At 45.3% G+C, this 82,412-nt stretch carries 79 protein-coding genes, 6 tRNA genes and 1 other RNA gene; 34 read left to right on the forward strand and 52 right to left on the reverse strand.

Annotated features, from left to right (window positions below):
* The 10 genes from R7Z41_RS14215 to pncC form a co-directional block, all read right to left on the reverse strand.
* Nucleotides 1-74, reverse strand: a tRNA-Arg gene (locus R7Z41_RS14215).
* Nucleotides 75-159: 85 nt separating this feature from the next.
* Nucleotides 160-251 (reverse strand) — tRNA-Ser (locus tag R7Z41_RS14220).
* A gap of 29 nt (nt 252-280) precedes the next feature.
* A tRNA-Arg gene (locus tag R7Z41_RS14225) sits at nt 281-357 on the reverse strand.
* 31 nt (nt 358-388) lie between these two features.
* Nucleotides 389-480: transfer RNA gene (locus tag R7Z41_RS14230), tRNA-Ser, on the reverse strand.
* 334 nt (nt 481-814) lie between these two features.
* On the reverse strand, nt 815-1,012 hold the full coding sequence (gene csrA, locus R7Z41_RS14235) for a carbon storage regulator CsrA (RefSeq protein WP_004415691.1): 198 nt from the start codon (nt 1,010-1,012) through the stop codon (nt 815-817).
* Nucleotides 1,013-1,104: 92 nt separating this feature from the next.
* Complete coding sequence (locus R7Z41_RS14240; protein WP_065274845.1) at nt 1,105-2,292, reverse strand: aspartate kinase; 1,188 nt, start codon at nt 2,290-2,292, stop codon at nt 1,105-1,107.
* A 211-nt stretch (nt 2,293-2,503) separates the two neighbouring features.
* A complete protein-coding gene (gene alaS / locus R7Z41_RS14245; protein WP_225478056.1) occupies nt 2,504-5,086 on the reverse strand; it encodes an alanine--tRNA ligase in 2,583 nt (860 codons plus the stop codon).
* A gap of 142 nt (nt 5,087-5,228) precedes the next feature.
* Entirely contained in the window at nt 5,229-5,696 is a 468-nt protein-coding gene (recX, locus tag R7Z41_RS14250; RefSeq protein WP_005383799.1) for a recombination regulator RecX, read from the reverse strand.
* Between the two features lie 127 nt (nt 5,697-5,823).
* Entirely contained in the window at nt 5,824-6,867 is a 1,044-nt protein-coding gene (recA, locus tag R7Z41_RS14255) for a recombinase RecA (RefSeq protein ID WP_005380874.1), read from the reverse strand.
* Between the two features lie 200 nt (nt 6,868-7,067).
* Complete coding sequence (pncC, locus tag R7Z41_RS14260; protein ID WP_017633544.1) at nt 7,068-7,550, reverse strand: nicotinamide-nucleotide amidase; 483 nt, start codon at nt 7,548-7,550, stop codon at nt 7,068-7,070.
* Between the two features lie 84 nt (nt 7,551-7,634).
* On the opposite strand from pncC, the gene mutS reads away from it, so the two are divergent.
* Nucleotides 7,635-10,196, forward strand: coding sequence for a DNA mismatch repair protein MutS (gene mutS / locus R7Z41_RS14265; RefSeq protein ID WP_213891984.1), 2,562 nt, complete (start codon nt 7,635-7,637; stop codon nt 10,194-10,196).
* Between the two features lie 82 nt (nt 10,197-10,278).
* Here mutS and rpoS read toward each other — a convergent pair whose 3' ends face one another.
* The 13 genes from rpoS to rlmD all read right to left on the reverse strand — a co-directional run bounded on the left by rpoS (nt 10,279) and on the right by rlmD (nt 24,465).
* On the reverse strand, nt 10,279-11,265 hold the full coding sequence (rpoS, locus tag R7Z41_RS14270) for an RNA polymerase sigma factor RpoS (RefSeq protein ID WP_005380887.1): 987 nt from the start codon (nt 11,263-11,265) through the stop codon (nt 10,279-10,281).
* An 80-nt stretch (nt 11,266-11,345) separates the two neighbouring features.
* The gene (locus R7Z41_RS14275) at nt 11,346-12,269 is read right to left on the reverse strand and encodes a peptidoglycan DD-metalloendopeptidase family protein (protein ID WP_017633546.1); all 924 of its coding nucleotides are present in this window, start codon (nt 12,267-12,269) and stop codon (nt 11,346-11,348) included.
* 13 nt (nt 12,270-12,282) lie between these two features.
* Nucleotides 12,283-12,909 (reverse strand): protein-L-isoaspartate(D-aspartate) O-methyltransferase, encoded by a 627-nt coding sequence (locus R7Z41_RS14280; RefSeq protein ID WP_005380892.1) that lies wholly within the window; start codon nt 12,907-12,909, stop codon nt 12,283-12,285.
* A complete protein-coding gene (surE, locus tag R7Z41_RS14285) occupies nt 12,909-13,685 on the reverse strand; it encodes a 5'/3'-nucleotidase SurE (RefSeq protein ID WP_005380894.1) in 777 nt (258 codons plus the stop codon). The genes R7Z41_RS14280 and surE overlap by 1 nt, the downstream gene beginning before the upstream one ends.
* Nucleotides 13,685-14,728, reverse strand: a complete 1,044-nt coding sequence (truD, locus tag R7Z41_RS14290) for a tRNA pseudouridine(13) synthase TruD (RefSeq protein ID WP_225478051.1) — start codon at nt 14,726-14,728, stop codon at nt 13,685-13,687. The genes surE and truD overlap by 1 nt, the downstream gene beginning before the upstream one ends.
* A gap of 45 nt (nt 14,729-14,773) precedes the next feature.
* Nucleotides 14,774-15,250, reverse strand: a complete 477-nt coding sequence (ispF, locus tag R7Z41_RS14295; protein WP_005380896.1) for a 2-C-methyl-D-erythritol 2,4-cyclodiphosphate synthase — start codon at nt 15,248-15,250, stop codon at nt 14,774-14,776.
* Between the two features lie 14 nt (nt 15,251-15,264).
* Nucleotides 15,265-15,972, reverse strand: coding sequence for a 2-C-methyl-D-erythritol 4-phosphate cytidylyltransferase (ispD, locus tag R7Z41_RS14300; RefSeq protein WP_017821625.1), 708 nt, complete (start codon nt 15,970-15,972; stop codon nt 15,265-15,267).
* Nucleotide 15,973: 1 nt separating this feature from the next.
* Entirely contained in the window at nt 15,974-16,255 is a 282-nt protein-coding gene (ftsB, locus tag R7Z41_RS14305) for a cell division protein FtsB (protein WP_005380907.1), read from the reverse strand.
* Between the two features lie 293 nt (nt 16,256-16,548).
* The gene (eno, locus tag R7Z41_RS14310; RefSeq protein ID WP_005383785.1) at nt 16,549-17,850 is read right to left on the reverse strand and encodes a phosphopyruvate hydratase; all 1,302 of its coding nucleotides are present in this window, start codon (nt 17,848-17,850) and stop codon (nt 16,549-16,551) included.
* 78 nt (nt 17,851-17,928) lie between these two features.
* A complete protein-coding gene (locus R7Z41_RS14315) occupies nt 17,929-19,569 on the reverse strand; it encodes a CTP synthase (RefSeq protein ID WP_021034029.1) in 1,641 nt (546 codons plus the stop codon).
* 205 nt (nt 19,570-19,774) lie between these two features.
* Nucleotides 19,775-20,578: a nucleoside triphosphate pyrophosphohydrolase gene (mazG, locus tag R7Z41_RS14320; protein WP_005383780.1), complete on the reverse strand. Its 804-nt coding sequence runs from the start codon at nt 20,576-20,578 to the stop codon at nt 19,775-19,777.
* Between the two features lie 224 nt (nt 20,579-20,802).
* Complete coding sequence (gene relA / locus R7Z41_RS14325; RefSeq protein WP_225478050.1) at nt 20,803-23,022, reverse strand: GTP diphosphokinase; 2,220 nt, start codon at nt 23,020-23,022, stop codon at nt 20,803-20,805.
* Between the two features lie 123 nt (nt 23,023-23,145).
* Complete coding sequence (gene rlmD / locus R7Z41_RS14330) at nt 23,146-24,465, reverse strand: 23S rRNA (uracil(1939)-C(5))-methyltransferase RlmD (RefSeq protein ID WP_025768846.1); 1,320 nt, start codon at nt 24,463-24,465, stop codon at nt 23,146-23,148.
* A 192-nt stretch (nt 24,466-24,657) separates the two neighbouring features.
* Here rlmD and barA point away from each other — a divergent pair, with 192 nt between their 5' ends.
* Nucleotides 24,658-27,456 carry a two-component sensor histidine kinase BarA gene (gene barA, locus R7Z41_RS14335; RefSeq protein ID WP_213886902.1) on the forward strand — a complete coding sequence of 933 codons (2,799 nt, stop codon included), beginning with the start codon at nt 24,658-24,660 and terminating at the stop codon, nt 27,454-27,456.
* A gap of 69 nt (nt 27,457-27,525) precedes the next feature.
* Here barA and acpS read toward each other — a convergent pair whose 3' ends face one another.
* The 11 genes from acpS to rpoE all read right to left on the reverse strand — a co-directional run bounded on the left by acpS (nt 27,526) and on the right by rpoE (nt 36,765).
* Complete coding sequence (gene acpS / locus R7Z41_RS14340; protein ID WP_005380927.1) at nt 27,526-27,906, reverse strand: holo-ACP synthase; 381 nt, start codon at nt 27,904-27,906, stop codon at nt 27,526-27,528.
* A 10-nt stretch (nt 27,907-27,916) separates the two neighbouring features.
* Nucleotides 27,917-28,651 carry a pyridoxine 5'-phosphate synthase gene (pdxJ, locus tag R7Z41_RS14345; RefSeq protein WP_064354306.1) on the reverse strand — a complete coding sequence of 245 codons (735 nt, stop codon included), beginning with the start codon at nt 28,649-28,651 and terminating at the stop codon, nt 27,917-27,919.
* Nucleotides 28,648-29,379 (reverse strand): DNA repair protein RecO, encoded by a 732-nt coding sequence (recO, locus tag R7Z41_RS14350; RefSeq protein WP_005384578.1) that lies wholly within the window; start codon nt 29,377-29,379, stop codon nt 28,648-28,650. Before recO ends, pdxJ begins: the two co-directional genes overlap by 4 nt.
* 115 nt (nt 29,380-29,494) lie before the next feature.
* Nucleotides 29,495-30,457 carry a GTPase Era gene (era, locus tag R7Z41_RS14355; RefSeq protein WP_005380931.1) on the reverse strand — a complete coding sequence of 321 codons (963 nt, stop codon included), beginning with the start codon at nt 30,455-30,457 and terminating at the stop codon, nt 29,495-29,497.
* Nucleotides 30,450-31,127: a ribonuclease III gene (gene rnc, locus R7Z41_RS14360; protein WP_005380932.1), complete on the reverse strand. Its 678-nt coding sequence runs from the start codon at nt 31,125-31,127 to the stop codon at nt 30,450-30,452. The genes era and rnc overlap by 8 nt, the downstream gene beginning before the upstream one ends.
* A gap of 21 nt (nt 31,128-31,148) precedes the next feature.
* A complete protein-coding gene (gene lepB / locus R7Z41_RS14365; RefSeq protein ID WP_005380933.1) occupies nt 31,149-32,048 on the reverse strand; it encodes a signal peptidase I in 900 nt (299 codons plus the stop codon).
* A gap of 104 nt (nt 32,049-32,152) precedes the next feature.
* Nucleotides 32,153-33,946: a translation elongation factor 4 gene (gene lepA, locus R7Z41_RS14370; protein WP_005380934.1), complete on the reverse strand. Its 1,794-nt coding sequence runs from the start codon at nt 33,944-33,946 to the stop codon at nt 32,153-32,155.
* Nucleotides 33,947-34,104: 158 nt separating this feature from the next.
* A complete protein-coding gene (locus tag R7Z41_RS14375) occupies nt 34,105-34,575 on the reverse strand; it encodes a SoxR reducing system RseC family protein (protein WP_005384575.1) in 471 nt (156 codons plus the stop codon).
* A gap of 2 nt (nt 34,576-34,577) precedes the next feature.
* A complete protein-coding gene (gene rseB / locus R7Z41_RS14380; RefSeq protein ID WP_005380941.1) occupies nt 34,578-35,537 on the reverse strand; it encodes a sigma-E factor regulatory protein RseB in 960 nt (319 codons plus the stop codon).
* Complete coding sequence (locus R7Z41_RS14385; RefSeq protein ID WP_025768843.1) at nt 35,534-36,160, reverse strand: sigma-E factor negative regulatory protein; 627 nt, start codon at nt 36,158-36,160, stop codon at nt 35,534-35,536. Before R7Z41_RS14385 ends, rseB begins: the two co-directional genes overlap by 4 nt.
* Before the next feature lie 26 nt (nt 36,161-36,186).
* Nucleotides 36,187-36,765, reverse strand: a complete 579-nt coding sequence (gene rpoE / locus R7Z41_RS14390; protein WP_005380946.1) for an RNA polymerase sigma factor RpoE — start codon at nt 36,763-36,765, stop codon at nt 36,187-36,189.
* A gap of 554 nt (nt 36,766-37,319) precedes the next feature.
* Between rpoE and nadB the strand changes: the two genes are divergently transcribed.
* Nucleotides 37,320-38,933, forward strand: coding sequence for an L-aspartate oxidase (nadB, locus tag R7Z41_RS14395; RefSeq protein ID WP_005380947.1), 1,614 nt, complete (start codon nt 37,320-37,322; stop codon nt 38,931-38,933).
* A gap of 22 nt (nt 38,934-38,955) precedes the next feature.
* Here the strand turns inward: nadB and R7Z41_RS14400 are convergent, their stop codons facing one another.
* Nucleotides 38,956-39,417: a protein YgfX gene (locus R7Z41_RS14400; RefSeq protein WP_318136375.1), complete on the reverse strand. Its 462-nt coding sequence runs from the start codon at nt 39,415-39,417 to the stop codon at nt 38,956-38,958.
* The gene (locus R7Z41_RS14405) at nt 39,386-39,646 is read right to left on the reverse strand and encodes a succinate dehydrogenase assembly factor 2 (protein WP_005380951.1); all 261 of its coding nucleotides are present in this window, start codon (nt 39,644-39,646) and stop codon (nt 39,386-39,388) included. The genes R7Z41_RS14400 and R7Z41_RS14405 overlap by 32 nt, the downstream gene beginning before the upstream one ends.
* Before the next feature lie 189 nt (nt 39,647-39,835).
* On the opposite strand from R7Z41_RS14405, the gene ygfZ reads away from it, so the two are divergent.
* The 3 genes from ygfZ (at nt 39,836) to R7Z41_RS14420 (ending at nt 42,116) form a co-directional block, all read left to right on the forward strand.
* Entirely contained in the window at nt 39,836-40,804 is a 969-nt protein-coding gene (gene ygfZ / locus R7Z41_RS14410; RefSeq protein WP_025768842.1) for a tRNA-modifying protein YgfZ, read from the forward strand.
* Nucleotides 40,797-41,270, forward strand: a complete 474-nt coding sequence (locus R7Z41_RS14415) for an aminoacyl-tRNA deacylase (RefSeq protein WP_005384562.1) — start codon at nt 40,797-40,799, stop codon at nt 41,268-41,270. Before ygfZ ends, R7Z41_RS14415 begins: the two co-directional genes overlap by 8 nt.
* 639 nt (nt 41,271-41,909) lie before the next feature.
* Nucleotides 41,910-42,116, forward strand: a complete 207-nt coding sequence (locus tag R7Z41_RS14420) for a DUF1107 domain-containing protein (RefSeq protein WP_005380970.1) — start codon at nt 41,910-41,912, stop codon at nt 42,114-42,116.
* 65 nt (nt 42,117-42,181) lie between these two features.
* Here the strand turns inward: R7Z41_RS14420 and R7Z41_RS14425 are convergent, their stop codons facing one another.
* From R7Z41_RS14425 to R7Z41_RS14435, 3 genes are read right to left on the reverse strand one after another with little or no spacing between them, the layout of a single operon-like run.
* The gene (locus tag R7Z41_RS14425; protein ID WP_033907445.1) at nt 42,182-43,390 is read right to left on the reverse strand and encodes an FAD-dependent 2-octaprenylphenol hydroxylase; all 1,209 of its coding nucleotides are present in this window, start codon (nt 43,388-43,390) and stop codon (nt 42,182-42,184) included.
* Between the two features lie 31 nt (nt 43,391-43,421).
* A complete protein-coding gene (gene ubiH, locus R7Z41_RS14430) occupies nt 43,422-44,600 on the reverse strand; it encodes a 2-octaprenyl-6-methoxyphenyl hydroxylase (protein ID WP_054575404.1) in 1,179 nt (392 codons plus the stop codon).
* Nucleotides 44,601-44,623: 23 nt separating this feature from the next.
* Complete coding sequence (locus R7Z41_RS14435) at nt 44,624-45,202, reverse strand: YecA family protein (protein ID WP_005380976.1); 579 nt, start codon at nt 45,200-45,202, stop codon at nt 44,624-44,626.
* Between the two features lie 249 nt (nt 45,203-45,451).
* On the opposite strand from R7Z41_RS14435, the gene R7Z41_RS14440 reads away from it, so the two are divergent.
* From R7Z41_RS14440 to serA, 5 genes are all read left to right on the forward strand, one after another.
* Nucleotides 45,452-45,760 (forward strand): cell division protein ZapA, encoded by a 309-nt coding sequence (locus R7Z41_RS14440; protein ID WP_005384553.1) that lies wholly within the window; start codon nt 45,452-45,454, stop codon nt 45,758-45,760.
* A gap of 8 nt (nt 45,761-45,768) precedes the next feature.
* Nucleotides 45,769-45,953: non-coding RNA, 6S RNA (gene ssrS, locus R7Z41_RS14445), on the forward strand.
* A 5-nt stretch (nt 45,954-45,958) separates the two neighbouring features.
* Nucleotides 45,959-46,558: a 5-formyltetrahydrofolate cyclo-ligase gene (locus R7Z41_RS14450; protein ID WP_025768838.1), complete on the forward strand. Its 600-nt coding sequence runs from the start codon at nt 45,959-45,961 to the stop codon at nt 46,556-46,558.
* Nucleotides 46,559-46,611: 53 nt separating this feature from the next.
* Nucleotides 46,612-47,268 (forward strand): ribose-5-phosphate isomerase RpiA, encoded by a 657-nt coding sequence (gene rpiA, locus R7Z41_RS14455; RefSeq protein ID WP_005380982.1) that lies wholly within the window; start codon nt 46,612-46,614, stop codon nt 47,266-47,268.
* Nucleotides 47,269-47,542: 274 nt separating this feature from the next.
* Complete coding sequence (gene serA, locus R7Z41_RS14460; RefSeq protein WP_017821632.1) at nt 47,543-48,775, forward strand: phosphoglycerate dehydrogenase; 1,233 nt, start codon at nt 47,543-47,545, stop codon at nt 48,773-48,775.
* 71 nt (nt 48,776-48,846) lie between these two features.
* Here serA and R7Z41_RS14465 read toward each other — a convergent pair whose 3' ends face one another.
* Together R7Z41_RS14465 and R7Z41_RS14470 are read right to left on the reverse strand one after the other, a co-directional pair.
* The gene (locus R7Z41_RS14465) at nt 48,847-49,539 is read right to left on the reverse strand and encodes an oxidative stress defense protein (protein ID WP_176311160.1); all 693 of its coding nucleotides are present in this window, start codon (nt 49,537-49,539) and stop codon (nt 48,847-48,849) included.
* A 208-nt stretch (nt 49,540-49,747) separates the two neighbouring features.
* Nucleotides 49,748-50,644, reverse strand: a complete 897-nt coding sequence (locus R7Z41_RS14470; RefSeq protein ID WP_005380990.1) for a LysR family transcriptional regulator ArgP — start codon at nt 50,642-50,644, stop codon at nt 49,748-49,750.
* Between the two features lie 147 nt (nt 50,645-50,791).
* On the opposite strand from R7Z41_RS14470, the gene R7Z41_RS14475 reads away from it, so the two are divergent.
* Together R7Z41_RS14475 and R7Z41_RS14480 are read left to right on the forward strand one after the other, a co-directional pair.
* On the forward strand, nt 50,792-51,421 hold the full coding sequence (locus R7Z41_RS14475; protein WP_031780897.1) for a LysE/ArgO family amino acid transporter: 630 nt from the start codon (nt 50,792-50,794) through the stop codon (nt 51,419-51,421).
* 26 nt (nt 51,422-51,447) lie between these two features.
* Entirely contained in the window at nt 51,448-51,930 is a 483-nt protein-coding gene (locus R7Z41_RS14480; protein ID WP_005380994.1) for a YbaK/EbsC family protein, read from the forward strand.
* Nucleotides 51,931-51,977: 47 nt separating this feature from the next.
* On the opposite strand, the gene mscS is transcribed toward R7Z41_RS14480, so the two are convergent.
* From mscS to R7Z41_RS14505, 5 genes are all read right to left on the reverse strand, one after another.
* Entirely contained in the window at nt 51,978-52,844 is an 867-nt protein-coding gene (mscS, locus tag R7Z41_RS14485) for a small-conductance mechanosensitive channel MscS (protein ID WP_005384548.1), read from the reverse strand.
* Between the two features lie 424 nt (nt 52,845-53,268).
* A complete protein-coding gene (gene fbaA / locus R7Z41_RS14490; RefSeq protein WP_005380996.1) occupies nt 53,269-54,345 on the reverse strand; it encodes a class II fructose-bisphosphate aldolase in 1,077 nt (358 codons plus the stop codon).
* 154 nt (nt 54,346-54,499) lie between these two features.
* Nucleotides 54,500-55,660, reverse strand: a complete 1,161-nt coding sequence (locus R7Z41_RS14495; protein WP_005384547.1) for a phosphoglycerate kinase — start codon at nt 55,658-55,660, stop codon at nt 54,500-54,502.
* A gap of 151 nt (nt 55,661-55,811) precedes the next feature.
* Nucleotides 55,812-56,849, reverse strand: coding sequence for an erythrose-4-phosphate dehydrogenase (gene epd, locus R7Z41_RS14500; RefSeq protein WP_005384545.1), 1,038 nt, complete (start codon nt 56,847-56,849; stop codon nt 55,812-55,814).
* A gap of 136 nt (nt 56,850-56,985) precedes the next feature.
* On the reverse strand, nt 56,986-58,944 hold the full coding sequence (locus R7Z41_RS14505) for a ligand-gated channel protein (protein WP_017633560.1): 1,959 nt from the start codon (nt 58,942-58,944) through the stop codon (nt 56,986-56,988).
* Between the two features lie 140 nt (nt 58,945-59,084).
* Between R7Z41_RS14505 and R7Z41_RS14510 the strand changes: the two genes are divergently transcribed.
* Nucleotides 59,085-59,978 (forward strand): LysR family transcriptional regulator, encoded by an 894-nt coding sequence (locus R7Z41_RS14510; protein WP_017633561.1) that lies wholly within the window; start codon nt 59,085-59,087, stop codon nt 59,976-59,978.
* A gap of 91 nt (nt 59,979-60,069) precedes the next feature.
* Here the strand turns inward: R7Z41_RS14510 and tkt are convergent, their stop codons facing one another.
* Nucleotides 60,070-62,064 carry a transketolase gene (gene tkt / locus R7Z41_RS14515; RefSeq protein WP_005381028.1) on the reverse strand — a complete coding sequence of 665 codons (1,995 nt, stop codon included), beginning with the start codon at nt 62,062-62,064 and terminating at the stop codon, nt 60,070-60,072.
* Nucleotides 62,065-62,379: 315 nt separating this feature from the next.
* On the opposite strand from tkt, the gene metK reads away from it, so the two are divergent.
* From metK to ruvX, 8 genes are all read left to right on the forward strand, one after another.
* Nucleotides 62,380-63,534: a methionine adenosyltransferase gene (gene metK, locus R7Z41_RS14520; protein ID WP_318136374.1), complete on the forward strand. Its 1,155-nt coding sequence runs from the start codon at nt 62,380-62,382 to the stop codon at nt 63,532-63,534.
* A gap of 402 nt (nt 63,535-63,936) precedes the next feature.
* Entirely contained in the window at nt 63,937-64,734 is a 798-nt protein-coding gene (locus R7Z41_RS14525) for a DUF2189 domain-containing protein (protein WP_213915265.1), read from the forward strand.
* A 68-nt stretch (nt 64,735-64,802) separates the two neighbouring features.
* Entirely contained in the window at nt 64,803-65,300 is a 498-nt protein-coding gene (locus tag R7Z41_RS14530) for a SprT family zinc-dependent metalloprotease (RefSeq protein ID WP_005381025.1), read from the forward strand.
* A gap of 150 nt (nt 65,301-65,450) precedes the next feature.
* A complete protein-coding gene (gene endA / locus R7Z41_RS14535) occupies nt 65,451-66,146 on the forward strand; it encodes a deoxyribonuclease I (protein WP_017635582.1) in 696 nt (231 codons plus the stop codon).
* Nucleotides 66,147-66,259: 113 nt separating this feature from the next.
* A complete protein-coding gene (gene rsmE / locus R7Z41_RS14540) occupies nt 66,260-66,991 on the forward strand; it encodes a 16S rRNA (uracil(1498)-N(3))-methyltransferase (protein WP_025768830.1) in 732 nt (243 codons plus the stop codon).
* Nucleotides 66,992-67,004: 13 nt separating this feature from the next.
* Nucleotides 67,005-67,955 carry a glutathione synthase gene (gene gshB / locus R7Z41_RS14545; RefSeq protein WP_086047045.1) on the forward strand — a complete coding sequence of 317 codons (951 nt, stop codon included), beginning with the start codon at nt 67,005-67,007 and terminating at the stop codon, nt 67,953-67,955.
* A 127-nt stretch (nt 67,956-68,082) separates the two neighbouring features.
* Nucleotides 68,083-68,646, forward strand: coding sequence for a YqgE/AlgH family protein (locus R7Z41_RS14550; protein WP_005381020.1), 564 nt, complete (start codon nt 68,083-68,085; stop codon nt 68,644-68,646).
* Nucleotides 68,647-68,681: 35 nt separating this feature from the next.
* Entirely contained in the window at nt 68,682-69,107 is a 426-nt protein-coding gene (gene ruvX, locus R7Z41_RS14555; protein WP_005381017.1) for a Holliday junction resolvase RuvX, read from the forward strand.
* A gap of 61 nt (nt 69,108-69,168) precedes the next feature.
* Here the strand turns inward: ruvX and R7Z41_RS14560 are convergent, their stop codons facing one another.
* Nucleotides 69,169-70,275 carry a PilT/PilU family type 4a pilus ATPase gene (locus R7Z41_RS14560; RefSeq protein ID WP_005381016.1) on the reverse strand — a complete coding sequence of 369 codons (1,107 nt, stop codon included), beginning with the start codon at nt 70,273-70,275 and terminating at the stop codon, nt 69,169-69,171.
* Between the two features lie 30 nt (nt 70,276-70,305).
* Nucleotides 70,306-71,346, reverse strand: a complete 1,041-nt coding sequence (locus R7Z41_RS14565; protein WP_005381015.1) for a type IV pilus twitching motility protein PilT — start codon at nt 71,344-71,346, stop codon at nt 70,306-70,308.
* Between the two features lie 28 nt (nt 71,347-71,374).
* Here R7Z41_RS14565 and R7Z41_RS14570 point away from each other — a divergent pair, with 28 nt between their 5' ends.
* The 7 genes from R7Z41_RS14570 (at nt 71,375) to hemW (ending at nt 76,431) form a co-directional block, all read left to right on the forward strand.
* Nucleotides 71,375-72,076 (forward strand): YggS family pyridoxal phosphate-dependent enzyme, encoded by a 702-nt coding sequence (locus R7Z41_RS14570; protein ID WP_213971884.1) that lies wholly within the window; start codon nt 71,375-71,377, stop codon nt 72,074-72,076.
* Nucleotides 72,077-72,235: 159 nt separating this feature from the next.
* A complete protein-coding gene (gene proC, locus R7Z41_RS14575; RefSeq protein WP_005381013.1) occupies nt 72,236-73,054 on the forward strand; it encodes a pyrroline-5-carboxylate reductase in 819 nt (272 codons plus the stop codon).
* Between the two features lie 52 nt (nt 73,055-73,106).
* The gene (locus tag R7Z41_RS14580) at nt 73,107-73,664 is read left to right on the forward strand and encodes a YggT family protein (RefSeq protein WP_005381012.1); all 558 of its coding nucleotides are present in this window, start codon (nt 73,107-73,109) and stop codon (nt 73,662-73,664) included.
* The gene (yggU, locus tag R7Z41_RS14585; RefSeq protein ID WP_005381011.1) at nt 73,664-73,954 is read left to right on the forward strand and encodes a DUF167 family protein YggU; all 291 of its coding nucleotides are present in this window, start codon (nt 73,664-73,666) and stop codon (nt 73,952-73,954) included. The genes R7Z41_RS14580 and yggU overlap by 1 nt, the downstream gene beginning before the upstream one ends.
* A gap of 127 nt (nt 73,955-74,081) precedes the next feature.
* A complete protein-coding gene (locus tag R7Z41_RS14590; RefSeq protein WP_005381010.1) occupies nt 74,082-74,513 on the forward strand; it encodes a DUF4426 domain-containing protein in 432 nt (143 codons plus the stop codon).
* Between the two features lie 118 nt (nt 74,514-74,631).
* A complete protein-coding gene (locus R7Z41_RS14595) occupies nt 74,632-75,234 on the forward strand; it encodes an XTP/dITP diphosphatase (protein ID WP_005381009.1) in 603 nt (200 codons plus the stop codon).
* Between the two features lie 18 nt (nt 75,235-75,252).
* Entirely contained in the window at nt 75,253-76,431 is a 1,179-nt protein-coding gene (gene hemW, locus R7Z41_RS14600; RefSeq protein WP_104979712.1) for a radical SAM family heme chaperone HemW, read from the forward strand.
* A gap of 89 nt (nt 76,432-76,520) precedes the next feature.
* Here hemW and glsB read toward each other — a convergent pair whose 3' ends face one another.
* The 3 genes from glsB to trmB all read right to left on the reverse strand — a co-directional run bounded on the left by glsB (nt 76,521) and on the right by trmB (nt 79,305).
* Entirely contained in the window at nt 76,521-77,441 is a 921-nt protein-coding gene (glsB, locus tag R7Z41_RS14605; RefSeq protein ID WP_005381007.1) for a glutaminase B, read from the reverse strand.
* A 98-nt stretch (nt 77,442-77,539) separates the two neighbouring features.
* Nucleotides 77,540-78,568 carry a TRM11 family SAM-dependent methyltransferase gene (locus R7Z41_RS14610; protein ID WP_005384509.1) on the reverse strand — a complete coding sequence of 343 codons (1,029 nt, stop codon included), beginning with the start codon at nt 78,566-78,568 and terminating at the stop codon, nt 77,540-77,542.
* 17 nt (nt 78,569-78,585) lie between these two features.
* Nucleotides 78,586-79,305 carry a tRNA (guanosine(46)-N7)-methyltransferase TrmB gene (gene trmB / locus R7Z41_RS14615; protein WP_005384506.1) on the reverse strand — a complete coding sequence of 240 codons (720 nt, stop codon included), beginning with the start codon at nt 79,303-79,305 and terminating at the stop codon, nt 78,586-78,588.
* Nucleotides 79,306-79,508: 203 nt separating this feature from the next.
* Here trmB and mutY point away from each other — a divergent pair, with 203 nt between their 5' ends.
* The 5 genes from mutY (at nt 79,509) to R7Z41_RS14640 (ending at nt 82,412) form a co-directional block, all read left to right on the forward strand.
* Nucleotides 79,509-80,585: an A/G-specific adenine glycosylase gene (gene mutY / locus R7Z41_RS14620; protein ID WP_017635575.1), complete on the forward strand. Its 1,077-nt coding sequence runs from the start codon at nt 79,509-79,511 to the stop codon at nt 80,583-80,585.
* 19 nt (nt 80,586-80,604) lie between these two features.
* Nucleotides 80,605-80,877, forward strand: a complete 273-nt coding sequence (locus R7Z41_RS14625) for an oxidative damage protection protein (RefSeq protein ID WP_005381002.1) — start codon at nt 80,605-80,607, stop codon at nt 80,875-80,877.
* Between the two features lie 77 nt (nt 80,878-80,954).
* Nucleotides 80,955-82,094: a membrane-bound lytic murein transglycosylase MltC gene (gene mltC / locus R7Z41_RS14630; protein ID WP_005381001.1), complete on the forward strand. Its 1,140-nt coding sequence runs from the start codon at nt 80,955-80,957 to the stop codon at nt 82,092-82,094.
* Nucleotides 82,095-82,194: 100 nt separating this feature from the next.
* A tRNA-Phe gene (locus R7Z41_RS14635) sits at nt 82,195-82,270 on the forward strand.
* 66 nt (nt 82,271-82,336) lie between these two features.
* Nucleotides 82,337-82,412: transfer RNA gene (locus R7Z41_RS14640), tRNA-Thr, on the forward strand.

Consider the following 82,412-nt stretch of genomic DNA (forward strand, 5'->3'; position numbering starts at 1 on the left):
CGCGTCCTGGAGGATTCGAACCTCCGACCGCCTGGTTCGTAGCCAGGTACTCTATCCAGCTGAGCTAAGGACGCGCAGATCTTCTTGCTAAGAAGTTGTGAAGTAAATCACATTCATTTCTTACGAAACAAAAAAAAGGCCATCGGGCCAGTCAATGAATGGCGGTGAAGGAGGGATTCGAACCCTCGATACGGGATAAACCGTATACTCCCTTAGCAGGGGAGCGCCTTCAGCCTCTCGGCCACCTCACCGTTTTCATTGTTATATCTCAAAAGAGATATGGCGCGTCCTGGAGGATTCGAACCTCCGACCGCCTGGTTCGTAGCCAGGTACTCTATCCAGCTGAGCTAAGGACGCACTTTTTGTTGATAAATCAACGTTGCAAGAATGGCGGTGAAGGAGGGATTCGAACCCTCGATACGGGATAAACCGTATACTCCCTTAGCAGGGGAGCGCCTTCAGCCTCTCGGCCACCTCACCGTCTTGCGGAGGCACATATTACGTTTTACCGAAAATATGTCAAACACTTTCTTTGAAAAAATCTACGAAACTGGCTTAACCGTTGCTGATTTAATCAAAGTGACTATTAAACGAACTTTATCACTCTATTATGATGAAAAAAAGAGAGTCTTCTCTGAAAAAAAGACATTTATTTTCAAATAACTTTCTGAAGTTCGAATCAACATTATTGATGAATTCACAGCCATACTCAACACAATAGTTTCTGCAAATTTTCAAAAACAGTAAAAACTAAAAAGGCCAACCCTTCGGTTAGCCTTTTTCATTCAAACTAAGCTCTGTAAACAGGAGCGACTTAGTAGTTACCTGAAGCAACGTTGCCATTGCCTTTTTCAGCTTGAATGCGCATGTAGATTTCTTCACGGTGAACTGAAACCTCTTTCGGAGCGTTAACGCCGATACGCACTTGGTTACCTTTAACACCTAGTACAGTTACAGTCACTTCATCACCAATCATCAGTGTTTCGCCTACGCGGCGAGTCAAAATTAGCATTCTTTGCTCCTTGAGTAATCTCTAAATTTTCTTGCTACAAAGCTATTATCCAACAAAAGTTATATTTTCGTAAACTACCTTGTTAGCGAAAATCAGCCTAAAAAGGCATGTTTTTGTTGAATGTTTAATGCTTCACTAGACGTAATGTAAGCATCATGCAGAATGTTTGCTGCTGTATCCACACATTCGGGTGCTAAAACTAGCATCATAGTGAGTGCATTCGTTGCGCTGAAATTGATCTCAATATCTCGCTTTGCCAACAAATCGCATGCGTGCTCTACCATTCCATTGGCCTCAAGCCCCACTGCGGTCAACAGGCTTACCACTTCACTATTACGGATTTTGTCGCTGAACACCAGATCGAACTTGGCACATGCATCTTGTTTTATCGTGATACCTGCCCGTTCTGTTTCCTCGATCACATTCCAAATGTCGATACCCAACATCTGACATTGTTTTGTAGCACTAGATAAATGTTCTTTATCGACTTCGATTATGGCAAGGTCACGTTGAATGGCTATACCAGAGACGGCTTGATTGCCTAACTCCCCCTTTACCAGACTGCCTTCATTAACATCAAATGTCGAAAGCACGCGCAGTGGCACATTATTCTTCCATGCAAATTGCACTGAAGGTAAATGTAATACTTTCGCACCTCGGCTTGCCATCGCTTCCATGGAAGGAAAATCGATAACCGCCAATTTTCGCGCGTTTTTCACTACACGTGGGTCACAAGTATAAATACCATCAACGTCGGTAAAGATTTGACACTCATCAGCGCGCAATGCGCCTGCCAGTGCCACTGCGCTCGTATCTGAGCCACCTCGACCTAATGTGGTGATATCCCCGTTCTCATTCACACCTTGAAAGCCTGCAACAATAACGATTTGGTCTTGCTCAAGCAATCCCAGAATTGTCTTAGTATCAATGTGTTTAATCGTTGCGTCATTGTGTTGATTATCCGTCACAATATTCGCCTGTGCTCCGGTAAGCGAGCGTGCAGCATGACCCAATTTATTGAGTGTCATTGCTAACAGTGCCATTGACACTTGCTCACCAGCAGAGAGCAAAACATCAAGTTCTCGAGCTGTAGGCACGCTATCTATCTGTTTAGCGAGGTCCATCAGTCTGTTTGTTTCGCCTGACATTGCAGACACGACAACAACAACTTGATTGCCATCATTTTTCGCCTTAATGATGTGTTCAGCAACTTGGTGGATTCTTTCAATTGAACCCACTGAGGTTCCGCCAAACTTTTGCACGATAAGGGGCTTTTTCACCAGTCTTCACCTTCCCAAGACCGAAGTCTCTTTAGAACTGCTTATATCGTCAGTATTTCGTTTTAGAAAAATTATATAAGCAGTAGTTACAACAAAAACCAAATAGCCTAAATGACTCGGTTAACTTTTGGTCAATTAAACCACTTGGCTGCTAAAAAAATTACGCTCAATCAAAGAAACTTGATTGAGCGTAATTTTAGTAGTTAAAAGCTTATAAGCGCTCTTCTAACCAAGGCTGAACTGTTTTAATTGCCTCTGGTAGTGCGGCTACATCAGTACCACCAGCTTGAGCCATGTCAGGGCGACCACCGCCCTTACCACCGACTTGCTCAGCAATCATCTTAACTAGATCACCAGCTTTTACTTTACCAGTTAGATCTTTAGTCACACCAGCAATCAGGCCAACCTTATCACCTGTTACGTTGGCAAGCAGTACGACACCAGACCCCATTTGGTTCTTGATGTCATCAACCATAGTACGTAGGTTCTTGCTGTCAGCGCCTTCAAGAGCTGCGACTAGAACTTTTGTACCATTGACTTCAACCGCTTTGCCCATGATGTTAGCGCTTTCTGCTGCCGCCATCTTATCTTTTAGCTTCTGCACTTCTTTCTCTAGCGCTTTTGCTTTCTGTGCAGATTCTGCCAGTTTCTCTTCGTACTTCGCGTTTTGAGCTTCAATAGCGTCTAATGCAGCCTCGCCTGTTACCGCCTCAATACGTCGAATACCTGCAGCAATGCCGCTTTCTGAAGTGATTTTGAATAGGCCAATATCACCTGTGCTTGATGCGTGAATACCACCGCAAAGCTCTGTCGAGAAGTCGCCCATAGATAGTACGCGTACTTCGTCGTCGTACTTCTCGCCGAATAGAGCCATTGCGCCTTTCTTCTTAGCAGACTCAATGTCCATCACGTTGGTTTCAATCGTGTGGTTGCGACGAATTTGCGCGTTAACTAGGCGCTCAACTTCTTTCAACTCTGCTGCGGTTACGGCTTCTAGATGCGAGAAGTCGAAACGTAGGTTGTCTGCCTTCACCAATGAACCTTTCTGCGTTACGTGCTCACCTAAAACTTGGCGTAGTGCTGCGTGTAGCAAGTGCGTTGCTGAGTGGTTTAGAGAGATAGCTGCGCGACGCTCTGCGTCAACGATAGTTGCTACTTCATCACCTTTCGCTAGAACGCCTTCTGCCATTACACCGTGGTGCGCGATTGCGTTACCTAGTTTTTGAGTGTCCTCAACGCAGAATACACCAGACTCAGTACGGATTTCACCAGCGTCACCACACTGACCGCCTGACTCTGCGTAGAATGGTGTTTCACCAAGTACGATGATTGCTTTGTCGCCCGCAGATAGCGAATCTACTTCGTTGCCTTCAACGAACATCGCTGCTACAGAACTAGAGCCTTTAGTACCTGTGTAACCACAGAATTCTGTTTGCGTATCAACTTTGATTGCCGCGTTGTAGTCAGTACCGAAGTTACCCGCTTCACGCGCACGTTGACGCTGTTCTTCCATCGCTTTCTCAAAACCTTCTTCGTCGATTGCGAACTCACGCTCACGTGCAACGTCGTTAGTTAAGTCAGCTGGGAAGCCGTAAGTGTCGTAAAGTTTAAATACGGTTTCGCCGTCCAGTACTTTACCATCTAGGTTATCTAATGCTTCGTTTAGAATCGCCATACCGCGCTCAAGTGTACGACCAAAGTTTTCTTCTTCGATACGCAGTACTTTTTCAACCACAGCTTGTTGACGCTTCAGCTCTTCACCAGCCGTACCCATGATGTCAGCTAGAACGCCAACCAACTTGTGGAAGAATGCACCTTGTGCGCCCAGCTTGTTACCGTGACGAACTGCACGACGGATGATACGGCGTAATACGTAACCACGACCTTCGTTTGAAGGCATAACGCCATCCACGATCAGGAATGAACATGAACGGATGTGGTCAGCGATAACGCGTAGTGATTGGTTTGATAGGTCTTCGTAACCGATCACTTCTGCTGCTGCTTTGATAAGAGCTTGGAATACATCGATTTCGTAGTTTGAGTGAACGCCCTGCATGATTGCAGAGATACGCTCGATACCCATACCAGTATCTACCGATGGTTTTGGTAGCGGTTCCATAGTGCCGTCTGCGTGACGGTTGAACTGCATGAATACGTTGTTCCAGATCTCGATGAAACGGTCACCATCTTCTTCAGGCGTGCCAGGACGGCCACCCCAGATGTGCTCACCGTGATCGTAGAAGATTTCAGTACATGGACCACAAGGGCCAGTGTCGCCCATTTGCCAGAAGTTATCAGACTCATACGGCTTGCCGCCTTCTTTATCACCAATGCGAACAATACGATCAGCGGGCACGCCAACTTTCTTGTTCCAGATGTCAAACGCTTCGTCATCGGTTTCGTAAACAGTTACCAATAAACGATCCGCTGGCAGTTTAAGAACTTCGGTTAGGAATTCCCAAGCAAAGGAGATCGCATCTTCTTTGAAGTAATCGCCAAAGCTGAAGTTGCCTAACATTTCAAAGAATGTGTGGTGACGAGCAGTAAAGCCAACATTTTCTAGGTCGTTATGTTTACCACCAGCACGTACGCAACGCTGAGCCGTAGTCGCTCGAGTGTAGGCTCGTTTTTCTAAGCCTAAGAAACAATCTTTAAATTGGTTCATACCTGCGTTTGTGAACAGCAGGGTTGGGTCGTTATGTGGAACTAACGATGAACTTTCTACGATTTGGTGTCCTTTGCTCTCAAAGAACTTGAGGAACGCGTTACGAACCTCATCAGTGCTCATGTACATGCAGCTCTTCCTGAAAATAGTCGAGTTAGAATTTTGCCGTATTGTAGATCATGCAAACAGCTGAGACTAGTTTTCTTGAGGAAAAGAGGGAGTAGGAGAAAAAATTTGAAGCAAAACAAAAATCAGTGCGGACGACTGACCGTTAATCTTCGTCCTCAAAGTTCAGCGCGTAGCTGATTTGGTCAAAACTGTAGCCACGATATTGCAGAAATCGCACCTGTTTAGCGTACTCTTTCTGGTCTTTGGCTTTAATACCTTTGAATTTCTTTTCTGCCGCCTGTTTAGCCAGTTCAAACCAATCTTGCGGCTCTTCAGCCATAGCTTGCTCAATCACCGATTCCGCAACACGCTTCTGGTTTAACTCTTGACGAATTCGACGCTCTCCATGTCCTTTGTATACATGCTGTCTAATTTGACTCTTCGCGTAACGTAAATCATCTAGATAATTATGGTCTAGGCAAAAATTAATTGCGATGTCGATGTCTGATTCTTCATAGCCCTTCATCGATAATTTTTGGTAAAGCTCATACTGACCATGATCGCGACGGCTAAGCAATTGGATAGCTGCCTCTTTGCTCGATAATGTTGGCGCCTGGCGTTTTTGGTACATGATGATCCTAAAAGTATTTTTGCTGTACAGGCTCTCAATGGCCTTTGTGATAATTCGATTTTTGATTTCAATAGATACAACAAAGCCCCGCATTGCAGGGCTTTGTCATTTATTAATCTATGAGAGATTAAAACTCTTCAGCTTGCTCTGGCGCTTCACCAGCTTCAGGCGCTTCCGCAAGTGCTGGCGCTAGCAACATTTCACGCAGTTTTGTATCGATAGTTTTAGCCACTTCAGGGTGCTCACGCAGGTAGTTACACGCATTCGCTTTACCTTGACCAATCTTATCGCCATTGTAGCTATACCATGCACCGGCTTTTTCAACTAACTTGTGCTTCACACCTAGATCGACAAGTTCACCTTCGCGGTTAAAGCCTTGGCCGTACATGATTTGTGTGTTTGCTTCTTTAAATGGTGCTGCAATCTTATTCTTAACAACTTTGATGCGCGTTTCGTTACCTACGACTTCGTCACCTTCTTTGATTGCGCCAGTACGACGGATATCTAGACGAACAGAAGCGTAGAACTTAAGTGCGTTACCACCTGTTGTTGTTTCTGGGTTACCAAACATCACACCAATCTTCATACGGATTTGGTTGATGAAGATACACATACAGTTAGACTGCTTTAGGTTACCCGTTAGCTTACGCATTGCTTGAGAAAGCATACGTGCTTGCAGACCCATGTGGCTATCGCCCATTTCGCCTTCGATTTCTGCTTTCGGTGTTAGTGCTGCGACAGAGTCGACAACCATAACATCGATAGCACCAGAACGTGCAAGTGCGTCACAGATCTCTAGCGCTTGCTCACCTGTGTCTGGCTGAGAAACTAGCAATGCATCGATATCAACGCCAAGTTTCTTCGCGTATACAGGATCTAGAGCGTGCTCTGCATCGATAAACGCACACGTTTTGCCTTCACGTTGTGCAGCAGCAATAAGCTCAAGGGTTAGCGTTGTTTTACCTGAAGATTCTGGACCGTAGATTTCTACGATACGACCCATTGGTAGACCACCAGCACCCAAAGCGATATCAAGAGAAAGAGAACCCGTTGAGATGGTTTCTACGTCCATTGCGCGGTTATCACCAAGGCGCATGATAGAGCCTTTACCGAATTGCTTTTCAATTTGACCTAGCGCAGCGGCGAGCGCTTTCTGTTTGTTCTCGTCCATTACTTTCTCCGATTTATTCATCTTCTTTGGGCGACGAATAGTAATTCATTTTTCTTAAGCAGAAGAACTGCTCAGCAATGAAAGTTATTATACTGTTGATTCATACAGTGTCCATACCTGTATGAAAAAAATTTGGCTGACCTAAAGTCATGATTTGCTCTAGCCCTTATCAATGCTGGGCTAAAACAATTTAAGAAATTCTAGAGTAGATGTTGATACAATTGAGTCAGCGCATGCTCGACCGCTTTTTTGCGAACTTCTGCACGGTCACCAGTAAAATGCATGGTTTCGACTTGCTGCCAACTTTGGTTATCAGCAAAAGCAAAGCAGACCATGCCGACTGGTTTCTCTTCACTGCCACCACCCGGCCCTGCAATACCACTGATGGACACACCGATGGTCGCATTGGAGTTTTTAATTGCACCCTGTACCATTTCAATCACAACTGGCTCACTCACTGCACCATGCGCTTCTAACGTTGAAGCTTGCACACCAAGCATCTCCATTTTCGCTTCATTACTGTAGGTGACAAACGCACGGTCAAGCCACGCTGAACTACCAGCAATGTCAGTAATGGCGGTTGCAACACCACCACCTGTGCATGATTCTGCGGTCGTTAAAAGATGCCCGTGTTTAGCCAATAATGCGCCTAAATCGGCACTCAATTTTGTTGTTTTTTCCATAGCCAAAATGCCCTTTGTCTCTTTTTACTTGATAGGGATTCACGTATCCTAAGCCGCTACGGAAATAAACAAAAGAACTTACCTGTGAAAGCTGAACAAAAACACACTCCGATGATGCAGCAATACCTCAAGCTAAAAGCTGAGAACCCAGAGATTTTGCTGTTCTACCGCATGGGCGATTTCTACGAACTCTTTTACGATGATGCCAAGCGAGCTTCTCAGCTTCTTGATATTTCATTGACCAAACGTGGTGCGTCTGCAGGTGAACCTATCCCAATGGCGGGTGTGCCATTTCACGCCGTAGAGGGCTACCTGGCAAAACTTGTTCAGCTTGGTGAGTCTGTGGCGATCTGTGAACAGATTGGCGATCCGGCCACCAGCAAGGGCCCGGTAGAACGTAAAGTTGTGCGTATCGTGACACCAGGTACTGTGACGGATGAAGCGCTGCTTTCTGAGCGTGTCGATAACTTAATCGCAGCAATTTACCATCACAACGATAAGTTCGGTTATGCGACGCTGGATGTCACCTCTGGTCGCTTCCAACTGACAGAACCAGAAACTGAAGAAGCGATGACAGCTGAGCTTCAACGTACCTCACCACGTGAGCTACTGTTCCCAGAAGATTTTGAACCTGTACATTTAATGGCGAGCCGCAATGGCAACCGTCGTCGCCCAGTCTGGGAGTTTGAGCTTGATACGGCTAAGCAACAACTCAATCAACAATTTGGCACAAAAGATCTGGTTGGTTTTGGTGTAGAACATGCGTCCTTAGGGTTATGTGCTGCTGGTTGTTTGATCCAGTACGTAAAAGATACTCAACGTACGGCTTTACCTCATATTCGCTCTTTAACGTTTGATCATCAGGATCAATCCGTCATCCTTGATGCTGCTACCCGACGTAATCTGGAAATTACTCAAAATCTAGCAGGCGGAACCGATAACACGCTCGCTGCAGTACTCGACCATTGTGCAACTCCGATGGGCAGCCGAATGCTGAAGCGTTGGTTGCATCAGCCTATGCGTTGCATTGAAACGTTAAACAATCGCCTTGATGCGATTGGTGAGATTAAAGAACAAGCTCTGTTTGCCGATCTTCAACCAACGTTAAAGCAAATTGGTGATATTGAACGTATCTTAGCGCGCCTTGCATTACGCTCTGCTCGCCCTCGCGATATGGCTAGACTTCGCAATGCCATGCAACAGCTACCAGAGCTAGAATCTGTCACCGCTTCTTTGACCCATCCGTACCTAACGAAATTGGCGAAGTATGCAGCTCCGATTGACGAAGTATGTGACCTGTTAGAGCGCGCGATTAAAGAAAATCCGCCGGTTGTTATTCGTGATGGTGGCGTCATCGCTGAAGGCTACAATGCGGAGCTCGATGAATGGCGAAAATTGGCAGACGGTGCAACAGAATATCTTGAGCAGCTTGAGCGAGATGAGCGTGAACGACACGGTATCGATACGCTTAAAGTTGGCTACAACAACGTTCATGGCTTCTTTATCCAAGTAAGCCGTGGCCAGAGCCATTTGGTTCCACCGCATTATGTACGTCGCCAAACACTCAAAAACGCTGAACGCTACATCATCCCAGAGCTTAAGGAACACGAAGACAAAGTACTTAACTCGAAATCTAAAGCGTTAGCACTTGAGAAACAGTTGTGGGAAGAACTGTTTGATCTATTGATGCCAAACCTTGAGAAGCTGCAAAACCTAGCTTCTGCCCTGTCTCAACTGGATGTATTACAAAACCTAGCAGAGCGTGCAGATTCGTTAGATTACTGCCGCCCAACGCTTGTGAAAGACGCAGGAATTCACATTCAAGCTGGTCGTCATCCAGTCGTAGAACAAGTAACAACAGAGCCGTTCATCGCGAACCCAATTGAGCTTAACCCAGCCCGTAAGATGTTGATCATCACTGGTCCAAACATGGGTGGTAAATCAACCTACATGCGTCAAACTGCGCTGATTGCATTGATGGCACATATCGGCTCTTATGTACCGGCAGAATCCGCACAGATTGGTTCTTTAGATCGTATATTTACTCGTATTGGTGCGTCAGATGATCTTGCATCTGGCCGCTCGACCTTCATGGTAGAAATGACCGAAACAGCCAATATTCTTCACAACGCAACTAAGAACAGTTTGGTGCTAATGGATGAAATCGGACGCGGTACTAGTACTTACGACGGTCTCTCTTTAGCTTGGGCAAGTGCGGAATGGCTCGCAACACAAATTGGGGCGATGACCCTATTTGCAACTCACTACTTCGAATTAACAGAGTTACCGAACCAACTGCCAAGCTTAGCGAACGTTCACTTGGATGCCGTAGAACATGGAGACAGCATTGCCTTTATGCACGCAGTTCAAGAAGGTGCGGCAAGTAAGTCTTACGGCTTGGCTGTTGCGGGCTTAGCTGGCGTACCAAAAACGGTCATCAAAAATGCGCGTAACAAGCTATCTCAGCTAGAGCAACTGGGGCAAAACAGTGACACACCGCGTCCAAGTGCAGTAGATGTGGCCAACCAGTTGAGCCTGATTCCAGAGCCTAGCGAGGTCGAACAAGCTCTGTCAGGTATTGATCCTGACGACTTAACGCCACGCCAAGCTCTTGAAGAGCTGTATCGCTTGAAGAAGATGCTGTAAACAGACTCACACCGACGAGCAAAAAAGAAAAAAGGCTATGGGGAACCATAGCCTTTTGTGTATCTAGTGAAATACGGATTACTTAATCGTCTTCTACGTTAAACAAGTTTTCCATATTCAAACCTTGTTTGATTAGGACTTCACGAAGACGACGTAAACCTTCCACTTGTATTTGACGTACTCGCTCACGTGTCAGACCAATCTCTCGACCAACTTCTTCCAGCGTCGAAGGCTCGTAGCCTAGTAGGCCGAAGCGACGTGCAAGCACTTCTTTCTGTTTCGGATTCAACTCTTCTAACCAATGAATCAACGATGATTTGATGTCGTCATCTTGAGTCGAAACTTCTGGATCAGAGTTGTTTGCATCAGGAATAATATCCAGCAGCGCTTTCTCACCGTCACCACCGATTGGCGTGTCGACAGAGCTAATACGCTCATTAAGGCGTAACATTTTGCTTACGTCTTCGACTGGAATATCTAATTGAGCAGCAATTTCTTCTGCGGTCGGTTCGTGATCGAGCTTTTGAGAAAGTTCACGCGCAGTACGCAGATAAATGTTCAGCTCTTTCACTACGTGGATAGGTAGACGGATCGTGCGAGTTTGGTTCATCAACGCTCGCTCTATCGTTTGTCGGATCCACCACGTTGCGTAAGTAGAGAAACGGAAACCACGTTCTGGGTCGAATTTTTCGACCGCTCGGATCAAGCCGAGGTTACCTTCTTCAATCAGATCGAGTAGTGCTAGACCACGGTTACTGTATCGACGAGAAATCTTAACAACCAAACGTAGGTTACTTTCGATCATACGTTTGCGTGCCGCTTCGTCGCCACGTAGGGCGCGTCTTGCGTAAAGCACTTCTTCTTCGGCAGTAAGTAAAGGTGAGAAGCCAATTTCGCCCAAATACAACTGAGTTGCATCTAAGCTTTTACTGCTCGCGTCAAATTCTTCACGCGCAGTCGCTTTGCTTTCTGTGGATGATGATCTTTCGAGTTCGTTATCAATGGTCTTCACTGACGCATTGTCAAATGCAAACTCTTCAACTTTGGTTACTGTGTTGCTGATACTCATAACGCCTCCCCCTGGCGAGTTAGCAAGACATGACAACTCAATATGTCGCTAAATGATGTCGCAAGTTGTTTTTCAAAGTTTTAAGGCAAATAGCGTTTTGGATTCACTGATTTACCTTGATAGCGAATTTCAAAGTGTAGTTTGACCGACTTTGCACCTGAACTACCCATGGTGGCGATTTTTTGTCCGCTTTTTACGCTTTGTCCTTCTGTGACCAGCAGTTTGTCATTATGTGCGTATGCGCTTAAATAATTGTCGTTATGCTTTACTATAATTAAGTTGCCATAACCTCGTAGCGCATTGCCTGAATAAACGACTGTGCCGGCTGCGGTTGAAACGATAGGTTGACCACGCTGTCCTGCGATGTCGATACCTTTATTTCCCTGTTCTCCCGCCGAAAAGTTCTTGATTACTCTCCCTTTTGTTGGCCACAACCACTTTGAGACTTTATCACTCTTTGCTGTGGTAGTTGGCGCTTTTTGCTTCACTTTTTGGTTATCTTTTGAACCAACATACTCCTTTGTTTTCGATTGTTCAACCTTCTTTGGAGGCTGTTTTTGTACGACTTTAGGCTTAGTCTCTGTAGGTTTTTGACTAGAGTTTTTACTCGAAGGTTTAGGTTTAGAGGCTGTTGATGTTTTCGTCACTGGAGCTGGGGGGGTCGTAACAACAGGAGCCACAACGGGTTCAACTTTTTGACCATATTTAGGGGCGACATATTTCGGAGCCCAAAGTTTTAGCCTCTGTCCTGGGTAGATAGTGTAAGGCTGAGTTAACTCATTGTAACGAACAAGATCATTTACATCTTTATCTGTGACATAAGCTATGAAGTAAAGCGTATCGCCTTTTTTTACCTCATAATAACTCCCTCTGTAACTCCCTCTTTCAAGGCTTGAATAGTCTTTTTTTAGGCTAGAGACAGGTGCAGGGGAATGCGCTGCACAACCAACTAGTCCTGCAGCAAACACAAAGCTAATACCAATATGACGTAGTAACTTATTCACCTATCCCTAACCCTTAAGCTAAATCACCCGCAACCAGAGGTACGAACCGAACCATTTCTACAACGGTAGAGAGATATTCGTCTCCCTTACGCTCTATTTTTAATAACTGTTGCTCCGTATCTCCAACAGGAATGACCATTTTGCCGCCATCTCTTAATTGTGAGAGAAGAGCTTGGGGAATCACTTCAGCGGCAGCGGTAACAATGATAGCATCGAAAGGACCTCTCGCTTCCCAGCCCTGCCACCCATCAGCATGCTTAGTTGAAACATTGTAAATATCCAATTGCTTCAGGCGACGCTTTGCTTCCCATTGCAACGATTTAATTCGCTCAACGGAGTATACATGATCAACAATTTGCGCCAGTACCGCGGTTTGATAACCCGATCCCGTTCCGATTTCCAGAACACGACTCGCCGGCTCTAGCTCAAGCAACTCGGTCATACGCGCAACGATATAAGGCTGAGAAATAGTTTGTCCCTGACCAATTGGTAACGCATTGTTATCATAGGCTTGGTGCATCATCGCTTGAGAAACAAAGCTTTCTCGTGGCAAGCGTTGGATAGCATCCAGAACTCTTTGGTCTTTGATGCCACTGGAGATAAGAAACGCTATCAACCTGTCAGCATGTGGGTTACTCATTACTTCTCTTCCTTTAACCAACTATCCATAGCACGCAGCGACTCGTGAGCGGTGAGATCAACTTGCAGAGGCGTCATTGAAACTCGGCCATGCTCAATTGCATAAAAGTCCGTGCCCTCTCCTGCATCTTGCTCCTTTCCTGGTGGCCCTAACCAATAAATGTCATGGCCTCTCGGATCTTTCTGCTTGATCATATTCTCTGCGTGATGACGTGCACCTAAACGCGTAACTTCAATTTCACCTAAATTCTCTGATGGTAAGTCAGGCACGTTTACGTTCAGTAGACGATTCGTTGGAATCGGCGACGCTAAATGCTGTTGTACAATTTGACGTGCAATTTTAGCGGCGGATTCGAAATGTCGCTTACCCACTAGAGAAAAAGCCACCGACTGAACGCCAAGGAAATGACCTTCCATGGCTGCTGCTACTGTTCCAGAATAAAGAACATCATCACCCAAATTAGCGCCATGGTTGATTCCTGACAGAACAAGATCAGGCAAATCATCTTTCATTAGCTCATTCAGCGCGAAATGCACACAATCCGTGGGCGTGCCTTGCACTGAGTAGATATTTGGGGCAATTTCAGTCACGCGTAATGGTTGTTCTAATGTGAGTGAATTCGAAGCACCTGAACGATTTCGATCAGGTGCGACAATGGTCACTTCAGCGATATCTCTCAACTCATCAGCGAGGGCATGAATCCCTTGAGCATGAACACCATCATCATTGCTGATTAAGACTCTTAAGGGCTTCGGGTTTCGTGAATCCTGTTCCATTAGTATTCTCTTTCTACTTCAACCTCATTAACTAACTCACGAACAATAGAGGTCGCAAAAGATCCCGCATCCAGTGAGAAAGTCAGCGTAATGTTGTTACCTTCAACCGTCCAAGCTAAATCTTTTGGCTTTAGCGCAATATCGCGACGGTCGTGGCGCATGCGATTACCACGAATCAGCGCCATGAGGTCAGGCTCTTCGTCTAAAAACGGTTGCTCTAATGCCAGAGCCTCAGCTTGAGTAGGCAGTGCATTATCGCCAGCAAGCGCAGCGGTAATTGCCGCTTCACCTTGCGCAAATTGCACTTGCAGAGCAGCAATGTTGTTTGCATCAATCAACTGAGTGCCAGAATTCGTCTGTGCAATGTCACCATCAATGAACTTATCAAACACACCATTCTCTAGACGAGCTGAAACGATGCGGTTGAAAATCCACGAACGAGCCGCTGATAAATACATGCTTCGCTTGTTTTGATTGCGGGTACGAACGTTTTCGCGTCCCCATCGACGTGCTTCTTCAAGGTTGTTGCCATCGTTACCAAAACGCTGACTACCGAAGTAGTTTGGCACGCCAACTTGTTTCACTTTTTCAAGACGTTGCTCTACATCCGCTATATCTGTCACTTCAGACAAAGTCACCACAAACTCGTTCCCTACTAGGTCACCAGGGCGCAGTTTTTTATTGTGACGATCTGTTGCAAGGATTTCGATACTTGGGTATTGAGACAAAAACGCTGAAAAATCTGGCGTTTCACCTTTTGGTAAATGGACACTTAGCCACTGTTCCGTCACCGCATGACGGTCTTTAAGACCCGCCCAGCTAACGTCTTTCGACTTAACACCACAGGCTTTTGCTAACTCGTTAGCAACGAAGCTGGTGTTCTCGCCCGTTTTACGGATACGAACCATTAGGTGCTCGCCTTCGCCCGTAAAGGCAAAACCTAAATCTTCGCGAACCTGAAAGTGCTCTGGCTGCGCTTTGATTTTTGCCGATGCAACTGGCTTACCCGTTAGGTAAGCCAATGAAGATAAAATGTCTGACATGATGTGTTTCCGCTGATATCACAGCTTAGGGGAGCAAATTGCTAGTTATTGCTTAAACAGAAGTACAACGGCTTCCGTTGCAATGCCTTCTTTGCGTCCAGTAAAACCGAGACGTTCTGTCGTCGTCGCTTTTACGTTAATGTTACTAATATCGGTTTCTAGGTCTTCGGCAATCGCCGCACACATTGCGTCAATGTGTGGTGCCATTTTAGGCGCTTGTGCCATGATGGTTACATCAGCATTGCCAAGACGGTAGCCTTGCTCTTTGACTCGACGGTAAACGTCTTTCAGTAATTCACGACTGTTTGCGCCTTTCCATTTATCATCCGTATCTGGGAAATGACGACCAATATCGCCGGCAGCAATCGCACCCAGCAGAGCATCCGTTAACGCATGCAACGCTACATCGCCGTCTGAGTGTGCAATCAAACCTTGCTCATAAGGGATTGCTACACCACCAATAATGACTGGGCCTTCACCACCGAATTTATGTACATCGAAACCATGACCAATTCGAATCATTTTCTATCCTTTCTTTATTCGCCGCGCTCACGGCTTAGATAAAACTCGGCTAACGCAAGATCTTCTGGCTGAGTGATTTTTATATTGTTCGCATTCCCTTGAACTAAGGCTGGCTTCTCGCCTAGCCATTCCAAAGCCGAGGCTTCATCGGTAATGGTTACACCCTGTTCTAATGCGTCAGCCAGTGCTTGAGTAAGCTGCTGAGTTTTAAACATTTGTGGAGTCAGTGCATGCCACAATGCTTCTCTATCTACCGTATGATCGATATCTTGTACTGCGTTTGCTCGCTTCATTGTATCTCTCACAGGAGATGCGAGAATGCCACCCGTTGAGTGGGCGCAGCAAACATCAATCAAACGGTCAATGTCGGATGTTAATACACATGGCCTTGCAGCATCGTGGACTAACACCCACTCGCTTTCCAGATGCTCATTGACATAGTTTAGCCCTGATAACACAGAGTCTGCTCTTTCTTTACCACCAGCTACACGAATCACATCTGGGTGCTTTGCAATGGACAATTCTGGGTAATATGGGTCGCCGTCAGTAATGGCAACGACAACCTTAGAAATATTTGGGTGAGAAAGCAGTTTCTCTACGGTATGTTCCAGTACCGCTTTACCTTCGATCAATAAATATTGCTTAGGGCGATCTGCCTTCATTCTGCTACCCACACCCGCAGCTGGCACAATTGCGATATGCGATGAGTTCATATCCAACATTTTAATGGTTTTCCTCACCTATAATGCGGTAAAAAGTCTCGCCATCTTTAACTAAACCGAGCTCATGACGCGCACGTTCTTCAATCGCATCAAGACCTTGCCTTAAGTCATCAATCTCAGCGAACATTTCATTGTTGCGAGCTTGTAGCTTGCTGTTCACTTGTTGCTGAACTTCAATTTCATCTTTTACTGTGTAGTAGTCAGACACTCCGTTTTTACCAAACCATAGAGTGTATTGAAGCAAGCCAAACAGTAGCGTAAGGGCTATAACAAAGATTCGCATATCGCTGCTAACATTCTGTACCGGAAGGAATTAGATAAGGTGACATATATAGCATAAATGCGAGGTTGCCTCTAGGGGAGAAAGGGAGACTCACACGCTCCTTACAAGAAATAGGCAGCAAAATGAAACAAAGAGACTTCTCTACTCTCTCTCCTCGTTCTATGGAATCACAAATGAACGTAAGCGAAAGACATCAAAAAGCAAAGCCTGTTCTCATATGTCAGATACAAAAACACCCCGCCAAAGCAGGGTGTTTTAAAAGCTTTAAGTTAAGCTGCTAATTCAGTGAAGAATTAAGCTTGACCTTTAACTTCTTTAAGACCGTTGAAAGGAGCGCGCTCACCTAGAGCTTCCTCGATACGGATTAGCTGGTTGTACTTAGCAACACGGTCAGAACGGCTCATAGAACCAGTTTTGATTTGACCTGCTGCTGTACCTACCGCTAGGTCAGCGATAGTTGCATCTTCAGTTTCGCCAGAACGGTGAGAGATTACTGCTGTGTAACCTGCGTCTTTAGCCATCTTGATTGCAGCTAGAGTCTCAGTTAGAGAACCGATTTGGTTGAACTTGATAAGGATAGAGTTAGCTACGCCTTTCTCGATACCTTCAGCAAGGATCTTAGTGTTAGTAACGAATAGATCGTCACCTACTAGTTGAAGCTTGTCACCTAGTAGTTCAGTTTGGTGCTTGAAGCCATCCCAGTCAGACTCGTCTAGACCATCTTCGATAGAAACGATTGGGAATTGGTTAGCTAGCTCAGCTAGGTAGTGGTTGAACTCTTCAGAAGTGAAAGTTTTACCTTCGCCTTTCATGTTGTAGATGCCAGCTTCTTTGTCGAAGAACTCAGATGCAGCACAGTCCATAGCTAGAGTAACGTCTTTACCTAGTTCGTAACCAGCAGCTGCAACAGCTTCTGCGATAACTTCTAGAGCTTCAGCGTTAGATTTAAGGTTAGGAGCAAAACCACCTTCATCACCAACTGCAGTGCTGTAGCCTTTAGACTTAAGAACTTTAGCTAGGTTGTGGAATACTTCTGCACCGATACGTAGACCTTCTTTAAGAGTCTTAGCGCCAACTGGTTGGATCATGAACTCTTGGATGTCAACGTTGTTGTCTGCGTGCTCACCACCGTTGATGATGTTCATCATTGGTAGAGGCATAGAGAACTGACCTGCAGTGCCGTTTAGCTCAGCGATGTGCTCGTATAGAGGCATGCCTTTCGCAGCAGCAGCAGCTTTAGCGTTTGCTAGAGAAACAGCTAGGATAGCGTTAGCACCGAATTTAGATTTGTTTTCAGTGCCGTCTAGTTCGATCATTACTGCGTCGATTGCAGCTTGGTCTTTAGCGTCTTTGCCAACTAGAGCTTCAGCGATTGGGCCGTTTACAGCTTCAACTGCTTTAAGAACACCTTTACCTAGGAAACGTGCTTTGTCACCGTCACGTAGCTCAAGAGCTTCGCGAGAACCAGTAGATGCGCCAGATGGAGCTGCCGCCATACCTACGAAACCGCCTTCTAGGTGTACTTCAGCTTCTACAGTTGGGTTACCACGTGAGTCGATGATTTCACGACCTAGAACTTTAACGATCTTAGACATTAATGTTTCCTCTCGTTTCAAATATAAATGTCAATCTTAAAGGGCAGCAGCACAACCTTCGCCGCCGCCCGTATCCTTTTACTTCTCGAATTCGCCGCGTGCGTTTTGGCCCGCAGCCTTAACAAAACCTGCAAACAATGGATGTCCATCGCGAGGAGTCGAGGTGAATTCTGGGTGGAACTGAGCCGCTACAAACCATGGGTGAGCTGGGTTCTCAATCATTTCCACTAACTTCTTGTCCGCAGATAGACCTGATACTTTTAGGCCTGCTTTTTCGATTTGCGGACGAAGCACGTTATTCACTTCGTAACGGTGACGGTGACGTTCATGGATCGTCGCGCTACCGTACAGTTCACGAGCTTTAGTCCCTTTCTCTAGGTGACACAACTGTGAACCAAGACGCATCGTACCGCCTAGGTCAGACTTTTCAGTACGCTCTTCTACGCTACCTGATTCGTCTACCCACTCTGTGATCAAACCTACCACAGGGTACTTAGTCTCTTTGTTAAATTCTGTTGAATGTGCACCTTCCATACCCGCAACGTTACGCGCGTATTCGATTAGTGCAACTTGCATACCCAAACAAATACCTAGGTAAGGCACGTTATTTTCACGTGCATATTGAGCCGCACGGATCTTGCCTTCAATACCACGATCGCCGAAGCCACCTGGTACTAGGATCGCGTCCAAACCTTCTAGAAGTTCAACGCCTTTTGTTTCGATATCTTGTGAGTCTACATACTTAATTGTGACGCTTAGACGGTTTTTCAAGCCAGCGTGTTTAAGCGCTTCGTTCACAGATTTGTATGCATCTGGTAATTCAATGTATTTACCAACCATACCGATGGTTACTTCACCAGTAGGATTTGCTTCTTCGTAGATAACCTGTTCCCATTCAGAAAGGTCTGCTTCCGGAGCAGTAATACCAAAGCGAGCACACACAAGGTCATCTAGACCTTGAGATTTAATCAACTGAGGGATCTTGTAGATAGAGTCTACATCCTTCATTGAAATTACTGCTTTTTCTGGAACATTACAGAACAGTGCGATTTTTTTACGCTCATTCGCAGGAATAACGCGATCGCTACGGCAAACTAGGATATCTGGCTGAATACCGATAGATAGAAGTTCTTTTACAGAGTGTTGCGTCGGCTTAGTTTTCACTTCGCCCGCTGCCGCTAGGTAAGGAACAAGTGTTAGGTGCATGAACATTGCGCGCTCACGGCCTAGCTCAACAGCTAGCTGACGAATCGCTTCCATAAATGGTAGTGATTCGATATCACCAACAGTACCGCCAACTTCAACGATAGCCACATCATGGCCTTCAGAACCTGCAATAACGCGATCTTTGATTGCGTTAGTGATATGAGGGATAACTTGAATAGTTGCGCCTAGGTAGTCACCACGACGTTCTTTACGAAGTACGTCGGCATAAACACGACCTGCAGTGAAGTTGTTACGCTTGGTCATCTTGGTACGGATAAAACGCTCGTAGTGACCAAGGTCAAGGTCAGTCTCTGCGCCATCTTCTGTAACGAACACTTCACCGTGCTGAGTAGGGCTCATTGTGCCCGGGTCAACGTTGATGTAAGGGTCAAGCTTCATCATAGTCACTTTAAGACCACGAGCTTCTAGAATAGCCGCAAGAGATGCTGCTGCAATACCTTTACCTAGAGAGGATACAACCCCGCCAGTAACAAAAATGTAATTTGTCGTCATGTTTAACCTGAAATTGGTTGAATGAGGGAAATGGAGTGCTTCTGGACGGGAGATAAATATACCAGAAGCTCCTTACCGCCACAACGTGAAATCTATCACACCGTAATTTTTTATTTTTTGCTTCAAATCAAAGTGAGCAAAGACAAACCAAAGTCCGTTTTCGTGTAACCAAACAAGCTGACCTTATATTATGTATTCTGTCAGTTTACCTCTGCCTCGATTCTTCTTGTTTTACTTCATCCCAAAAATGGTCAAGTTCTGATAAAGAACAATCTGTAAGTACTTTGCCTGACTGCTGGACCTTGCCTTCAACTTGTTTAAAACGTCGCGCAAACTTTACGTTTGCTTTTCCTAGCGCGACTTCTGGGTTTTTATCAAGGTGGCGAGCCAAATTGACAGTCGCAAATAGCAAATCACCGAGCTCCAACTCAACTTTCTCTTCATCGGGCTGAACTTGCAGTGCCTCTTCCATGACTTCGTCAATTTCTTCTCGTACTTTATCGACAACCGGGCCAAGTGAATCCCAATCAAACCCAAATTTTGCACATTTTTTCTGAATTTTTGTAGCACGAGAAAGTGCCGGTAAAGAGTTTGGTATTGAGTCTAGGATACTTTCTTCCGCTTTGCCTACTAGGGCTTTTTCTTTTGCTTTTTCCGCTTCCCAGTTCGCGTTAATTTCCTCGTCAGATTCAAACTCAACATCTGAAAAAACATGCGGGTGGCGACGAGTCAGTTTTTCGTTCACGGTTTCGACGACATCCGAAAAGTCAAACAGCTCTTGCTCTTTCGCTAGCTGACTGTAAAAAATCACCTGAAACAACAAATCCCCTAGCTCTTCTTTTAGATTGGGCCAATCTCGATTTTGAATCGCGTCCACCACTTCGTAGGTTTCTTCTATAGTATGCGGAACGATGGTGTCAAAGGTTTGTTTTAAGTCCCAAGGGCAACCGTTTTCTGGGTCACGCAGCTTCGCCATGATTTGTTCTAACTGTTCAATTGGATGACTCATTTTTTGTTCCTTTAAACCTTTCTATTAAAGAAAAAGGTGAGCAGCCAAAACCACTCACCTTCTACATTATATTTTCTCAGCAGCTTTCACTAAGTAATTGTTACTTTGACAAGGCAACAAATTTTCGCGACTCCTGAGCATAGCTCGCCTATGTGATGAACCTGGGCCGGCACTCCGGAGTGCGTGCAGTCAACAACGCTACAACGATAACTCTGACGAGAGTTTTAGCCGAGGCGTTTTACAGACATTACATCCTTGATCTGTTCCACACGTTTCGAAACCCGCGAAAGCACCTCAATATTGGTGACTTCTAGGTCAAAGTCCATGATGGCAAGTTGACGTCTGTAGTCGACTCGGTTCTTCATACTGGTCACTTTAATCTTTTCGTTGGCGAACAGTGTCGTAATGTCTTTGAGTAGACCACCTCGCTCCATCGCTTCAACACGCACGGTGAGGATGTATGACCCCACAAAGCCGCTGCCCCAGACTGTATCGATGATGCGCTCTGGCGCATGATGGCGCAGTTCTTCTAGCTGTTCACAGTCACTGCGGTGTACTGAAATCCCACGACCTTGCGTTATGTAACCAGAGATATCGTCACCTGGAATTGGCTGACAGCAACGTGCTAGGTGTGTCATTAGATTATCGACGCCTTCTACTACAACTGCGTCTTTTTTCGGTCGGCTTTGCGCGGGTGATTTGTGCTCAGCTTCTTGCAGTTTTTCCAGTGCTTGCTGATCTTCTTCCTCTGCCGTTGGCTTGTTAACTAACGCGTTAATATGGTTAATGATTTGGTTTATGCGCAAATCACCGCTACCTACCCCAACATACAATTCATCTGGTGTTTTGACGTTAAACCGCTTGAGGGCGTAATGCTCTGCATCTTTTAACGTTGCGCCAATTTTGGCTAACTCATGCTCAAGGATTTCACGACCTGCTTCAAGGTTCTTCTCACGGCTTTGTTTTCGGAACCAGGCGTTAATTTTGGCACGCGCACGACCAGAATGAACGAAGCCTAATGATGGGTTTAACCAGTCACGTGATGGGTTAGGTTCTTTCTGAGTGATAATCTCGACTTGGTCACCCATATGTAATTTATGCGTGAATGGCACAATACGACCTCCGACTTTGGCACCGATACAACGGTGTCCCACTTCGGAGTGAATGTGATAGGCAAAATCTAGCGGCGTTGCCCCCATTGGCAAATCGACAACATCACCACGTGGTGTAAAGGCATAAACACGGTCATCAAAGACTTGGCTACGCAGCTCATCGAGCATTTCGCCAGAGTCAGACATTTCTTCTTGCCAATCCAGTAGCTTACGCAGCCACGTGATCTTCTCATCATAACCGCTTCGGCTGCTTGCCCCTTCTTTATATTTCCAGTGCGCTGCAACCCCCAGTTCCGACTCTTCATGCATTTGCTTGGTACGAATCTGGATCTCGATGGTTTTGCCTTCTGGCCCTAGAATTACTGTATGGATCGATTGATAACCGTTTGGTTTAGGGTTAGCAACGTAGTCATCAAACTCGCTCGGTAGATGCTTGTATTTGGTGTGAACTACGCCTAAAGCCGCGTAACAATCTTGCAGTTTGTCTGCGATGATACGCACTGCTCGCACATCAAACAGCTCATCAAAGGCCAAACTCTTTTTCTGCATTTTTCGCCAAATGCTGTAGATGTGCTTAGGTCGACCACTCACTTCGGCATTGATGCCCGACACTTCCATTTCGTGCGTGAGGTCTTCAACAAAGTCTTTGATGTACTGTTCACGAACGATGCGTCTCTCAGAAAGCTGTTTGGCAATTTGTTTGTAAGTTTCCGGTTGTTGGTAGCGGAAAGCGTAATCTTCAATTTCCCATTTCAGCTGACCGATGCCTAATCGGTTTGCTAGCGGCGCATAGATGTTGGCACACTCTTTTGCCGCCGCACGTCGAACTTCATCTGGCGCTTTTTTAACTTCAATAAGGTTACAAATTCGTTCCGCGAGCTTGATAACTACGCAGCGGAAGTCATCCACCATGGCAAGCAGCATGCGGCGTACGTTATCTACCTGAGATGACGCTGCACTGCCTTCCATGTTGACGTTGAGTTGGCCAATAGCAGCCATTTCTTCAACGCCGTCGATTAATTTTATGATTTCTTTGCTGTATTTCTCTTCCAGAATTTCTCTGTTGAAAGCACCACTTGCAACCAAAGGAAACAGTTGAGCAGCCACTAAAGTGGCTTGATCCATAGACAAGGTGATCAAAATTTCGATCATTTCTCGTCCACGCCACAACAACAGTTCCGCTTGCTCGTTATCAGCTAATACTGTCTGGCAATCTCGATATACTTCGATTAAGCGTGAGGCTGTGTTTTTCTCTTGTCCTAGGCTAGCCACCCAGTTTTCGAGTTCAAACTGTTCATCTTGGTTTAAATGCGCGCTTCTTACCGCAACCATCTCATCATCCTAATTATTATATTCGTGTGGTTTGACTAACACCGTCCAGGTTAGTTCTTTTTACCGCGCGTACACGCTGGCTTTATGACCACCCACCACAAATAAGGGGTCAAAGTCCTAAAGTTAGGACTTTTCAAACAATGCCATCGATTCTAGATGACTGGTATGAGGGAACATATCCAGCATACCTAATTTAGTTAATTTATAGCCTTGCTCTATCAAGCTTTGACTATCCCTAGCAAGGGTAGCAGGATTACAAGAAACATAAACTACACGCTGTGCGCCAAGCTCAGAAACTTGATCGATGATCCCACTCGCTCCCGCGCGTGCCGGGTCTAATAATACTTTATCAAACCGCTCTGCGGCCCAGGCTTGGCCTTCAAAATCTTGCTCAAGGTTAGCGTGATAAAATTGCGCGTTATTGATTTGGTTCAAAGATGCATTGTTTGTGGCTTTTTCTACCATCTCTGCAACACCCTCTACTCCAACCACGTACTTAGCTAATTTCGCAACTGGTAAACTAAAGTTGCCTAAACCACAGAACAAATCTAACACTCGGTCACTCTTTTGTGGGTCTAACCACTCAACCGCTTGTTTGACCATTTGTTGGTTTACACCTTGGTTTACTTGAATAAAGTTATTTGGTGCAAAAGGGATTTTCACTCCAACTTCTTGATAAAAAGGCATATCGCCTTCGATAAGGTCTAATTGTTCTGTCGATGGCATTAAGTACAACGATGCGCCATGACGTTTTGCCAACTCCGTTAGAGATTGAGTTTCACTCGTTGTCAGAGCGCTCAAGTGGCGCAGCGTAATACACGGCCCATTATCACCAAGTACCAGCTCTACATGACCCAATTGTTCCGGCTTTTTGAACGCTTTTAGGGCTGAGTAAATCTCTGGCAGCAAAACATTCAGTTCCGGTGCCAGCACTGGGCAATCGGTCACTTGCGCAATTTGCTTACTCTGCTTTTTACGGAAACCAAAATGTAGCTGACGTGTTTTTTTATCAACAAACAAGCTCACTCTCGCACGGCGACGGTAGGCCTGCGAATATCCCAATAACGGGGCATCTAGTTCAATATCACTGCCTGAAAATTTTCGCATTAGCTGACGCAACGTTTGCTGTTTGTACGTCAATTGTTGGTCATAATCTAAATGCTGCAAATCACAGCCACCGCACTCATGATAATGTGGGCAAAATGGCTCCACACGAGCTTCACTCGGCTTAAGGATTTTAATCAACTTACCGCGAGCGTATTTGCTCTTTTCTTCCACCAATTGAGTGACCACCTCCTCACCCGGCAGTGCTCCATCAATAAACAATGGCTTCTTTTTGAGGTAAGCAATGCCTGCGCCGTGGTGATCTAAACGCTCTACTTGCACTGCTTGGTGCCGAGTATTGAGTTGGGTTTTCTTTTTCGGTTGAAAGATGCGTGCCATGCTCTATGCCTGATTTATATGTAATTGCTCTTCGGCTTCACTATTCTTGATTGCAGCCGTTGTGTGATTCGAGTGACTTGATTATGCTTACCGTTTATTCGGTGACGTCACTTCTTTGCTCAAGGCTTTATCGTGCGCTTGAGAAATAATGCGTTATTTTCCCATATCCAGACTCCGATGTAATTAGATAACATGACCAGATATGGCTTACGAGCACGTGTAATTACACTAACTCTCGCTCCCACTCTCATTATTGGTTTATTACTGAGCGGCTTTTTCTCATTTAACCGCTACCAAGACCTTGAGAAACAAGTTATCACCACTGGTAACAGCATTATTGAGCCGCTGGCGATTGCCAGTGAAACTCATCTACTATCAGAAAGCCGAGAGGCGGTACGTCGCTTGATAAGCTACGCGCACCGCAAAAACTCCAAACTGGTTCGTAGTATCGCGGTATTTGATGAACATCATGAGCTCTTTGTGACCTCTAACTTTCATCCTAATTTTGAAGCCTTGATGTTTCCCAAAGATAAACCGATCCCGCAACTGGGTAATTCGGAAATCTACGAAAACTCACTGATATTGCGTGTCCCCATTTTGTCAGAAGGTCACTACTTAGCGGAGTTGTCGAACGAAAGCCAAGGCACAAAAGCGATTGGTTACATCGCCGTCGAGTTAGATCTCTCCTCCTTGAGGCTGCAACAGTATCAAGAAGTCTTTTCTGCGTTTTTAGTTCTGGTTCTCGGTCTTGGCTTAGCAAGTGTGTTTGCTTCACGTCTAATGCACGATGTGACCCAACCTATCACCCACATGAAGAATGTCGTTGACCGCATTCGCCGCGGTCATCTGGATGTGCGTATCGAAGGCAAAATGCACGGTGAGTTAGACCAGCTAAAAAATGGCATCAACGCCATGGCGGTATCGTTATCAGAATATCACGTAGAGATGCAGCACAGTATAGACCAAGCCACGTCCGACTTACGTGAAACGCTTGAGCAGCTAGAAATTCAGAACGTTGAGCTGGATATCGCGAAGAAACGCGCGCAAGAAGCGGCCAGGGTTAAGTCAGAGTTCTTGGCGAACATGTCGCACGAGCTGCGTACTCCGCTCAATGGGGTGATTGGCTTTACTCGTCAAATGCTTAAAACGCAGCTTTCTAACAGCCAAACGGATTACCTACAGACGATTGAGAAGTCGGCGAACAACCTGCTGAATATCATCAATGACATTCTCGACTTCTCGAAACTTGAAGCGGGTAAGCTGGCGCTGGAAAACATTCCTTTTGATTTCCGAGAAAGTTTAGAAGAGGTAATTAACCTACAAGCCACAAGTGCACATGAGAAAGGGTTAGAAATCACCCTAAAAGTGGACCCTAAAATTCCACCGGGTTTAGTTGGGGATCCACTACGTATCCAGCAAATTTTGACGAACTTAGTCGGTAACTCAATCAAGTTTACCGAGCGAGGCAACATTGATGTTAGCGTAGAAATGCGCTCTCAATCAGGAGACTCCGTCGAACTACAATTCATGGTGCGTGATACCGGTATTGGTATCTCTGAGCGTCAGCAAGCGCAGTTGTTCCAAGCCTTTAGCCAAGCAGATGCAAGTATTTCACGTCGTTACGGCGGTACTGGCCTTGGTCTGGTCATCACTCAGAAACTGGTGAGCCAGATGGGCGGCGAAATCAGTTTAACCAGCCGTCTACACCAAGGTTCAACCTTCTGGTTTACGGTGCGCTTGCACTCAACCGAGATGCCAATGAGCGAACTGATTGAAGTGGAACTTCTGACTGGGAAGCAGTTACTGCTGATTGAACCAAACATGCAAGCCGCATCCGTAACCCAACAGATTCTGAGTCAGGAGGGTATTTTAGTAACCTACCGCTCTTCGCTACCAAACAACGAAGAACAATATGATTATGTATTGTTGAATTTAGCGGCCAACCAGACTCACGATGCGGAAGTTATTACACCTTGGATAGAACAAGCGAAACGTATGGCTCCGAGTGTTCTCCTAGGGACACCGAGTACCGAATTGGCGCTTGCGGACCAAATAATGACAGAGCATCATGTCCAGTGCCTGACGAAGCCATTGTCTCGCCGTAAGTTGCTACAAAGCCTGATTAGCGAACATGTAGAATCGCCACCGGTATTAAGCGCTCCAATTACGCCAAGCGAAGGGGACCGTTTACCTCTCACTGTACTAGCAGTGGATGACAACCCTGCAAACTTGAAGCTGATCTCTGCACTGCTCCGCGAACGAGTAGAAACCGTCACCGCCTGTAGCAATGGCCAGCAAGCGGTGAACCTGGCGACAGAGAAAAAGTACGATTTAATCTTCATGGATATTCAAATGCCACAAATGGATGGGGTGACCGCTTGTAAGCACATTAAAGAGTTGGAGCTAAATAAAGACACGCCAGTGATTGCGGTAACGGCGCATGCCATGGCAGGGGAACGAGACCGCTTGCTCTCGGCAGGAATGGATGACTACTTGACCAAACCTATTGAAGAGCATGTGCTACAACAGGTTTTGGTTCACTGGAACCCCAATGCTTGTACAGAGAGCATTGGCAAAGTCGCCCCTTCATACGTTGATGAACCTGAAGGAAGCGCACCACAATCCGTTTCTTCACCTCAGCAGGATGTGATTATTGATTGGCAAGCGGCCTTGAAACAGAGCGCGAATAAAGAGGATCTCGCCAAAGATATGCTGCGCATGTTGATTGAGTTCATCCCTGAAGTAGAGGCGGTTGTTGACCAAGCTCTAGAGCAAGAAGATATCTCTCGTGATGACCTAATTCATGTCATCCATAAGCTGCACGGCAGTAGTTCATATTGTGGCGTTCCAAGACTGAAGTCACTCTGTGCGACGCTTGAGCAAGCACTGCGCTCAGGGGTCAGTCTTGAGGAGGTTGAGCCTGAAATGTTCGAGCTGCAAGATGAAATGATTAAAGTAACAACAACCGCAAAGTTATACCTTGAACAGTGATCTATTGAAGAGAAACAAAAGCCAGAGCAAATGCTCTGGCTTTTTAGTATTTTGTTTAAGACTTACAAGCTAGGATTCAAAAATGACCGTCGCCACAGCGTAATGACGCTCATCGGAAATGGACAGGTGAATATGGTTAACACCCATCGCATCCGCTATTTGCTTGGCTGTGCCCGTCAATGCGAGTACTGGTTTTCCAAGCTCATCGTTCGAGATGGAAAAGTCGTGAAACGTGACCCCTTTTGCGATCCCTGTCCCCAATGCTTTTGAGGCAGCTTCTTTAACAGCAAAGCGCTTAGCAAGATAACGACCTTGCAGCTTAAGCTGTGAGAATTTGGCCATTTCTTCTTCTGAAAGAATCCGCTGAGCAAAAGGTTCACCACTACGAGCTAACGCTTTTTCAATACGCTCAATTTCTGCAATGTCGGTCCCTAACCCTATAATCGCCATCTAGATAGCCCTATGACTGGCGAGCCTCAATCATCAGTGCTTTCATGTCAGCAACCGCTTTATTTAAACCATCAAATACTGCGCGACCAATGATTGAGTGACCAATGTTGAGTTCGTAAATTTCTGGTAATGCAGCAATTGGTGCGACATTGTGATAAGTCAGGCCATGCCCGGCATTAACAATAATACCTAGATCATGTGCATAACTCGCACCAGCGGCAATCTTCTTCAGTTCAGCTTGTTGTTCGTCTTCTGTCGTCGCATCTGCATAATGGCCAGTATGTAGCTCAATAAACGGAGCGCCACACTTTTTCGCAGCTTCAATCTGTTGACGGTCAGCATCAATAAAGAGCGAAACTTTAATGCCTGCATCTGTCAGCTTTTTCGTCGCAGCTTTAATTTTGTCAAGCTGCCCTACTACATCTAAGCCACCTTCCGTCGTCAGTTCTTCACGCTTTTCAGGCACTAAACACACAAACTCTGGTTTAGTTTGCAGCGCAATCTCAACCATTTCGTCAGTCACTGCCATCTCTAGATTCATACGCGTTTGAATGGTTTCACGCAGAATACGTACATCACGATCCAAAATATGGCGACGGTCTTCACGTAAGTGGATAGTGATACCGTCCGCGCCTGCACGCTCTGCAATTTCAGCAGCGTGAACAGGATCTGGGTATTTTGTACCACGTGCATTACGTAGAGTGGCAATATGGTCGATATTGACGCCTAAATAAATTGAGCTCATTTTCCGTTACTCCGTGCTCTGGGGGTCTGAATGAAAAATTCACGACTTTTTAAAGGTTTGCCGCCAAGATACGGCTTTAAGGCTATACGTGTAAAGCGTTTTGCCGCTTTTAGCTGCTCTTTAGTGACGAACCGCCGCTCACTGATAGCAATCAGTTCATTCCCTAAAAACGTGAGGTTATCGCGCCTAACCGAAGCAATAAACCCTTTCTGTTCCCGGTAACGATAGGTCATTTCTGGATCGACGGGCTCGCCGGTACCTGCACAATGCAAAAAATCCACGCCATACCCCATCGCAGACAGCAAGGCTAACTCAAAACGACGCAGTGCAGGCTCAGGGTTCTCGTTGTGCGCCAACTCGGTTAACGCATGCAAATAATCATGAAATAGTGCTGGCATCGGCACTTCAGCCATCAAAATACGGCCAATCAGTTCATTGACGTACATGGCTGAGTAGAGATTAATGCCCGTTAACGGCAAACCTAGACTTATCGGCTCGGCTTGACGCAAAGTTTTCATTGAGCCTTTCCCCGACCATTTAAGTAATAGCGGGGTAAAAGGTTGCAATGCGCCTTTTAAGTTCGAACGCTTACTGCGCGCGCCTTTGGCCATTAAAGTCATTCGGCCATATTCCTCACTAAATACATCAAGGATTAAGCTCGATTCACTGTAAGGGCGTCGGTGCAATACAAAACAGCGCTGTAAACCTTCGGAAGACAGATTACTCATCTAAGTCATTGTGCCTAAAAAGTGTGAAATAAAAAATAAGGAGCCGAGCGGCTCCTTATTTTAATCGATACTGATTTTTCATCGATGTTGGAGCGAAGCACCTTCGCAGCCAAGATTATAAATCGTCTATATAACCCAACGATCGCAACGCTCGTTCGTCGTCTGCCCAGCCAGATTTCACTTTTACCCAGGTTTCTAGGTAAACCTTACGACCGAACAATTCTTCCATATCTAAACGCGCTTCGCGACCAATGGTCTTAATCTTCTCGCCGCCTTTGCCAATCACCATTTTCTTCTGGCCATTACGCTCAACAAGAATCAAGGCATTGATGTGGAAACCGTCGGTTTCTGGGTTGTAATCAAAACGTTCAATCTCAACCGTTACTGAGTATGGCAGCTCTTCACCAGTAAAGCGCATCAGCTTTTCACGCACAATCTCAGACGCCATAAAACGCTGAGAACGGTCAGTCACGTATTCTTCTGGGAAGTGATGCGTTGCTTTAGGTAAGTGATTACGCACGTGCTTACGCAGTACGTCAATGTTCTTACCTTGCTTGGCAGAGATTGGCACAACATCCACGAAGTCCATCTTCTTCGACATCTCCGCCATGTGTAGCATCACGTCGTTACGATCTTGTACGTTGTCGACTTTGTTTACACAAAGCACAACTGGGAAGTTCGATTTTTGAAGTTTGGTCAGCACCATCTCATCGTCTTTAGTCCAATGCGTACCATCGACTAAGAAGAACACAAGGTTTACATCACTCAATGACGAGTTAGCTGCACGGTTCATCAAACGGTTGATCGCACGCTTTTCTTCAATGTGAAGTCCAGGCGTGTCGACGTAAATCGCTTGGTAATCGCCGTCCGTATCCACACCCATAATACGGTGGCGTGTCGTTTGCGGCTTACGAGAGGTGATCGAAATCTTCTGACCCAAGATTTTGTTCAGAAGTGTCGACTTACCTACGTTTGGACGACCAACAATAGCAATAAAGCCACAGTGTTGGTTTTCTGGCGAGCTTGGCTCACCCTGTGATGCGAAAAACGCATCGATATCGAATTCGTTATCAGCCATTTGTTAATTGCTCAAGTGCTGTTTCAGCAGCCGCTTGTTCTGCCTTGCGGCGGCTGGTGCCTTTACCGATTACAGGCTTATCCACACCTGCTACTTCGCACTCAACCGTGAACTCTTGGTTGTGCGCTTCACCTTTAATATTAGTCACTGTGTAGACAGGCAGCGGTTTTCTTCTGCCTTGTAGGAACTCTTGTAGGCGAGTTTTCGGATCTTTCTGTGAAACGCCTGGTTTGATGGCTTCAAGGCGTGACTGATACCAACTCAGTACAATGCCTCGCACAACTTCAAGATCACTGTCTAGGTAAATTGCGCCAATAATGGCTTCAACCGCATCGGCTAAAATAGAGTCTCGGCGAAAACCGCCACTCTTCAATTCACCTGGACCTAATTTTAAATAATCTCCTAGATCGAATTCACGACCCAGTTCCGCCAATGTATGTCCGCGAACCAAAGTAGCACGCATGCGGCTCATGTCACCTTCGTTCACTTTTGGGAAACGATGGTACAGATCATCAGCGATGACAAAACTTAAAATTGAATCGCCCAGAAACTCAAGACGTTCATTGTGCTTACTGTTGGCGCTGCGGTGCGTCAGCGCCAAATTGATAAGCCCGGCATCTTGAAACTGGTAGCCGAGCTTTCTCTCTAGTTTATCAATTGGAGAATTCATACTCTCTCGATATTTGAATGGTTAGTGAATGCCACCGATGCGGTTAAAACGCACACCAGTTGGAATCCATGAAGGTAGAACACTATCTGCGCCACGATCAAACTCGAAGCTGATCCAGATCGCGACAGCTTTACCGACTAAGTTTGCTTCTGGAACAAAGCCCCAGTAACGGCTGTCAGCACTGTTGTCACGGTTATCACCCATCACAAAATACTGACCTTGTGGTACAACCCACTCTGTCGTTCCGCTGCGTGGGAAATATTGCTCCACGCGGTTACGCACAAGAGGGTTAACCAAAATATTGTGCTCAACGTTACCCAATTTTTCATCCAGTTGGATCATTGGAATACCGTTCGAGCTAAACTGACTTTCTTCAACATTGCTCAGTTTAACTGGCTTACATGCCGATTCGCCTTGGCTTTGCACGCAAAGCTGCTTATCACTTGAATAACGCACGATATCACCAGGTAAACCAACTACACGCTTAATGTAGTCCACACTTGGTTGTGGTGGGTATTTGAATACCACGATATCACCACGCTCAGGCTTACCAGTTTCCACTAGCTGAGTACGCCATACTGGGTCTTTTAGACCGTACGCGTACTTCTCAACTAAAATGAAATCGCCAACCAGCAAGGTAGGCATCATTGAGCCTGATGGGATTTGAAATGGTTCGTAGATAAAAGAACGTAATACTAAAACGAACGCGATCACAGGGAAAATAGAGACGCTATTTTCAACCCACCAAGGCTGACGCTCAACTTTTTGCAAGGTCACTGCATCCAAACCATTAGACGTCTGAGCTTGAATCTCAGCCAGTTTTTCCTGACGCTTTTTCGCGAAAACCAGCTTTTCCAATAGCCAAACCACGCCAGTTACCAAAGTCGCAATAACCAACATCAGTGAGAATGTATTCGCCATTAAATTCCCTTATCTAAAAATACGAAAGTGAAAGAGCCGAAACCCTTTCACTTATTTTAATATCTAACGTCTTAAGACCGACAAGTGTGAGACAAAGTTCAACTTTAGTCTTTACCTACGTGAAGGATGGCTAGGAACGCTTCTTGAGGCAGCTCAACGTTACCGATCTGCTTCATGCGTTTCTTACCTTCTTTCTGTTTCTTCAGAAGTTTCTTCTTACGACTTACGTCACCGCCGTAACATTTCGCGATAACGTTCTTACGCAACTGTTTTACCGTTGAACGAGCGATAATGTGGTTACCAATTGCCGCTTGGATTGCGATATCAAACATTTGGCGAGGGATGAATTCTTTCATCTTCTCTACCAACTGACGACCGCGAGTCTGAGACTGATCTTTGTGTGTGATCATCGCCAATGCATCAACAGTGTCACCGTTAAGAAGAACGTCTACACGTACCATATTCGAAGCTTCAAAACGCTGGAAGTTGTAATCCAAAGATGCGTAACCGCGTGATGTTGATTTCAGACGATCGAAGAAATCCAGTACCACTTCAGCCATTGGAATATCGTAAGTCACAGCGACTTGGTTACCGTGGTAAACCATATCAACTTGACTGCCTCGCTTTTCAACACACAGGGTGATTACGTTACCTAGGTACTCTGAAGGCACAAGGATATTACAACGCGCAATCGGTTCACGAATTTCTTCAATGTCATTGATCGCTGGTAGTTTTGCTGGGCTATCAACATACAGCAGATCGCCATCCGTCTTCTCAACTTCGTAAACTACCGTTGGTGCTGTGGTGATAAGATCCAAGTCGTATTCACGCTCTAGACGCTCTTGGATGATTTCCATGTGCAACATGCCAAGGAAACCACAACGGAAACCAAAGCCAAGTGCCGCAGAGTTTTCTGGCTCGTAGAATAGCGATGCGTCGTTAAGGCTTAGTTTGCCTAGTGCGTCACGGAAGTTCTCGTAATCGTCAGAAGATACTGGGAACAGACCTGCGTAAACCTGTGGTTTAACTTTCTTAAAGCCTGGTAGCGGTTTATCACAACCATTCTTCGCTAGAGTCAGCGTATCACCAACAGGGGCACCAAGAATGTCTTTGATACCACAAACAACCCAACCTACTTCACCAGTACGAAGGGTATCGGTATCCACTTGTTTTGGCGTAAAGATACCAAGGCGGTCCACACCCCAAACTTGGCCCGTACTCATCACTTTGATCTTATCGTTCTTCTTCAGTTCGCCGTTTTTAATACGCACTAGAGAAACAACGCCAAGGTAGTTATCAAACCATGAGTCAATGATCAGCGCTTGTAGTGGCGCATCTGGATCACCTTCCGGTGCTGGAATCGCTGACACAATGTTCTCTAGAACGTCATCAACACCGATGCCTGTCTTCGCAGAACAGCGGGTTGCTTCCATTGCATCGATACCAACGATTTCTTCAATTTCTTCCGCTACACGCTCAGGATCGGCTGCTGGTAGGTCAATCTTGTTCAAGATTGGCACAACCTCTAGATCCATTTCGATCGCGGTGTAACAGTTAGCCAGTGTTTGAGCTTCAACACCTTGACCCGCATCCACAACCAATAGCGCACCTTCACAAGCCGCTAGAGAACGTGATACTTCATATGCAAAGTCAACGTGCCCCGGAGTATCGATGAAGTTCAGCTGATACGTCTCACCGTCTTTAGCGGTGTAGTTTAGCGTCACACTCTGAGATTTGATGGTGATGCCACGCTCACGTTCAAGATCCATAGAATCCAGAACCTGTGCGGCCATTTCACGATCGGTTAACCCGCCACAAACTTGGATTAGACGGTCTGATAGGGTCGACTTACCATGGTCGATGTGGGCGATAATCGAAAAGTTACGAATGTGCTTCATAGATTTAGGGTGACTAACTCTTTACAAATAGGGACAGTAAGAAACGCCATCTACTGACGGCATTTCAATCAAGTTGGCAGATTCTACCGAATTTCGTTAACGGGCGCACGTAATTTAAAGTACATACCCAAATAACCTTTAGTGGAGGGGGACAGCACTTACTGGATTGGCTCTCCAAGTACCCGAACGAGGGTAACTTGGCGCTTGGATTCATCTTCTAACGGACGAGAAACACGTTTTGCGATCCACATTCCACCAGCGGCAAACAATACCGATGCCAATATGATGATGCCTTCCCCGCCGGCTGTCAGCGGCGCTAATAGGAAGTGACCAAACATCGCACCGATAATCAAACCAAACAATGGCAGTAAATAAACCGCCATTGCTGATTTTATTAGGCTCGACTCAGGAAAACCAATCTCGACGACTTGACCTATTTTCACCGATTTATCCGTGCGCAGGTGCCAAGATAAACTCTTGTTACCAATGGCTTTAGTAACAACGCCCGTTCCACAGCTTTTCTGTGAAGAGCAACTACTGCAACTGGTCTGCTGTTCGCAACTTAAATCAATTTCGTATTGCTTGCCGCGACGATGCACGTCTGTCACGGTAGCCAACGCGGTCATCATTGTTATTTACTCTTTGTTACATTAAATGTGACTGATTGGGCGATACGCTGTGCTGTGGTCGGTGGAATGTCTCCTACAACAGAGATTTCATGTTGACCGCTCACAAAACTGTGTAGCGTTCTTCTGCCTTGGCGAACCAACTGCCCTTTTAACGAATGCTCATCCTTGTTTGCTACGTAAACAGAGAAGCTAAACAGACCATCAGAATACAGCTGGCTCTCCACCATTTGGTTAGTAACGGCCATACGATAGCGGTTGAGCTCGTTCGGCTCGAAACCCTCAGGGATCCAACCAACCTGCCAATTACTGGTCCCAATATCGCCTTTTGGCATGGTGAGAACAGCAGGTAATTGAACATCTTGCAGGCCACTCATTAACTCTGCGATTTTTGGGTTTACCGTGTAAGAAATAGTGCGATATTGTTCAAGCATTTCACCATCGCGGTCCACAAGGTCGGCACGCAACGGCAATTTACTCTTTTCATCGATCCATAGTACGTATGAATAGCGCAGACCGTCTTTAGGAACAATACGCAGCACTTGTGTTGCCACACCAGCTTCACGAGCTCTACCCACTTTTACATAGTCGTAATACAAGTTTAGCTCATCGATATTGGTGTTGAGCATAGGCATAGTCGGAGCGACCATTTTACCTGACTCGATGGTGAACGGTTCTAAACCCGTTTCGATATAACTTACTTCAGTTCCGCGACGAATCACTTCACGCACAGGGCCACTTAAGTAGACAAGATGAGCATATTGATCGTCACCATGCGTGGCATGACGATACAGCAACGGCTCAATGCTGTTCTTTTTGATAAGGATATAAGAGAGTTCGTAACTTAAATTCTTACTCGCCTCGCTCATTTGATGCAATAAAGCCTCCGCTGGCTTATCACCAGCAAAGGCTTGAGAAGACATCATACTGAACAGAGCGCAAGCGCTGATCAGAAATTTTTTCATTCAATATCCGGATTCAGATTTGCATCTTGTTGAGATGCATCACTGTTAATTCGTAACTGCAATTCGTAGTCTCGCAGCATAGCATGAACACGCTTGCGCTGCTCTTGCATATTTGCCTCGCCTACAGAACGTTCTACAGACTCACGAGTCAAACTCACTGGTTCTGCGCTGCCAGCAAACGGAACCGTCTGCAATACAGGTAATTGATCTGCTTGCGGCGACATTGAATCGCTACCACCGTACTGCTGTACACCTAAAATAACAACAAGCGATACACATGCAGCAACAGCAACTTGACCAAACTGCGTCAACCAACCTGGCAACTGACGTTTTGCTTTTTGCGGTTCTGGTTGCGACTCTTTTGGCGTATCCGCAATTGAGATAACATTTGCACTGTGCGAATCAAACGCACGGTGTGCAGGTTCATCTTCTAACGCTAACGCCACGCTTTCAGCAATATTCCACTCAGGTTTTGCTGGCGCTTCGCCTCGCATCACATCACCAATCAGGTGATAGTTCTGCCAAGCATCACGGCTCTCTTGGTCTTGCTCTAACTCTTGAATTAAAGCCTTATCGACCAATTCTCCATCCATGAGAGCTGAAAGTTTTTCTTTGTCAGCCATTATTTTCACCATAGTTATTACTTGTACTAGCGTTGCAAAAGAGGTCTGATTTTCTTTTCCACCGCCTCACGAGCACGGAAGATACGCGATCGTACCGTTCCTACCGGGCAATCCATCACTTCTGCAATTTCTTCATAACTCAAGCCGTCGAGCTCTCGTAATGTCATTGCGGTTTTTAAATCTTCAGGTAAAGCTTCGATTGCACTGAACACCACCCGTTGCAATTCTTTGGACAACGTTAAGTTCTCAGGGTTCGATATTTCTTTAAGTGCACTACCTGTTTCGTAAAATTCAGCATCTTCAGCATCGACATCTGTCGCTGGAGGTCTACGCCCTTGAGCAACAATGTGATTTTTCGCAGTATTCACTGCAATGCGATACAGCCACGTATAAAACGCACTTTCCCCACGAAAGCTAGGGATAGCTCGGTAAGCTTTAATAAACGCTTCTTGTGCTACATCTGGTACATCGCCAGGATTACTAACGTATCTGGAAATAAGATTACATACCTTATTCTGGTACTTTGTTACCAACAGGTTGAATGCTTGCTTATCGCCATTCTGAACTCGCTCAATCAATACTTGATCGGTCAGCTGCTCGTTCATTCGAGCGGATACTCCTATTTGTTATGCCCCTACTCTTCTCAGATATGGGTACTAATTATGCAAAACGTAGTATTGACACCACTGCTTACTTGAGCACTATTGTGACCCTAACGTGAATGAGAAAGTTCCATGGTTTCTCAAGTTTTTTGTCATTGTTTTTTCACAGTGTGATGTCTGTACCCAAATGACCACCGCTGCCTGACTTTAGTCTAAGTTTGACAAGCGAGCATCTTGGAGGGAAATGGGTATAATGAATGATCTCTGTCCCAGATTGTGCTGGGTCGAGCATGGAAAAGCAATGGCATTGACAAACTATTACTTTTCATTTGCATGGCTAATGGCTATCTGAACACCGCGTTACAAATTATAACTTAGGAAGCATGCTCATGCTCTGCATGAAAAAGAAGAGTGGCTCAGTCACCGCCGTAACACGGACGTCGATAGGTCTCCCAACTTAGCCCTTAGCGACAGATGTCGCGATAATGGAATGCACATGGTGTGCAAATAATACACAAGGTAACTTTGTTACCTTAGCTTGGGATTATAAAAGTTATATGAACACAAATCGTGAACATGAGTGTGATGTATTAGTGGTAGGGAGTGGCGCGGCAGGTTTGTCGTTGGCTTTGCGCGTTGCTAACCACTGTAAGGTGATGGTGCTGAGTAAAGGACCACGCAGCGAAGGGGCGACCTACTATGCTCAAGGCGGTATCGCTGCCGTATTTGATGAGTCAGACACCATTGATTCACACGTTGAAGACACGCAAATCGCCGGGGATGGTATTTGCGATGAGGAGACCGTAAGGTTCATTGCTGAGCATTCAAAAGAGTGTGTACAGTGGTTGATTGACGGTGGTGTCCCATTTGATCGTGAAGAAGATGACTCTGACGATGAACCTCGCTACCACTTAACTCGTGAAGGTGGTCATAGCCGTCGTCGTATTCTTCACGCGGCAGATGCGACAGGTATGGCGATGCAAACCTCCCTGCAAGATAACGCTCATAATCATCCAAACATTCATGTTCTCGAACGTCATAATGCTCTGGACTTAATCACCGAAGACAAAATTGGCGGTGATAAAAACAAAGTTATCGGTGCTTATATTTGGAACCGCAACGAAGAGCATGTCGAAACCGTGCGAGCCAAATTTGTGGTTCTCGCTACAGGTGGTGCTTCAAAGGTTTATCAATACACCTCTAACCCAGATGTGTCGTCTGGTGATGGTATTGCGATTGCTTGGCGTGCAGGGTGTCGTGTGGCTAATATGGAATTTAACCAGTTCCATCCGACGTGTTTATATCACCCAGAAGCACGTAACTTCTTGCTAACTGAAGCGTTACGTGGCGAAGGTGCTTACCTGCGTCGTCCAGATGGTTCTCGCTTTATGCCAGATTTCGATGAACGTAAAGAGCTTGCTCCGCGTGACGTCGTGGCTCGTGCTATCGACTTCGAAATGAAGCGTTTAGGCGCCGACTGTATGTATCTCGACATCAGTCATAAGCCTGCTGACTTTATTACGAAACACTTCCCAACCATTTATTCACGTTTGATGGACTTGGGCATTGACATGACTAAAGAGCCAATCCCAATCGTACCTGCTGCACACTACACTTGTGGCGGTGTCATGGTGGATAGAAATGGCTGCACCGATCTGAAAAATTTGTATGCGATTGGTGAAGTTAGCTACACCGGGCTGCATGGTGCTAACCGCATGGCATCAAACTCACTTCTCGAATGCGTGGTTTATGCTTGGTCTGCGGCAAAAGATATTCTAAAACATCACACTAACGTTGAGCTACCCTCACAGGTGCCATGTTGGGATGAAAGCAAAGTAACCAATAGTGATGAAGAAGTGATCATTCAGCACAACTGGCACGAGCTTCGTCTGTTTATGTGGGACTACATGGGCATTGTGCGAACTGACAAGCGTTTAGAGCGCGCCTTACGCCGTATCCAACTATTGCAACAAGAAACACACGAGTACTACAGCAATTTCCGCGTGTCGAACAACTTATTAGAACTGCGTAACCTTTTACAAGTAGCAGAGTTGATGGTTCGTTGTGCGATGCAGCGTAAAGAGAGTCGAGGTTTGCACTACACGCTTGACTATCCGAACCAACTGGAAAACAGCGGCCCAACGATTTTGGTTCCAGCTAAACAGCTTTAACTTTACCAAGTAAACTATTACATCAGCAGGGAGCATTAGCTCCCTGTTTCATTTCCCATTGGCGTAATACCAAAGATAGTTGACGATACTGCTCATCGTCACAGCTATCACGCCAAATCGTAACACTACGGCCAGATTGCAATTGGAATGTTATCTTGAATGGTGATGCCGATGTATCGACTCGCTGTAAATGACCCTTTTCGGACTCAATATCTTCCGAGCATTCGCCATACTCAAGGGCATCAAACCTAACCGAGCCATCGCAGTGCACATACCAATGCCCATGACTTGTAGGTTGAACAAGGCCTTGGTTTGAGAAAGCCTTCACAGTCAGTAATAACAAATAAGTCGATAATACGATCGGAATGCTAGAGAAGATAACAGCCCAAGTCATCAATAAGAAAAGTACAACATTGAAGACTCGGGCAGTCAGAGAGGGAGAAGCAGTAAAATTAACGAACTTTGCTGAGGTTATGGGCGACAATTTTATCAACCATTGCTGCATGACCTAAATTTTCGCTACGGCCATGCCCCATTACCCAAGTAAACAGATCAGGATCATCGCATTCAAGTAAAGAAACAAAGTCACGCTGCTCTTGTTCACTCAGAGTATCAAAGCACTCTTCAAAAAACGGCATAATTACTACGTCAAGCTCAAGCATGCCTCGACGACAAGCCCATTTAATACGCGCTTTTTCTTCCGGAGTGTACATTCACTATTCCTTCATAGATGTCTTGTTGTTAGTGCGGAGTGTAACAAGGGATGTGCTACGTCACTAGTGTGCGGGTCACAATACGATAGTGAAAGCAGACAAATGTTGATTCGTAAATCGCTCCCCTAGTATCTCAAGGTTATTTGGGTATAACATAGCGGAAAAATATCTTCAAAAGGCATTGTAATTATGGAATGGCAAACTCGTTTTTCAGCATTACCTCTCTCAACTCAAGACGCACTTCCAGAGTTATCTATCTCACTGCTGGATAACTTCGGCATGATCACCATGATCGGTGACGATAAAAAATCATACTTACAAGGTCAGGTTACCTGCGATGTTGTTTCTTTAGAACAAGACCAATCAACACTGGGCGCACATTGTGATGCGAAAGGCAAAGTGTGGAGCGTGTTCCGCCTTTTCCATCATCATGATGGCTACGGCATGATCCAACCAAAATCGGCGATTGACGTAGAACTTAGTGAAATAAAGAAATACGCCATTTTCTCTAAAGTAACGATTGAAGCTTCTGATGACGTTATCTTAGGTGTCGCTGGCGTCAAAGCCGATGAATTCATTTCAACAATGAGCAAGACAACTGGCAGCGTTCGCCCAGTTGACGGTGGCACAGCAGTGCAAGTTGCACAAGATCGCTGGTTACTGATATTAAGTGCGCCAGAAGCACAGCAAATCGTTGAAACTACCGACGCTGTCTTTACGACAAATGAGCTTTGGAATCGTTTCGATATTGAGGCAGGTTTACCATTTGTCTCTGCATCCGCGCAGAATGCTCACATTCCACAAGCACTTAACGTGCAAGCTTTAGGAGGCATAAGCTTCACAAAGGGCTGCTACACGGGACAAGAAACGGTAGCACGAGCGAAGTATCGCGGTACCAATAAACGTGCGATGTATATCGTAAAAGGTGCAACTTCTGCTCCATTCAGTGACGAACCAATTGAGCTCGAACGCAGCGTAGGTGAAAACTGGCGTTCAGTAGGTGCTTTATTAAATCACTACCAGTTCAGTGACAATCACGCGATTGGCCTGATCGTGCTGCCTAATAATCTCGATGAGGACACTCGTCTTCGTTTAGTTGCGCAACCAGAATGTGAATGGACAATCGAATCACTGCCTTACAGTCTTGATGATGAGTAATACAATCAATACTCCTTTGATGCAATTTCTCACAGACCAACACATTCCGTTTCGTCTGTTACCGCATCAAAGACCAGCAACGACCATTGAGGATGCCGCGCACCAACGCGGCATTCGCCCCTCTCAAATGGTGAAAGCAATCTTGCTACGAGACATGGGTAATCAATATGCACTCGCCTGTGCACCTGGTGATCGTAGCGTTGATCCCAAAAAAGTGCGCTCGTTACTGAAATGTCGCCGGATGACTTGTGTTGATCAAGCCGACGTTGAGTCCATCACTGGTTACAAAATTGGTACTGTCACTCCTCTGTTACTCAAACGTCATATGCCAATCGTGTTCGACCCTAGCTTACTAGAAGAACAGGAAGTCACGATCAGCAGTGGCGATCGAATGGCTGGGCTGGCGCTTTCTATTCAAGATCTTATCCAATTGTGCCAGCCGACCGTAGCTGAGATCTGTCGTTAATCGTCTAAAAACAATGTAATGACACGTAGTGTTTCTATCACTGCGTGATCTCGCTCATATCTACAAAAATAGACATGAGAATTTTTAATCACATATAAAACATAAATAGTCACAAAGATAAAACTCGTATATGCTGAATTTGTTGGTTAAGTTTCAAACAAGCACTTAACCGATATAAAGTGAGTCAGCTAGCTGAGTGACAGCATTCATGCAGTTAGTTATCCACTTTTGTGTAATGCATCTGTGACTATTCGCCCGCTGAAGCGGGCTTTTTTTTACGTGGAACTTTTTCTCTTTCATTTCCTCTAATCGTTAGAACGTAAAGTGTGTTACGCGAAGCACGACCTTAATAGAAACAACTAGCAAACAACCGTTTTCGTTCTATTCTTAATTCTGTAACAAAACTATTGCTTAATGCGTCACGTAAAAAGGAGTGTATTGGCGTAAGGGTTCCTTTAGAGAGGTTATTTTTGGGGTAATCCTCACGCTATTTAAGAGATGACACTGTCAAATTGTCTAAGACAACACAATTCTCTGACGCAACACCCTACATCTGTATTTAATACTATTGCTGTCACAATAATTTTCGCGTCCAGAACGTAGAATACCTAGGCTAGGTTAGATAAAAGGAAAGTAAATATGAGACTGTTTAAGCGCTATACACCAAGTATGATTGCTAAACATATAAGTCGTCTTTTTAAAGGAAGAATTTATATTTACGGGGTCGGTAGATTCGAGTTTGATAACGGTAAGTTAATACTGCCGGAGAAAGCAGAGCAACGCCATTTCCGAGCGGTCAAAGAGATCAATCAAGAAATAATGAAACTCCGATGCGCATATGCTTAGCAAAATGTTGATAAAACAAAGGCTGGATTAACCAGCCTTTTGTGTATTTGAAGTTCGCTTTGCACTTACTGACGCGCCAGATCCGGCAAGTGTCCCTTTAAACCAAGCGCGCGCTTCATGATCTCATCTTTCGCTCCCGGCAGTTGCCCCGCTAAACTCAAGCCAATGCCACGAACAAGCTTTTTAGCAGGGTTCTCGCCAGAGAACAAATCTCGAAACCCTTGCATAGTAGCGATCATCTTTGCCGCTTCCGCTTTTCGCCAACGCTCGTAGCTTCTTAGGTTGCGTTTACTGCCGATATCTTGACCCTGCTTCCAAAGTGCTAATACTTCTTGAGCAAGACTGGCCGCATCTAATAAACCTAAATTCACACCCTGCCCCGCTAATGGATGAATGGTATGAGCTGCATCACCAACCAGCGCGACTCGCTCGACAACAAAATCTCGCGCATAGCGCATTTTCAAAGGAAACGCAGCACGCTCTCCCACTACTTCACATAGACCAAGTCGAGCATCAAACTCACTCGTCAACGCTTTATTGAAATCATGTTCACTCATTGCCACTAACTGCTCTGCTCGATTTGGCTCCGTGGACCAAACAATAGAGCACATATCTGGTTGCGACATTGGCAAAAATGCCAACGGTCCGTGAGGAGTAAATATCTGGCGCGCAATGCTGTTGTGTGGCATAGCAGTTTTGACATTCGCGACCAAAGCATGATGACCATAGTCCCAATGCGTTAATGGAATATCCATTTGATGGCGAAGCCACGAATTCGCCCCATCGGCTCCGACCACTAATTTAGCGGTCATGGCTTGGCCATTATCGAGCGTCAGCCAGCTTTCTTGCTCACCGACCGCGAGAGTCGCGCAACGTGCAGGCATAAACATCGTGACGTTATCGAGCTTTTGGACTTGTTCAAGCAGTGCAAGTTGAATCACACGATTCTCAACAATATGCCCTAAATCAGGTTGTGCCATACTTTGTGCATTAAATTCAATGCTGGCAAAGCTATCTTGTTCCCATACTTCCATGCCATGGTAAGGCGAAGCTCGGCGCTGTTCTATGCCCTGCCAAGCACCAAGTTTACGCAAAATCGTCTCACTAGAGCGGCTCAGCGCAGACACACGAACATCGGGCAATTCTTTCAACGAATCATCTGGCACTTTACCTTCAATAACGGCGACACGCAGATCACTGTCTTTGAACGCGGCAGCAAGTGCCAACCCAACCATCCCTCCGCCGATGATGGCGATATCTACACTTTGCATCATTGCTTTTTATTACCTAATTCAGTGCGGCCGTTCATCGTTTTACCAAGCCAAGTGTATGGCGTAGTAGCGGCTGCTTAAAAATAGAAAGGTTATCCATCGCTGCTAAGGCAGTATTTCGGCCAATTCGCATCGCGGGTAAATCATTTGAAAAAACATGCACCAAGGCACTGGTTAGCCAAATAGTTTCGCTTCGATCTGTTTCTCTACGTTGACTAAAGCGCATCAGGCCTTGATAAAGACCCACATCCTCACTTTGCTGCACAATTTCTTCTGCTAGTGAGACTACATCGCGAATACCGAGATTAAAGCCTTGTCCAGCTATCGGGTGCAGCGTTTGCGCCGCATTTCCAACAATCGCAAAGCGATGTGAAATATTTTGCTTTCGATGGCGAAGAAGCAATGGGTAACTTGCACGGCGCCCCACTTTTTTCATCGCGCCTAAACGCCAACCAAAATCGTTCTGTAAACGCTGGAGAAATGCTTGATCAGATAACTCAAGAACGGCTTGGGCTTCTTCAGGGTGCAAACACCAAACTAAGGACATTCGATTGTCACTCATTGGCAATAAAGCAACAGGGCCATTTTCAGTAAAACGTTCAAAGGCTCTACCTTGATGAGATTCTTGAGTCACAATATTGGCAATGACAGCCACTTGTTCAAAATCTTGCTCAGAAAGTTCTAGACCAATTTTCTGACAACAGGTCGAAACAGCACCATCTGCAGCCACCAGCAGTTTTGCTTCAAGTTGCTCACCACTTTTCAACGTCACATGGGTACAGTTTTGCTCGCGCTCGATATCGGTAACGGAGTCAGGACAAAACAGTGTAATTGATTCGCTGCTGTCTAATAATTCTTGATATACACGCCCAACATCGGCTAATTCTACAACATACCCTAGAGCTCCCACCCCAACCTCTTGCTTGGTAATCTCCGTCATCCCAGCATGAGAGCGGTCAGAAACGTGGATATGTTCAATGGGTGTGACAAACGGTTCTACTGACGTCCAGAGCTGTAGTTGACGCAACAGATTGACAGTACCGTAAGACAATGCGATTGAGCGAGAGTCAAAACCAGGGTGCATATCTGATTGTGCTTTAAAAGGCTCAACGACGGCAATGCGGAGCTTTCCCTGAGACAAATGGTCAATCGCCAATGCTAACGTTGCACCAGCCATGGCACCACCAGCAATGACTACATCATATTGCTTCATACTAACCTCTGGACGGTCTACGATTAGTGAATAGTAGGTTTTTTGTCGCTGCTTTCAGGACGAACACCAAATTCAGCATGAATCGTTAGTACGCAAGCTTTGATGTGCTCAATCACTTGCTCTAGCAATTGCGCTTGTTCACCAAGATCGTCATCTTCATCGATGCCTAATTTGGCAATCTCTTCTAAGTCAGCCAGTGCTTCTTTAGCGTCATCAGATGCTTTATTAAGCGCAACGCCTGCTAGACCTAGCCCAGAAATAAAGTGGTTTACAAAGTCGGACACACTGTCGGCTAATGCGAATAAGCCTTCTTCGCCCGGCTCATCTGGCAATAGTAAAGACAGCTCCATTGATGTGCCAGTAAGCTCATTAACAGTAACGTTGAATATGCTCTGAGCAAATGTGAGTGCTGTCGAGGGCCACCCCATCCCATCATTGGTGTAGTCAAAAAGAATCGGCTGCCAAGTTTGATCATTGATCGCCAATCCACCACTTAACATGCCAACAAATAAGCCATGTAACTCCGCCGGTGTCACAGCCAGGCTTGCCGATTGCAGTTCAGCAGCAATAGATTGGTATTCAGGAAGGGTGATTTCACTCATAACTTGGCTCATTCTTGCGTAATAATGTATTGGTATATCCTACCATCAAGGTTAGTGGTCTGAAACGGCTATCAAATTCAATTTTGAACAGCATTTGTTCAATTTGCCCAATTCCTGTGTGATCTCGTCATCATTTCTCTTTCTGTGATGGGAAATGCTTGAATCTTAATAGCGGTTTTCCTATAGTTTGCTCCTCGGTAGTTGTATGAAGCAACACCTTAGATAGCGCGAATATAGAGTTTATTCATCATGAGCAATCAAGCGATCGACGTTGAAATATTAGGCAAACTTACACGAGTGAATTGTCCGACAGGACAAGAAGAGTCTCTTGTTGCAGCGGCAAAAGATCTGGATCGCCGATTGAAAGAAATGAGCGAACGTACTAAGGTAACCAATGAAATCCAACTGCTGACCTTTGCTGCATTGAATATTTGCTATGAGTTGCACACCAAGTCATACGAATCCAATGGTCAACAGCAAGAAATTACTGAGCGAATGGAAAAGCTCACCGCGTCTTTAGAGAACGCACTAAGCAAAGTTACGCAAGGACAGCAGTAAATACAAAATTTACCCTGGGGTGTGCGTCAGCAGGATTTAAGTCCCTGAGCCGATAAGCAATACCTAAGGGTTAGTATTTGGTAACTATTGAGCAAGCTCGGCATGCACCGAGAAGCCTACGGTTGTCATTGCTGATCCGCCTTGAACCAGCTGGTTCAAGGGCCACAATCCTCAACGGCACCCTGGGGTATTCTCTCTATGTCAGACCTCTCTCGACAAGACTTCCGCAAACTGATTCGTGAAAAGCGCAACGCTCTGTGCAGTGATACACAATACCAAGCGGGAATCGACCTTATTACTCAATTTTCCCAACTTCCTGAAATCGAGCAGGCGCAACATATTGCCATCTACCTTTCTGCAGACGGTGAGCTTGATACTAAACCGCTCATTGAATGGTTATGGCAACAGGGAAAATCGGTTTATCTGCCCGTCATCCATCCCTTTTCTAAAGGTCAGTTACTGTTTCTTCAGTATATAAGTGATGAACAGCTCGTCTACAACAAGTACGGCATCTTAGAGCCCAAGCTCGATATCAGACACCTCAAACCCGTTCGCCAGCTTGATTTAATCTGCACGCCTTTAGTTGGGTTCGACAGTATCGGACACCGCTTAGGCATGGGCGGAGGGTACTACGATCGTACTCTGTCACGTTGGTTTATAACTGGAGAGGGTGCTAAACCTGTCGGTATCGCTCATGACTGCCAACATGTAGAACGCTTACCAATTGAAAGCTGGGATATTCCATTACCTAAGATCGTGACCCCAAGCCAAATATGGCAATGGGAAAGTGACAAGTAAGCCGCTATAATCACGCCCGCAAACGTTAACGAACATCTATTCAGGAGATTGGCATGACTCAAGATGAAATGAAAAAAGCGGCTGGTTGGGCAGCACTAAAATATGTTGAGAAAGGCAGCATTGTCGGTGTTGGTACTGGCTCTACCGTGAATCACTTCATCGATGCACTAGGCACTATCAAAGATGATATTAAAGGTGCAGTGTCTAGCTCTGTCGCTTCAACTGAGCGCCTTAAAGAGCTTGGTATTGAAGTATACGAGTGCAACGATGTAATGAAGCTGGATGTGTATGTTGATGGCGCAGATGAGATCAACCCAGCACGTGAAATGATCAAAGGCGGCGGCGCGGCTCTGACTCGTGAGAAAATTGTCGCAGCAATCTCTGATAAGTTCGTATGTATCGTTGACGGCACTAAAGCAGTTGACGTACTTGGCCAGTTCCCATTGCCTGTTGAAGTAATCCCAATGGCACGCTCTTACGTGGCTCGTGAATTGGTAAAACTAGGTGGTGATCCAGCTTACCGTGAAGGCGTTGTGACTGACAACGGCAACGTGATTCTGGATGTGCACAATATGCAAATTACCAACCCGAAAGAAATGGAAGACAAAATAAACGGCATCGCTGGTGTGGTGACTGTGGGTCTTTTCGCTCATCGTGGTGCAGACGTAGTGATCACTGGCACACCAGAAGGTGCAAAAATTGAAGAGTAAATAACAGCCAAAAATGAACCTATCTGGTTCACTTTTCTGTTATTTCATTACATACGGTGCTGAAAGGCACCGTTTTTTATTCCTTTCTATAAGAAAATTATCTCTTATTCCGTAATTTTCTTACCCAAAGCAATTTTTTTTTGTTACTTTATTGAACAGAAGACGCACAGGGAAACGTTTGTCTTCCTACAAAACTGTTAATTATCCCCTTTTTAATAGTTTTGCCCAATGTGCGCCACATTAGCCCACCTTTCCATTTTAAGGACGAGAAAAAATGGCCAAAGTTTCACTGGAAAAAGAAAAGATTAAGATCCTCTTGTTAGAGGGACTCCACCCTTCTTCAGTTGAAGTTCTTCAAGCAGCTGGTTATACCAACATTGAATACCATAAAGGTTCCCTTCCGGAAGAAGAACTAATTGAAGCGGTAAAAGACGTGCACTTCATTGGTATCCGCTCCCGTACGAACCTATCCGAAGAGGTAATCAATGCGGCGAACAAGCTGGTTGCAATTGGCTGTTTTTGTATTGGCACTAACCAAGTAAACCTAGACGCAGCAGCAAAACGCGGTATTCCTGTCTTTAATGCACCATTCTCTAACACTCGAAGCGTGGCAGAGCTTGTACTTGGGCAAATCCTTTTACTAGTGCGTGGTATTCCTGAAAAGAATGCTCTTGCACATCGCGGTATTTGGAAGAAAAGTGCAGACAACTCTTACGAAGCTCGTGGTAAGTGCCTTGGCATTATCGGATACGGTCACATTGGTACGCAGCTTGGTATTATTGCCGAAAACTTAGGTATGCGCGTTTACTACTACGATATTGAGAACAAACTGTCCCTTGGTAATGCGACGCAAGTACATACCATGAGTGAACTATTGAACAAATGTGATGTGATTTCTTTGCACGTTCCCGAAACACCGGAAACGAAAAACATGATGGGTGAAGCTGAATTTGCTCGAATGAAACCAGGTTCCATCTTTATCAACGCGGCACGTGGCACCGTTGTGGATATTCCTGCACTTTGCCATAGCTTAGAAGCTGGTCACCTTGCCGGCGCTGCAATTGATGTATTCCCAACTGAACCAAAAACAAATGCTGACCCGTTCGAGTCTCCTTTACAAAAATTCGATAACGTCATTCTCACTCCACACGTTGGTGGTTCAACGCAAGAAGCACAAGAGAATATCGGCTTAGAAGTGGCGGGCAAACTGGCTAAGTACTCTGATAACGGCTCGACACTTTCAAGCGTAAACTTCCCTGAAGTGTCATTGCCAGAACACAGTGGTGAGTGCTCTCGTCTGCTTCATATCCATAAGAACCGTCCTGGTATTCTAACTCAGATCAACACCATCTTTGCTGAAGAAGGCATTAACATTGCCGCGCAGTACCTACAAACAGCCGCTGAAATAGGCTACGTAGTGATCGACGTTGAAACTGAACGAGCAGAAGAAGCTCTAACAAAGCTCAAAAACATTGAAGGCACAATCCGTGCTCGTATCCTGCATTAAACTGTGAAATAGAAATGACAAAGGCAGGGGTTGTAACTCCCTGCCTTTTGCTTTTTACTGTTTGCTAAGCCTTACTTTAGCTTATAAATGACATCGACTTGATCGCGAATGATCATGGTTGAATCTTGGTAGCTATTCGCTCCTTCTTTACTATCCATCGCCATTGAACGCATTAACACAGGCTGAACGTGCATCTGTCTGTAATTGATCTGCCATACATCGCCCAACTTTTTCTCAAAACCAGTCGCTAATGACCCTGCTTTTTCTCTTGCGTCCTTAATCGCAGCCATTCGTGCCTTTTGCTGATACTTGGCTTGGTTGCTTACCTTAAGTTGAATATTATCAACCTGATTAATTCCCGCTTCTAACGCCATATCTAGGTATTGGTTAAGGTTTTTCAGATCCGTCACCGTGACATCAATACTGCGAGATGCTCGATACCCAACAAGTTCTGCTTTTCCTGATTTAGGGTAATGGTACTGAGGAGCAAGGTATAAATTCGAGCTAGTAATATTGTCTTTTGACAAGCCGGCATCCGATAAGCTTTTTAGAAACTCTTCAACGGTTTTATCTACGGACAATTTCGCTTGTTCGGCCGTCATTGTCGTATCGACTACTTTTACAGAAAACGTAGCCATATCAGGTGTGGCCGTCACTTCGCCATACCCCGTTGTCGTAACATGAGCAAACTCTGGCGTATTCGCCAAAACTGAAGCACTGGTAAGGCTGAGTGCTGAAGCCAGCAAAAATGAATACAATTTCATTCAATAAATCCATCCATACAAAATTAAGTACTTAATCTCAGATTCCAACATCACTATCATGGCTGAGAAAGCGTGTGGTTTCATAATAGAAACTTCCGCCGATTATCCAAGCACCCATAGTGACTTCTAACACAACTTTGACTATGTAACATTGGCGTAATTTTTAAACAAAACGCACTTAAGTTAACGATATGCAGCTCTGACGAACTTATTGAGGTAGATGCTGCTGCGCATACCCCACTATCGCATGTGAGATTTCTTGTAGTACCCCAGTTTCTAACTGCCAGTGGTGCCAATAAATCCGATGGGACATTAAAAAACCTGGAGTCACATCAACCAACACACCTCTGTCTAATTCGTCGGTAATTTGCAAGCGGGGGATCAAGCAATAAGCTACACCAGCTAACGCCACTTTTAGAAACGCTTCAGAACTACTGATGTTGTGATGAATAACGCTGTCAGGATTGACGTTAAAGTGCTCGGTAAGAAATGTTTTATGTAGATCATCATATTGGTCATATGAAACGGCCGGTGCTTTTGCCAATGTCTGATTATTTACGCCTTTAGAAAAATAACGCTGATAGAACTCTGGGCTCGCGACACAAACATAATCGATGCGACCTAAATAGTCTGCTCTGCATCCGGGGATTGGCTGGGACTCCAAGCTGATCGCTCCTGTCACTTCGCCACTTTTGAGTTTTTCAATAGAGCGGTATTCACCATAGATAGTCAGTTTTAGTTCAACTTGACGCTGCTTCATAACATTTTGCAGCGCTGGCAGTAGCCATGTTGCAAGGCTATCTGCATTAGTCGCTAAAGAGAGTTGCACAGGTCGCGTACTGGTATCATTTTTTAGTTCGGGGAGAATTTCATGCTCTAGCAAGCGTACTCGCCGATAAAGACCCAACAATTTTTTACCAATTGGCGTTGGCTTAGGTGGCTGGCTTCGAATTAAAACAGGCTGCGCGAGAAACTTCTCTAACTGCTTGATACGTTGAGAAATGGCGGATTGAGAAACAAATAAATGCTCGGCAGCACGCTCAAAGCTACCCTGATAAACTATAGCGTCTAATGCCTCAATCCATTTGTAATCTAACCCTCGCATACCTTTCCTCTCACTCTTGATCAAACGCCTCCCGTTAAATTAGTCTATCTAATGTAAGATTAAAATCATTAATTATACTTATTTAGATAAACGCTTTATCTTTCCCTTTTCTGTAAATGTATTTGTTATTTTGAAGTGAGGTGAAGTGTGAGCTTGTGGGTTCTATTGCAAGGTTTTGGTTTAGGAGCATCAATGATCATTCCGATCGGCGCGCAAAATGCGTATGTTTTGAATCAAGGCATAAAGCGTAACCACCACCTAACAACCGCCACTATTTGTAGCGTGCTAGATATGATTTTCATCTCTCTAGGTATCTTTGGTGGTGGTGCAATTCTGTCTCAAAATGAAATCTTACTGACGTCGGTGACACTTGGTGGTATTGCTTTCTTGAGCTTCTATGGACTGCTCTCGCTAAAAAGTGCTTTTAAGCCAGAGAGTGAATCGGAATCAAAAGGGGAGATCGTAGCTCGAGGTCGTCGAACAGTTATTCTAGGTGCGTTAGCTGTCACTGTGCTTAATCCGCACTTATATTTAGATACAGTCGTTATTCTAGGTTCGATCGGTGGACAATTTGAAGGCCATGATCGCATTGCTTTTGCACTAGGTACGATTATGGCTTCCTTTGTTTGGTTCTACACTTTATCGATAGGAGCAGCCAAACTAGGTCCAACACTCTCTCAACCAAAAGTGAAAAAAACCATCGACATTGCAATCGCAATGATGATGTTCACAATAGCGTATATCTTAGCGAGTGAGCTTATTGATAAGTATTGGTAATCACCAGGTAGTAAGGCAGCAAAGACATGGAGTCACTAAAACGTATTTATAACAACAATAGAGAGCGATTCAACGCGCTCTCTATTCCTTTTCGGGAATGGCAGCACGAAGCCATCTTAGACTTTGAGACAGATATACGCATTGCGAGAGAGCTTGGTTGGACGGGTACGCATACCAAAAGCCTCTTTTTAACACTCAAAGGACAAGGTTACGCGGTTTATCTGACAGATAAGGACTCGCGCCTCGATGCCAAGCAGATTAAAGCGATTACAGGTAAACGTCCCTCTATTTGTAATGACGATGAAATGGTCGAAGTGTTAGGTTGCGTACCCGGCGCGGTTTGCCCAATAGGCTTACCGGAATACATCACTATCATTGTTGATACCAATCTCTATCAACATCAAGAGTTGCTCTATACGCCTGGCTTACCTGAGTTCACATTTGGATTTGCAGGTAAACATCTAAAACGCCTCTTACTTGCTGGTCATCACACCCTTTACGAAATATAAAAAAGCGAGGCCTATTGGCCTCGCTTTCGAATATCGACTGCTTTTGATTAAGCGTCGACTTTGTTCAGGTGAACATCCATTTGTGGGAATGGAATCTCGATACCATTTTCATCCAATGCTTCTTTAATACCTTGCATTGCATCAAAGTATACGCCCCAGTAATCTGCAGTTTTCACCCATGGACGAACCACAAAGTTAACTGAAGAGTCTGCTAACGTAAGTACACCAATTGTGATATCTGGGTCTTTCAAGATACGTGGATCTTTCTCTAGCGTCTCACGAATCACTTTCTTCGTTAGTTTAAGGTCTGCTTTGTATGAAACACCAATCACTAGGTCGACACGTCGTGTCGCATGGCGAGAGTAGTTAGTAATGGCACCGCCGATAACTGAAGAGTTAGGCACAACAACCATTTTGTTGTCTGGTGTTTTTAGAACTGTTTGGAAGATTTGAATTGCTTCAACACTACCCGCTACACCACCGATTTCTACGTAGTCGCCTGATTTGAATGGACGGAACGCAACAATAAGTACGCCTGCTGCAAAGTTTGATAGTGAACCTTGTAGTGCAAGACCAACAGCAAGACCTGCCGCACCAATCACAGCAACAACAGAAGCGGTTTGAACTCCTAATCGACCAAGAGCCGCGATTAGCACGATTACAAATAGCAAGTAACGAACAAGACCGTGAATAAATTCAACGACGGCCTTATCCATGTTTTTCTTTTCTAGTACTTTAGAAACACTACCAGCGACTGCCTTAACGATAAGATTACCGATAAACAGAATAAGCACCGCAGAGATAATGTTCACACCGTACTGAACCAGTAGATCTGAATTGTTTGTCAGCCAAGTTTCAGCCTGAGTTAGACCATCCGTTAAAGTGGTATCGATACCCACCGATTCACCTGCCATAATTCTTATCCTCAAAATAAAGAGATATAAATCCAATTGCCGTTAATTTATGAACCTTGTTTTTTAAAGGCTCTTTTCTAAAACAACATCCCTATTGCTCCACTGAACAGTGTCAGATTTTTGGCACAATATCCCAACTCTGACTTTTTTCAAAGTCAGAGTTTCGCAAAGATATGCAAAACAAGACTTTATCAGAGCTTTCTGACACTGACTTGTTACAGGTTACGCAATGCACTCTGATTTCGCCACTCTTAAGACTGATATTCCCATGTTTTCTTTAAAAAAAACGTTAAAGGTGAGATATCTCACTAGCAAATACAACCTAACGCATAAAAATATCGGGAGAAAGCAGAAGGGAAGAAAATGATAGATATAAAAAAACCCGCTCAAAGAGCGGGTTTTTAAGTAACTTAATCAGTAACGATTATAGTACGTCAACTGCGTTAAGGTCAGCAAATGCTTGCTCTAGACGAGTAACCATTGAAGCTTGGCCTGCACGTAGCCATACGCGTGGATCGTAGTACTTCTTGTTTGGTGCATCTTCACCAGTTGGGTTACCGATCTGACCTTGTAGGTAATCGTGGTTTTCAGCTTCGAACTTACGGATACCATCCCAAGTAGCCCACTGTGTATCAGTATCGATGTTCATTTTGATCACACCGTAGCCGATAGATTCACGGATTTCTTCTAGAGAAGAACCTGAACCGCCGTGGAATACGAAGTTTAGAGAGTTCGCTGGAAGACCGAATTTCTCAGAAACGTGCGCTTGAGAATCACGTAGGATAGTTGGAGTTAGTACAACGTTACCTGGCTTGTATACGCCGTGTACGTTACCGAAAGATGCTGCGATAGTGAAACGGTGGCTGATTGCGCTTAGTTTCTCGTATGCGTATGCAACGTCTTCTGGAGAAGTGTATAGTTCAGACGCATCCATATCAGAGTTGTCAACACCGTCTTCTTCACCACCAGTACAACCTAGTTCGATTTCTAGAGTCATGTTCATTTTAGCCATGCGCTCTAGGTACTTAGCAGAAATTTCGATGTTCTCTTCTAGAGACTCTTCAGAAAGGTCGATCATGTGAGAAGAGAATAGTGGCTTACCAGTTTGCGCGAAGTACTCTTCACCAGCGTCTAGTAGACCGTCGATCCAAGGAAGTAGTTTCTTAGCTGCGTGGTCAGTGTGTAGGATTACTGGAACACCGTAAGCTTCAGCTACAGCGTGAACGTATTTCGCACCAGCAACAGCACCTAGGATTTGAGCTTCTTGACCTTCAAGTTTTAGACCTTTACCAGCAAAGAAAGCAGCGCCACCGTTAGAGAACTGAACGATAACTGGAGCTTTAACTTTTGCAGCTGCTTCAAGTACTGCGTTTACAGAGTCAGTACCCACACAGTTTACTGCTGGAAGTGCAAAGCTGTTTTCTTTTGCAACTTCAAATACTTTCTGAACGTCATCGCCAGAGATAACACCTGGTTTTACGAAGTCGAAGATCTTAGACATGGATGTAATCCTATTTATCTGTCGTTTTTAAACAAAACTTGTTAAGTTGAAAATCTTGCAAACGTTTGCTCACAACTGAGGCTATTCTAGCAGAGTTCCTCACACGTTGCAGCAAACAAGAAAGCGGGAGAATCACTCCCCCGCTTTGCTTTAATTACTTAGCGCGTGCTTCTAGCATTTCTACTGCTGGAAGAACTTTACCTTCTACGAACTCAAGGAAAGCGCCGCCGCCAGTAGAGATGTAAGATACATCCGCTTTGATACCGAACTTGTCGATAGCCGCTAGCGTGTCACCACCACCAGCAACAGAGAAGCCTTCAGAAGCTGCGATAGCTTCAGAGATACCTTTAGTACCTGCTTCGAAGTTCTTGAATTCGAATACGCCTACTGGACCGTTCCATAGGATAGTCTTAGCGTTTTTAAGGATTTCAGCTAGTTCAGCAGTTGAATCTGGACCAAGGTCGAAGATCATGTCGTCGTCTTGTACTTCAGAAACGTGCTTGATTTCAGCTTCTGCGTTCTCGTCAAATGCTTTCGCACATGCAACGTCAGTTGCTACTGGAATTGCACACTCGTCCATTAGCTTCTTAGCTGTTTCAACTAGGTCTGCTTCGTATAGAGACTTACCAACGTTGTGGCCAGCAGCTGCGATGAATGTGTTAGCAATACCACCACCAACAACGAGTTGGTCAGCGATTTTAGATAGAGACTCAAGAACAGTTAGCTTAGTAGAAACTTTTGAACCACCTACGATAGCAACCATTGGACGAGCAGGCTTGTCCATTGCTTTGCCTAGCGCTTCTAGTTCGTTTGCTAGTAGAGGACCAGCACATGCTACGTCTGCGTGCATGCCAACGCCGTGAGTAGATGCTTGAGCACGGTGAGCCGTACCGAATGCGTCCATTACGAATACGTCACATAGTGCTGCATATTTCTTAGATAGCTCTTCGTCGTTTTTCTTTTCGCCTTTGTTGAAGCGAACGTTTTCAAGAACAACAAGTTCACCCGCATTTAGCTCTAGGCCATCTAGGTAGTCTTTTGCTAGCTTCACTTCGCAATCTAGTGCGTCGTTTAGGTAGTTAACAACTGGTTGTAGAGAGAACTCTTCAGCGTATTCACCTTCAGTTGGGCGACCTAGGTGAGACGTAACCATTACTTTAGCGCCTGCTTCTAGGCAGTGCTTAATAGTTGGAAGAGATGCGATGATACGTGCATCCGAAGTTACTTTACCGTCTTTTACTGGCACGTTTAGGTCAGCACGGATAAATACACGTTTACCTGCAAGATCCAGGTCAGTCATCTTGATTACAGACATGATGTGTCCTCTCAAATATTTAATAATTAAAGTTTTTGAAAACTCGGCAACCCTGCCAAGCCTGTTAATTCTTCAAACTGGTTATAGATATGGAGATATTATGGATTTATTTCAAGGCTTGAAATAAAAATTCTCCATCACTTCTTCGTCATTACTGTTCCACTTGCGAAGAAGCTTGCATTGCTAAGGCAGTATCCAGCATCCGGTTAGCAAAGCCCCATTCGTTGTCGCACCAAACGAGCATTTTTACGAGTTGCCCGTTACTCACTCTAGTCTGGCTTCCATCCACAATCGCACTATGGGGGTCGTGGTTAAAGTCGATGGAAACGAGTGGCGATTCAGTATAGTCAACAATGTTACGTAATGTACACTGAGATGCGTTAACAATGGTTTGATTTACGTCATTAACTTTCACATTTGTACTAATTGTGACACTTAAATCCATTGCAGTGACGTTAACCGTTGGAACACGAACAGAAATTGCTTCGAATTTGTTGGAAAATTTCGGGAAGATCCTTTCAATCCCCTTATGCAACTTAGTGTCCACCGGAATAATAGATTGGCTTGCAGCACGGGTACGGCGTAAGTCGTTATGATACGCATCAATTACTTGTTGATCGTTCATGGACGAATGAATTGTGGTAATGGTGCCAGACTCTATGCCGAAGGCTTCGTCTAGTACTTTAATGATGGGAACGATACAGTTGGTGGTGCAAGAGCCATTGGAGACAACACGGTGCTCGTCTTTCAGAGTTTCGTGGTTCACGCCATAGATAATCGTATTATCTAGGTCGTTTGCGCCCGGGTGCGAAAACAGTACTTTCTTCGCGCCTGCTTCTATATGCGCTTGCCCATCCGCTTGCGAACCAAATACGCCAGTGCAATCCAAGACAATATCAACTTCTAAATCACGCCAAGGAAGTAATTCGATTTCGGAGAGATGGAGAATGCGAATGGAATCATATTCACCGCTGTCATGATGAACATGCAAATGTTCTTGGTCATGGGAAATTTTTTTACCAAAGCGACCATGACTGGTGTCATATTGCAGTAGGTGTGCCATCGCCTCTGGCTGTGCTAGTTCGTTTACCGCCACAACCTTGATCTGCTGGTGTTTTCCGCTTTCATACACCGCTCGCAGAACATTACGACCTATACGTCCAAATCCATTGATCGCAACCTTTAGCATTTATCCTTCGCCCTACCAAAAATTTCGTGTCACAGATACTACCTGATCAGGCTGACAAACGCACCTGTTGAATCAAAGTAAAGCAGGATTAAAAAAAGGTCGAGACTATGCTCGACCTTATTACAACGATAGATAATTAAAATGCGACGTCTAAACCTAACCAGTAGCGACGACCATCTTCAATATATCCGTATTCTTCGTAACTGATTTCCTCGTCCAGCAAGTTATAGATAGCGCCTTTAATACGAGTATTGTCGGTTAACTGGTATGTCACACCGGCGTCCACAAAGGTATAAGCTGGCTCTACGATACTGTTTCTTGATGGGCCAGTAACCGGATCCATTTCTTTACCTCGGTACGTGACTTTCGCCCAGCTCTCTAGATCTGTTGTCGTTTGCCAAGTCACATCCACATTAAACAGATGCTTTGGTAACTGCTGCAGCGGCATGCCTTTGTATTCACCTGTTTTTTGCTCTGAGTCGGTAAATGTGTAGCTCGAGCTGAGGTAAATGGTTTCCGTTAATGGCGATGCTAAGGTCGCTTCAATACCTTGTGTGACCGCTTCGTCCACGTTAATGCGGTACGTTGGATCTGCACCCCATTGGTTTGGTCCATCTGTACAGATGGTATCTGGACAAACAACACGTGTGATCTTGTCTTTGAACTCATTATGGAACGCAGTCAAAGAGACATCTAAACCAGAGTCACCTTGATACAAGACACTGATTTCTTTGTTTAGCGACGTTTCAGGGTCAAGGTCTGGGTTACCGTAGATATTACCGCCGCCACTGACTTGCGCCCAACCAGGAGTAATTTCACGTAATTGCGGAGAACGGAAACCTGTTGCCACACCGCCTTTCACAGTCCAAGACGGGTCAACTCGCCATACACCATAGACACGCGGACTAAAGTGCGCGCCATAGTTTTCGTCATGATCTAGACGGCCGCCAAGCGTAACGCTAAACGGATCAGCAATTCTCCATTCATCTTCAATGAAAACAGCCCACTGCGTATTCGATGTTTCAGTCTTCGATGACGCTTTGTTGGAGGTGAAATCCTCAAGCTCTGCATGAGTAGCGTCCACACCCGTCGTCAACGTATGGTTTCCAATACCAGTCACCAAGCTCGATTTGAACGTGGTGTTGGTGATCGTCATCTCACGAGATTTGTTCTCGCTCTCTTCTCGCTGTAAGTAAGTATCTGAAATTCCCACCGAATCCCAATCACCGTTGTGGCTTACCGTTACGTAATTACGACGATATTCATTCAGTGAATCTTCACACCCACCACGACACCCAGTGGTCGGCACTGAAAGGCCCACATTACCACGACGACTTTGTGCCGAGGTGCCACCTTCTAATTGCACCGAGTGGCGCTCATTAATCTGGTAAGTCAGCTTTGAAGAGATACTCTGCATATCTTTATCTTCATAACCGTATTCGATGTCATCTTCTTCTCTGGTTGTGTACTGACCATATACTTGGAGAGATAAATTTTCAGCCAACGGACCATTAACGAAAAAATTCGCGCTCTGCTCTCCACCTGAGCGGCTATTCTCTTGTATTACCGTGCCCAGTTGAACATTACCCGTCCACTCTAGCGCATCTTTTCGTGTGATGACGTTAATCACACCACCAATCGCATCAGAACCGTAAAGCGTCGACATTGGGCCACGAATAACTTCGATTCGCTCAATCGCTTGAAGAGGAGGTAACCAACCTTGTTCGATACCAGGACCGTCACTATTTGGACGAGTTTCACGCGTGCTTTGACGTTTACCGTCGACCAGTATCAAAGTGTATTTAGAACCCATACCACGGATACTAATGTCGGTGGTATCACCACCACCTGTCACGACGACACCTGGCACACTTTTTAGTGCATCAGTCACATCGCGGTAATAACGAGAGTCCAACTCCTCACGTGAAATCACACTAATACTTGCAGGCGCGTCCGCTTGAGATTGCTCATAACTTGATGCAGTTACAACCACTGTTTCCATTTTAGAAACTGCATCATTGGCAAAAACATGAGGGACACTGACGAAGGCTAAAATACCAGTTGCGGTAATAACTGGCAGTCTAAGAGTAGACATCTACATCTCCATAATTGATAATGATTATTATTTTCGAAAGTGAATTATTCACAAATAGAATGAGATGCATAGTGAGAGTTATGGAACGGTTCTTTCCATTTATGGAACTCGTACATAACGCAGTAAGGAGTAAAAGAAATATGCACGACTTAGCATCAATTAGAGCCTTTGATGCGCTCAATCAGCATAAAAGTTTGACAGCCGCTGCTAAAGCCCTTAATCAGCCAAAATCAACGCTAAGTCGTCGCTTGGCACAATTAGAAGAAGACTTCGGTCAGGCTCTAACCGCCAGACAAGGTAATCGATTAGTTCTGACAAGAGCTGGAGAAATCTTTGCCCACTACAGCCGCCAGATTCTTGAGTTAAGTGAAGAGAGTTATGATGCACTTCAAGGTTTAACGAACCAAGTTTCAGGGCCACTGCATATTGTTTGTCACACTGCCTTAGTTAGAAGCTGGCTCGGCGGCGTACTCAATCGTTTTCTTGCTGATAATCCCGATGTTAGAGTTCAACTTACCAGTGACTTTTCTGAGGCGCATCATGACCCAGATTTGTTCATCTGGCTCGGTGAACGTAAAGAGCTAGACTGGCGAAAAGAAGTGCTGGGGGTATTTCGCTATACGCCTTTTGCCTCTCCAAATTATCTAAAACAACATGGGCCTATACCGCACCCCAAAGAACTTGAAGCACATCCATGGATCGATTTTGGTTCAGTGCAAGAAAATGGATTGATGCTAGCACACCCTCAACACGGTGAGTTCTTTTTAGAGCCCTTTGTTAGTCGCTTATACAGCGACAACATAGCAATGCAAATAGACAGTATCGCGAATGGTCATGGTATTGGACTGCTGCCGACTTGGACAGCATGCGGCTATGAGAAACATCACCCAGGGCGAATCACACCTTGCTTAGAAGGTTGGCTTTCTGAGCCTATTTCCATTAACTGCTATACACCAGCAGGACGACCACCACTGCGCTTATCCGTACTTTTAGACTGCATTCACCAAAGCATTCCACAAGGTTGGAAAACCTGACAAAAATAAAAAGGCCATCATAATGATGGCCTTTCTAACTTTAGCGTTTAACAATCGTCGTTTACGTTCGACTGTTTAGACGGTCCTGCAATTACGCTAGCAATTCTTTTGCTGTGTTCACTACGTTTTCAGTCGTGAAGCCAAACATCTCGAATAGCTGACCAGCAGGTGCAGATTCACCGAATGTTGTCATACCGATGATGCGACCGTCGAAGCCTACGTACTTGTACCAGAAATCCGCAATGCCCGCTTCAATAGCGATACGTGCCGTTACGTCTGATGGCAGTACAGATTCACGGTAAGCAGCGTCTTGTTTGTCGAATGCGTCTGTTGATGGCATTGAAACAACGCGTACTTTCTTGCCTTCTGAAGTTAGTTGCTCAGCGGCTTTCACTGCAAGCTCAACCTCAGAACCTGTTGCGATAAGGATTAGCTCAGGCTTACCTTCGCTATCTTTCAGGATGTAAGCACCTTTCGCGATGTCTGCGACTTGTTCAGCAGTACGCTCTTGTTGCGCTAGGTTTTGACGAGAGAAGATAAGTGCAGTTGGTGCATCTTTACGTTCAATCGCTAGTTTCCATGCAACTGCAGACTCAACTTGGTCACATGGGCGCCATGTGCTCATGTTTGGAGTTACACGTAGAGACGCCATTTGCTCAACAGGTTGGTGAGTTGGGCCATCTTCGCCAAGACCGATCGAATCATGCGTGTAAACTTGGATGTTCTGAATTTTCATCAGCGCAGCCATACGCATTGCGTTACGAGCGTATTCCATGAACATTAGGAATGTTGCGCCGTAAGGAACGAAACCACCGTGCAATGCGATACCGTTGATGATAGCAGTCATACCGAATTCGCGTACACCGTAGTGGATGTAGTTGCCAGAGAAGTCCTCCGTTTCTAGAGACTTAGAACCAGACCACATGGTCAGGTTAGAAGGCGCTAGGTCAGCAGAACCACCCATAAACTCAGGAAGCATTTGACCAAACGCTTCTAGTGCATTTTGCGATGCTTTACGTGATGCAATGTTCGCTGGGTTTGCTTGAAGATCGGCAATGATTTGGTTCGCTTTTTCTTCCCATTGTGCAGGAAGTTCGCCGTTTAGACGACGTTTAAGCTCTGCCGCTTCAGCAGGGTAAGCTGCAGCGTATGCTTCGAATTTTTCATTCCAAGCTGCTTCTTTCGCGGCGCCCGCTTCTTTTGCATCCCACTCAGCGTAAACATCTGCCGGGATCTCAAATGGGCCGTACTCCCAACCTAGGTATTCGCGAGCCGCTTGGATTTCATCGTGACCTAGTGGTGCACCGTGACAGTCGTGCGAACCAGACTTGTTAGGAGAACCGAAACCGATAATTGTTTTGGTACAGATAAGCGTAGGACGTGGGTCCGCTTTTGCTGCTTCAATTGCTGCGTTGATCGCGTCTGAGTCGTGACCATCGACTGCTGGGATTACATGCCAGCCGTACGCTTCAAAACGCTTAGGTGTATCGTCAGAGAACCAACCTTCAACGTGACCGTCGATAGAGATGCCGTTGTCATCCCAGAATGCAATCAGCTTGCCTAGACCAAGAGTACCTGCAAGAGAGCATGCTTCATGCGAGATGCCTTCCATTAGACAGCCGTCACCCATGAACACATACGTAAAGTGGTCAACGATATCGTGACCTTCTTTGTTGAACTGTGCCGCTAGTGCTTTCTCTGCGATCGCCATACCAACAGCGTTAGTGATGCCTTGACCTAGAGGACCCGTTGTTGTCTCGATACCAGGCGCGTAGCCGTACTCTGGGTGACCTGGGGTTTTTGAGTGCAATTGACGGAAGTTTTTCAGATCGTCAATAGATAGCTCGTAACCGCTTAAGTGCAGTAGAGAGTAAATAAGCATTGACCCATGACCGTTTGACAGCACAAAGCGATCGCGGTCGGCCCACTCTGGGTTTGAAGGGTTATGGTTTAGGTGAGAGCGCCAAAGAACTTCAGCGATATCAGCCATACCCATTGGTGCGCCTGGGTGGCCTGAGTTAGCTTGTTGAACACCATCCATGCTTAGAGCACGAATTGCATTGGCAAGATGTTTACGAGACGACATGTCTGCTCCTGAGTACATTAAGCGAAACGAAAAGTAGGTCATAATTCTCTCAAAGCCCTGTTGGGTGTGCAAACGTTTTCCAGTCCAAAACCTCACAAATATTGCACCTTTCGCGCCAAATCGTTCGAAGTTCTTAAAATTATCAATAAATCAGGCAAACGTTTGGTTATAACAAAAACCAAAAAAGAGCTTGTAATTCGAGCAATCAAATTTAGAATAGACGTCTAGATGTAGATACACCTACAAAAATTAGTATTAATTTGCGCTGGAGAGTTTATCATTCCCCAGTTTTAAACCAGATATAGTGGAGCTAACATGGCTAAGCACCTGTTTACTTCTGAGTCAGTATCAGAAGGTCATCCAGATAAAATTGCAGACCAGATTTCTGATGCGGTTCTTGACGCGATTCTAGAGCAAGATCCAAAGGCTCGTGTTGCATGTGAGACTTACGTTAAAACCGGTATGGTAATGGTGGGTGGTGAAATCACGACTTCAGCATGGGTAGACATCGAAGAGTTAACTCGTGAAACCGTTCGTGAAATCGGCTACGTACATTCAGATATGGGCTTTGACGCAGATTCTTGTGCGGTACTAAACACAATCGGTAAACAGTCGCCAGATATCAACCAAGGTGTTGATAAAGCTGACCCTAAAGAACAAGGTGCAGGCGACCAAGGCATCATGTTTGGTTACGCTTGTAACGAAACTGAAGTACTAATGCCAGCGCCAATTACTTACTCTCACCGTCTTGTTCAAAAGCAAGCAGAAGTTCGTAAAAACGGCACACTACCTTGGTTGCGTCCTGATGCAAAATCTCAGGTAACATTCCAATACGATCAAGATAACATCGTTGGTATCGACGCGGTTGTTCTTTCAACTCAACACTGTGACTCAATCTCAACTTCAGACCTGCGTGAAGCGGTAATGGAAGAGATCATTAAGCCAGTGCTACCTTCTGAGTGGATCAACAAAGAAACAAACTTCTTCATTAACCCAACCGGTCGCTTCGTAATCGGTGGTCCTATGGGTGACTGTGGCCTAACTGGTCGTAAGATCATCGTAGATACCTACGGCGGCGCAGCTCGTCACGGTGGCGGTGCGTTTTCTGGTAAAGATCCATCAAAAGTTGACCGTAGTGCAGCATACGCAGCACGCTACGTAGCGAAAAACATCGTAGCGGCAGGCATGGCTGACCGTTGTGAGATCCAACTTTCTTACGCAATCGGTGTTGCTGATCCAACGTCTATCATGGTGGAAACGTTCGGTACTGAGAAAGTATCTCACGACATCATCATTGAAGCGGTTCGTCAATTCTTCGACCTACGTCCATACGGTCTACAAGAAATGCTTAACCTTCTTCAACCTATCTACAAGAAGACAGCGGCTTACGGTCACTTCGGTCGTGAAGAATTCCCGTGGGAAGCGACAGACAAAGCTGCACTTCTACGCGATTTCGCTGGCATCAAATAATCAAGCCAAGCAAGAATCAATCAAGCCCTCGCCTATGGCGGGGGCTTTTTATTTTCAGCAACTTTTATCCAGCCATTTCGGCTCATACCGCCCTGCCCCACAAAGCAGTCCTGTTTCTCCCTCATTTTTATACCGAATAAATTTTAAGCAATTATTTGTAAATTATCCCATCTCCGCCAATAGTTAAAATATTGTTAACTCCAATTTAAATAGAGACGTCGGATGCTGGCGACTGTGGAAGCAACACTTAAGTAAAGACATGAGTCAGGCATCTTTATGGCCGATACCAAACTAAGCCAATGATCAGATGTAAACTTGAAAAAGTCGCTTCAAGTTTGACTGAACAAAAACCGCTGTCAGTTGGTATAAGCGGATAATGTGGGAATAAATCAAGGAGGAGTTATGCCTCGAACTGTTAATCCATCGGACTTCCACAACAAACGAAAGGAAGTGCCAGACAACGAATACGCCAGAACCATACCGTGCAATACGGTCAATCTTTCTGCACCTTTTCATTGGCTCGCATTAGGTCTGCATGATTTCGTGCGAATGCCGCTTATTAGTGCTTTCTATGGCATCTGTTTTATGGCTGCTGCGATAGGCATTGTTTTGCTCGTACAGTGGCAAGGCACACACTTAGTCGTCATGCCCAGTTTGATTGTTTACATGTTAATCGGTCCGTTTCTCGCGCTGGGCTTGTATGATGCCAGTTGGGAGAGAGAGCGCGGACACAAAGCAAGCTTGTTCCATTCAATGAAAGCGATCGGTCGTAACTCAACATCTCAATGGGCGTTCGCCGTGTTACTCGCAGTGTGTATGATATTTTGGATGCGCATTGCCGCTCTACTTCATGCACTCTACCCTTCTGTTCAAGGGGCACCTTTAAGTGAGTTCCTACCCTTCCTTGTCATCGGCTCTTTAGTTGGCTTTGTTTTGGCTTGTGTGGTGTTTAGCATTTCAGCCTTTTCTATTCCTCTCATGATGGAGCGTCGTGTAGACATGATGACCGCTGTATTTACCAGCTTTAATGCAGTGAAATCCAACATTCCAGCAATGATTGTTTGGGCAGCGATCATCTGTGGCGGTATTCTTGTCGGCTTTGCGACCTACGGGATCGGAATGTTGTTTACCATGCCAATTCTAGGCTACGGTACATGGCACGCTTACCATGCCACCATCAAGAAAAAACACACACCATAATTAACTGATGCTATGATCTGGCCCTCGCAAATGCGGGGGCTTTTTTATTTAATTTATCGAGGTGAATTGTGGATATAGAACTCAGCTATAAAGCCAAGCAAGTGATGGCGGGCTGTATCGCGATGGCGGAACAAGCTTTCAAACGTTCTTTCCCGATTCCAACAATCACCTTCGACGTCCGTGGGAAAGCGGCAGGAAAAGCCTACCTTCAATTAAATCAAGTACGCCTAAACCCTGTTTTATTTCGCGAAAACACCCAAGCATTCTTAGATGAAGTCATTCCTCATGAAGTAGCACACCTGATTACTTATCAGGTTTACGGGCGAGTAAGGCCTCACGGTAAAGAATGGAAAGGCGTCATGGAAGCCGTATTTAACGTACCAGCCAAAACCACTCACAGCTTTGAAGTAAAATCCGTTCAAGGTAAAACCTTTGAGTATCGTTGTGGTTGTATGACCTACCCTCTATCGATTCGCCGTCATAATAAAGTGCTGCGCAAAGAGGCGACGTACTCTTGTCAAAAATGCCGCCAACCACTTAACTTCACCGGCATTCAATTATCGTAGCCCTTACCTCATAGTGTTACCTGCGTTCCCAAAACAAAGATCGAGTTGATCAAAACCTTCCCTTCCCCACTTATTGTTAACTTACTCATCACTAAAGCTATTTTATGCGTGTTATCATGAATAAAGCCATACTTTATAAAGACTTTTATCATGAAATACTTATTCTCTCTGTTGCTTATCGCGCTTTCTAGCACTGCGATTGCCGCGCCACCGAGCTCATTCTCTGCAGCCAAACGTGAGGCGGTCAAAATTTATCAAGACCACCCAACAAGCTTCTACTGTGGCTGTAACATTCAATGGCAAGGCAAGAAAGGCTCACCCGATTTAGCCTCTTGCGGTTACCAAGTCCGTAAACAAGAAAAACGGGCTGCACGAATCGAATGGGAGCATGTGGTTCCTGCGTGGCAATTTGGCCACCAGCGTCAATGCTGGCAAGATGGCGGACGTAAAAACTGTAAGAAAAAAGACAAAACTTTTCGTTTGATGGAAGCAGACTTGCACAACCTAACTCCTGCTATTGGTGAAGTAAACGGTGACCGTTCGAACTACAACTTCAGCCAATGGAACGGTATGGATGGCGTGAGTTATGGTCGCTGTGAGATGCAAGTGAACTTTAAGCAGCGTAAAGTCATGCCACCAGACCGTGCGCGTGGCTCAATTGCTCGTACCTATCTATACATGAGCAAAGAGTACGGTTTCAAACTGTCGAAGCAGCAAACGCAATTAATGAGTGCTTGGAACAAAACCTATCCTGTCGATAAATGGGAATGTGAGCGTGACGAGCGCATTGCAAAAGTACAGGGCAATCACAACCCATTTGTTCAAGAAGCCTGCCGCGCACTGTAACCTCCGACCTCGAAGCGTTCCAATTACTGATATTGAAACGCTTCTTGCCCCTTGTTTTTTCGGTGCAAAGCATCCATGTTAGGGTTTAAGTTTATTCTCTTGCTGGAAATCTCATGCGTACCCCTCGAATTTATCATCCAGAAACCATTCATCAACTTGGCTCACTTGCTTTAAGTGACGACGCAGCAGGCCATATCGGTCGTGTTTTGCGCATGAAAGAAGGCCAAGACGTTCTCCTTTTTGACGGCAGTGGCGCAGAGTTCCCAGCGGTTATCAGTGAAGTCAGCAAGAAATCAGTTTTGGTTAACATCACCGAGCGCGTAGAAAACAGTATTGAATCCCCTTTAGATCTGCACCTTGGTCAAGTCATTTCACGTGGCGATAAGATGGAGTTCACCATCCAAAAGTCTGTTGAACTTGGCGTCAATACCATCACTCCTCTGATTTCTGAACGTTGTGGCGTCAAGCTTGATCAAAAGCGTTTTGAGAAAAAACTCGCGCAATGGCAGAAAATCGCCATCAGTGCCTGTGAGCAATGTGGGCGTAATGTCGTGCCCGAAATTCGTCCAATTATGAGCTTGGAAGAGTGGTGTAAAGAAGAGTACGATGGTTTAAAGCTTAACCTTCACCCTCGTGCTAAATACTCAATCAACACTTTGCCAACCCCGGTTGAAAAAGTGCGCCTACTGATCGGTCCTGAAGGCGGTTTATCGTCTGAAGAAATCGAGATGACTCGAGAATACCAATTTGAAGAAACGCTACTCGGCCCTCGCGTTCTGCGTACCGAAACAGCGGCTCTGACAGCAATTACAGCCTTACAAGTTCGTTTCGGCGATCTTGGTTAAACGGAGAAAAATAATGATCAAACTCGGTATCGTAATGGACCCAATCTCGTCCATTAACATCAAAAAAGACTCTAGCTTTGCCATGATGCTTGAAGCGCAACGACGCGGCTATGAAATCCACTACATGGAAATGAATGATCTGCATCTCGATCAAGGCGTTGCCATTGCAGATACTAAAGTGGTAGAACTAAAAGAAGATCCAAACGATTGGTACGAGTTCAAATCAGAGCAAACTATCGAACTGTCTGAGCTAGACGCGGTGCTAATGCGTAAAGATCCTCCGTTTGATACTGAATACATCTACGCGACTTACATCCTTGAGCGTGCAGAAGAACAAGGTGCACTGATCGTTAACAAGCCTCAAAGCTTACGTGATTGTAACGAAAAGCTGTTTACAGCATGGTTCCCAGAGCTGACACCTACAACGATCGTGACGCGAAAAGCAGAGAAAATTAAAGAATTTCGTGAAAAACATGGTGATGTCATCCTGAAACCGCTTGATGGTATGGGTGGCGCGTCCATCTTCCGTGTAAAAGAAAACGATCCAAACGTCTCTGTAATCATCGAGACATTGACTAACCACGGTCAAAACTACGCAATGGCACAAACCTTCGTGCCAGACATCAGCAACGGTGACAAACGTATCCTAGTGGTAGATGGCGAACCTATGCCTTACTGTCTAGCACGCATTCCTGCTAAAGGCGAAACGCGCGGCAACCTAGCCGCTGGTGGTACTGGTGAAGCTCGTCCGCTAAGCGAAACCGACCTCAAAATTGCGCAAACCGTTGCCCCGACACTGAAAGAAAAAGGCCTTATCTTTGTTGGCCTTGACGTAATTGGCGACAAGCTAACAGAAATCAACGTCACCAGCCCAACCTGTATTCGCGAAATTGAAGCAGCTTTTGATATCTCAATCACAGGCAAGCTGATGGATGCGATTGAGCGTCGAGTAAAAGGCGAATAACTCAAACTGTATTACAGTTAATAGAGAGCGTAGTACATTAACTTAAGCAAACTCATGCACATACCTAGATGTAAATTGTATGATGTTTGCTTAAGGGCATTTACGAGAGTTAAGGGTCAGTATGAGTATGAATCTCACAAATCACTTTTTGGTTGCCATGCCTGGGATGAAAGATCCGTACTTTCAAAACAGCGTGATCTACGTTTGTGAGCACAACGAAGACGGCGCTATGGGGCTGATGATCAATGCTCCTGTTGATATCACCGTCGGCAACATGCTCAAGCAGGTGGAAGTTCAGCCAGTACACCCGCGCCTATTTGAAGCCAGTCTAGATAGACCAGTCTACAATGGCGGCCCAATCTCGGAAGATCGTGGTTTTATTTTGCATAAACCCAAAGATTACTACGAGTCCAGCGTCCAAATGACCGATGACCTCGCGGTAACCACTTCGCGTGATATTCTGTCGGTGTTAGGAACAGAAGCAGAACCAAGTGATTACTTAGTGGCACTTGGCTACTCCGGTTGGAGTGCAGGCCAATTAGAAAGTGAGCTGGTCGAAAACTCTTGGCTCACCATTGAAGCGACGCCTGAAATTATCTTTAATACACCAATCAACGAGCGTTGGAAGAAAGCGGTCGAAAAGCTGGGCATCGACCCAAGTCACCTTTCAGCAGACTCTGGACATGCTTAGTCCAAATATACAGTTACATTAGATAGAGACACCTTATGTCACGCACAATTATGGCTTTTGACTTTGGAACCAAAAGCATTGGTAGCGCTATTGGCCAAGAAATTACTGGTACAGCTTCCCCATTAAAAGCCTTTAAAGCCAATGACGGTATTCCAAACTGGGACGATATCGAAAAGCAAATCAAAGAGTGGCAACCAGATTTGCTAGTGGTCGGTTTACCGACCGATCTGCATGGTAAAGACCTTGAGACCATAACCCCTCGTGCACGAAAATTTGCTAAGCGTCTGCAAGGCCGATACGGATTGCCAGTTGAACTGCATGATGAGCGTTTATCTACAGCAGAAGCTCGTGCGGAGTTGTTCAGCATGGGCGGCTACAAAGCCCTATCGAAAGGTAATGTTGACTGCCAGTCAGCAGTGGTGATTCTAGAAAGCTGGTTTGAAGCCCTTTGGGGTGAGTAAACACTTCAAGCACAATGAAAAAAGGTTGGCTCCTGCCAACCTTTTTTGTTTCTGGATTGGATTAATCCATATCGATCTTAACGTTCGCCAAACTGCCCGTAGAGAATGCTTCACCACGCTGCGTTTTCAACATCAAGCGCAGATCATTTGCCGAGTCGGCACTATGTAGTGCATCCTCTTCGCTGATCTTACCTTGCATCACTAACTTATAAAGAGATTGATCGAACGTCAGCATACCAAACTCATTTGAGCGAGCCATGGTTGACTTCAACTCATGTAAATCTCCGCGACGAATCAAATCCGACACACGTGGGCTATTTAGCAAGATCTCAAATACACCATGACGTCCCTGCCCATTTTTATCTCGGATCAGCTGCTGACCAACCACGCCTTTCAGATTCATCGACAAGTCGAACAAGAATTGTTCTTTTTGATCTTTCGGTACCAAGTGAAGAATGCGCTCTAAAGCTTGGTTTGCATTGTTGGCGTGCAACGTTGCCATACACAGGTGACCCGTTTCGGCGAAGGTCATCGCGTATTCCATTGTTTCACGGCTACGGATCTCACCAATCAAAATCATATCTGGTGCTTGGCGCAGCGAGTTTTTAAGCGCAACTTCATAGCTTTCCGTATCTAACCCAACTTCACGTTGAGTCACGATACAGCGCTTGTGTTCATGCACGAACTCGATCGGATCTTCGACCGTCAAAATGTGCCCGGTTTTATTGCTGTTTCGATAGCCTGTCATCGCCGCCATAGTGGTCGATTTACCCGAACCAGTAGCACCGACCACCAGCACCAAACCACGCTTAGCTATCGCCAAATCTTGCAACACTAACGGTAACTTTAACTGCTCAAAAGTAGGAATATTAGTTTCAATACGACGAATCACTGCGCCTGGTAACTCGCGTTGAAAAAAGGCACTCACACGGAAGCGACCACAATCTCTCACAATGGCAAAATTCGACTCGCGACTTTTACGAAATTCCTGACGCCGATCTGGTTCCATAGCGCTGTCGAGTAATGCAGCCACATCGCTCTCGGTAAGTTTTTCCCCTTGCGGACGCAATTCGCCATCCACACGAAATAGAATTGGCGCTCCAACCGTGATGTAAAGATCCGACGCTTTCAGCGCCAGCATGCCTTCGAGAAATTTATCTAGATCCATCTTCCGTATTCACCATTATCTGTATGAACGTTACGAGAATTGCTGCACTTCTAATCCGATCTTACTATCGACCTCTTCACGAGCAACCATGCCTTGCGCCATTAACTGACGAGCATTTTGCTCCATGGTTTGCATGCCGTGAGCCGCACCTGTTTGAATGATCGAATACATCTGCGCGACTTTGTCTTCGCGGATCAAGTTACGAATCGCAGGCGTTGCCATCATAATTTCATGGCATGCAATACGTCCACCACCATTACGCTTCAGAAGCTTTTGCGCGATAACCGAACGAAGAGACTCAGATAGCATCGAGCGAACCATATCTTTATCACTACCAGGAAACACATCGATAATACGGTCAATGGTTTTTGCCGCCGAGCTGGTATGCAACGTCCCGAAAACTAAGTGACCGGTTTCAGCCGCTGTCAGCGCTAGACTGATGGTTTCTTTGTCACGCATCTCACCGACTAGAATAACGTCTGGGTCTTCACGCAATGCGCTGCGCAGTGCGTTTTGGAAACTATGGGTGTCACGGTGAACTTCACGCTGGTTGATCAAACATTTATTGTTGTTGTGAACAAATTCAATCGGATCTTCAATTGTGAGTACGTGCTTGTTGTGATTACGGTTAATGTAGTCAACAATGGCTGCTAAGGTCGTCGATTTACCTGAACCTGTTGGGCCAGTGACCAGAACTAAGCCTTTTTCAGCGTTCGCAATTTTTTTGAAGATCTCTGGCGCTTCTAGCTCTTCCAGAGTTGGAATGCTACTTGGAATGGTACGGAATACTGCCGCACAACCGCGAGATTGGTTGAAAGCGTTGACACGGAAACGGCCAACGTTATGCAACTCAAAAGAGAAATCGACTTCGAGTTTTTCTTCGAACTCACTGCGCTGGGCATCGTTCATGATTTCGAAAACCAAACGATGCACTTCTTGGTGTGTAAACGCTGGAATGCCTAGTTTTCTTACATCCCCATCAATACGAACCATTGGTGGGACACCTGCAGAAAGATGTAGATCCGAGGCATTATGTTTTACACTAAAATCCAGTAACTCAGTGATATCCATTTAAAATCCTTAAGTCTAAAGTACAGCTATGAGTAGTATTCAACAAAATATTGAACATATCACCTCTCAAATTCGATATGACGAGCAAAAATGTGGTCGAACTCCAGAGTCAGTGCAACTTCTAGCGGTAAGCAAAACTAAACCTGTCGAGGCAATTCTCGAAGCCTACCAAGCGGGACAAACCGCCTTTGGTGAAAACTACGTTCAAGAGGGCGTCAGTAAAGTTCAGCACTTTACCGAGCATTATCCAGATAATCGAATCGAATGGCACTTCATTGGCCCGATCCAATCAAATAAATCGCGACTTGTTGCTGAACATTTCGATTGGGTTCACACCATCGATCGAACCAAGATTGCTCAACGCCTGAATGATCAGCGGCCAAGCGAACTTAAACCGCTACAAGTTCTGATTCAGGTTAACACCAGTGGTGAGACATCTAAGTCTGGTGTCACTGAAGCGGAAGTATTCGAGCTGGCGGAGTTGATTTCTCGCCTACCCAACCTCACTTTAAGAGGGTTGATGTCGATTCCTGCCAACGTGTCTGACTACGAATCACAACTCCATGAATTTCAGAAGTTGGCTACGTTGAAGCAAACACTCGAAGCACAGTTCCCAGAAATCGATACATTATCAATGGGAATGAGTGGTGATATGACCGCTGCAATCGAAGCTGGTAGTACAATGGTTCGTATTGGAACCGCTATTTTCGGCGCACGAGACTACAGCTAAATCAACAAAACGCTCACTCGCGACATAAGTTATGTCGCCAATCGTTAGAGCGTAAATGCGCAATCATCTTACTCGCCAATAGGAGCAGTAAGTAACAGCGGCGCCATTATACACCTGAGCGCACAACAAATTCTAAATATCATGATGGAAATCAGACAAATGGAACATAAAAAAATCGCCTTCATTGGTGCTGGCAACATGGTGAGAGCCATTGTTTCCGGCTTGGTTGCTAACGGATACCCTGCGCAAAACATTACCGCGACGGCTCCTTCAGAGGCTCGTCGCCTTCTGCTAGAACAAGATTTTGGCATCCGTACCACCAGCGATAACATCCAAGCTGCGACCGAGGCGGATGTGGTGGTATTGTCTGTAAAACCGCAAATGATGGCGGATGTCTGTAAACCACTGCAATCGATCGATTTCACTAATAAACTGGTGATTTCTATTGCCGCAGGCATCAACTGTTCACGATTGGATGATATGCTAGCCACCAAATTGAACTTGGTTCGTGTTATGCCAAATACGCCATCACAACTTGGGTTGGGTATGAGTGGGTTGTTCGCACCAACTCATGTAACCGAGCACGACAAAGCTTTTGCCGCAGAGTTAATGGAAGCGGTCGGTAAAGTATGTTGGGTTGAGCAAGAGTCTGGCATCAATAATGTGATTGCCGCAGCGGGCAGTGCTCCAGCATACTTCTTCCTGTTTATGGAAGCGATGCAAGCAGAAGCGATTGCGCAAGGCTTTGATAAAGAGACCGCTCGACTATTGGTTCAGCAAGCTGCACTGGGCGCGGCCAGTATGGTGGTTAGCAACCCAGAAACTGAGCTATCAACCCTGCGTGAGAACGTAACTTCGAAAGGTGGGACAACGGCAGAAGCACTGCGTACATTCAACGAACATCAACTTTCAGATATTGTCGCTAAAGCCATGCAAGCTGCTGTGGCTCGCGCGGAAGAAATGGAAAAACTGTTTTAATTATTTGGATGAACTCCGTTTAGTATCATCCATCACTTGTTAAGGGTACCTTATGAATTCAATGAGTTTTCTCATCTCAACCCTATTTGACCTGTACATCATGGTCGTAATTTTGCGAATTTGGTTGCAAGCTGCGCGCGCAGACTTCTACAACCCATTCTCGCAATTTATAGTAAAAGCGACTCAGCCGGTCATTGGTCCATTGCGCCGCGTTATCCCTTCCGTGGGGAATATTGACCTAGCAACCGTGTTGTTTGCCTACGTGTTGTGTGTGCTTAAATTTGTCGTGCTTATCCTAATAGCTTCGAACGGTTCCGTCTCTTTCAGCGCTGACTTCTTATTCTTGGGCTTATTATCATTAATCAAAGCCGCAGGTGGCCTATTGTTCTGGGTACTATTGATCCGTGCAATTTTGAGCTGGGTAAGCCAAGGCCGCAGCCCTATCGAGTACGTATTCCATCAACTGACCGAGCCAATGTGCGCTCCAATCCGTCGTATTCTTCCGGCTATTGGTGGTCTTGATTTAAGCGTACTGGTGTTATTTATCGGCTTGCAGTTCGCGAACTTCTTAATGGGCGATATCATTGGTCCAATTTGGTTCCAGCTATAATGTCAGCTGCAGTCTGGCAAGATGGTGAGGACATCATCCTGAAGCTCTATATTCAACCTAAAGCTAGCCGCGATAAAATCGTTGGCTTGCATGGTGAAGAGCTAAAAATCGCCATTACTGCTCCACCTGTCGATGGCAAAGCTAATGCACACCTAACTAAGTTCTTAGCCAAGCAGTTTAAAATCGCTAAGGGCTTGGTTCACATAGAAAAAGGTGAATTAGGACGGCACAAACAAATTCGGATAGAATCGCCTACCCAGATACCGACAGAAATTAAAGCCATCATATGATGGCTTTTTATTTACGGTTTTGTACCACACTTACTAATACCAACGACTGAGTACGCATTTTTACCCCCTGACCAAGGTAAAATTGCAGCTATGGTTGTTTTATAACAAGTGCTTTGAGGAAGTAACAATGAGCAAATGGATTACCGCATTACTGATTAGCCTGTTGTCGTTACCAAGCTTCGCCGATCAGTTTAAAAATATGAAAGATATCGAAGTACACTATGTCGCGTTTAACTCAACATTCCTAACACCCAAAGTCGCACGTAGCTACGATATCAAACGTAATGGATACCTCGCTGTGGTTAATATTAGCGTGTTAGATAGAGCTTCATTGGGTAAACCAGCATTAGAAGCAAAAATTGCTGGACGCGCGAAGAACCTTATCGGCCAAACTCAGACCTTGACCTTTCGTGAAGTCAAAGAAGGCAATGCGATATACTATTTAGCCGAACTACCAATTACCCACGAAGAAACTTTTACTTTCGATATTGACGTAAAAGCTGGAAACAAAGGCTCAGGTAAGCTTAAATTCACCCAGAAGTTTTATGTTGAAGAGTAATTGGGTTGTGATGTTCCAAAAGCTTTTGGATCTAAGCAGGCTAAAAACCACTTATTAGTTAAAGAATATCTAGAGGAGAACGATTTGTTCTCCTCTATCACTATTAAAAGAGATTCCCATGAAAAAAATTGTGCTAGCAACTGGTAACCAAGGCAAAGTTCGTGAAATGGCAGATTTATTGTCTGACTTCGGCTTTGAAGTATTAGCGCAAAGTGAATTCAATGTATCGGAAGTAGCTGAAACGGGTACAACTTTCATTGAAAACGCAATCATTAAAGCTCGCCATGCCGCACAAGAAACAGGGCTTCCTGCCATTGCAGACGACTCTGGATTAGAAGTCGATTTCTTAAAAGGCGCTCCGGGCATTTACTCTGCACGTTACGCAGGCGAGAGCGCATCTGATCAAGAGAATCTAGAAAAATTGCTCGCGGCAATGGAAGGCGTACCAGAAGCAGAGCGTACAGCACGTTTCCACTGCGTATTAGTCCTCATGCGTCACGAGAACGACCCAACGCCTATCGTCTGTCACGGTAAATGGGAAGGCCGAATTCTAACTGAAGCACACGGTGAAAATGGCTTTGGCTACGACCCTATCTTCTTTGTTCCTGAAGACAACTGTGCGTCAGCCGAACTTGAACCTGCACGTAAGAAACAACTGTCTCACCGCGGTAAAGCGCTCAAGTCGTTGTTTGCTCAACTGTCTGAGCAAGTGTCTCAGTAATCACGAGCGAATTAGACCATGTTAACGCCCCCAGCACTCAGCTTGTATGTACACATCCCTTGGTGTGTGCAAAAGTGCCCGTATTGCGACTTTAACTCTCACGCGCTCAAAACCGAGATTCCAGAAGAAGAGTACATCAGTGCCCTTTTAGAAGATTTGGATACCGACATTGAGAAATACCGACTTAACGAAGCGCCACGTCCACTGCATTCAATCTTCATTGGTGGTGGTACGCCGAGTTTGATTTCGGCAGAAGGCATCGAGCATCTACTTAAGGGCATTGAAGCGCGTATTCCGTTCAAGCCTGAAATCGAAATCACCATGGAAGCGAATCCAGGCACCATCGAAGCAGAGCGTTTTGTTGGCTACCGCAAAGCTGGTGTAACGCGTATCTCTATCGGCGTACAAAGCTTTGAGCAGCAGAAGCTTGAGCGTTTGGGGCGCATTCACGGCCAAGACGAAGCCGTCAATGCTGCTAAGCTGGCGCACCAAATCGGTTTGAACAGCTTTAACCTCGATCTCATGCACGGCTTACCTGATCAAAGCATCGAACAAGCCTTGGCAGATTTGGACAAAGCGATTGAGTTGGCACCGCCGCACTTGTCTTGGTATCAGCTGACCATCGAACCAAACACCATGTTCTACTACAAGCCACCAACGCTACCTGACGATGATGACTTGTGGGATATTTTCGAGCTCGGACACCAAAAACTTGCAGCCGCGGGTTATGTGCAATATGAAATCTCCGGTTACAGTAAGCCGGGCTATCAGTGTCAGCACAACCTCAACTACTGGCGCTTTGGTGATTACCTTGGTATCGGTTGTGGCTCTCATGGCAAACTCAGTTTTACCGACGGACGTATTATTCGAACGACAAAGGTAAAACACCCGCGAGGCTATTTAGCGGCTTATCAAAATATGGTCAAACCTTATCTGCATACGGAACATGTCGTCGCGGATGAAGATCGTCCATTCGAGTTCTTTATGAACCGATTCCGCTTAATTGAAGCCTGTCCGAAGCAAGATTACGTGGACACCACGGGCTTACCGCTCAGTACGATTCAAGAAACCATCAACTGGGCGATAGAAATGGGCTACCTGAGTGAAACGCCTACCCACTGGCAAATTACTGAAAAAGGGAAGCTCTTCCTTAATGATTTGCTCGAAGCCTTTATGGCCGAAGAAAGCGAAGAGTAACGCAACCCCAAAACAAAAAAGCCTCTCAATTGAGAGGCTTTTTATTTAGAAACAGTACCACCCTAAATAAGGTTGACACATTTCCAACCTTAGAAAATTGAACGGCCAATTCGCTCTGAGAGCAGCTCAAGCGCCTTAGTACCCGCAAGCGAGTTACCTGAAGGATCAAGCTCTGGAGACCATACTGAAATGGTCATTTCACCAGGTACTACCGCGATAATGCCACCACCAACACCAGACTTACCAGGCATACCAACGCGATAAGCAAACTCGCCCGCGCCATCATACAAGCCACACGTTGCTAACAGTGCATTAAGTTGTTTGGTTTGCACAGGAGAAACTACAGGCTTACCCGTTTGTACCGATGTGCCCTTGTTTGCTAAATAGCTAAACGTTTTAGCCAAATCGACGCAACTCATCTTCAGCGCACAAGCGTGGAAGTAGTTTTGTAGTACTGGAATCACTTCATTTTCGAAGTTGCCAAACGAACGCATGAGATATGCAATCGCCGCATTACGATCACCATGCATCATTTCGGATGCCGCAACGACTTTGTCATACACAATATGGGTATCACCAGAAAGCTGACGCACAAATTCCAACAGGCGCTGACGAGGTGCAGATAAGCGAGTTTGTAACAAATCTGCCACTACTATCGCTCCAGCATTTATAAATGGATTACGAGGAATACCTTGCTCCATTTCTAGCTGGATTAGCGAATTAAATGCCTGCCCCGAAGGCTCTTTTCCCACTCGAGACCAAATTTCTTCTTGCTTGTACAAGCACATCGCTAACGTCAAGCTCAATGCTTTTGAAATAGATTGGATAGAGAAAGGTTCATCGGCATCACCCGCCTTAATAACCTCACCTTCGTTGGTGTATACCGCAATACCTAACTTGTTGCTGGGTACTTTTGCCAGAGCAGGAATGTAATCAGCCACTTTACCTTGGCCGATTAAAGGGCGTACTTCCGCCAAAATATCTGTCAAAATTTCCACTGTCGGTTTCATTCTCTACCTTCTATTTACAAGAGAACTCGTTGAGCTCAGAGGTAAAAAAAGCCAACGTGTCGTTGGCTTTTCCATAGGGTTCGTTCGACTCAAGTCGATTATGGTTTTACTGCCACAATAATATTGCGGTTGATAGATTGATCAACACGGTGAAGATAACCGATGTAAGGCTCTTCTGAAAGTACCTTCCAACCTTGCTCTTCAAATAATGCCGCGACATCTTTCCATTTCAATGTGAATTCATTGAAAGACAACACCACTGAACCTTGCTTTTTCAATACCACTTTCCATGCAGGCAGAGCCTCTTTTAAAAGCTCTAGTGGACTACGGTTCAGTTTGCTGTCCTTGGCATTTTTGCTGCCGTGCTGCACGCCATAAGGCAGATCAGACACCATCACATCAACTGAGTTCTTTTTCACGACTTGATCAGCGATACGAGTATCAGCCGAATACAGCTTCATAAACTGAAGATTGCCTTGGTTGTAATCTTCTTTATTTGCTGCAGCTTCAACCACGAAACCATCCGCCACTTTCTTGCCACCCGCAGTGCGCTTTTCTTTGCTCACTTTGTGCTTAAAGCGGCCATTCTTCATGAACTTAACAATAAAGGTCTGGATCTCTTGCACCCACTTGGCGTTGATCTCAACCCCTACCACGTTCAAACCGTGGATCAAGCCTTCAAATAAGGTTGTACCTTTACCACACATTGGATCCATTAAGGTCAGTTGTTCACTTCCCGTATTGGACGCACTAATGCCGATATTCACCATCAAACGGGTAAACTGCTCATTTGTTTTCCCGGTGTAGCGCAAAATCTGGCTCATGCTTTCCGGGAAAGTGTTAAATACGGGCGCTTGAACTGGTCGAAGTAAACCATCTTCGCGCACTTCAAATAGCGCATAGTAAATCGAAGAGGCTGCGATTCTTCGCGCCTGCTCATCGGTTAGCGCTTCCTGACAAGAAAACACCAACGCAGCAGGTAAGCCAACGTCTTTACTACCAATTTCTGTCACATCCACGCCTTGTGAAGCTAAAATTGCTTTTAGTTCAGAACAGGCAATGGTCATTGCGCTATCAAAGTAAATTCGGTTATGACCCGGATTCGCTAATATCGCGTAATGGTACATCCCATGAACTCCTCTGGTTACGCAATACGCTTATATTTGATATCCCAAACACCGTGACCAAGACGGTGACCACGAGCTTCAAACTTCGTTAGCGGGCGATCGTCTGGACGAGGAACGAAATCACCATCTTTAGCAATGTTTTCGAAACCTGGCGCTTGGTTCATCACTTCAATCATGTGCTCTGCGTAGTTTTCCCAGTCGGTCGCCATGTGGAAAATACCTTCATTAGGGATAAGCTTCTCACGCACCATTTCCGCAAAACCTAATTGAACAATACGACGCTTGTGGTGACGCTTCTTATGCCAAGGGTCTGGGAAGAACAATTGCAGTGTCGATAAGCTGCCATTTGGGATCATGTGTTCGAATACTTCTACCGCATCGTGACACATTACACGCAGGTTAGTAATTCCCGCTTCGCGAGCATCGGCAAGACAAGCACCAACGCCTGGGCTATGAACTTCGATACCGATGAAGTTTTTCTCTGGCGCGTTCTTTGCCATTTCAACCAATGAAGCACCCATACCAAAACCGATCTCAAGCACTACTGGGTTATCGTTGCCAAACACCTCTTTCCAATCGAGAAGTTCAGCTTTGAAGTCAATACCCATCGTAGGCCAGCATTCATTCATCGCGCTCTCTTGACCTTTAGTCAAACGCCCTTCACGGCGTACAAAGCTGCGGATTTTGCGGATCAGCTTTCCGTCTTCGTTGTATTCGTTAGTGGTTACTTCACTCATTGATTTTGCCTGCACATTGATTAATCAAAGCGGGGATTATCCAAAGAATTTACTTAGGTGCAAGTATTTGTTGAGCTCTTGGTCTATGGCAACCCAAAAGCAACGAAACACCTCTTTATATCCCTACTGTTTATCCGTTGTACTTCTTGCCCATTATGTGGTGCAATTTTGCACCTAACCAATAATAGAATACAGAGCAAGTCGTGACACCTTTCGCCAGTGCCATCCTAGAATGGTATGACGCATATGGAAGAAAAGATCTTCCGTGGCAACAAAATAAGACCGCATACAGTGTCTGGTTGTCTGAAATTATGCTTCAGCAAACTCAGGTCACTACGGTTATTCCGTATTACCAACGTTTCTTGGAGCGCTTTCCAACCGTAATCGATCTTGCCAATGCTGAGCAAGATGAAGTCCTACACCTTTGGACTGGCTTAGGGTATTACGCCCGAGCCCGTAACCTTCACAAAGCAGCACAAGAGGTCGCCTCTACATACAATGGTGAGTTTCCTCTTGATATAGAGAAAATGAACGCCCTACCGGGGATTGGTCGCTCTACTGCTGCCGCCATTTTATCGTCTGTGTATAAACAACCACACGCGATTCTTGATGGTAACGTGAAGCGCACCCTATCCCGCTGTTTCGCAGTTGCAGGATGGCCAGGACAAAAAAAGGTTGAAAACCAGCTGTGGGAAATTGCCGAAACGCATACCCCACAAACGGATGTAGATAAGTATAACCAGGCAATGATGGACATGGGCGCAATGGTCTGCACTCGCAGCAAACCCAAATGTAGCCTCTGCCCTGTTGCTGACCTGTGTGTGGCAAAACAACAAGGTAATGTGCTCGACTACCCGGGCAAAAAACCGAAGAAAGATAAACCAATCAAGCAAACTCGTTTCGTGATGCTTCACCACAACACCGAAAATGGTCATGAGGTGTGGTTGGAGCAAAGACCACAAACAGGCATTTGGGGTGGCTTATTCTGCTTCCCACAAACCGAACATGTGGATGCAGAAAGCGACATTGAATTGCTACTGGATCAACGCGGCATTCAAGCCAGCAATATCAAACAGAAGCAAACACTGATTACCTTTCGTCATACATTCAGCCATTACCACCTAGATATCACGCCAATTTTGATTGATTTATCAAAGCAACCGGACGTGATAATGGAAGGCAACAAAGGTCTTTGGTATAACTTATCTAAACCTGAAGAAGTCGGTTTAGCCGCGCCAGTAAAACTATTGCTGGAAACGCTACCCCACGAACTTCGTTAATTGAATACAAGGAGTCATTATGAGCCGCACTGTATTTTGTGCTCGACTAAAGAAAGAAGGCGAAGGTCTAGACTTTCAACTTTACCCTGGTGAACTAGGTAAACGCATTTTCGACAACATCTCGAAAGAAGCGTGGGCTCAGTGGCAACACAAACAAACCATGTTGATCAACGAGAAGAAACTCAACATGATGGATCCAGAACACCGCAAACTGATCGAAACAGAAATGGTAAATTTCCTCTTTGAAGGAAAAGACGTTCATATCGAAGGTTACACACCGCCGAGCGAATAAAGTCGCTTGAGTTAAACAATGACATCACAACCATTTGTGGTGTCATTTTTCTATTACCTTCAATAACTCTGATACTTATGAAAAAAATTGTCTTTATTGCTGCCGCACTTTTAATGGCAGGCTGTAGCCGTGAATTCGTCGAAAAGATTTATGACGTCAACTACGAGCCAACAAACCGTTTTGCCAATAACTTAGCTGAGCTACCAGGACAATTTGAAAAAGATACTGCGGCGCTAGATGCCTTAATCAATAGCTTTTCAGGCAATATTCAAAAGCGCTGGGGTAAAAAAGAAATCAAGTACGCTGGCAAGAGTAATTACGTTAAGTACATCGATAACTACCTTAGCCGCGCCGAGGTCGACTTTCGCAAAGGCGTGATCACGATAGAGACCGTATCACCGACAGAGCCCCAAAAACACCTAAAAGACGCGATTGTCACCACCTTATTAACACCAGACGATCCCGCTCACGTCGACTTATTCTCCTCTAAAGGTATCACGTTAGAGGGGCAACCATTCCTGTATAAACAAGTTGTCGACCAAGACAATAAGCCAATTCAATGGTCTTGGCGGGCAAACCGATTTGCGGAATACCTCATCGCAAATAAAATAAAAACCAAAAATGTAGATTTCAAGAAAGCGTATTACGTCGAAATTCCCATGGTTGAAGACCACTTTTCAACTCGCAGCTACCAATACGCCGATATCGTGCGTCGAGCTTCCAAGAAATACGACATTCCAGAAGACTTGATATACGCCATTATTAAAACCGAGAGCAGTTTCAACCCATACGCGGTAAGTTGGGCAAATGCATATGGCCTAATGCAAGTTGTACCTAAAACAGCGGGACGAGATGTGTTCAAACTCGTGAAAAAGCGCTCGGGCCAACCAAGCCCTGAATATTTGTTTAATCCAGAAAACAACATAGATACTGGTACTGCGTATTTCTATATCTTAAAAAATCGTTATTTAAGAGAAGTCCGCCACCCTACCTCTCTCGAGTACAGCATGATTTCAGCTTACAATGGCGGTACTGGAGGAGTTTTAAACACATTTCATCGCAGTGATCGCAAACGCGCAATGCAAGATCTTAATTCATTGCAACCCAACCAAGTTTATTGGGCGTTAACCAAGAAACACCCGAACGCAGAAGCGCGTCGCTACCTAGAAAAAGTTACAAATTTCAAAAAGGAATTTAACTCGAAGCAAACTTTGTAGTGACAGTTGAATAAAAAGCGTTCGAACAACCACTTTTTTGAAATTATTTAAAAAAAGTGGTTGACGCAACGCGGGAAAATCCGTTTAATAGCGCTCCGTTGCCCGGATAGCTCAGTCGGTAGAGCAGAGGATTGAAAATCCTCGTGTCGGTGGTTCGATTCCGCCTCCGGGCACCATATTTTGATTTGTTGGTGTCTTAACGAAATGTTATAACACGGACAAAAGCACAAAGAATAAAGTGTGCCGACTTAGCTCAGTAGGTAGAGCAACTGACTTGTAATCAGTAGGTCACCAGTTCGATTCCGGTAGTCGGCACCA

It is taken from the genome of Vibrio sp. 1457 (genome assembly GCF_033340195.1).
GTDB classification, from domain to species: Bacteria; Pseudomonadota; Gammaproteobacteria; order Enterobacterales; family Vibrionaceae; genus Vibrio; species Vibrio alginolyticus.

Excerpts from the sequence above, each read along its gene's own strand:
- R7Z41_RS14525 (WP_213915265.1), top strand. The coding sequence starts at position 63,937 with ATGCCTCGAACTGTTAATCCATCGGACTTCCACAACAAACGAAAGGAA.
- era (WP_005380931.1), bottom strand. The coding sequence starts at position 30,457 with ATGGCTGATAACGAATTCGATATCGATGCGTTTTTCGCATCACAGGGT.
- R7Z41_RS14435 (WP_005380976.1), bottom strand. The coding sequence starts at position 45,202 with ATGAGTGAAATCACCCTTCCTGAATACCAATCTATTGCTGCTGAACTG.
- tkt (WP_005381028.1), bottom strand. The coding sequence starts at position 62,064 with ATGTCGTCTCGTAAACATCTTGCCAATGCAATTCGTGCTCTAAGCATG.
- fbaA (WP_005380996.1), bottom strand. The coding sequence starts at position 54,345 with ATGTCTAAGATCTTCGACTTCGTAAAACCAGGTGTTATCTCTGGCGAT.
- ruvX (WP_005381017.1), top strand. The coding sequence starts at position 68,682 with ATGTCACGCACAATTATGGCTTTTGACTTTGGAACCAAAAGCATTGGT.
- rseB (WP_005380941.1), bottom strand. The coding sequence starts at position 35,537 with ATGAAAAAATTTCTGATCAGCGCTTGCGCTCTGTTCAGTATGATGTCT.
- truD (WP_225478051.1), bottom strand. The coding sequence starts at position 14,728 with ATGTCAGACATTTTATCTTCATTGGCTTACCTAACGGGTAAGCCAGTT.
- serA (WP_017821632.1), top strand. The coding sequence starts at position 47,543 with ATGGCCAAAGTTTCACTGGAAAAAGAAAAGATTAAGATCCTCTTGTTA.
- rlmD (WP_025768846.1), bottom strand. The coding sequence starts at position 24,465 with ATGGCACGCATCTTTCAACCGAAAAAGAAAACCCAACTCAATACTCGG.
- pdxJ (WP_064354306.1), bottom strand. The coding sequence starts at position 28,651 with ATGAGCTCAATTTATTTAGGCGTCAATATCGACCATATTGCCACTCTA.
- lepB (WP_005380933.1), bottom strand. The coding sequence starts at position 32,048 with ATGGCGAATACATTCTCACTGATGTTGGTTATTGCGACTTTGGTAACT.
- glsB (WP_005381007.1), bottom strand. The coding sequence starts at position 77,441 with ATGAAACCGACAGTGGAAATTTTGACAGATATTTTGGCGGAAGTACGC.
- R7Z41_RS14385 (WP_025768843.1), bottom strand. The coding sequence starts at position 36,160 with ATGGCTGACAAAGAAAAACTTTCAGCTCTCATGGATGGAGAATTGGTC.
- R7Z41_RS14375 (WP_005384575.1), bottom strand. The coding sequence starts at position 34,575 with ATGATGACCGCGTTGGCTACCGTGACAGACGTGCATCGTCGCGGCAAG.
- lepA (WP_005380934.1), bottom strand. The coding sequence starts at position 33,946 with ATGAAGCACATTCGTAACTTTTCGATTATCGCCCACATCGACCATGGT.
- surE (WP_005380894.1), bottom strand. The coding sequence starts at position 13,685 with ATGGAACAGGATTCACGAAACCCGAAGCCCTTAAGAGTCTTAATCAGC.
- R7Z41_RS14595 (WP_005381009.1), top strand. The coding sequence starts at position 74,632 with ATGAAAAAAATTGTGCTAGCAACTGGTAACCAAGGCAAAGTTCGTGAA.
- hemW (WP_104979712.1), top strand. The coding sequence starts at position 75,253 with ATGTTAACGCCCCCAGCACTCAGCTTGTATGTACACATCCCTTGGTGT.
- R7Z41_RS14560 (WP_005381016.1), bottom strand. The coding sequence starts at position 70,275 with ATGGATCTAGATAAATTTCTCGAAGGCATGCTGGCGCTGAAAGCGTCG.
- epd (WP_005384545.1), bottom strand. The coding sequence starts at position 56,849 with ATGCTAAAGGTTGCGATCAATGGATTTGGACGTATAGGTCGTAATGTT.
- R7Z41_RS14580 (WP_005381012.1), top strand. The coding sequence starts at position 73,107 with ATGAATTCAATGAGTTTTCTCATCTCAACCCTATTTGACCTGTACATC.
- barA (WP_213886902.1), top strand. The coding sequence starts at position 24,658 with ATGACCAGATATGGCTTACGAGCACGTGTAATTACACTAACTCTCGCT.
- rpoE (WP_005380946.1), bottom strand. The coding sequence starts at position 36,765 with ATGAACGAGCAGCTGACCGATCAAGTATTGATTGAGCGAGTTCAGAAT.
- mltC (WP_005381001.1), top strand. The coding sequence starts at position 80,955 with ATGAAAAAAATTGTCTTTATTGCTGCCGCACTTTTAATGGCAGGCTGT.
- R7Z41_RS14405 (WP_005380951.1), bottom strand. The coding sequence starts at position 39,646 with ATGTACACTCCGGAAGAAAAAGCGCGTATTAAATGGGCTTGTCGTCGA.
- R7Z41_RS14570 (WP_213971884.1), top strand. The coding sequence starts at position 71,375 with ATGAGTAGTATTCAACAAAATATTGAACATATCACCTCTCAAATTCGA.
- rpoS (WP_005380887.1), bottom strand. The coding sequence starts at position 11,265 with ATGAGTATCAGCAACACAGTAACCAAAGTTGAAGAGTTTGCATTTGAC.
- ygfZ (WP_025768842.1), top strand. The coding sequence starts at position 39,836 with ATGGAATGGCAAACTCGTTTTTCAGCATTACCTCTCTCAACTCAAGAC.
- eno (WP_005383785.1), bottom strand. The coding sequence starts at position 17,850 with ATGTCTAAGATCGTTAAAGTTCTAGGTCGTGAAATCATCGACTCACGT.
- recX (WP_005383799.1), bottom strand. The coding sequence starts at position 5,696 with ATGTACCAAAAACGCCAGGCGCCAACATTATCGAGCAAAGAGGCAGCT.
- endA (WP_017635582.1), top strand. The coding sequence starts at position 65,451 with ATGAAATACTTATTCTCTCTGTTGCTTATCGCGCTTTCTAGCACTGCG.
- R7Z41_RS14420 (WP_005380970.1), top strand. The coding sequence starts at position 41,910 with ATGAGACTGTTTAAGCGCTATACACCAAGTATGATTGCTAAACATATA.
- recO (WP_005384578.1), bottom strand. The coding sequence starts at position 29,379 with ATGAGTAATCTGTCTTCCGAAGGTTTACAGCGCTGTTTTGTATTGCAC.
- mscS (WP_005384548.1), bottom strand. The coding sequence starts at position 52,844 with ATGGCAGGTGAATCGGTGGGTATCGATACCACTTTAACGGATGGTCTA.
- csrA (WP_004415691.1), bottom strand. The coding sequence starts at position 1,012 with ATGCTAATTTTGACTCGCCGCGTAGGCGAAACACTGATGATTGGTGAT.
- R7Z41_RS14625 (WP_005381002.1), top strand. The coding sequence starts at position 80,605 with ATGAGCCGCACTGTATTTTGTGCTCGACTAAAGAAAGAAGGCGAAGGT.
- metK (WP_318136374.1), top strand. The coding sequence starts at position 62,380 with ATGGCTAAGCACCTGTTTACTTCTGAGTCAGTATCAGAAGGTCATCCA.
- rnc (WP_005380932.1), bottom strand. The coding sequence starts at position 31,127 with ATGAATTCTCCAATTGATAAACTAGAGAGAAAGCTCGGCTACCAGTTT.
- R7Z41_RS14450 (WP_025768838.1), top strand. The coding sequence starts at position 45,959 with ATGTCAGACCTCTCTCGACAAGACTTCCGCAAACTGATTCGTGAAAAG.
- R7Z41_RS14415 (WP_005384562.1), top strand. The coding sequence starts at position 40,797 with ATGAGTAATACAATCAATACTCCTTTGATGCAATTTCTCACAGACCAA.
- R7Z41_RS14565 (WP_005381015.1), bottom strand. The coding sequence starts at position 71,346 with ATGGATATCACTGAGTTACTGGATTTTAGTGTAAAACATAATGCCTCG.
- R7Z41_RS14425 (WP_033907445.1), bottom strand. The coding sequence starts at position 43,390 with ATGATGCAAAGTGTAGATATCGCCATCATCGGCGGAGGGATGGTTGGG.
- pncC (WP_017633544.1), bottom strand. The coding sequence starts at position 7,550 with ATGGAAAAAACAACAAAATTGAGTGCCGATTTAGGCGCATTATTGGCT.
- rpiA (WP_005380982.1), top strand. The coding sequence starts at position 46,612 with ATGACTCAAGATGAAATGAAAAAAGCGGCTGGTTGGGCAGCACTAAAA.
- relA (WP_225478050.1), bottom strand. The coding sequence starts at position 23,022 with ATGGTTGCGGTAAGAAGCGCGCATTTAAACCAAGATGAACAGTTTGAA.
- R7Z41_RS14470 (WP_005380990.1), bottom strand. The coding sequence starts at position 50,644 with ATGCGAGGGTTAGATTACAAATGGATTGAGGCATTAGACGCTATAGTT.
- alaS (WP_225478056.1), bottom strand. The coding sequence starts at position 5,086 with ATGTACATGAGCACTGATGAGGTTCGTAACGCGTTCCTCAAGTTCTTT.
- recA (WP_005380874.1), bottom strand. The coding sequence starts at position 6,867 with ATGGACGAGAACAAACAGAAAGCGCTCGCCGCTGCGCTAGGTCAAATT.
- trmB (WP_005384506.1), bottom strand. The coding sequence starts at position 79,305 with ATGAGTGAAGTAACCACTAACGAATACAACGAAGACGGAAAGCTGATC.
- mazG (WP_005383780.1), bottom strand. The coding sequence starts at position 20,578 with ATGAGTCATCCAATTGAACAGTTAGAACAAATCATGGCGAAGCTGCGT.
- R7Z41_RS14610 (WP_005384509.1), bottom strand. The coding sequence starts at position 78,568 with ATGTACCATTACGCGATATTAGCGAATCCGGGTCATAACCGAATTTAC.
- rsmE (WP_025768830.1), top strand. The coding sequence starts at position 66,260 with ATGCGTACCCCTCGAATTTATCATCCAGAAACCATTCATCAACTTGGC.
- R7Z41_RS14440 (WP_005384553.1), top strand. The coding sequence starts at position 45,452 with ATGAGCAATCAAGCGATCGACGTTGAAATATTAGGCAAACTTACACGA.
- ftsB (WP_005380907.1), bottom strand. The coding sequence starts at position 16,255 with ATGCGAATCTTTGTTATAGCCCTTACGCTACTGTTTGGCTTGCTTCAA.
- yggU (WP_005381011.1), top strand. The coding sequence starts at position 73,664 with ATGTCAGCTGCAGTCTGGCAAGATGGTGAGGACATCATCCTGAAGCTC.
- proC (WP_005381013.1), top strand. The coding sequence starts at position 72,236 with ATGGAACATAAAAAAATCGCCTTCATTGGTGCTGGCAACATGGTGAGA.
- ispF (WP_005380896.1), bottom strand. The coding sequence starts at position 15,250 with ATGATTCGAATTGGTCATGGTTTCGATGTACATAAATTCGGTGGTGAA.
- nadB (WP_005380947.1), top strand. The coding sequence starts at position 37,320 with ATGAACACAAATCGTGAACATGAGTGTGATGTATTAGTGGTAGGGAGT.
- R7Z41_RS14505 (WP_017633560.1), bottom strand. The coding sequence starts at position 58,944 with ATGTCTACTCTTAGACTGCCAGTTATTACCGCAACTGGTATTTTAGCC.
- acpS (WP_005380927.1), bottom strand. The coding sequence starts at position 27,906 with ATGGCGATTATAGGGTTAGGGACCGACATTGCAGAAATTGAGCGTATT.
- R7Z41_RS14315 (WP_021034029.1), bottom strand. The coding sequence starts at position 19,569 with ATGACGACAAATTACATTTTTGTTACTGGCGGGGTTGTATCCTCTCTA.
- ubiH (WP_054575404.1), bottom strand. The coding sequence starts at position 44,600 with ATGAAGCAATATGATGTAGTCATTGCTGGTGGTGCCATGGCTGGTGCA.
- R7Z41_RS14590 (WP_005381010.1), top strand. The coding sequence starts at position 74,082 with ATGAGCAAATGGATTACCGCATTACTGATTAGCCTGTTGTCGTTACCA.
- R7Z41_RS14465 (WP_176311160.1), bottom strand. The coding sequence starts at position 49,539 with ATGAAATTGTATTCATTTTTGCTGGCTTCAGCACTCAGCCTTACCAGT.
- ispD (WP_017821625.1), bottom strand. The coding sequence starts at position 15,972 with ATGTTGGATATGAACTCATCGCATATCGCAATTGTGCCAGCTGCGGGT.
- gshB (WP_086047045.1), top strand. The coding sequence starts at position 67,005 with ATGATCAAACTCGGTATCGTAATGGACCCAATCTCGTCCATTAACATC.
- R7Z41_RS14495 (WP_005384547.1), bottom strand. The coding sequence starts at position 55,660 with ATGTCTGTAATCAAGATGACTGACCTGGATCTTGCAGGTAAACGTGTA.
- R7Z41_RS14280 (WP_005380892.1), bottom strand. The coding sequence starts at position 12,909 with ATGAGTAACCCACATGCTGACAGGTTGATAGCGTTTCTTATCTCCAGT.
- R7Z41_RS14510 (WP_017633561.1), top strand. The coding sequence starts at position 59,085 with ATGCACGACTTAGCATCAATTAGAGCCTTTGATGCGCTCAATCAGCAT.
- R7Z41_RS14480 (WP_005380994.1), top strand. The coding sequence starts at position 51,448 with ATGGAGTCACTAAAACGTATTTATAACAACAATAGAGAGCGATTCAAC.
- R7Z41_RS14550 (WP_005381020.1), top strand. The coding sequence starts at position 68,083 with ATGAATCTCACAAATCACTTTTTGGTTGCCATGCCTGGGATGAAAGAT.